Annotated in this window: 103 protein-coding genes, 6 pseudogenes and 3 riboswitches (2 of these 112 running past the window's edge); of the genes and pseudogenes, 62 read left to right on the top strand and 47 right to left on the bottom strand. The window is 66.2% G+C overall.

Translation table 11 applies throughout. The features are described 5' to 3' along the window. A protein-coding gene (locus EET10_RS21950) for a patatin family protein (RefSeq protein WP_122502840.1) crosses the window boundary here: on the bottom strand, positions 1–93 show its start. 1017 nt of this gene lie to the left of the window's left edge; only the first 93 of its 1110 coding nucleotides appear in the window; its start codon is at positions 91–93; its stop codon lies off the left edge, out of view. 103 nt (positions 94–196) lie between these two features. Next, complete coding sequence (locus EET10_RS21945) at positions 197–664, bottom strand: lipoprotein LpqV (protein ID WP_051490423.1); 468 nt, start codon at positions 662–664, stop codon at positions 197–199. A gap of 117 nt (positions 665–781) precedes the next feature. On the opposite strand from EET10_RS21945, the gene EET10_RS21940 reads away from it, so the two are divergent. Both EET10_RS21940 and EET10_RS21935 read left to right on the top strand, forming a co-directional pair. Continuing rightward, positions 782–1348, top strand: a complete 567-nt coding sequence (locus tag EET10_RS21940; RefSeq protein WP_081260725.1) for a cupin domain-containing protein — start codon at positions 782–784, stop codon at positions 1346–1348. After that, positions 1348–1743: a rhodanese-like domain-containing protein gene (locus tag EET10_RS21935; RefSeq protein ID WP_036401783.1), complete on the top strand. Its 396-nt coding sequence runs from the start codon at positions 1348–1350 to the stop codon at positions 1741–1743. Before EET10_RS21940 ends, EET10_RS21935 begins: the two co-directional genes overlap by 1 nt. On the opposite strand, the gene EET10_RS21930 is transcribed toward EET10_RS21935, so the two are convergent. From EET10_RS21930 to EET10_RS21920, 3 genes are read right to left on the bottom strand one after another with little or no spacing between them, the layout of a single operon-like run. Continuing rightward, positions 1740–3506 (bottom strand): alpha/beta hydrolase, encoded by a 1767-nt coding sequence (locus tag EET10_RS21930; RefSeq protein ID WP_036401781.1) that lies wholly within the window; start codon positions 3504–3506, stop codon positions 1740–1742. The two genes, EET10_RS21935 and EET10_RS21930, sit on opposite strands and share 4 nt — an antisense overlap. Further along, positions 3503–4276 (bottom strand): enoyl-CoA hydratase, encoded by a 774-nt coding sequence (locus tag EET10_RS21925; protein ID WP_036401779.1) that lies wholly within the window; start codon positions 4274–4276, stop codon positions 3503–3505. The genes EET10_RS21930 and EET10_RS21925 overlap by 4 nt, the downstream gene beginning before the upstream one ends. An 11-nt stretch (positions 4277–4287) precedes the next feature. Beyond that, positions 4288–5325, bottom strand: a complete 1038-nt coding sequence (locus EET10_RS21920; RefSeq protein ID WP_063468000.1) for an enoyl-CoA hydratase/isomerase family protein — start codon at positions 5323–5325, stop codon at positions 4288–4290. A 260-nt stretch (positions 5326–5585) separates the two neighbouring features. On the opposite strand from EET10_RS21920, the gene EET10_RS21915 reads away from it, so the two are divergent. Continuing rightward, positions 5586–6419: a Bax inhibitor-1/YccA family protein gene (locus EET10_RS21915; protein ID WP_036401776.1), complete on the top strand. Its 834-nt coding sequence runs from the start codon at positions 5586–5588 to the stop codon at positions 6417–6419. 271 nt (positions 6420–6690) lie between these two features. Here the strand turns inward: EET10_RS21915 and EET10_RS21910 are convergent, their stop codons facing one another. Together EET10_RS21910 and EET10_RS21905 are read right to left on the bottom strand one after the other, a co-directional pair. Next, positions 6691–7908: an acetyl-CoA C-acetyltransferase gene (locus EET10_RS21910; protein ID WP_036401774.1), complete on the bottom strand. Its 1218-nt coding sequence runs from the start codon at positions 7906–7908 to the stop codon at positions 6691–6693. A 756-nt stretch (positions 7909–8664) separates the two neighbouring features. Then, positions 8665–9636 (bottom strand): SGNH/GDSL hydrolase family protein, encoded by a 972-nt coding sequence (locus tag EET10_RS21905; RefSeq protein ID WP_099187645.1) that lies wholly within the window; start codon positions 9634–9636, stop codon positions 8665–8667. 244 nt (positions 9637–9880) lie between these two features. On the opposite strand from EET10_RS21905, the gene EET10_RS21900 reads away from it, so the two are divergent. The 4 genes from EET10_RS21900 to EET10_RS21885 all read left to right on the top strand — a co-directional run bounded on the left by EET10_RS21900 (position 9881) and on the right by EET10_RS21885 (position 14533). Beyond that, positions 9881–10948 carry an alpha/beta hydrolase gene (locus EET10_RS21900; RefSeq protein WP_036401769.1) on the top strand — a complete coding sequence of 356 codons (1068 nt, stop codon included), beginning with the start codon at positions 9881–9883 and terminating at the stop codon, positions 10946–10948. Between the two features lie 44 nt (positions 10949–10992). Then, the gene (locus EET10_RS21895; protein ID WP_099187644.1) at positions 10993–12387 is read left to right on the top strand and encodes a cystathionine beta-synthase; all 1395 of its coding nucleotides are present in this window, start codon (positions 10993–10995) and stop codon (positions 12385–12387) included. 124 nt (positions 12388–12511) lie between these two features. After that, a complete protein-coding gene (locus EET10_RS21890; protein ID WP_099318634.1) occupies positions 12512–13282 on the top strand; it encodes an RDD family protein in 771 nt (256 codons plus the stop codon). Between the two features lie 84 nt (positions 13283–13366). Then, on the top strand, positions 13367–14533 hold the full coding sequence (locus EET10_RS21885) for a cystathionine gamma-synthase (protein ID WP_036401761.1): 1167 nt from the start codon (positions 13367–13369) through the stop codon (positions 14531–14533). A 71-nt stretch (positions 14534–14604) separates the two neighbouring features. On the opposite strand, the gene greA is transcribed toward EET10_RS21885, so the two are convergent. Continuing rightward, on the bottom strand, positions 14605–15099 hold the full coding sequence (gene greA / locus EET10_RS21880) for a transcription elongation factor GreA (RefSeq protein ID WP_036401758.1): 495 nt from the start codon (positions 15097–15099) through the stop codon (positions 14605–14607). Between the two features lie 227 nt (positions 15100–15326). Next, positions 15327–15761, bottom strand: a complete 435-nt coding sequence (locus EET10_RS21875) for a DUF4307 domain-containing protein (RefSeq protein WP_036401756.1) — start codon at positions 15759–15761, stop codon at positions 15327–15329. A gap of 108 nt (positions 15762–15869) precedes the next feature. On the opposite strand from EET10_RS21875, the gene mca reads away from it, so the two are divergent. Genes mca through EET10_RS21855 form a run of 4 tightly spaced genes read left to right on the top strand, consistent with a single transcriptional unit; the run spans position 15870 to position 19434 of the window. Next, positions 15870–16742, top strand: a complete 873-nt coding sequence (gene mca / locus EET10_RS21870; RefSeq protein ID WP_036401754.1) for a mycothiol conjugate amidase Mca — start codon at positions 15870–15872, stop codon at positions 16740–16742. After that, a complete protein-coding gene (locus EET10_RS21865) occupies positions 16739–17038 on the top strand; it encodes a hypothetical protein (RefSeq protein WP_036401751.1) in 300 nt (99 codons plus the stop codon). Before mca ends, EET10_RS21865 begins: the two co-directional genes overlap by 4 nt. Continuing rightward, the gene (locus tag EET10_RS21860; protein ID WP_036401748.1) at positions 17025–19037 is read left to right on the top strand and encodes a thioredoxin domain-containing protein; all 2013 of its coding nucleotides are present in this window, start codon (positions 17025–17027) and stop codon (positions 19035–19037) included. Before EET10_RS21865 ends, EET10_RS21860 begins: the two co-directional genes overlap by 14 nt. Before the next feature lie 13 nt (positions 19038–19050). Continuing rightward, positions 19051–19434: a nuclear transport factor 2 family protein gene (locus EET10_RS21855; protein WP_036401746.1), complete on the top strand. Its 384-nt coding sequence runs from the start codon at positions 19051–19053 to the stop codon at positions 19432–19434. A gap of 72 nt (positions 19435–19506) precedes the next feature. Here the strand turns inward: EET10_RS21855 and trhA are convergent, their stop codons facing one another. Beyond that, positions 19507–20235 carry a PAQR family membrane homeostasis protein TrhA gene (gene trhA, locus EET10_RS21850; protein WP_036401744.1) on the bottom strand — a complete coding sequence of 243 codons (729 nt, stop codon included), beginning with the start codon at positions 20233–20235 and terminating at the stop codon, positions 19507–19509. Positions 20236–20390: 155 nt separating this feature from the next. On the opposite strand from trhA, the gene EET10_RS21845 reads away from it, so the two are divergent. The 6 genes and pseudogenes from EET10_RS21845 to EET10_RS32425 form a co-directional block, all read left to right on the top strand. After that, positions 20391–21179: a (2Z,6E)-farnesyl diphosphate synthase gene (locus EET10_RS21845; protein WP_036401742.1), complete on the top strand. Its 789-nt coding sequence runs from the start codon at positions 20391–20393 to the stop codon at positions 21177–21179. A 133-nt stretch (positions 21180–21312) separates the two neighbouring features. Next, positions 21313–22683 carry a hypothetical protein gene (locus EET10_RS21835; protein ID WP_036401737.1) on the top strand — a complete coding sequence of 457 codons (1371 nt, stop codon included), beginning with the start codon at positions 21313–21315 and terminating at the stop codon, positions 22681–22683. A gap of 159 nt (positions 22684–22842) precedes the next feature. Further along, positions 22843–23025, top strand: a complete 183-nt coding sequence (locus EET10_RS32020) for a methyltransferase family protein (RefSeq protein ID WP_321191457.1) — start codon at positions 22843–22845, stop codon at positions 23023–23025. 98 nt (positions 23026–23123) lie between these two features. After that, a pseudogene (locus tag EET10_RS32015) lies at positions 23124–23795 on the top strand (methyltransferase). Positions 23796–23966: 171 nt separating this feature from the next. Then, a complete protein-coding gene (locus EET10_RS21825; RefSeq protein ID WP_036401734.1) occupies positions 23967–24380 on the top strand; it encodes a hypothetical protein in 414 nt (137 codons plus the stop codon). Positions 24381–24550: 170 nt separating this feature from the next. Beyond that, a pseudogene (locus EET10_RS32425) lies at positions 24551–25085 on the top strand (PE family protein); the annotation flags it as partial. A 60-nt stretch (positions 25086–25145) separates the two neighbouring features. Here the strand turns inward: EET10_RS32425 and coaA are convergent. Then, on the bottom strand, positions 25146–26084 hold the full coding sequence (gene coaA, locus EET10_RS21815; RefSeq protein WP_036401729.1) for a type I pantothenate kinase: 939 nt from the start codon (positions 26082–26084) through the stop codon (positions 25146–25148). Between the two features lie 324 nt (positions 26085–26408). Between coaA and glyA the strand changes: the two genes are divergently transcribed. The 5 genes from glyA to EET10_RS21790 all read left to right on the top strand — a co-directional run bounded on the left by glyA (position 26409) and on the right by EET10_RS21790 (position 32683). After that, complete coding sequence (gene glyA / locus EET10_RS21810) at positions 26409–27689, top strand: serine hydroxymethyltransferase (protein WP_036401727.1); 1281 nt, start codon at positions 26409–26411, stop codon at positions 27687–27689. A gap of 99 nt (positions 27690–27788) precedes the next feature. Then, positions 27789–28616 (top strand): acyl-ACP desaturase, encoded by an 828-nt coding sequence (locus EET10_RS21805; protein ID WP_036401726.1) that lies wholly within the window; start codon positions 27789–27791, stop codon positions 28614–28616. 212 nt (positions 28617–28828) lie between these two features. Next, a complete protein-coding gene (phoH2, locus tag EET10_RS21800) occupies positions 28829–30130 on the top strand; it encodes an RNA 5'-3' helicase PhoH2 (RefSeq protein ID WP_122502491.1) in 1302 nt (433 codons plus the stop codon). 167 nt (positions 30131–30297) lie between these two features. After that, complete coding sequence (locus EET10_RS21795) at positions 30298–31173, top strand: polysaccharide deacetylase family protein (protein ID WP_063467794.1); 876 nt, start codon at positions 30298–30300, stop codon at positions 31171–31173. Between the two features lie 49 nt (positions 31174–31222). Then, positions 31223–32683, top strand: a complete 1461-nt coding sequence (locus EET10_RS21790; RefSeq protein ID WP_036402199.1) for an adenylate/guanylate cyclase domain-containing protein — start codon at positions 31223–31225, stop codon at positions 32681–32683. Here EET10_RS21790 and EET10_RS21785 read toward each other — a convergent pair. The 4 genes from EET10_RS21785 to glpX all read right to left on the bottom strand — a co-directional run bounded on the left by EET10_RS21785 (position 32680) and on the right by glpX (position 37001). Continuing rightward, the gene (locus EET10_RS21785; RefSeq protein ID WP_136624753.1) at positions 32680–33390 is read right to left on the bottom strand and encodes a hypothetical protein; all 711 of its coding nucleotides are present in this window, start codon (positions 33388–33390) and stop codon (positions 32680–32682) included. The two genes, EET10_RS21790 and EET10_RS21785, sit on opposite strands and share 4 nt — an antisense overlap. 31 nt (positions 33391–33421) lie before the next feature. Continuing rightward, positions 33422–34384, bottom strand: coding sequence for a hypothetical protein (locus EET10_RS21780; RefSeq protein ID WP_063467804.1), 963 nt, complete (start codon positions 34382–34384; stop codon positions 33422–33424). A 94-nt stretch (positions 34385–34478) separates the two neighbouring features. Then, on the bottom strand, positions 34479–35885 hold the full coding sequence (locus EET10_RS21775; protein WP_036401719.1) for a class II fumarate hydratase: 1407 nt from the start codon (positions 35883–35885) through the stop codon (positions 34479–34481). Positions 35886–35912: 27 nt separating this feature from the next. Then, positions 35913–37001, bottom strand: a complete 1089-nt coding sequence (gene glpX / locus EET10_RS21770) for a class II fructose-bisphosphatase (protein ID WP_063467796.1) — start codon at positions 36999–37001, stop codon at positions 35913–35915. Positions 37002–37056: 55 nt separating this feature from the next. Here glpX and EET10_RS21765 point away from each other — a divergent pair, with 55 nt between their 5' ends. Both EET10_RS21765 and EET10_RS21760 read left to right on the top strand, forming a co-directional pair. After that, a complete protein-coding gene (locus EET10_RS21765) occupies positions 37057–37704 on the top strand; it encodes a DUF4245 domain-containing protein (protein WP_063467797.1) in 648 nt (215 codons plus the stop codon). Between the two features lie 12 nt (positions 37705–37716). Beyond that, on the top strand, positions 37717–38517 hold the full coding sequence (locus EET10_RS21760) for a dienelactone hydrolase family protein (protein ID WP_036401710.1): 801 nt from the start codon (positions 37717–37719) through the stop codon (positions 38515–38517). On the opposite strand, the gene EET10_RS21755 is transcribed toward EET10_RS21760, so the two are convergent. Beyond that, on the bottom strand, positions 38495–39652 hold the full coding sequence (locus EET10_RS21755; RefSeq protein ID WP_036401707.1) for an AI-2E family transporter: 1158 nt from the start codon (positions 39650–39652) through the stop codon (positions 38495–38497). The genes EET10_RS21760 and EET10_RS21755 overlap by 23 nt on opposite strands. Positions 39653–41188: 1536 nt before the next feature. Here EET10_RS21755 and EET10_RS21750 point away from each other — a divergent pair. From EET10_RS21750 to EET10_RS21725, 6 genes are all read left to right on the top strand, one after another. Continuing rightward, a complete protein-coding gene (locus tag EET10_RS21750) occupies positions 41189–42250 on the top strand; it encodes a cupin domain-containing protein (protein WP_036402197.1) in 1062 nt (353 codons plus the stop codon). Then, positions 42247–43830, top strand: coding sequence for a gamma-glutamyltransferase family protein (locus EET10_RS21745; protein WP_063467798.1), 1584 nt, complete (start codon positions 42247–42249; stop codon positions 43828–43830). Before EET10_RS21750 ends, EET10_RS21745 begins: the two co-directional genes overlap by 4 nt. A gap of 266 nt (positions 43831–44096) precedes the next feature. After that, entirely contained in the window at positions 44097–45641 is a 1545-nt protein-coding gene (locus tag EET10_RS21740) for a carboxylesterase/lipase family protein (RefSeq protein ID WP_122502490.1), read from the top strand. Between the two features lie 27 nt (positions 45642–45668). Next, positions 45669–46775, top strand: a complete 1107-nt coding sequence (locus tag EET10_RS21735; RefSeq protein ID WP_036402196.1) for a zinc-dependent alcohol dehydrogenase — start codon at positions 45669–45671, stop codon at positions 46773–46775. Then, positions 46772–47284: an FAD-dependent oxidoreductase gene (locus tag EET10_RS31095; protein ID WP_051490421.1), complete on the top strand. Its 513-nt coding sequence runs from the start codon at positions 46772–46774 to the stop codon at positions 47282–47284. The genes EET10_RS21735 and EET10_RS31095 overlap by 4 nt, the downstream gene beginning before the upstream one ends. Beyond that, a complete protein-coding gene (locus tag EET10_RS21725) occupies positions 47184–48392 on the top strand; it encodes an HNH endonuclease signature motif containing protein (RefSeq protein ID WP_051490419.1) in 1209 nt (402 codons plus the stop codon). The genes EET10_RS31095 and EET10_RS21725 overlap by 101 nt, the downstream gene beginning before the upstream one ends. A 55-nt stretch (positions 48393–48447) precedes the next feature. Here EET10_RS21725 and EET10_RS21720 read toward each other — a convergent pair whose 3' ends face one another. The 4 genes from EET10_RS21720 to EET10_RS21705 form a co-directional block, all read right to left on the bottom strand. After that, positions 48448–49569 (bottom strand): 3-beta-hydroxysteroid dehydrogenase, encoded by a 1122-nt coding sequence (locus EET10_RS21720; RefSeq protein WP_051490418.1) that lies wholly within the window; start codon positions 49567–49569, stop codon positions 48448–48450. 64 nt (positions 49570–49633) lie between these two features. Further along, entirely contained in the window at positions 49634–49891 is a 258-nt protein-coding gene (locus EET10_RS21715; protein ID WP_036401703.1) for an exodeoxyribonuclease VII small subunit, read from the bottom strand. Then, entirely contained in the window at positions 49881–51128 is a 1248-nt protein-coding gene (xseA, locus tag EET10_RS21710; protein ID WP_036401701.1) for an exodeoxyribonuclease VII large subunit, read from the bottom strand. The genes EET10_RS21715 and xseA overlap by 11 nt, the downstream gene beginning before the upstream one ends. Then, positions 51125–51760: a lipid droplet-associated protein gene (locus tag EET10_RS21705; RefSeq protein ID WP_036401700.1), complete on the bottom strand. Its 636-nt coding sequence runs from the start codon at positions 51758–51760 to the stop codon at positions 51125–51127. Before EET10_RS21705 ends, xseA begins: the two co-directional genes overlap by 4 nt. A gap of 107 nt (positions 51761–51867) precedes the next feature. On the opposite strand from EET10_RS21705, the gene EET10_RS21700 reads away from it, so the two are divergent. Then, complete coding sequence (locus EET10_RS21700; RefSeq protein ID WP_036401698.1) at positions 51868–52875, top strand: 4-hydroxy-3-methylbut-2-enyl diphosphate reductase; 1008 nt, start codon at positions 51868–51870, stop codon at positions 52873–52875. A 21-nt stretch (positions 52876–52896) separates the two neighbouring features. Here the strand turns inward: EET10_RS21700 and EET10_RS21695 are convergent, their stop codons facing one another. Next, positions 52897–54090, bottom strand: a complete 1194-nt coding sequence (locus EET10_RS21695; RefSeq protein ID WP_183155090.1) for a DUF6542 domain-containing protein — start codon at positions 54088–54090, stop codon at positions 52897–52899. Between the two features lie 271 nt (positions 54091–54361). Here EET10_RS21695 and ychF point away from each other — a divergent pair, with 271 nt between their 5' ends. From ychF to EET10_RS21665, 6 genes and pseudogenes are all read left to right on the top strand, one after another. Beyond that, on the top strand, positions 54362–55459 hold the full coding sequence (ychF, locus tag EET10_RS21690) for a redox-regulated ATPase YchF (protein ID WP_036401694.1): 1098 nt from the start codon (positions 54362–54364) through the stop codon (positions 55457–55459). A 61-nt stretch (positions 55460–55520) separates the two neighbouring features. Beyond that, positions 55521–56266: pseudogene (locus EET10_RS21685) on the top strand (class I SAM-dependent methyltransferase). A 282-nt stretch (positions 56267–56548) separates the two neighbouring features. After that, complete coding sequence (locus EET10_RS21680; RefSeq protein ID WP_036401692.1) at positions 56549–56920, top strand: hypothetical protein; 372 nt, start codon at positions 56549–56551, stop codon at positions 56918–56920. A 436-nt stretch (positions 56921–57356) separates the two neighbouring features. Next, positions 57357–57893, top strand: a pseudogene (locus tag EET10_RS21675) (hypothetical protein); the annotation flags it as partial. A gap of 350 nt (positions 57894–58243) precedes the next feature. Beyond that, entirely contained in the window at positions 58244–58726 is a 483-nt protein-coding gene (locus tag EET10_RS21670) for an OsmC family protein (RefSeq protein WP_246013745.1), read from the top strand. 69 nt (positions 58727–58795) lie between these two features. After that, entirely contained in the window at positions 58796–59119 is a 324-nt protein-coding gene (locus EET10_RS21665) for a putative quinol monooxygenase (protein ID WP_036401686.1), read from the top strand. Here the strand turns inward: EET10_RS21665 and EET10_RS21660 are convergent. Next, positions 59116–59811, bottom strand: coding sequence for a guanylate cyclase (locus tag EET10_RS21660; RefSeq protein ID WP_081260402.1), 696 nt, complete (start codon positions 59809–59811; stop codon positions 59116–59118). The two genes, EET10_RS21665 and EET10_RS21660, sit on opposite strands and share 4 nt — an antisense overlap. 32 nt (positions 59812–59843) lie before the next feature. Here EET10_RS21660 and EET10_RS21655 point away from each other — a divergent pair, with 32 nt between their 5' ends. After that, positions 59844–60053, top strand: coding sequence for a hypothetical protein (locus tag EET10_RS21655; protein WP_036401680.1), 210 nt, complete (start codon positions 59844–59846; stop codon positions 60051–60053). Here EET10_RS21655 and EET10_RS21650 read toward each other — a convergent pair. Next, complete coding sequence (locus EET10_RS21650; RefSeq protein ID WP_063466681.1) at positions 60005–60847, bottom strand: adenylate/guanylate cyclase domain-containing protein; 843 nt, start codon at positions 60845–60847, stop codon at positions 60005–60007. The two genes, EET10_RS21655 and EET10_RS21650, sit on opposite strands and share 49 nt — an antisense overlap. Positions 60848–60955: 108 nt before the next feature. Between EET10_RS21650 and EET10_RS21645 the strand changes: the two genes are divergently transcribed. Next, positions 60956–62386, top strand: a complete 1431-nt coding sequence (locus EET10_RS21645; RefSeq protein WP_122502487.1) for a glucose-6-phosphate dehydrogenase — start codon at positions 60956–60958, stop codon at positions 62384–62386. A 15-nt stretch (positions 62387–62401) separates the two neighbouring features. After that, a complete protein-coding gene (gene gnd / locus EET10_RS21640) occupies positions 62402–63424 on the top strand; it encodes a phosphogluconate dehydrogenase (NAD(+)-dependent, decarboxylating) (protein ID WP_036401674.1) in 1023 nt (340 codons plus the stop codon). 5 nt (positions 63425–63429) lie between these two features. Here gnd and EET10_RS21635 read toward each other — a convergent pair whose 3' ends face one another. After that, positions 63430–64302 (bottom strand): alpha/beta fold hydrolase, encoded by an 873-nt coding sequence (locus EET10_RS21635; protein WP_036401671.1) that lies wholly within the window; start codon positions 64300–64302, stop codon positions 63430–63432. A 299-nt stretch (positions 64303–64601) separates the two neighbouring features. Between EET10_RS21635 and EET10_RS21630 the strand changes: the two genes are divergently transcribed. Beyond that, positions 64602–65810: a YhgE/Pip domain-containing protein gene (locus tag EET10_RS21630; protein WP_051490416.1), complete on the top strand. Its 1209-nt coding sequence runs from the start codon at positions 64602–64604 to the stop codon at positions 65808–65810. 287 nt (positions 65811–66097) lie between these two features. After that, positions 66098–66571 carry a VOC family protein gene (locus EET10_RS21625; protein ID WP_036401669.1) on the top strand — a complete coding sequence of 158 codons (474 nt, stop codon included), beginning with the start codon at positions 66098–66100 and terminating at the stop codon, positions 66569–66571. Positions 66572–66573: 2 nt separating this feature from the next. Here EET10_RS21625 and EET10_RS21620 read toward each other — a convergent pair whose 3' ends face one another. Together EET10_RS21620 and EET10_RS21615 are read right to left on the bottom strand one after the other, a co-directional pair. Further along, complete coding sequence (locus EET10_RS21620) at positions 66574–67188, bottom strand: TetR/AcrR family transcriptional regulator (RefSeq protein WP_051490415.1); 615 nt, start codon at positions 67186–67188, stop codon at positions 66574–66576. 1 nt (position 67189) lies between these two features. Continuing rightward, on the bottom strand, positions 67190–68347 hold the full coding sequence (locus tag EET10_RS21615; RefSeq protein ID WP_122502486.1) for a PPE family protein: 1158 nt from the start codon (positions 68345–68347) through the stop codon (positions 67190–67192). Between the two features lie 279 nt (positions 68348–68626). Here EET10_RS21615 and EET10_RS21610 point away from each other — a divergent pair, with 279 nt between their 5' ends. Together EET10_RS21610 and EET10_RS21605 are read left to right on the top strand one after the other, a co-directional pair. Beyond that, a complete protein-coding gene (locus EET10_RS21610; protein WP_036401666.1) occupies positions 68627–69532 on the top strand; it encodes an alpha/beta fold hydrolase in 906 nt (301 codons plus the stop codon). A 4-nt stretch (positions 69533–69536) separates the two neighbouring features. Continuing rightward, complete coding sequence (locus EET10_RS21605; RefSeq protein WP_036401663.1) at positions 69537–70781, top strand: WS/DGAT domain-containing protein; 1245 nt, start codon at positions 69537–69539, stop codon at positions 70779–70781. A 3-nt stretch (positions 70782–70784) separates the two neighbouring features. Here the strand turns inward: EET10_RS21605 and EET10_RS21600 are convergent, their stop codons facing one another. The 4 genes from EET10_RS21600 to EET10_RS21585 all read right to left on the bottom strand — a co-directional run bounded on the left by EET10_RS21600 (position 70785) and on the right by EET10_RS21585 (position 75853). Then, on the bottom strand, positions 70785–71387 hold the full coding sequence (locus EET10_RS21600; protein WP_036402178.1) for a hypothetical protein: 603 nt from the start codon (positions 71385–71387) through the stop codon (positions 70785–70787). 63 nt (positions 71388–71450) lie between these two features. Beyond that, positions 71451–72260 carry a hypothetical protein gene (locus EET10_RS21595; protein ID WP_051490413.1) on the bottom strand — a complete coding sequence of 270 codons (810 nt, stop codon included), beginning with the start codon at positions 72258–72260 and terminating at the stop codon, positions 71451–71453. Between the two features lie 395 nt (positions 72261–72655). Next, the gene (locus tag EET10_RS21590) at positions 72656–73903 is read right to left on the bottom strand and encodes an HNH endonuclease signature motif containing protein (RefSeq protein ID WP_122502485.1); all 1248 of its coding nucleotides are present in this window, start codon (positions 73901–73903) and stop codon (positions 72656–72658) included. Positions 73904–74293: 390 nt separating this feature from the next. After that, positions 74294–75853, bottom strand: a complete 1560-nt coding sequence (locus EET10_RS21585) for a pyruvate, phosphate dikinase (RefSeq protein ID WP_122502484.1) — start codon at positions 75851–75853, stop codon at positions 74294–74296. A gap of 220 nt (positions 75854–76073) precedes the next feature. Between EET10_RS21585 and EET10_RS21580 the strand changes: the two genes are divergently transcribed. Further along, entirely contained in the window at positions 76074–76583 is a 510-nt protein-coding gene (locus EET10_RS21580) for a DoxX family protein (protein WP_036401660.1), read from the top strand. Between the two features lie 40 nt (positions 76584–76623). Here EET10_RS21580 and EET10_RS29730 read toward each other — a convergent pair whose 3' ends face one another. Next, entirely contained in the window at positions 76624–76827 is a 204-nt protein-coding gene (locus tag EET10_RS29730; protein ID WP_036401657.1) for a hypothetical protein, read from the bottom strand. 83 nt (positions 76828–76910) lie between these two features. On the opposite strand from EET10_RS29730, the pseudogene EET10_RS31770 reads away from it, so the two are divergent. The 7 genes and pseudogenes from EET10_RS31770 to EET10_RS21545 form a co-directional block, all read left to right on the top strand. Then, positions 76911–77297: pseudogene (locus tag EET10_RS31770) on the top strand (prolipoprotein diacylglyceryl transferase family protein); the annotation flags it as partial. A 101-nt stretch (positions 77298–77398) separates the two neighbouring features. After that, positions 77399–77695: a prolipoprotein diacylglyceryl transferase family protein gene (locus tag EET10_RS31765; protein ID WP_281280065.1), complete on the top strand. Its 297-nt coding sequence runs from the start codon at positions 77399–77401 to the stop codon at positions 77693–77695. After that, entirely contained in the window at positions 77692–78087 is a 396-nt protein-coding gene (locus EET10_RS31090; protein WP_063466687.1) for a hypothetical protein, read from the top strand. The genes EET10_RS31765 and EET10_RS31090 overlap by 4 nt, the downstream gene beginning before the upstream one ends. A gap of 5 nt (positions 78088–78092) precedes the next feature. Further along, entirely contained in the window at positions 78093–79628 is a 1536-nt protein-coding gene (locus EET10_RS21560; RefSeq protein WP_122502839.1) for a radical SAM protein, read from the top strand. Positions 79629–79676: 48 nt separating this feature from the next. Next, positions 79677–79904, top strand: a pseudogene (locus tag EET10_RS21555) (integrase core domain-containing protein); the annotation flags it as partial. Positions 79905–79987: 83 nt separating this feature from the next. After that, a complete protein-coding gene (locus EET10_RS21550) occupies positions 79988–80491 on the top strand; it encodes a hypothetical protein (RefSeq protein WP_122502483.1) in 504 nt (167 codons plus the stop codon). 12 nt (positions 80492–80503) lie between these two features. After that, a complete protein-coding gene (locus EET10_RS21545; RefSeq protein WP_081260406.1) occupies positions 80504–80983 on the top strand; it encodes a hypothetical protein in 480 nt (159 codons plus the stop codon). Between the two features lie 177 nt (positions 80984–81160). Here EET10_RS21545 and EET10_RS21540 read toward each other — a convergent pair whose 3' ends face one another. The 3 genes from EET10_RS21540 to EET10_RS21530 form a co-directional block, all read right to left on the bottom strand. Next, on the bottom strand, positions 81161–82507 hold the full coding sequence (locus EET10_RS21540) for a flavin monoamine oxidase family protein (protein ID WP_051490449.1): 1347 nt from the start codon (positions 82505–82507) through the stop codon (positions 81161–81163). 124 nt (positions 82508–82631) lie between these two features. Then, positions 82632–83957 (bottom strand): PPE family protein, SVP subgroup, encoded by a 1326-nt coding sequence (locus tag EET10_RS21535; protein ID WP_122502482.1) that lies wholly within the window; start codon positions 83955–83957, stop codon positions 82632–82634. 726 nt (positions 83958–84683) lie between these two features. Next, complete coding sequence (locus EET10_RS21530) at positions 84684–84902, bottom strand: hypothetical protein (protein WP_036401653.1); 219 nt, start codon at positions 84900–84902, stop codon at positions 84684–84686. A 116-nt stretch (positions 84903–85018) separates the two neighbouring features. On the opposite strand from EET10_RS21530, the gene EET10_RS21525 reads away from it, so the two are divergent. Next, the gene (locus tag EET10_RS21525; protein ID WP_063466689.1) at positions 85019–86755 is read left to right on the top strand and encodes a DUF3556 domain-containing protein; all 1737 of its coding nucleotides are present in this window, start codon (positions 85019–85021) and stop codon (positions 86753–86755) included. Between the two features lie 336 nt (positions 86756–87091). Here the strand turns inward: EET10_RS21525 and metE are convergent, their stop codons facing one another. From metE to EET10_RS31085, 10 genes are all read right to left on the bottom strand, one after another. Next, the gene (gene metE / locus EET10_RS21520; protein WP_083135139.1) at positions 87092–89371 is read right to left on the bottom strand and encodes a 5-methyltetrahydropteroyltriglutamate--homocysteine S-methyltransferase; all 2280 of its coding nucleotides are present in this window, start codon (positions 89369–89371) and stop codon (positions 87092–87094) included. A 125-nt stretch (positions 89372–89496) separates the two neighbouring features. Beyond that, positions 89497–89708: riboswitch (cobalamin riboswitch) on the bottom strand. Between the two features lie 73 nt (positions 89709–89781). Beyond that, entirely contained in the window at positions 89782–90624 is an 843-nt protein-coding gene (locus EET10_RS21515; protein WP_122502481.1) for an SDR family oxidoreductase, read from the bottom strand. Between the two features lie 106 nt (positions 90625–90730). Beyond that, on the bottom strand, positions 90731–92035 hold the full coding sequence (locus EET10_RS21510) for a TetR/AcrR family transcriptional regulator (protein WP_036401650.1): 1305 nt from the start codon (positions 92033–92035) through the stop codon (positions 90731–90733). Between the two features lie 509 nt (positions 92036–92544). After that, positions 92545–93777, bottom strand: coding sequence for an MFS transporter (locus EET10_RS21505; RefSeq protein ID WP_063466692.1), 1233 nt, complete (start codon positions 93775–93777; stop codon positions 92545–92547). Then, the gene (locus EET10_RS21500; protein WP_036401648.1) at positions 93774–94346 is read right to left on the bottom strand and encodes a histidine phosphatase family protein; all 573 of its coding nucleotides are present in this window, start codon (positions 94344–94346) and stop codon (positions 93774–93776) included. Before EET10_RS21500 ends, EET10_RS21505 begins: the two co-directional genes overlap by 4 nt. Before the next feature lie 11 nt (positions 94347–94357). Beyond that, positions 94358–94438: riboswitch (Fluoride riboswitch) on the bottom strand. A gap of 106 nt (positions 94439–94544) precedes the next feature. Then, entirely contained in the window at positions 94545–94943 is a 399-nt protein-coding gene (locus EET10_RS21495) for a transposase (protein ID WP_246013668.1), read from the bottom strand. A 252-nt stretch (positions 94944–95195) separates the two neighbouring features. Further along, on the bottom strand, positions 95196–96185 hold the full coding sequence (locus tag EET10_RS21490) for a tyrosine-type recombinase/integrase (RefSeq protein WP_122502308.1): 990 nt from the start codon (positions 96183–96185) through the stop codon (positions 95196–95198). Then, positions 96182–97111 carry a tyrosine-type recombinase/integrase gene (locus tag EET10_RS21485; RefSeq protein WP_036404012.1) on the bottom strand — a complete coding sequence of 310 codons (930 nt, stop codon included), beginning with the start codon at positions 97109–97111 and terminating at the stop codon, positions 96182–96184. Before EET10_RS21485 ends, EET10_RS21490 begins: the two co-directional genes overlap by 4 nt. Further along, the gene (locus EET10_RS21480) at positions 97108–98328 is read right to left on the bottom strand and encodes a tyrosine-type recombinase/integrase (RefSeq protein ID WP_036404014.1); all 1221 of its coding nucleotides are present in this window, start codon (positions 98326–98328) and stop codon (positions 97108–97110) included. Before EET10_RS21480 ends, EET10_RS21485 begins: the two co-directional genes overlap by 4 nt. Positions 98329–98398: 70 nt before the next feature. Further along, a complete protein-coding gene (locus EET10_RS31085; RefSeq protein WP_246013667.1) occupies positions 98399–98821 on the bottom strand; it encodes a hypothetical protein in 423 nt (140 codons plus the stop codon). Between the two features lie 796 nt (positions 98822–99617). Continuing rightward, positions 99618–99691: riboswitch (Fluoride riboswitch) on the top strand. Between the two features lie 11 nt (positions 99692–99702). Here EET10_RS31085 and EET10_RS21465 point away from each other — a divergent pair. From EET10_RS21465 to EET10_RS21435, 7 genes are read left to right on the top strand one after another with little or no spacing between them, the layout of a single operon-like run. Beyond that, entirely contained in the window at positions 99703–100200 is a 498-nt protein-coding gene (locus EET10_RS21465; RefSeq protein ID WP_246013666.1) for an NUDIX domain-containing protein, read from the top strand. Further along, complete coding sequence (locus EET10_RS21460) at positions 100197–101156, top strand: respiratory chain complex I subunit 1 family protein (RefSeq protein WP_063466693.1); 960 nt, start codon at positions 100197–100199, stop codon at positions 101154–101156. Before EET10_RS21465 ends, EET10_RS21460 begins: the two co-directional genes overlap by 4 nt. Further along, positions 101156–101839 (top strand): hydrogenase, encoded by a 684-nt coding sequence (locus EET10_RS21455; RefSeq protein WP_036401642.1) that lies wholly within the window; start codon positions 101156–101158, stop codon positions 101837–101839. The genes EET10_RS21460 and EET10_RS21455 overlap by 1 nt, the downstream gene beginning before the upstream one ends. A gap of 4 nt (positions 101840–101843) precedes the next feature. After that, the gene (locus tag EET10_RS21450) at positions 101844–103358 is read left to right on the top strand and encodes a proton-conducting transporter transmembrane domain-containing protein (protein WP_036401638.1); all 1515 of its coding nucleotides are present in this window, start codon (positions 101844–101846) and stop codon (positions 103356–103358) included. Further along, entirely contained in the window at positions 103355–104857 is a 1503-nt protein-coding gene (locus EET10_RS21445) for a hydrogenase large subunit (protein WP_036401636.1), read from the top strand. Before EET10_RS21450 ends, EET10_RS21445 begins: the two co-directional genes overlap by 4 nt. Next, on the top strand, positions 104858–105655 hold the full coding sequence (locus EET10_RS21440) for an NADH-quinone oxidoreductase subunit B family protein (protein WP_036401634.1): 798 nt from the start codon (positions 104858–104860) through the stop codon (positions 105653–105655). Then, positions 105652–107673, top strand: coding sequence for a proton-conducting transporter transmembrane domain-containing protein (locus EET10_RS21435; protein WP_122502480.1), 2022 nt, complete (start codon positions 105652–105654; stop codon positions 107671–107673). The genes EET10_RS21440 and EET10_RS21435 overlap by 4 nt, the downstream gene beginning before the upstream one ends. Positions 107674–107944: 271 nt before the next feature. On the opposite strand, the gene EET10_RS21430 is transcribed toward EET10_RS21435, so the two are convergent. The 3 genes from EET10_RS21430 to eno all read right to left on the bottom strand — a co-directional run bounded on the left by EET10_RS21430 (position 107945) and on the right by eno (position 112363). Further along, positions 107945–109345, bottom strand: coding sequence for an IS1380 family transposase (locus EET10_RS21430; RefSeq protein ID WP_122502310.1), 1401 nt, complete (start codon positions 109343–109345; stop codon positions 107945–107947). Between the two features lie 295 nt (positions 109346–109640). Further along, a complete protein-coding gene (locus EET10_RS21425; RefSeq protein WP_122502310.1) occupies positions 109641–111041 on the bottom strand; it encodes an IS1380 family transposase in 1401 nt (466 codons plus the stop codon). Positions 111042–111130: 89 nt separating this feature from the next. Beyond that, the gene (gene eno, locus EET10_RS21420) at positions 111131–112363 is read right to left on the bottom strand and encodes a phosphopyruvate hydratase (RefSeq protein WP_122502479.1); all 1233 of its coding nucleotides are present in this window, start codon (positions 112361–112363) and stop codon (positions 111131–111133) included. 152 nt (positions 112364–112515) lie between these two features. On the opposite strand from eno, the gene EET10_RS21415 reads away from it, so the two are divergent. Then, positions 112516–113595, top strand: coding sequence for a DUF190 domain-containing protein (locus tag EET10_RS21415; RefSeq protein WP_036401631.1), 1080 nt, complete (start codon positions 112516–112518; stop codon positions 113593–113595). 659 nt (positions 113596–114254) lie between these two features. Then, positions 114255–114546, top strand: partial view of a PPE family protein gene (locus EET10_RS21410; protein WP_036401628.1) — the beginning only. 875 nt of this gene lie beyond the right edge of the window; only the first 292 of its 1167 coding nucleotides appear in the window; the start codon lies at positions 114255–114257; its stop codon lies off the right edge, out of view.

Here is a 114546-nt window from a genome sequence, read left to right as displayed (position 1 = left end):
GTGGGCGTAACCACGGGCACCGCCGCTGCCGAGCGCCAACGCGACCCGACGCGGAGATGATCCGCGCACTCGCACGGCTGCTGGCCCGGTCATCCCTTCATTCTGCGTGGCCGTCATGGTTCCCGGGCAACCGGTCGGCAGTTTCTTGCAGCCGTGATCGCAATTGCGCGATCGGCTGGAACCGCCCGGCCGATGACTATCCGCATTCGTTGTTGGCGGCCGCGACCGCCGCCACGATCACCGCCGCCTGACGCGCCGGGCTCAGTTCCGCCCAGCGGGTATTCCAGCTGCCGGCAACACCGGATCGCGAGGCCTGCACCATCGCAAGATATGGCTCGATCAATGCCTCGCCGGTGACGGGCTGGGTCTGCATCCACACCTTGGCGGCATGGCAGGCCTGGAAGTATTCCTCCTCGGTCGACTCGGCGGGCACGTCGACCCGGGTCGTCACGCCGGTGGGTGAGACCCCGACAACACCCGACGGCAGCGAACTCGGCGCGGTTGGTGGCAGCGCCGACGACTTGGCCAGAGATGACGAAGAAGACGCCGCCCTACCGCCGGCGCCGGTTTGCGAGCAGCCGGTGACGACCGACGCGCTCGCCGCGACAACCAGCGGCCCCCACAGCAAGGCGAGCGCCAGGCTCCGAGGTTGCGATCCGCGCATGGTGCCAATTTATGCAACACTGGCTGCCGTGATGAAGTGCGTCGGACTTTTCGAGTGTTGTCGGCCCTGACCTGCCGCCGATAACCCGATCCGCTTTCGCACCCTGGAGTCCCTTGCATGGCTATGCCTCTTCTCACCTCACCTGCCGTTGCATCCCCGTTCGCCGGGCCCACGCGGCTGCGGGTGCCCGACCTGTTGCACGCCACCGACCACGTCGCCGACGACGTGCTCAGCGGGCGCTACGACCACCTTCTGCCCCCGGGCGGCCTGCCCGAGACGGAACGCTGGTTTGCCCGCGTTCACGGAGACGACGACCTGGATATCTGGCTGATCAGCTGGGTCTTCGGGCACGCCACCGAATTGCACGACCATGGCGGTTCGATCGGGGCGCTGACGGTGCTGTCCGGGTCGCTCAACGAATACCGGTGGGACGGCCGGCGGTTGCGACGCCGCCGGCTTGATGCGGGCGATCAGGCCGGGTTCCCGCTGGGCTGGGTGCACGACGTGGTGTGGGCGCCGCGCAAGGCCCCGGTCGTCGAGCCACTTTCGAGTCCCATACTGCCGACGCTGAGCGTGCACGCGTATTCGCCGCCGCTGACGGCGATGTCGTATTACGAAGTCACCGAACGCAATACGCTGCGCCGCCGGCGCACCGAGTTGACCGACCAACCCGAAAAGTCGTGATGAGCCGCATCGATCGAATCTTGGACGCCGCCCGCAGCCGGTATCGCCGCCTGCCGGCCGACGAGGTTCCCGAAGCGTTGCGACGCGGCGCGGTGCTCGTCGACATCCGGCCGCAGGCCCAGCGCGCCCGCGAGGGCGAGGTGCCCGGCGCGTTGGTGATCGAACGCAACGTCCTGGAATGGCGGTGTGACCCGACCAGCGACGCCCGCCTGCCGCAGGCCGTCGACGACGACGTCGAATGGGTGATCCTGTGCTCGGAGGGCTACACCTCCAGCCTGGCGGCGGCGGTGCTGCTGGACCTCGGGCTGCACCGCGCCACCGACGTCATCGGCGGCTACCACGCGCTGCAGGCCGCCGTCCTGCTGGCCGAGCTCGAGCCGCTGGGCAGGTGTTAGCCCGACGAGCCGAGCGGCTTGGCGTCGGAGTGCAATATCGGCCGCAGTCGCTCGGTCATCTGCTGGGTCCAGCCGGGCGGTGACAGTATCGCGGCCCAGGCGTCGGCCGCATCGGCGACGTAGTGGTGCCCGTGCCCGGGCGGCACCTCCACTGCCACCGCCATGTCGGCCGTGACCTGCAGGAACGTCACCACCGGGATCCAGCGGGTCTGCGGCAGCACGTCGTAACCGCGCGGCTCGTGCAGCCAGTCGGGTTTCTTGAACAACAGGTCGGGCGTCCACCACGCGATCGGATCCGAGGCGTGCTGCAGATAGACCACGCGCGGGCGTGCCCAGGGCTCGTCCGGGCGTTGCAGATCACTCGGGCGCGCGACGAACCGCACGTTGGCGCCGCGGTGATAAATCGGCAGCCACTCCGGTGAACCGGGATCGCGAGTCCTGGTCAGATCGTTCCAAATGGAGTTGTTGAAGGTCGGGCCGCTGAACAAGGCACCGTCAGTGCGGGCAAGGACGTTGTTGAGACTCATGAACGGCGCCTCGCCGCCGAAGGATCCGAGGCTCTCTCCGAACACCACCAACTTGGGGCGCTTGAATTCCGGCATCTGCCGGATCAACTTGTCGACCGCCTCGAACAGCGCCTGCCCGGCATGGCGGGCATTCTCCTTGTCCACCAGGAACGACAGCCAGCTCGGCAGGTACGAGTACTGCGTGCTGACGATCGCGGTGTTGCCGTTGTAGAGGTACTCCAGCGCGTCTGCTTCGGCCTCGTTGATCCAGCCGGTGCCGGTGGTGGTGGCGACGGCGACGACAGCGCGTTGCAGACCGCCGGTGCGCTGCAATTCGCGCGCCGCCAACTCGGCCGTTTCCGTGATTCCGTTCGCCGAGTCCAAGCCGGCATAGGCCCGGATCGGCTCGGTCGCCGGGGTTCCGTTGAACTTGGTCAGTTCGGCGACGGTGGGACCGGCCTCGACGAAGATGCGGCCCTGGCGACCCAGCGAGTCCCACGACACCAGCGACTGCGGGCCGCCCGATCGCAGCGACGTCTTCGGCGGCGCCGTGTTGGGGTTCATCTCCTGGTTGACGGAGGCAAAGGTGCTGTTCATGGAGTGCATCGCGAACTTGAGCACGACACCGTTGAGCAGCGTGATCGTCAGCGCCACCAGCAGGACCACCACGATGGTCGCCGACACCCGGAACGGAGCGATCCGGTCGACTTGCCCCACCAGGAAACCGACCAGCCGCCGAATGAACTGGCCGATCTCGACAAGGGTGAACAACGCGATCAGCGATACGACCGCGGCCAATGGGTAGTCGTACCACTTCAGGTGTTCGACACCCATCAGGTCGCGCACGTCGTCCTGCCACACGTGGAACCAGATCGCCATCAGGACCATGCCCACCGCGCCGACGGCGATCAGCGGCAGCCACACCCACCGGGGCGGTGGCGGGCTGGAATTCTGCGAGCGCATGTACCGGACCAGCCAGACCATGAAGACGCCCAAGCCATATCCGATGGCGCCGGAGATGCCGCTGACCAGACCCTGGTAGAGGGGACCTCGCGGCAGCAGTGACGGAGTCATGGAGAACCACAGGAAAATCAGCCCGAGCGTGGTGCCGGTGAAAGTGTAGTGGCGAATCCACCATGCCTTACGAACTCTTTGTGGCGCAGGGGTTTTCGCGATCGGAGCGGCCGATGTATCGGTCGCCGCAACTGTCGGCTGGGCGCCGGTGTCGGTGCTTGTGGCAGAACGCGATTCGCTCATCGGTGGGTGAAGTTGGGCGCGCGCTTCTCGATGAAGGCCGCCATTCCTTCCGACTGATCGTCGGTGGCAAACGTGGAATGGAAGAGCCGGCGTTCGTAGAGCAGTCCCTCGGCCAGAGTCGATTCGAAGGCGCGGTTGACGGCCTCTTTGGCCATCCGGGTGGCTGACCGTGACAGCTGCGAGATGGTGGTGGCGACGGCCTTGGCCTCGGTCAGCAGGTCGTCGGCCGGCACGACCCGCGAAACCAGGCCACTGCGCTCGGCCTCGGCGGCGTCGATGGTGCGTCCGGTCAGGATGAGATCCATGGCCTTGGCTTTACCGATGGCCCGGGTCAACCGCTGCGAGCCACCCATACCCGGCAGGACGCCGAGCTTGATCTCCGGTTGGCCGAACTCGGCGGTATCGGCGGCGATCAGCAGGTCGCACATCATGGCCAGCTCGCAGCCGCCGCCCAGGGCGTATCCGGCCACCGCGGCGATCGTCGGGGTACGCACGGCGGCGAGTTTGCCCCAGGCGGCGAAGAAATCGGCGTCGAATGCGTCGGCGAACGTCAACCCGGCCATTTCCTTGATGTCGGCGCCCGCGGCGAACGCCTTGGCGGAGCCGGTGATGACGATCGCCCCGATGCCGGGATCGTTGTCCAATTCCATTGCTGCGCTGGTGACTTCGTTCATCACCTGGCTGTTGAGCGCATTCAGCGCCTGCGGGCGGTTCAGCGTGATGGTGCCGACCCGCTCGTCGCGCTCGACCAGGATCGTTTGGTATCCCATGGATTGCCTTTCTAGAAGCTCAAGTCGTCATCGACCGGCTCGAAATACGCTGCAACGTCGGCCCTTGTGATCTCGGCCAGTGTCGACGGCGACCATTTCGGTCTGCGGTCCTTGTCGACCAGTTGCGCGCGGATGCCCTCCACCAGATCGTGGGAGCGCAGCGACGCCGACGACACCCGATAGTCCTGGACCAGAACGTCTTCCAGCGATTCCATGGCGGCCGCCCGGCGTACTGCCTCCAGCGTCACCGACAGCGCGATGGGGGAGCGGGTGGCGATCAGCTCGGCGGCGTCCTTAGCCGGTTGTGCGCCATGATCGCGCAGCTTGGCAACGATCTCGGCGACGGTGTCGCCGGTATAGCACTCGTCGATCCAATCACGTTGTGCGGCAAGTTCACTGGATGGAGGTTCGACGACGTAGTGGGCAAGTGCGCTGGCAACGCCGTCGTTGGCGATCGCTGCACGGAACGCGTCGAGGTGGGCGTGCGGCACGTAGTGGTCGGCGAAGCCCATCGCGATGGCGTCGGCTCCGGAAAACGGCGCTCCGGTCAGTGCGGCGTGCAAACCCAGCGCGCCCGGTGCCCGGGACAGCAGATACGCCCCGCCCACGTCGGGAATGAACCCGATGCCGACCTCGGGCATCGCGACCTTGGAAGTGTCGGTGACCACCCTGGTGTCGCCGTGGGCGCTGACGCCCACGCCGCCCCCCATCACGATGCCGTCCATCAGTGCGACGTACGGCTTGGAGAACCGGCCGATCTGGCCATTCATCAAATACTCGGCGCGCCAGAACCGCCGCGCCTCGACCCCGTCCTTGCGGGCGCTGTGGTAAACCGCGACGACGTCGCCGCCCGCGCACAATCCGCGTTCGCCGGCCCCCGAAACCACCACGGCACGGACTTCGTCGTCGCGTTCCCAACGAATGAGCACGGTGCTCAGCAGGTCCACCATCGTCTGGTTCAGCGAATTGATCGCGTTCGGGCGGTTGAGCGTAATCAAGCCGATGCCACCGTCGACGCGGGTCAGAACTTCGTCGGATTCGCCCGTCACGGCCTCAGTCACGCTCTGGTCTCCAATCGCGGGTGTCCGTCCCAAGTCTGCCCATGAGTTTGACGAGCAATCTAGATCGTGACTCGCCCCGGGGTGCCCGCGGGGCTAAGGTTTATCGTGAGCCGGACGACAAAACAGCAGCTCCGCTGGGAACCCGGCCGGGCCACTGATCGTTGAGCAGGTGTTCGCACAACTCGAAGCTGTAGTCCGAAGCTTCCGAAGCTGTAGTCATATGTGGAGCCACAAGAGAGGATCCGACGGTGCGGGAGACAAGTAACCCGGTATTTCGTTCGCTGCCGAAGCAGAGGGGCGGATACGCACAATTCGGTCCGGGCCTGGCCCAGCCGGGATACGCGGACCCTTATCCTGCTCCCTATCAGGAAACGCGGGCTGCGCGCCCGCTGACCATCGACGACGTCGTCACCAAGACCGGCCTGACCTTGGCGACGCTGACGGCCAGCGCCGTCGTCTCCTACTTCCTGGTCGCCCAGAACCTCAACCTCGCGATGCCGCTGACCCTGATCGGCGCGCTCGGCGGGTTGGCGCTGGTGCTGGTGGCCACCTTTGGTCGCAAGCAGGACAACCCGGCGATCGTGCTCACCTACGCCGGACTCGAAGGCCTGTTCCTGGGCGCCTTCTCGTTCGTAATGGCCAACTTCTCGGTGGGCTCGGCCAATGCCGGAATGCTCATCGGAGAAGCCGTCCTGGGCACTCTTGGCGTGTTCTTCGGCATGCTCATCGTGTACAAGACCGGGGCCATTCGGGTGACGCCCAAGTTCACCCGGATGGTGGTCGCTGCACTCTTCGGCGTGCTGTTCCTGATGCTCGGCAACTTCGTGTTGGCGATGTTCCATGTTGGCGGCGGCGAGGGGTTGGGCCTGCGCAGCCCCGGTCCGCTGGGCATCATTTTCTCCCTGGTCTGCATCGGTATCGCGGCGTTCAGCTTCCTGATCGACTTCGACGCGGCTGACCAGATGATCCGTGCGGGAGCGCCGGATAAGGCGGCATGGGGTATTGCTCTCGGCCTGACTGTGACGCTGGTCTGGCTGTACATAGAGATCCTGCGCCTGCTCAGTTATCTGCAGAACGACTAGGTCGGGCGACAAAAAGCCGGCACCTACGTGCCGGCTTTTTGTCGCGCTGTTGGTGGTGGCTTTGAGTGTGCATCGGTGGTGGCGAGTGTGCATCGGTGGTGGCGAGTGTGTGGTGGTGGCGGCGCCAGGCGCGGCGTCGCCACACTGGGCTCACGGTGAACGCCCACAATGCACAGTCAACCGGCCGTAACGACTATCGGCCGCGAGCAGCAGACGTAAAGGGGCCCGATTTCGCTCGAAATCGGGCCCCTTTACGTCTGCTCGCCACCGGCTAACTGAGCCGCTCGATCACCATCGCCATACCCTGGCCGCCACCCACGCACATCGTCTCCAGACCGAATGTCTTGTCGTGGGTCTGCAGGTTATTCAGCAGCGTGGTGGCGATGCGTGCGCCGGTCATGCCGAACGGGTGTCCCAGGGCGATCGCTCCGCCCGAGACGTTCAGCTTGTCCTCGTCGATGCCCAGCTCGCGGGCCGATCCCAGCACCTGCACAGCGAAGGCTTCGTTGATCTCGACCAGGTCGATGTCGTTGATCGACATGCCGGCTCGTTCGAGTGCCTTCTTGCAGGCCTCGATCGGGCCGAGGCCCATGATCTCCGGGGACAAGCCGCTGACGCCCGTGGACACGATGCGTGCCAACGGTGTCAGGCCGAGTTCCTTGGCCTTGGTGTCGCTGGTGATCACCAGCGCGGCGGCGCCGTCGTTGAGTGGGCAGGCGTTCCCGGCGGTAACGGTGCCGTTGGGCCGGAACACCGGCTTAAGTTCGCTCACCTTCTCGTAGGTGGTACCCGCGCGCGGGCCGTCGTCAGCGCTGACCGTGGTGCCGTCCGGAAGCGTGACCGGAGTGATCTCGCGCTGGAAGAAGCCGCTCTTGATCGCCTCCTCGGCGCGGTTCTGGCTGCGCACACCCCAGTGGTCCTGGTCTTGGCGGGAAATTCCGGTGAGGATTGCGACGTTTTCCGCGGTCTGGCCCATCGCGATGTAGACATCGGGCAGCTTGCCGTCGGCGCGGGGGTCGTGCCAGTCGTCGGCTCCCGCGGCGGCGGCAGCTGAGCGTTCCTGCGCCTCGTCGAACAGTGGGTTCTTGGTGTCCGGCCAGGAGTCGGAATTGCCCTTGCCGAACCGGGACACTGTCTCCACCCCCGCGGAGATGAATGCGTCGCCCTCGCCGGCCTTGATCGCGTGGAACGCCATCCGGGTGGTCTGCAACGACGACGAGCAGTACCGGTTGACCGTGGTGCCCGGCAAGAAGTCATAGCCGAGCGCGACAGCGACCACGCGCGCGATGTTGAAGCCCGACTCACCGCCTGGCAGACCACAGCCCATGATCAGATCGTCGATCTGGTGTGGGTTCAGCGCGGGCACCTTGTCCAGTGCGGCACGCACCATCTGCACGGCCAGGTCGTCGGGCCGCATGCTGACCAGTGAGCCTTTCATGGCGCGGCCGATGGGTGAGCGGGCCGCTGAGACGATGACGGCTTCGGGCATGACGGACTCCCTCCATTGGGCTGTGCGAAGCCGAATTTAGCCTGGCGACGATGCGGCCCGCGAAGCGGGGCGAGAAGGAGCCGGGCAATTGGGCTGGGCCTGGCGACGATGCGGCCCGCGAAGCGGGGCGAGAAGGAGCCGGGCAATTGGGCTGGGCCTGGCGACGATGCGGCCCGCGAAGCGGGGCGAGAAGGAGCCGGGCAATTGGGCTGGGCCTGGCGACGATGCGGCCCGCGAAGCGGGGCGAGAAGGAGCCGGGCAATTGGGCTGGGCCTGGCGACGATGCGGCCCGCGAAGCGGGGCGAGAAGGAGCCGGGCAATTGGGCTGGGCCTGGCGACGATGCGGCCCGCGAAGCGGGGCGAGAAGGAGCCGGGCAATTGGGCTGGGCCTGGCGACGATGCGGCCCGCGAAGCGGGGCGAGAAGGAGCCGGGCAATTGGGCTGGGCCTGGCGACGATGCGGCCCGTGGAATCGAGGTGTGCAATGGCGGCATCGACTGTGCGGACACGGCGGGCCAGAGGCGCCCAGGCCGCCGCATGTGCACACTCGGCGCCACAGACGCACACTCGGCGCCACAGACGCACGTTCGAAGCCACAGACGCACACTCGGCGCCGTAGACGCACGCTCGAAGCCGTAGACGCACGTTCGAAGCCACAGACGCACGCTGCGAAGCCGCAAGAGCACGCTCGGCGCCGCGAAAAGCACGCTCGACGCCGCGGACGCACAGTCGGATGGCAAACCGAACCCGGCTGAGGTCACCCCCCGGCCGGCGCGGCGACAGCTGCGGGCACGGCCGGTAGCGGACGCCGCCACAGTCGGGACACGATGTTGCCTCGGGCGGGCTCGCAACGGCGTGCCGGCGCAGTGGCTCGAGATGGCAGCTCAAGCCCTGGACGAGAGACCTTCTCGCGCGGCACATCGCGAAGCGCATCGCGCAGGGCCAGCAACAGCTGGTCGGCTGCCAGCGCGTAGGCGGTCGCCGACGGGTGGTACCGGTCGGCGGAGAACATGCCTTCGGGCGCGGCCCGGAATTGGGGCGCCAGCAGGTGCGCCAGTGGCACCGGCACCCCGCCGGCCGCTTTGACGGCAATGGTCTGGGCGCGGGCCAGCCGCGCGGCACGCGTGTGCGCCAGGGAACGCAGCGGCTGGGGGATGGCCGTGATAACGCCGAAGTCAGGACAGGTGCCGACGACCACGGCCGCGCCGCGGGCACGCAATCTGCGCACCGATGAGGCCAGCCGCTCGGCAGACTCGCCGATGCGGTTGAGGGACGTGACGTCGTTGGCGCCGATGATGATCACCGCCGCGTCCGGCGGCGGTCCGGCCACGAACATCGCATCGACTTGACCGCTGACACCTTTCGAGGTGGCGCCGACGATGGCTTTGGTGCTCAACCGGACCCGCTTGCCGGTCTGCTCGGCGAGTTTGCGAGCAATCAGCACGCCTGGGAGTTCCTCTGCGCGGCTACATCCATACCCGCATGCCGTCGAGTCGCCGAACATCATCAGGTGCAGGTCGAATAGTGTTCCGCGGCGCCACCGTTGCACCGGCCCGGCGCCGCGGGTGTACACCCCGTCGGCACGAGGCGGCATGTCGCAGGCTCGGGGTATGACCGTGCGCACGTGTGTCGCCTGGCCGACCAGCAAGTTGCGTGCACCCAGATAGGCGGTGCCCGTCGAGGCAAGTGCACCTGCTGTGGCCAAAGCAATAGTCGAACGTCGCGGCACGCTTATGCCCACGAGACCAGTTTAGGTCGGCTTCGCTGTTTGCGCGGGTAGCTGACAAAACGGGTGAATCACGGTGTGGATCAATTGTGATATCGAATCAGACTCTACAAACCGTGCCGCGGGAATAGGCTGTCAAGCTAAGTCGGACGAGTTGGCTGACCGCTCCGGGGGAGCACGTGAACCGAACGGTCAATCTATTCGTTACATGCTGTATCGGACTACAACGGCGTAGGAAGTGTTGAGCATGACGGCACCGAGCAGGGTATCCGGTTCCCCTAGACATCCCATTCGCCCACGGGACGTTCTGAAGGCACGTAGACTACAGGCACGCAGATTTGCCATCAGCGACGGCGCTCCGGTGGAGGTCGTCGAGTCTGGCCCAAGTCTTGCTGCGCGAGTTGCTACGCTGGCGTCGCGGCTGACGATCCGGCCGGTTCTCACTGTGGGCAGCTACGTTCCGCATGTGCCGTGGCCGTGGGGCCTGATCGACCACGCAGCCAAGATGCTGCTTCCGGCACCGATAACCGTCAGGGCCTCGGTGAGCTTGCCTAGTGCGTCGGCGCAATTGGTTCGGGCGCGCGGCGTGCTGCCCGCGGACGGCACCCGGCGAGTGGTTCTGTATCTGCACGGCGGCGCGTTCCTGACCTGTGGAGCAAACTCGCACGGGCGGCTCGTCGAGTTGCTGTCACAGTTTGCTGATTCGCCCGTCCTGATCGTCAACTATCGGCTGATGCCCAAGCACTCGATCGGGATGGCGCTCGACGACTGTCACGACGGCTACCGCTGGTTGCGGCTGTTGGGTTATGGCCCGGAGCAGATCGTGCTGGCCGGCGACTCCGCCGGCGGCTATCTCGCATTGGCGCTCGCGCAGCGTCTGCAGGACGAGGGCGAGGAGCCGGCAGCTTTGGTAGCGATCTCGCCACTGCTACAGCTGGCAAAGGAAAACAAGAAGGCGCATCCGAACATCAAGACCGATGCGATGTTCCCGGCAAAGGCCTTCGACGCGCTCGACCAATTGGTTGCTAGCGCCGCTGCCAACAACGCTGTCGACGGCAAACCCGAGGAGCTGTACGAGCCACTGGAGCACATCCGGCCGGGCCTGCCGCGAACCCTGATTCACGTGTCCGGATCCGAGGTGCTGTTGCACGACGCACAGCTGGCCGCGCGCAAGCTGGCGGCGGCCGGTGTGCCCGCGGAGCTTCGCGTCTGGCCCGGCCAGGTGCATGACTTCCAGGTCGCCGGGCCGCTGCTGCCCGAGGCGGTGCGCTCGCTGCGCCAGATCGGCGAGTACATCCGGGAAGCCACCGGCTAGCAGCTGGATGTACGCGGGCCCAAACCGCCTGAGACCATGAACGCATGCGGATCGCGCAGCACATCAGTGACCTCATCGGTGGCACACCACTGGTCCGCCTGAACTCGGTCGTCCCGGGCGGGGCCGCGACCGTGGCGGCAAAGATCGAATATCTCAGTCCGGGCGGCAGTTCCAAGGATCGGATCGCGGTGAAGATGATCGACGCCGCCGAGGCCAGCGGACAGCTGAGGCCCGGCGGCACCATCGTCGAGCCCACCTCCGGCAACACCGGGGTCGGGCTGGCGTTGGTGGCTCAGCGCCGCGGGTACCGGTGCGTGTTCGTCTGCCCGGACAAGGTCAGCGAGGACAAGCGAAATGTCTTGCGCGCCTACGGAGCCGAGGTAGTCGTGTGCCCGACGGCGGTGCCGCCCGCCGACCCGGACAGCTACTACGGCGTCTCCGACCGGTTGGTCAGAGAAATCGACGGCGCCTGGAAGCCCGACCAGTACGCCAACCCCGAAGGCCCGGCCAGCCACTACGCCACCACCGGGCCGGAAATCTGGGCCGACACCGACGGCAAGGTCACTCATTTCGTCGCCGGCATCGGCACCGGCGGAACGATCACCGGCGCGGGCCGCTATCTCAAAGAGGTGTCCGGAGGCCGGGTGCGCATCATCGGCGCCGACCCCGAGGGCTCGGTGTATTCGGGCGGCACCGGCCGCCCCTATCTGGTGGAGGGGGTCGGCGAGGACTTCTGGCCGGCGGCCTACGACCCGTCGGTGCCCGACGAGATCATCGCGGTGTCGGATTCCGACTCGTTCGACATGACCAGGCGGTTGGCCCGGGAGGAAGCGCTGCTGGTGGGTGGGTCGTGCGGGATGGCGGTGGTGGCGGCGTTGAAAGTGGCCGAAAAAGCCGGGCCCGACGCGTTGGTCGTCGTCCTGCTGCCCGACGGCGGTCGCGGTTACATGTCGAAGATCTTCAATGACGCGTGGATGTCGTCGTACGGGTTCTTGCGGAGCCGTCTGGACGGGTCGGCCGAGGAAGCCACGGTCGGTGATGTGCTGCGCCGCAAGTCCGGTGCATTGCCCGATCTGGTGCACACCCATCCGTCCGAGACGGTGCGCGACGCAATCGGGATTCTTCGCGAGTACGGGGTGTCGCAGATGCCCGTCGTCGGCGCCGAGCCGCCGGTGATGGCCGGCGAGGTTGCCGGCAGTGTGTCCGAACGCGAACTGCTGTCGGCCGTTTTCGAAGGCCGCGCCAAGCTCGCCGACGCCGTCTCACAACACATGAGCCCGCCGCTGAAGCTGATCGGGGCCGGCGAATTGGTCAGCGTGGCCGAAAAGGCGTTGCGGGACAGCGACGCGTTGATGGTGGTGGAGGAAGGCAAACCGGTTGGCGTGATTACCCGCTACGACCTGCTGGGTTTTCTGTCCGAAGGGGCGGGTCGACGCTGAGGAACGGCGGAGGATAGGCACGCGACACAACGCGGCCGGCGGCTTTCTCCCAGCCTCCCAACGGCATCCGACCTCAGGTACTGTAAGGCCGCCTCAAGCGAACCCTGAGTGGAAGGTTGCTCCCATGACCGATCAGCCGCCCCCCGGCGGGTCTTACCCCCCACCGCCACCGCCTCCCGGCTCCTCCGGTGGGTTTGAGCCACCGTCCCAGCCTTCGCAGCCGAGCGGCGCCTACCCGCCGTCTCCGGCGCCTGGCTCCTACCCGCCGCCTCCGGCGCCTGGCTCCTACCCGCCGCCTCCGGCGCCTGGCGGGTCTTATCCGCCCCCACCACCCCCGCCCGAGGGCGGCTATCCGCCACCGCCGCCTCCGTCGGCCGCCGGCTACGCGCCGCCACCGCCGGGGCCGGCGATCCGCTCCCAGCCGACGGAGTCCTACACCCCGTGGATCACTCGCGTACTGGCCTTCCTCATCGACACCGCTCCGATTGTCGTCGTCTACGGCATCGGTTGGGTGATCGCAATGGTCACTCAGCAGTCGTCGTGCGTCACCAGCGTCAATCAGTACGACGTGAGCCAGTACTGCTATGCGCAGGACTCGATCATCGGTGTGCTGGCGCAGGGGCTGGCATCGCTGGCAATACTGGCCTACTGGGTGTGGAATTACGGCTACCGCCAAGGCACCACCGGATCGAGCATCGGAAAGTCGGTGCTGAAGTTCAAGGTGGTCAGCGAAACCACCGGTCAGCCGTTGGGCTTCGGGATGTCGCTGGTACGTCAACTCGCACACTTTGTCGACGCGATCATCTGTTACGTCGGCTTCCTGTTCCCGTTGTGGGATGCAAAGCGACAGACGCTGGCCGACAAGATCATGACCACGGTCTGCCTGCCGGTCTGACACTGGCAGCGACCTCGGCAAGGCGCTATCCCGGCCGTGCAGCGGCGGCCCGGGGTAGTGCCTTGCTACTAGGCTTGAGCACCGATGAATAACGACCGCCGGGAGCACCACCAGTTCAGCGGGCTAGCCACCAAAGCCATCCACGCCGGCTACCGGCCCGACTCGGCAACCGGAGCCGTCAACGCTCCGATCTATGCCAGCAGTACGTTCGCCCAGGACGGTGTCGGCGGGCTGCGGGGCGGCTACGAATACGCTCGCACCGGCAACCCGACGCGGGCCGCCTTGGAGGCGTCGCTGGCCGCCGTCGAGGAGGGCGGGCACTGCCGGGCGTTCAGCTCCGGGATGGCCGCCGCCGACTGTGCGCTGCGGGCCATACTGTCACCCGGGGATCACGTGGTCATCCCCGACGACGCCTACGGCGGCACCTTCCGGCTGATCGACAAGGTGTTCACCCGGTGGAACGTCGAGTACACACCGGTGGCGCTTTCCGATCTGGATGCGGTGCGCGGTGCGATCACGCCGCGCACCCGGGTGATCTGGGTGGAAACACCGACCAACCCGTTGCTGTCGATCGCCGACATCGCTGGAATCGTCCAGCTGGCCGCGGACAGCTCCGCAAGAGTGCTGGTGGACAACACGTTCGCATCGCCGGCTCTGCAGCAGCCGTTGACGCTGGGCGCCGACGTGGTGTTGCACTCGACCACCAAGTACATCGGCGGGCACTCCGACGTCGTGGGCGGTGCTCTGGTCACCAACGACGAGGAGCTGGACCAGGCGTTCGGCTTCCTGCAGAACGGGGCGGGAGCCGTCCCGGGTGCGTTCGACGCCTACCTGACCATGCGCGGGCTGAAGACCTTGGTGCTGCGGATGCAACGACACAGCGAAAACGCTTGTGCCGTAGCCGAATTCCTCGCCGAGCATCCCGCGGTCAGAACTGTGCTGTATCCGGGACTCCCAGACCACCCCGGACATGACGTCGCCGCGCGGCAAATGCGCGGCTTCGGAGGCATGGTCTCGGTGCGCATGAAAGCGGGCCGGGAAGCCGCCCGGGATCTATGCGCCAGCACCGAGGTCTTCATCCTGGCCGAATCGCTGGGCGGGGTGGAGTCGCTGATCGAACACCCCGCCGCCATGACCCATGCGTCGACGGCTGGCTCGCAGCTCGAGGTTCCCGACGATCTGGTGCGGCTTTCGGTCGGCATCGAGGACATCGCCGACCTGCTCGGCGATCTTGAGCAGGCGCTCGACTAGGCGCGCCGACGAAGCGTCGGTCAAATCACGCTCGGGGCGCTTGGGGCGCTTAGGGCGCTTGGGGGGCAGGATTACGAGTGGTACGGCTCCGCGCTGACCAGGGTCACCTCGACGGTGTTGCCGTTGGGCACCTTGTAGCTGCGGGTCTCACCGACCCTGGCGTCGATCAGCGCGCCGCCCAGCGGTGAATTGGGCGAGTAGACCTCGAGCTTGCCGTCGTTGACACCCTCCTGACGGGTGGCGATCAGGAACGTTTCGGTGTCGGACTCGTCGCCGTTGTAGTAGACCTTGACGACCGAACCGGGCAGGGCCACCCCCGACTGCGTGGGCGCTTCGCCGACCTTGGCATTGCTGAGCAGGTCCTGTAGCTGACGGATGCGAGCTTCCTGCTGGCCCTGCTCCTCGCGAGCGGCGTGGTATCCGCCGTTCTCACGCAGGTCACCTTCCTCGCGGCGGTCGTTGATTTCGGCGGCGATGATCGGACGATTCGCGATCAATTGATCGAGCTCGGCCTTGAGTCGGTCATGTGACTCCTGGGTCAACCAGGTCACCTGAGTATCCGTCATCTCGTCGCGCTCCTTGTGTTCTCTTATGCGCAGTCGCCTAAGGTGCTGATCCCGCTGTCGGTGTGCGGGTTGCCGCCCCGGTTGCTGTCACGCCGTTTTGCTCACGGCCGTTAATGCAGCAATACACGGTCCAAAGCAGGACCGTGCATCCAGCAATGTTACCACTGCGCAAACACTCGATGACGGCATCTGCGCAGTTCGGCTCACGATGAGCCGGAAGACGCGACTCAAGACGAGCGCAGATATGCGGGCACGTCTGTGCCGCAACCATATATGTCCGCCATCACCGGCGGCTTGCTCGATTTCAGCGTCGTCGTCACCTGCACGGTGTTCTGATCCGACGGTGCCACCAGCACTTCGCGTCGACCCGTCTCGCTGCCGTCGTGGGCGCGAACCCGCACAATGCAGTCCACCGGTCGCGACGGGTCTTTGCGGGTCACGCTGATCGTCACCGATGCCGTTTCGTCGTCGATCACCCGATAGGCGGCCAGCGAGCCGGTGACGGCACTGGTGTCGATCCGTTGATAGGCGATGAAGGCCACGGCCAATCCGGCCGCCACGGCCACCACCGACAAGATGATGGCCAGGCGGCGCCGCGACCGGCCGGACAGCCGCGCTCGCCCGTAGCGGGCTTCGGGACGGGAAGGCGGTGCTGTGTTCATGCCTCGTGGATGGCTGGCTGCGCAGGATGGAACGATCGAGACTGGAATTATAGGGTCGCAACCGGGCGAGCAGCAGACCGGCCGGCTGGCACAGGAACAAGGGAGCACGTGAGCGAACTGCGGTTGATGGCGGTGCACGCCCACCCCGACGATGAGTCCAGTAAGGGTGCGGCCACTCTTGCCCGGTATGCCGACGAGGGCCATCGCGTGTTGGTGGTGACGTTGACCGGCGGCGAGCGGGGCGAAATTCTCAACCCGGCGATGGACCTGCCCGACGTCCATGGCCACATCTCGGAGATCCGCCGGGACGAGATGGCCAAGGCTGCCGAGATGCTCGGTGTGGAGCACACCTGGCTGGGCTTCGTCGACTCCGGACTGCCCAAGGGTGACCCGCCACCACCGCTGCCCGAAGGCTGCTTTGCGCTGGTCCCGCTGGAGGAGTCGATCGAGGCGCTGGTGCGGGTGGTCCGTGAGTTCCGGCCGCACGTCATCACCACCTACGACGAGAACGGCGGGTACCCGCATCCGGATCACATTCGTTGCCATCAGGTCTCGATCGGCGCCTACGAGGCGGCTGGCGACTACCGTCGATTCCCGGATGCCGGTGAGCCCTGGACGGTGTCCAAGCTGTACTACATCCACGGATTCTTGCGGGAGCGGATGCGGATTTTGCAGGAGGAGTTCATCAAGCGCGGCCAGGAGGGCCCGTTCGCCAAGTGGCTCGAGCACTGGCATCCCGACCACGATCCCTTTGCCAACCGGGTGACGACGCGCGTCGAGTGCTCGAAGTATTTCGCTCAGCGTGACGACGCGCTGCGAGCGCACGCCACCCAGATCGACCCGAACGCCGAGTTCTTCGCCGCTCCGCTGTCCTGGCAGCGGGAGCTATGGCCGACCGAGGAATTCGAATTGGCGCGCTCGCGCGTTCCCGTCCGTCTGCCGGAGACGGAGTTGTTCGCCGGGATCGAGCCGGACCAGTGAACGGCGTTTTGCTCAGCGTGATTGCCGACGATGCGCCCCGCAACCACGGCCCCGATTTTGGCAAGGCCAGTCCGGTGGGGCTGCTGGTCATCGTGCTGTTGGTGGTCGCCACGCTGTTCCTGGTGCGATCGATGAATCGGCAACTGAAGAAGGTTCCCGAATCGTTCGACCGCCAGCACCCCGAGCCTGACCAGGCTGCCGACGAGGGCACGGACCCGGTCACTCCCGACGAGCCGCCCCGTACCGACGGCAAGGGATCCGCGAGACCACCGGGACCCGCCGATGACCCCGGCTGATCCGTCCGGAGCCAATACCCTCGCGGCAGCCACCAGCCCATACTTGCGTCAGCACGCCGACAACCCGGTGCACTGGCAGCAGTGGACCCCGCAGGCACTGGCCGAGGCGGCCGCGCGCGACGTGCCGATCCTGCTGTCGGTGGGCTACGCCGCCTGCCACTGGTGTCACGTGATGGCCCACGAATCCTTCGCGGACGACGCGGTGGCCGCGGTGATGAACGCCGGATTCGTCTGCATCAAGGTGGATCGCGAGGAACGGCCGGACATCGACGCGGTCTACATGAACGCCACGGTCGCGCTGACCGGACAGGGCGGTTGGCCGATGACGTGCTTCCTGACCCCGGACGGGCGGCCCTTCTTCTGCGGCACGTACTACCCGAAAGACGCTTTCCTGCAACTTCTTTCGGCCATATCCGAGACCTGGCAGCAGCGCCGCGACGAGGTCGAGCAAGCCTCGGACCATATCGCCGGCGAGCTGCGCTCGATGGCGTCGGGCCTGCCCGGCGGCGGGCCGGATGTTGCGCCGCGGTTGTGCGATCACGCCGTCGAGGTTGTGCTGGGTGACCAGGACACGGTTCACGGCGGCTGGGGCAGGGCACCAAAATTTCCGCCGTCGGCGTTGCTCGAAGGGCTGCTACGACATTACGAGCGCACCGGTTCCTTGGCGGCTCTTCAGGCGGTGTCGCGCACCGGCACCGCCATGGCCCGGGGCGGCATCTACGACCAACTCGCCGGCGGCTTCGCCCGATACAGCGTCGACAACGCTTGGGTGATACCGCATTTCGAGAAGATGCTGTACGACAACGCGCTGCTGCTGCGCGCCTACGCACACTGGGCCCGCCGCACCGGGGATCCGCTGGCCCGCCGAATCACCGCCGAGACCGCGCGGTTCTTGCTCGACGAGCTGGCCGACGGTGAGATGTTCACGTCGTCGCTGGATGCCGACGCCGACGGCCGCGAGGGCTCCACCTACGTGTGGACCCCCGCGGAGCTGACCGAGGTGCTCGGCGCCGACGACGGGCGTTGGGCAGCAGAGGTTTTCGCGGTCACCCGGTCCGGCACCTTCGAACATGGGACCTCGGTGCTGCAGCTACTCAGGGATCCCGACGACCCGCAGCGTTTCGAGCGGGTCAAGAACGCATTGTTGGCGGCCCGGCTCACCCGTGCCCAGCCCGGGCGCGACGACAAGGTCGTCACCTCCTGGAACGGGCTGGCCGTCACAGCGTTGGCCGAGGCCGGCCTGGCATTGCCGGAGCCACGACTGCTGCGAGCCGCGCAGCGCTGTGCGACCGCGCTGATGGACTTGCACGCGGTTGACGGCCGGTTGCGGCGTGCCAGCCTGGGCGGGGTGGTCGGCGACAGTGCCGCCATCTTGGAGGACTACGCGATGCTGGCCACCGGTTTGCTGGCGCTGTACCAACTGAGTTGCGATGCGGCCTGGCTGACGGCGGCTAGTGGCTTGCTGGATACCGCGTTGCAGCACTTTGCCGATCCGCAGCATCCGGGCCGGTGGTTCGACACCGCCGAAGACGCCGAGCAGCTAATATTGCGGCCGGCCGACCCGCTGGACGGGGCGACACCGTCTGGCGCGTCATCGATCGCCGAGGCGTTGCTGACCGCCGCACACTTGGTCGAGCCTGGCCGCGCCCAGCGGTATTTGCAGGCGGCCACGAACACGCTGCGCGAAAATTCAGTATTGCTGGCGCGGGCGCCACGGTCGGCCGGTCACTGGCTGTCGGTCGCGGAGGCGGCGGTGCGTGGGCCGCTGCAGATTGCGGTCGCGTGTGCCGATCCGCAGTCACCGTTGTTGGCCGCCGCTCGCCGACTCGCGCCGGGAGGGGCGATCGTCATCGGTGGCGGGGTGGGCTCGTCGGCGCTACTGATCGACCGGGACCGGGTGGGTGGCGCCGACGCGGCCTACGTGTGCCGGGGTCGAGTCTGTGACCTGCCGGTGACCAGCTCAGACGAACTCGCCGCCGCTCTGCGACCGCCGGGATAGTAGCGTGCCCCCCATGCCGGACCGCACCGACAGAGCCCAGGCGATCGCTGGCACCGTCCACCGTTACATCGAGGTGCTCAACGACGGCGACGTCGAGGACTTGGTCAACTTCTACGCCGCCGACGCCACTCTCGAGGATCCCGTCGGCGGGGAGGTGCACATCGGAACGCAGGCAATCCGCGGCTTCTACTCGGCGATCGTCGGGCTCGAGCGGGTGTGTGAACTGGTGTCACTGCGGGTCTCGGGCAACGAGGCGGCCTTCCAGTTCCGGCTGACCGTGACGGCCGGCGACAACGCGATGCGGGTGGAGCCCATCGAGGTGATGGTGTTCGACGACCGCGGCAAGGTGACCGCGATGAAGGCCTACTGGTCGGCCACCGACGTCACCCGGCTGTAGCTTTGCGCGTGCCGACGATCCCGGCCGGGAAGCGGCCGGGTGAGGAGGTGCGCAATCGGGCTTGAGCGGCGGTCAGAACACCACAAACCACATCGCGATGTAATGGCAGATCGCCGCCACCGCGGTGCAGGCATGAAAGAACTCGTGATAGCCGAACGTCGACGGCCACGGGTCAGGCCACCGTACTGCGTAGAGAATGCCGCCGATGCTGTAGAGAGCGCCGCCGACGAACAGCAGCACCAGCGCCGTCACCCCCGCGTTGTGCAGGATCGTCGCCGTGTACCAGACCGCAACCCAGCCCAGCAGAAGATAGAGGGGTACACCCACCCAGCGCGGTGCCGTCGGCCAGCACATCTTCAGCAGCACCCCGGCGATCGCACCACCCCACACGATCGACAACACGACCCGCCCCGCGTGGCCCGGTAGGGCCAACAGCGCGAACGGTGTGTAGCTGCCGGCGATGAATACGAAGATCATCGAATGATCGGCCCGCTTCATCCAGACGCGGGCCGTCGCGGATTCCCAGTTGACGCGGTGATAGGTGGCGCTGACGGTGAACATCACCACGGTGGCCATGATGTAGGCCAGCGTCGCCAGCCCGGCCTTAGTGGAGCTGACCGCCCAGGAGACTGCGACCAGGGAGGCCCCGGCCAAAACGGCGATACCGGCGGAATAGACGTGGATCCAGCCGCGGAACCGGGGCTTGTGCAGGGCCCGGGTAACGCCCTCGACGATGTGGTGGGCAGCGTTGGACGGCGTCAGCCGGTGTGCTTCGGGTGCTGCGGTGGCCTGGCTGCTCATGTCTCCCATCTCCCCGTTGTGTTATCGCCGGTAACCGTCACGATCACCATAGTCGCGTTGGTCGGCGCAGACAGTGACGACGTGGGCGGGCGCGCGGTGATTTTGGCCCGGATCAAGACCGGAATCTGGTGTCCGTCACAGTAGTCTGGATTCTCGTGGAGATCATCCCACCGCGGCTCAAAGAGCCGTTGTATCGCATTTACGAGCTGCGCCTGCGGCAGGGTCTGGCCGCCACCAGGTCCGAATTGCCGCGACACATCGCGGTCCTGTGCGACGGCAACCGGCGCTGGGCGCGCAGCGCCGGTTACGACGACGTCAGCTACGGCTACCGGATGGGCGCGGCCAAGATCGCCGAGATGCTGCGGTGGTGCCAAGACGCCGGCATCGAAATGGCCACGGTCTACCTGCTTTCCACCGAGAACCTGCAGCGTGATCCTGACGAGCTTGCCGGACTGATCGAGATCATCACCGACGTCGTCGAGGAGATCTGCGCCCCGGCCAACCGCTGGAGTGTCCGTACCGTCGGCGATCTGGAGCTGATCGGCGAGGAGCCGGCCCGCCGGCTGCGCGAGGCGGTGGAATCCACGCCCGCGGCGGCGCCGTTCCATGTCAATGTCGCCGTGGGCTACGGCGGGCGCCGGGAGATCGTCGACGCGGTCCGAGCGCTGCTCAGCAAGCAGCTTGCCAACGGCGCAACCGCCGAGGAGCTCATTGACGCCGTGACGGAAGACGGCATTTCCGAAAACCTGTACACCTCTGGCCAACCCGACCCCGACTTGGTCATTCGCACCTCGGGCGAGCAACGCCTGTCCGGATTCTTGCTGTGGCAAAGCGCCTATTCGGAGATGTGGTTCACTGAAGCGCACTGGCCCGCGTTTCGCCGGGTCGATTTTCTGCGCGCGCTGCGTGATTACAGCCAGCGCCACCGCCGCTACGGCAAGTAACCCGTGCCGATCGCAAGCGCGGCGGAGCCGGGCGCAGCGGGTCGGCACGAATCGAACCCGGTGCCGATCGCAAGCGCGGCGGAGCCGGGCGCAGCGGGTCGGCACGAATCGAACCCCGTGACAAACTGAATGCATGGCTGCGCTGTCGGCGGCGGTGTTCACGGTGAGCCTGTGGCTGGGGCTGTATCTGCTGGCCCGTGATTCGCGCAAGCCGGTGCTGGTGTTGGCGGCGACCGGACTGTGCGGTTTCGCACTGGTGGTGGCCTTGGATGCGGTGCGCACGACCAGTGTCGTGCACGCCGCGCTGCTGAGCCGGCTGGAGATCTACCTTGTCGCCGTCCCGGGCGTCGCGTGGTTGGCGGTGCTCCTTGAGCTGGCCCGGCCGTGCGACAGCTGGCGGTCCCGCACCCGCGAGCTCGCACTCATCGGCGGTGTCGCGGCGCTGACCCTGTTCGGCGCGACGATGGCGGGCGGCGTCACCGGCCCGTTGCGGGCCGGCCATCTGATGATGTTGGCCGTGATATCGGCGTCCACCCTCGGGGCGATGGTCGTCGCGGTGCTGCGGCCCGCGCAGCCGACCCCGGTCGTTGGCGTGGTGATTGTGGCAACCCTGTTCTTCGCGCTGGCCAATGCCATCCTGGTCATTCCGCTGGGCCTGGTGCCCAGCTGGCTGGCTCTGACGTCGACGGGTTTCGACGTCTTGGCGCTCGGGGTGGCGGTTGCTCTGTCGGACGCCTTCGACGAGGGCCAGGCGTTGCGGGCAGACATGCTGCGCTCGTTTTTCGGCACGCTGGCGGTGGCGGCGTTGTTCGGCGGCCAGGCGCTGATCGGTTTGGCGGTGACCCGCACTGAGCCGACGGCGCAGACCGCGCTAACGGTGCTGCTTTTCACCAGCGTGGCGATCGCGATCATCGTGCAGGTGCTCGCCGATCCGCTGGCCGGGCTGCTGGACCGGCTGGCGTTTTCCCGGTCGCCCGGGCTGCGCGCCGACCGGGCCGCGCTGCGGCATACCGGGGCGGGTTTGCCGCTGCGGTCGGTGAACCCCCTCGCCGACATGGACGACGACACCTTCGTCCGGCTCACCCGCCGGGCGCTGGGCCACTACGGCGATCTGACCAAACTCGTCGCCAGCCCGCTGACCGCTTTGCCGGTGATCGATGAGCGGTTGGCCGCACGCGGGGCACCCGACCATCCTTTGGAGCGGGCCAACGAACTCAAGGCCGTGCTCGCCGACGGCATTGCCCGGCTCAAGCCGCGCGACGCCGGCGATTTTGGAACCACCGAACACTGGCGTTACTACAACTCGCTGTATTTCCCCTATGTCGTGGGGGTGCGCGCCTACGCACAAAACGCCACCGCTGCCGGTTTGGATACGACCGCCCGCCAAGCCTGGCAGTGGCTGGTCACCGAGGTGCCGCAGCGCTCACTGCACAACTGGCAGAATGCCGCGGCTCGGCTGATCGCCGCCGATCTGCGCGGGCGGGTCACCGTTCCCAGCGATTAGCCCGGGCGCCGGCCGGCGTACCATCCTCAGCGTCCTGAGCGTCGAATATCCGGTTGGGTAGGGCCGAAAAGGGTCAGTCATGGCAGCAAAGCTTCCGCCGGCCAGGGTCGTGCGGTCGTAGAGACGGTGCGGCATCACCTCGGTCGATTGCATCGCGGCTTGGTTCCGGCACCGGTCGCGCTGATGGAAATGATTCTGGGGGCGTGGGCGGCTCAGGCGATCACCGTCGCCGCGGACCTCGGTATCGTTGACGTGCTTGCCAAGGGGCCTCTGAACGCCGAGGAACTCGCGGCAGCCGTCGGCGCCGACGTCGACGCCGTCAGCCGGCTACTGGTGCCTTGATCGGGCGCGGCATCTTCCGGCAATGCCGCGACGGCCGCTACGCATTGACCCCGCTGGCGGAAGCTCTTCGCAGCGATGCTGACGTGTCGTTGGCCGGGATGGCTCGATTTGTGGGCGCTCCTGCTCATCGAGACCACTGGAGTCGGCTGACGGATGCGGTGCGCAGCGGCCACACGATTGTCCCGGCATTGCACGGCAAACCGTTCTTCGACTATCTCGCCAGCGAACCGGCGCTCACCGAAATCTTCAACCAGGCCATGACAAGTTCGTCGGAACTGTCGATCGCGCCGGTGGTCGCCGCCTATGACTTCAGCGGCTGAGGGACCGTCGTCGACGTCGACGTCGGTGGCGGACATGGCCGGCTGTTGGCCGCGATCCTGACGTCGGCGCCGCAGGCCCGTGGCATCCTGTTCGACCTTGGCCACGTGGTTGCCGGAGCCCCCGACCTGCTTTCCGAACACCGTGTCGCGGACCGGGTTCGGATCGAAGCTGGTTCGTTCTTCGACGAGATACCGACCGGCGGCGACGCCTACGTCCTCAAGCACATCATCCACGACTGGCCCGACGAGGACGCGGTGCGAATCCTTCGCAACGTCCGTGCGGCAGCGGCAGCGGGCACGAAGGTCTTGCTCATCGAGCAGGTGATTCCGCCGCATGACCGGGAATTCATGGGCAATGGGTCGACCTGGAGATGCTGCTGCTCGCCGACGCGCGCGAACGCGCCGCCGACGAGTACGGCCGACTCCTCGGGCGCGCGGGCTTTCGCATGACCCGGGTGGTGGCAACCGCCTCGCCATACAGCCTGGTCGAGGGCATCGCGGTGTGATCTTGGCCCGTCGATGGCAGTAGCTGGCAGTGCCATGCGTCGATCTGGCAGTGCTTGGGCGGCACCGTGAAACCCGTTCGACAATCCGCCTTCCGCACAGCCAAGGAGTAATGACATGACCGCTCTTTCCGATCCGACAATCCGGCCCCTGTACGACTCGACGGACTCACTGCTGCGGTTCGCAATGCGTGCCGATGCCACGTTGACGGGACTGCTGGGTCTAGCCGTCGCCGTCGCCGCCGACCCGATTTCGCAGATGACCGGCCTGACGTCCGGTCAGGAATACAGCATGGGCGCTTTCTTCGTGCTCTACGGCCTAGTGGTGTTCGGCCTTGCCGCACTGCCGTACCTGCGCCGGGTGGGTATCGGCGTCGTCGTGGGCAACATCGTCTACACCCTGGCCGCCGTCGTGGCCGCCGAGCTGGTGCCCATGACCGTCGTTGGCGTGGCCGCGACGCTGGCCAGTGGCGGGTACACGGCGTTGTTCGCCGGTCTGCAGTACCTGGGGGTGCGCCGGCTGGCGGCCTAGTCGCCGCGTTACTGACGCGGGGCGCCGCGGTATGCCGTGGCCGCCCCACGTCAGCCATTTGGCGGCGCTTTCGGCAAAGGCGGAAGACGTCGTTTCCCGCGGCGATACGCCCCAAACTCCGGTCATTGCCGGCAGCCGACGTGATTCAGGTGCAGAGATTGGAGGCCGCCATGTCGTTCGTGATCGCGAGGCCGGAAATGATGGCCGCAGCAGCCACCGATGTGGCCGGTATCGGTTCGAGCATCAGTGCGGCCACCGCGGATGCCGCGGCCCGAGGGCCGGCCTGGTGGCGGCTGCCGCCGACGAGGTGTCGGCCGGCGTCGCCGCACTGTTTTCCGCCTACGCGCAGGCCTATCAGAACCTCGGTACGCAAGTGGCCGGTTTTCATGCACCGCTCGTGGCAGGCCCTGACGGCAGGTGCGGGTGCGTACGCGAGCACCGAGGCCGCCAATGTCGAGCGGAACCTCCTCAATGCGATCAACGCGCCCACCCAGGCGTTGCTGGGGCGGCCGCTGATCGGCAACGGCGCCAACGGTGCGCCCGGGCAGCCGGTGGACCTGGTGGGCTACTGCTCGGTAACGGCGGTAACGGCGGTAACGGCGGTAACGGCGGTAACGGCGGTAACGGCGGTAACGGCGGTAACGGCGGTAACGGCTCCAATGGTGGCATCGGGGCGAGGGCGGCACGGGCGGGCTGCTGTTCGGCTAGCACGGAGTCCACGGCGCATCGCCGGTCCGATTCGCCACCGGCTCGACGCGGGACGTGCTACAGCTTGCGCAGCCGCAGCCGGTTGATCGAGTGGTCGGCGTCTTTGCGCAGCACCAGGGTGGCACGCGGCCGGGTCGGCAGGATGTTCTCGACAAGATTGGGCCGGTTGATCGACCGCCAGATCTCCCGGGCCGCGACCACGGCCTGCGGGTCGGACAGTGCCGAATAGTGGTGAAAGTGTGACTCCGGGTTGGCGAACGCCGTGCTGCGCATGGCCGAGAATCGCGACACGTACCACTGCTCGATGTCCTCGATACGCGCGTCGACGTAGAGGGAGAAGTCGAACAGGTCCGAGACCATCAGGGTGGGGCCGGTCTGCAAGACGTTGAGCCCCTCCAGGATCAGGATGTCCGGATGGCGGACTACGTGTTTGGCCCCGGGAATGATGTCGTAGTGCAGGTGTGAATACACGGGCGCACACGCATATTCCGAGCCCGACTTCACCGAAGTCACGAACCGCATCAGCGCCCGGCGGTTATAGCTCTCCGGAAAACCCTTGCGGTGCATGAGGCTTCGCCGCTCCAGCTCGGCGTTGGGGTAGAGAAAGCCGTCGGTGGTCACCAGGTCCACCCGCGGATGGTGGTCCCAGCGGGCAAGCAGCGCCTGTAGCACACGTGCGGTGGTCGACTTGCCGACCGCCACGCTGCCGGCCACACCGATGATGAACGGCACCGGTCGGTTCGGGTTCTGTTGCGGCTCGCCGAGGAATTCGGCGGTGGCGGCGAACAACCGCTGACGGGCGGCGACCTGAAGGTGAATGAGCCGGGCCAGAGGCAGATACACCTCTTCGACTTCCAACAGGTTGATCTGCTCACCCAGACCACGCAGGCCGACCAATTCCTCTTCGGTGAGGGCCAGTGGGGTCGACATACGAAGCGCGCGCCATTGCTTTCGGTCGAACTCGACATACGGGCTCGGCTCGCTAAGCCGTGGCATGGTGTCAGTCTTGCAGGGATCGACGCGGGTCTGACGGCTGGGCCGGGTAAAGCGTGCGGCATGGCTAAGGCGAAGTGCCCGGCTATCAGCGACGACCGGACCCGGGGGCCAGCGCCGCGGCCGGGGTCGCCGACGGGTGGGCGGGTCGTTACCCGGTTACCCGCCTGATGAGGTGAGACCTCTGGTAGCCGGGGAGACCACCGGATGGGGTGCGCCGAACATGATCAGCCCCGAAGCGGCGCCCTCGATAGACTGGCGCCCGTGACTGCCGCACCTGACGCCCGTACTTCCGCCCACGTAAGGGTCTCTGAGACCAGCTCGGTCATGTCCGCCCCGCTGGCCGAGGTCGACCCCGATATCGCAGAGCTGCTGGGCAAGGAACTCGGCCGGCAACGAGACACCTTGGAGATGATCGCCTCGGAGAATTTCGTGCCGCGATCGGTGTTGCAGGCTCAGGGCAGCGTGCTGACCAACAAGTATGCGGAGGGGCTGCCGGGCCGGCGGTACTACGGCGGTTGTGAGCACGTCGACGTGGTGGAAAACATCGCCCGGGACCGGGCCAAGGCGCTGTTCGGCGCCGATTTCGCCAACGTACAGCCGCATTCGGGCGCCCAGGCCAACGCCGCGGTCTTGCATGCGCTGATGACCCCGGGGGAGCGGCTGCTGGGTCTGGACCTCGCCAACGGCGGCCACCTGACCCATGGCATGCGGTTGAACTTCTCCGGCAAGTTGTACGAGAACGGGTTCTACGGTGTGGACTCCACGACGCACCTGATCGACATGGAGGCGGTGCGCGCCAAGGCGCTGGAATTCCGGCCCACGGTGATCATCGCCGGCTGGTCGGCCTACCCCCGGATTCTCGACTTCGCGGCGTTCCGCGCCATCGCCGACGAGGTCGACGCGAAGTTGTGGGTGGACATGGCGCATTTCGCCGGTTTGGTTGCCGCCGGATTGCATCCGTCGCCGGTGCCGCACGCCGATGTGGTTTCCACCACGGTGCACAAGACGCTCGGCGGAGGCCGTTCCGGCATGATCCTGGGCAAGCAGGAGTACGCCAAGGCGATCAACTCGGCGGTGTTCCCCGGTCAGCAGGGCGGACCGTTGATGCATGTGATCGCGGGCAAGGCGGTCGCGCTCAAGATCGCTGCCACCCCCGAGTTCGCCGACCGCCAGCGGCGCACCCTATCCGGTGCCCGGATCCTTGCCGAACGACTGCTCGGTGACGATGTCGCCAAGGCCGGTGTCTCGGTCGTCAGCGGCGGAACCGACGTCCACTTGGTGCTGGTCGACCTGCGCAACTCTCCACTGGACGGCCAGGCCGCCGAGGATCTGTTGCACGAGGTGGGAATTACGGTCAACCGCAACGCCGTGCCCAACGACCCCCGCCCGCCCATGGTGACCTCAGGCCTGCGGATCGGAACGCCCGCGCTGGCTACCCGCGGGTTCGGCGATGCCGAATTCAGCGAAGTCGCCGACGTGATCGCTACCGCCCTGGCCGACGGCAGCGGTGCCGATGTCCCGGCGCTGCGCGCCCGGGTGACCCGTCTGGCCAGGGAGTTTCCGCTGTACGAGGGCCTCGAGGATTGGAGCCTGGCAGGTCGCTAGCCGGCGGCGAAACGTGTTGTCAGCGTGATCACGCGGGTAAGCCACGACACGCGCCGCCCCAATTTCACGAAACCTGTGTCGTCGGGTTACAGTTACTGCATGGCACAGAAACCTGTCGCTAATGCGCTGACCCTGGAACTCGAGCCTGTGGTGGAACAAAACATGGCTCGACATCTTGACACCGAGGACATCTGGTTCGCCCACGACTACGTTCCGTTCGACCGGGGCGAGAACTTCGCCTTTCTCGGCGGACGGGATTGGGATCCGTCCCAGGCGACGTTGCCGCGGGTCATCACCGACGCCTGCGAGATCCTGTTGATCCTCAAGGACAACCTGGCCGGCCATCACCGCGAGCTGGTCGAGCACTTCATCCTCGAGGAGTGGTGGGGACGCTGGCTCGGCAGGTGGACCGCCGAAGAGCACCTGCATGCCATTGCGCTGCGCGAATACCTCGTGGTGACCCGCGAGGTGGATCCGGTTGCCAATGAAGAGGTCCGGGTCCAGCACGTCATGAAGGGCTACCGCGCCGACAAGTACACGCAAGTTGAGACGCTGGTGTACATGGCGTTCTACGAACGCTCCCTGGCCGTTTTCTGCCAAAACCTGGCCGCGCAGATCGAAGAGCCGATCCTGGCCGCACTCATTGACCGGATCGGCCGCGACGAGGTGCGCCACGAGCTGTTCTTCGCCAACCTCGTCACCCACTGCCTCGACTACTCGCGGGACGAAACGGTCGCGGCGATCGCGGCCCGCGCTGCCGACCTCGAGGCCGTCGGTGGCGACATTGACGCCTACCAGGACAAGGTGCAGAAGGTGGCCGACGCCGGGATCTTCGGGCCGCAGCAGCGGCGGCAGGTGATTTCCGATCGCATCACCGCCTGGGGGCTGGCTGACGAGCCCGCGCTCAAGCAGTTCGTCACCGGCTAGTCCCAGCCTGCACGGAGCGCGTCGGCGCGCCTGCGCTGCGGCGGTGTCGTCACCGGAGTAGCGTCGGCTTCGATGGTCAGCGACATGCTCTGCTGCCAGGGCGGCACCTCCCGTCACCACAAGGGCAGGACCGGCCCCGGTCCTGGTGCTGCGGCCCGCGCCGACACGCTCGTGTGGGTCCGCCCGGGCGTCATTCGCTCGAGGAGCGCCCCGTGACCGAACTCCGGACTTACGTGCTCGATACCTCTGTGCTGCTGTCCGATCCCTGGGCATGCAGCCGGTTCGCCGAACACGAGGTGGTGGTTCCGCTGGTGGTGATCAGCGAACTGGAGGCCAAGCGCCACCACCACGAGTTAGGCTGGTTCGCTCGCCAGGCGCTGCGGTTGTTCGACGATCTCCGGCTGGAGTACGGACGGCTGGATCAGCCCATTCCGGTTGGTACCCAAGGCGGTACGCTGCACGTCGAACTCAACCACAGCGACCCGGCGGTGCTGCCCGCCGGCTTCCGGACCGACAGCAACGACTCGCGGATCTTGAGCTGTGCTGCCAATCTTGCCGCCGAGGGCAGGCGAGTCACGTTGGTCAGCAAGGACATCCCCCTGCGGGTCAAGGCTGCCGCGGTTGGCCTGCCCGCCGACGAGTACCACGCGCAGGACGTCGTCGCCTCCGGATGGTCGGGGATGCGCGAGATCGAGACTGCTGCCGAGGAGATCGCCACTCTGTTCGCCGACGGCGAAATCGATCTGGCCGAAGCGCGGGACCTGCCTTGCCACACCGGGATTCGGCTGCTGGGCGGTAGTTCGCATGCGCTGGGACGGGTGAACCCGGCCAAACGCGTCCAGCTGGTTCGCGGTGACCGCGAAGTGTTCGGGCTGCGCGGCCGGTCCGCCGAGCAGCGGGTAGCGCTCGACTTGCTGCTCGACGAGTCGGTGGGCATCGTCTCGTTGGGCGGTAAGGCCGGCACCGGAAAGTCGGCGCTGGCATTGTGTGCGGGTCTGGAGGCTGTGTTGGAGCGACGGACCCACCGCAAGGTGGTCGTCTTCCGCCCGCTGTATGCCGTCGGCGGTCAGGAGCTGGGCTACCTGCCCGGCAGCGAGAGCGACAAGATGGGACCCTGGGCTCAGGCCGTCTTCGACACGCTCGAGGGGCTGGCCAGCCCTGCCGTGCTGGACGAGGTCCTGTCCCGGGGCATGCTCGAGGTGCTACCGCTGACCCACATTCGGGGCCGGTCACTGCATGACTCGTTCGTCATCGTCGACGAGGCCCAATCACTGGAACGCAACGTGCTGCTGACCGTGCTGTCCCGGCTGGGCGCTGGTTCGCGGGTGGTGCTGACCCACGACATCGCCCAGCGTGACAACCTGCGGGTCGGCCGCCACGATGGCATTGTCGCGGTGATCGAGAAGCTGAAAGGCCATCCGCTGTTCGCCCACATCACGCTGCTGCGCAGCGAACGGTCCCCGATCGCCGCGCTGGTCACCGAGATGCTGGAAGAAATCAGCGGGCCGCGCTGACCGTTCTCCCGAGCATGTGCCCGTAGGCACAGACTCGAAGCACCAGGGTGTTGAGCGTGCGCCCAGGGCTTCGGTTGTGCGTCCAGGGCGGCGAAATCCGGCGGATTTCGCCCTGAGCACCCGCTCGACGCCGCGAGCGCACACTCGACGCCCGGTAAACTTCCTAAGTGCCCAAACGACCCGACAACCAGGCCTGGCGCTACTGGCGCATGGTCATAGGTGTCGTGGCGGCGGTCGCGGTGCTGGTGATCGGCGGGCTGACCGGTCACGTCACCCGCGCGGACAACCTCAGCTGTTCGGTGGTCAAGTGTGTGGCGCTGACCTTCGACGACGGGCCGGGACCCTACACCGACCGGCTGCTGCAAATCCTGAAAGACAACGACGCCAAGGCGACGTTCTTCCTGATCGGCAACAAGGTGACGGCCAACCCGGCGGGCGCCAAGCGCATCGCCGACGCCGGCATGGAGATAGGCAGCCACACCTGGGAACACCCGAACATGACGACGATCCCTCCCGAAGACATCGCCGGCCAGTTCGCCAGGGCCAACGACGCGATCACCGCGGCCACCGGCCGCACGCCCACGCTGTACCGTCCGGCCGGCGGCCTGTCCAACGACGCGGTGCGGCGAACCGCCGCCAACTTCGGCCAAGCCGAAATCCTTTGGGACGTGATTCCTTTCGACTGGGCCAACGACTCCAACACCGCGGCAACGCGATACCTGCTGATGACCCAGATCAAGCCGGGCTCGGTGGTGCTGTTCCACGACACTTACTCCAGCACCGTCGACCTGGTGTACCAGTTCATCCCGGTGCTCAAGGCCAACGGCTACCGGCTGGTGACGGTCAGTGAGCTGCTCGGGCCGCGCGCGCCCGGAAGCAGCTACGGCAGCAGGGAGAACGGGCCGCCGGTCAACGAACTGCACGACATCCCGGCCGCGGACATCCCGTCGTTGCCCAACACCCCCTCGCCCAAGCCGATGCCCAACTTCCCGATCACCGACATTCCCGGCCAAAATTCGGGCGGGCCCACCAACGGTGCGTAGGGCTCGCGTATCCGCAGCCGAAGCGCATCCACGAAGCGCCCGCAGGTTGTTGGCTCACTATGCGCTCGGCCTCGGCCTCGCCTACGTCCTCGCCGTCCTCGACGCATCGGCTGTCTTGATTCCGCTCAGAGGCCACACCTACGTCGACTTCGTCGAGAAAAACATGGCATTGGTATCGGTGTTGGTCGTTTTGGGGACGGTCGGCGTCGCGGTGGGTGGTGTTGTCCTCCTGGCTCCCACGCTGCGATGGTTCGTCCCCGGCGACGAGCCCACCCCGCAGCAGCGACAGGCCGCGATCAAGCTTGGCGGCCGCCAGTCGGCCATCTTGGTAGGTGCCTGGTCAGCGTCCGGCTCGGTGCTGATGCTGATCAATCATGCTTACGGCGCCAAGATATTGCTGCCCATCCTGCTCGGTGTGCTGCTAGGTGGACCCGCCGCCGCGGGCACCGGCTTGCTGCTCGCACAACGCACCCTGCGGCCGATCATGGGAGTGGCCACCCGAGGATGTCAGCCGCGCCTGGCGGTCCCCGGCGTGTTGGCGCGACTGGTTCTGTTGTGGTTTTTGTGCAGCGCGATCCCGATCGGGGTGATTGCCGCCTTTGTCGTACTGCGGTCCTATGGCTGGCTGATTCAGGAGTCGGCATCGTTGGATGTGCCCATTTTGGTGGTGTCGCTGGCAGCGCTGCTGCTTGGGCTGCCGACGATGATCCTGACGTCGCGATCCATTTCCGATCCGCTCGACGAGATCGTCGATGCGATGGCGCAGGTCGAACGCGGCAACATTGCAACCTACGTCGGCGCCTACGAACGTTCCCAAATAGGGCGACTGCAAACCGGATTCAACCGGATGGTCGCCGGGCTCGAGGAACGGGAGCGGCTGCGTGACCTGTTCGGCCGGTACGTCGGAACGGATGTCGCCCGCCGCGCCATCGAAGAGGGCTCGGCGCTGTCGGGCGACGTGGTGGAGGCGGCAGTCCTCTACATCGACTTGGTGGGTTCGACGCAGTTGGCCGAAAATCGTCCGCCGCAGGAGGTGGCCCACGTGCTCAACGACTTCTTCCGGATAGTCGTGGACGCCGTGGACGAATATCAGGGTCTGGTCAACAAGTTCGAGGGTGACGCGGCGCTGGCGATCTTCGGAGCGCCGCTGCGCACCAGCCGACCGGCGTCGGCGGCGCTGGCGACGGCGCGTGCGCTGGCGACCCGGTTACACGAGCTGCCCGTGGTCGACTTCGGGATCGGCGTGTCGGCAGGACGGGTGTTTGCCGGCAATATCGGCGCCGAAAACCGGCACGAGTACACCGTTGTCGGCGACGCCGTCAATGAAGCCGCGCGGCTGGCCGATCTCGCCAAAACATCGGACCGGCGGATCCTGTGCTCGGCGGCGGCCGTCGAGCGCGCCGCCGAGGACGAGCGTGGACGCTGGGCCGAGTGCTATTCCACGGTGCTGCGTGGCCGCTCCGAAGCCACGCACGTCTCGGCACCCGTCGGCGATGCGAAGCTAGGCTAGGCGTTGGGGGGACGGGTCGCCGCCGGCGACACCGACACCGATGCCGGTGCGGGTGCACTCGTCGATACCGCGGTCTGGCTGGCGGGGGCGCCCGGCGCCTGGCTGACCGCGATGGTGCGCATGTGTGCGCCGGGCAACTCATCGGCTGTGGTGGCGGCGAATTCGACCCGCAGATCGTAGAGATGATCGGCTGTCTGGTATTTGAAGGCGATCGGAATGTAGGGTTGCTGCTCGAAGCCGGCCACCATGTTGGGTGTGCCGAAGACGGCTCCGACGTCGGTGGCGGTGCTGTCCCAGGTCCATCCTTCGGGTAGTTTGCCCCGGTAGAGGTATTTCTGTTCGCGGATGTCGTTGTACAACACGACGCTCACCACGGTGCCGTGTTCGTCAGGAACCAGCCCGAACCCCTCGCTGGGGACTCGGACGATATCGGTCAGCGCGCGGATGTCCTGCGGGTCGGGGGTTGACTGCTGGCAGAGTTTGGGGTCTCCGTAGCAAACCCGGCCGGGTCCGCCCGGCGCCGAGTTGAGGTAGTCCCGCAACGTCGCGTCGGTGAGCATGTTTTTTCCCAACGCCCATTGCCAGATCTCGCCACTGGGGGTTGCCGGCACCGCTGCCGCCGGCACTGAGATGACCGCCCACGCCGAGGTCACTACCGCTAGGACCGCCGCCAACGCGAGGCAGTACCTGCGTATCAGTCGAGCCATATCGGAAGTATGGCCGCGCAACCGCGATCCGTCACGATTTCGACACCTTCAGGGCGGCGATGACCTTACTGATCGTTGCCGCTGAGCCGGCATCACCGATGGGTGTCGCGCCCATGAAGGTGGTGACCGGTTTGGTGTCCACCGCGACGATGGTAACGGTGTCACCCTTCACGTGGCGTGAGGTGTCGGCGATCGTGATGTCGGCGTCCACGCGGGCGGCCTTGACTCCGTCGACGGTGATCGACGACGTCTTCGTCGGCCCCAGGGTGGGCTGGGACTGCGAATAGCCCGGGCCGCTGGCCACACATTGCATCAGCTTCGAGGCTTGCTTGCCGACGTCCATGCTGGAGACGAAGTTGGTGATCGCGACTTCGGCCTGCATCATCCACTGGCTGGCGCCGGGCACCTCTTGGCCCACACCTACCGCGTCGATCAGATTAGGGCTCTGGTCGTCGGAGAACGGTGCCCATCCCGGTGCCACGCTGGCCGGAAACGACAGTTTGCCGGCGCTGATCGTGCCGTTCTCGGGTTTGTCGCCGCCGGACACGTTGGGCGTGCAGTCGGTCGCGGTCTGCTGAGAACCGTTGGGCCCGGAGCTCGGGGCGCCCGTCGTCGCCGAGGGACTCGGGGAGTTGGCGGTGACCGAGCTGTTGCGGTGGTTGAGCACCACCACCAGGACGATTACCAGCGCGATCACGCCCACCAGCGCGACGCCGGCGAGGATCAGCCACGGCACCTTCGAGCCGGGCGGCTTCGGCGGTGGTCCGGGCGGGTACTGCCCCGGGGGCCAGCCGGGCGGATATTGCTGGCCGGGTTGCGGATATTGCTGGGGCGGGTAGGGGGGCGCGCCGTAGGGATCCGTCCCTTGAGGGTTGGCGTACGGGCCGCCCGGCGGGTACGGGTACGGCCCGCCCTGCGGCTGGCCACCCCAATAGGGTTGCTGCCCATACTGATTCGGATCTTGGCCGTATGGGCCGCCCGGAGGTGCCGTCATCTGCTGAACCACCCTCGCTTTCAGGGACTACCTCAACCAAGGTAGCCGTGCATTCGCGCCACCGCAGATCCGCGTGACGCCGGTATCGACCGGCCTAGTCGTCGGCCGCTTCGACCTTGGCCATCGCCAACACGTCGAGGCGGCGATCGAGCTCCTCGATCGAGAGCTTGTCGCCCACCAGGCCGCGATCGATGACGGTCTGGCGGATGGTCTTTCGCTCCTTGAGTGCCTGCTTGGCGACGGCGGCCGCCTCCTCGTAACCGATGACCGAGTTCAGCGGCGTGACGATCGACGGTGACGACTCGGCCAGTTCACGCAGGTGCTCGACGTTGGCGGTCAGCCCGGTGATGCAGCGGTGGGCGAACAACGTCGAGACGTTAGTCAGCAGCTTGAACGACTCGAGGATGTTGCGGGCCATCATCGGGATGTAGACGTTGAGTTCGAAGGCGCCGTTGGCTCCGCCCCAGGCGACTGCGGCATCGTTGCCGATCACCTGCGCGGCCACCTGCGTAACCGCCTCGGGGATAACCGGATTCACCTTCCCCGGCATGATCGAGCTGCCCGGCTGCAGGTCCGGCAGCCGGATTTCGGCCAGCCCGGTCAACGGGCCGGAGCCCATCCAGCGGATGTCGTTGGCGATCTTGGTCAGCGACACCGCGATGGTGCGCAACGCCCCCGACGCCTCCACCAATCCGTCCCGGGCGGCTTGGGCCTCGAAAGAGTTCGCCGCCGTCCGCAATTCGGACAGGCCGGTCTGAGCCACCAGTACTGACACCACCTTGACGCCGAAGGCCTCGGGCGCGTTGAGGCCGGTACCGACGGCGGTGCCGCCGATCGCCAGTTCGCCCAGCCGCGGCAGCGTGGCGCGCACTCTTTCGATGCCGGCCTCGATCTGGCGGGCGTATCCGCTGAATTCCTGACCGAGGGTGATCGGGACGGCATCCATCAGGTGGGTCCGGCCCGACTTCACCACCGTCTGCCACTCAAGAGCCTTGGCCGCCAGCGCATCGTGCAAGACCTGCAGTGCCGGGATGAGATGGCTGACCGCGGCCTCGGTGGCCGCGATATGGGTTGCGGTGGGGAAGGTGTCGTTCGACGACTGCGACATATTGACGTCGTCGTTGGGGTGCACCGCAACACCGTTGGCGGCGGCGATGCTGGCGATCACCTCGTTGGTGTTCATGTTGGAGCTGGTACCCGAACCCGTCTGGAAGACGTCGATGGGGAACTGGTCGTCGTGTTGACCGTCGGCGATCTCGGCTGCGGCGGCGATGATGGCGTCGGCCATTTCCGGCGCCAGCAAGCCGAGGTCCTTGTTCACTTGCGCGCAGGCGCCTTTCAACAGGCCCAGGGCGCGGATCTGGGCGCGCTCCAGGCCCCGCCCGGAGATCGGGAAGTTTTCCACCGCACGCTGGGTTTGCGCGCGCCACAACGCTTTCGCCGGCACCCTGACCTCGCCCATGGTGTCGTGTTCGATGCGGTATTCGGGGTCCTCGGCCATAGATAGGGTCCTTGGTTGTGGGGTGGGTCAGGGGAGCGGGTAGGCGGCGTTGGTGTCGCCGGTGAAGTCGATTGCCGAGTACTCGTTGAGCTTCGAAAGCCGGTGGTAGGCCTCGATCATTCGCACGGTGCCCGACTTCGACCGCATCACGATCGACTGGGTGGTACAGCCGCCGGGGTAATAGCGCACACCCTTGAGCAGGTCGCCGTCGGTGACCCCGGTGGCGCAGAAGAAGACGTTCTCGCCGGACACCAGATCCTCGGTGGTCAGTACTCGCTCGACATCATGGCCGGCGTCCAGCGCCTTGCGGCGTTCGGCCTCGTCCTTGGGCGCCAGCTGCGCCTGGATCGCCCCGCCCATGCACCGGATGGCCGCCGCGGTGATGATGCCCTCCGGAGTGCCGCCGATGCCGGCCAGCATGTCGGTGCCCGACTCGGGGCGGCACGCCGAGATCGCGCCGGCTACGTCACCGTCGGTGATCAGCCGGATCCGCGCCCCGGTGGCGCGCACGTCGTGGATCAGCTGCGCGTGCCGTGGGCGGTCCAGGATGCACACCGTCATGTCCCGTACCGACAATTCCTTGACCTTGGCCACGGCCCGGATGTTTTCCGAAATCGGGGCGGTGATGTCCAGTACGTGTGCGGCGTCGGGGCCGACGGCGATCTTATTCATGTAGAACACCGCCGACGGGTCGAACATCGCGCCGCGATCGGCCACCGCCAGCACCGAGATGGCGTTGGGCATGCCTTTGCTCATCAGCGTGGTGCCGTCGATCGGGTCCACGGCGAAGTCGCATTCCGGGCCGTCGCCGTTGCCGACTTCTTCGCCGTTGTACAACATCGGCGCATGGTCTTTTTCGCCCTCGCCGATCACCACGACGCCGCGCATCGAGACCGAGTTCACCAGCTCACGTATCGCGTCGACCGCCGCGCCGTCGCCGCCCTCTTTGTCGCCGCGGCCCACCCAGCGCCCGGCGGCCATGGCGCCGGCCTCGGTGACCCGCACCAACTCCAGGGCCAGGTTGCGGTCCGGCGCCTCCCCGCGCGCCGGTCGGGTGGCCGAAGGGTCGGTTTTCGCAACGGTCGCCGGCGACGAACCGGATCCCTGTGCAGTCATGGTTGGTGATTGTCCCAGAAGCGAATCACGCGGCACGAGCTGGGATACTGGCCGGGTGACTGTTGAGCCGCAGCCTGCCCCGAAGCCGGCCAAACCACGGTTGCTGCAGGACGGTCGCGACATGTTCTGGTCGCTGGTGCCGCTGGTGATCGGCTGCATCGTGCTGGCGGGCCTGGTCGGGATGTGTTCGTTGCAGCCGGGCGGGACCAGCCGGGGACGGATCCCGTCCTACGACGCGGCGAGGGCATTACGGGCAGACGCCGCTACGCTGGGGTTCCCGATCCGGCTGCCGGTACTGCCCCCGGGATGGCAACCCAACTCCGGTGGTCGTGGCGGCATCGAGAACGGCCGGACCGATACGTCTGCCGGTCAGCGGCTGAACGCGGCCACCTCAACCGTGGGATACATCAGCCCGACGGGGATGTACCTGAGCCTGACTCAGAGCAACGCCGACGAGGACAAGCTGGTCGGTTCCATCCATCCGGGCATGTACCCCACCGGAACCGTCGACGTCGACGGAACCAACTGGATCGTGTATGAAGGCGCCGACAAAAACGGCGCATTCGAGCCGGTGTGGACCACCAGGCTGGCCAGCACGGCCGGTCCCACCCAGGTCGCGATCACCGGTGCGGGCAACGCCGAGGAGTTCCGCACGCTGGCCGCTGCGACCCAGTCGCAGCCGCCGTTGGCCCCGAACCGTTAGGAGAGACGTATCGTGAGCGGACCCGAAGCAGACCTGTCCGGGTGGTCGTCAACGCCCTTCACCGGTGGCGGCTACACCCACGACGTCTATCGCAAGGGGTCCGGCCCGGGAGTGGTGCTGATCCCGGAGATCCCGGGCATTCACCCCGGAGTGCTGGGCCTGGGCAACCACCTGGTGGACAACGGGTTCACCGTGGCCATCCCGTCGCTGTTCGGTGAGCCGGGCAAGGCGGTGTCGGCGGGTTATATGGCGGCTACGATCAGCCGGGCCTGCGTGGCAAGGGAATTCGCGGCGATGGCCACCGACAAGCAACGCCCGGTGGCGCAGTTTCTGCGGGCGCTGGCGCGCGACCTCAACGCGTCGACCCCCGGTAAGGGTGTCGGCGTGATCGGCCAATGTTTCACCGGCGGCTTCGCGCTGGCTGCCGCGGTCGACGACAGTGTGCTCGCCCCAGTGCTCAGCCAGCCCTCGGTGCCACTGCCGCTGACGCCCGCACAGCGTCGCGACCCCGGGCTGAGCGAATCCGAGCTTCGAGTCGTCGCCGACCGCTGCGCCAACGACGGCTTGTGCGCCATGGGGTTGCGTTTCAGCGAGGACAAGATGGCGCCGCGGGAACGGTTCGCCACGCTCAAGCAGCGACTCGGCGACGCATTCGCGGTGATCGAGATCGACTCCAGCCCGGGCAACGCGGACGGCTTCAGCCGGATGGCGCATTCGGTGCTCACCGACGAGGTCCGCGAGGTGGACGGTCAGGCGGCATACGAAGCCCGCAAGCGCGTGGCCGAATTCCTCACGGATCGACTGAGTCAGTAGTCGCGCCGGCCGGGGTGTTCCCGGTTCGGCGCGAAAGCCACTTGCGACGGGTGGGTGGGTCGTGGTGCTGCTTGAGTTCGACCCCCTTGTACACCGCCAGGTAGACGTCGATGGTGGTGACGATGAGGATCATCAGCACCGGACCGATGATGATGCCCCACGGGCCGAACATGCCGATGCCCGCGAACACCGAGAGCAACATCAGCGCCGAGTTCAGCCGGGCGTCGCGCGGAACCAGGATCGGTCGTAAGAAGTTGTCGATGTTGGTGACCACCAGCAGGTGCCAGAGCACCACGAACACGCCGCCCGCGATGTTGCCGTAGAAGATCATCCCGATGCCGAACGGGATCGTCACGATCCCGCCGCCCAGCGGAATGATCGACAGCGCGGTCAGCACGATCGCGAAGATGAAGAACCCGTGGTGAAACCCGGCGAGGTAGATGGACGCGGCGCCGGCCACCCCTTGGCACAGGGCGATGACGAACTGGCCGTTGACGGTGCCGCGAACCATCGAGCCCATCTTGCGCAGGTACAAGTCGGTGACTTCCTCGCCCAGCGGGTTGAGCTGGCCGATCAGCGTCCGTAACTTGTCCCGGTTCAACAGCAGTGCCACGAAGACATACAGAAAGATGATGGCGGACGTGATTGCGCCGGCGAGGCTTCCGGCCGCGCCCTGCAAGACATGCAGCAGCCAAGTGCCGACGGTGCGAGCCGCAGAAATCATCGTGTTTCGCAACATCTCGGGAGTCACGGTCACATGCAGGAACGGCACCCGGGCCAGCAAGTCGTTGACCAGGTGCAGAACCTTGTCGCCGAGCTGGCTGGGATCGGTGGTCTTGAACCACTCGGCGACGTTGTCGACCATCCGGGCGACCTGGACTATGGCCAGCACCACCAACAGCGCGACCGGAATGAACACACTGGCCAATGCCGTCAACACCGTGCACGTGGCCGACAAGCCGGTGCTCAGCCGCTTGTTGAACCAATTGAACAGTGGCGTGAACAGATACGCGCCGACCGCCGCTACCACGATGAGCACGAAATAGTCACGCAGGAAGTACGCGCCGAACAGCAGGGCGACCAGGGTGAGGACCGCCAGCGCACGTTTCTGGCTGAGCGTGAATTCGGTATTCATGCCTAGGCCCGGCCGCCCTCCGCATCGATGTTGAGCGTCACCCTAACCGGCGGCCCCCGGCCGGGGTCGAGATTTTTCGGTGCCCGCGTGGGATCCGAACTCCGCTCGCGGTGAACATGGCGAGCCCGTGCTCAAGACTCACGGCGTGTCCTCATTGGAATCGGATGGGCAGCCAGGACTAGAGCGCCGGAGTGCCTGGACGTTGCTCGCGGTTGTCGTGAAGGGGCTGTGCCAAACCTGCTAGCTGACACGAAAATTGGCAACTACCTCACAAAAATTATCGTCGAGTAGGGAGTTCGGAAGGACATGTTCGATTATCGTCCCGAAGCAAATGCTATTCTAGCAAACTGTTAATACGGCTGTATGATTTGACACGACGGGCCGCCATCAGCGCTAGCGACTGTCCGGCGCGAGGATTATCATCGATCTTCATCTGCCGCCATAAGCGTCTGCGTGGTGTCGATTTTACTCCCGGGATAGATATATCGATATGTCCCGTACTGGATTTGGGACAAAGCTGATCGACTAAGGCACTCACGATTCCTCAACCGCCTTGGTCCACTGCTGCGGATCCACCCTGGTTATCGCGCACGTTCTCATGCCGCGGCGAGTGCGTCGAAGCCGCCTGGCTGTTAGCTGCTTGACTAAAGATTTAATCATCGCAGGGTGCTGCCTATCTGACTGGATATTTCGGGAAAATCCGCTAGACATGGCGTTAGTCGGCGGCGGTGCCCACGTTGCCGCCAACGACATCGTCGGCTGGCGGATGCACCTATCGCACCGATTTACCTGATCGTTGGCGGTCCATTGCAGTGGGAGCGGCCCCCATCTGGCCGCGGCCACGGAATTACTTTGACGCAACGAATAAATCCAGCCGCCACAGTATAGAGGGGATTCAGCTGATCTTCGATCGGATTTTTCAATAAACTGATACACCTCGATTATTAGAAAGCGTTAGAGATACATCGATGGGTTGCCGATACCGTCATTCCAGGAAATCAAAGCGGCCGTCGGTAGGCATTAGGCATGCACCGCAACCGCGGTCTGGTGTTTGCGAGCCGTATCTGGTATAGCGTGGTGTTTGCCGCTCGAGCCGACCATTATGACATGCGAGTCTGTACCCAGTCTGGGCGCTCCGCGTACGGGCACATACTACTCATCAAGTAGTCCAGCAGTGGCGCGTTAAAATCGAAGCTCTCAGCGCTCGATTAGCGAACTGTCAGCAAGCTAGCAATTAAATCACATACTAACTTCAGATTCGCGCGTTACTATTGTCGCTAGCCAGCACATCGAGGCGTCATGCCAGAACATGAGCAAAGCAGAATTCACCTATTACTTTGCTGGGCTACGAGGTTTCGGCGATGGCGTGCGATGTTGTCCCGGTGATCGAGGCGCACCCGGCTGCTCGCGGCGTTGTGCTCGGTGGTCGTCATGGACGCGATGGTGTCCGCCGAACACGCCCGGCAGCCGCGATGTCTCGACCAGCAGACCGGCAGCAAGCCGACAGTGGTTCAAACAGGATGTGAGGAACTCGGAGTGGCAACTTCAGATCGTTCTAGCAGGCATGCGGCATCCCTCGTTGAGGGTGAGATCGTTGAGGAGTCCGATCTGGGCTCCATCCGGCGTCTGACGGGCGACAACTTTCCGATACTGCGCGGAATGTCCATCAAACGGGTGGTCATCCATCCGGGTGCGATGCGTACACCGCACTGGCACGCCAACGCCAACGAGTTGACCTATTGCGTCTCCGGAACGTCGCTGGTCTCAGTCCTTGACGCCTATAGCCAGTTCGCCAGCTTTGTCGTCAGCGCCGGAGACATGTTCCACATCGATTCGGGATCGCTGCACCATATCGAAAACATCGGGGAGGACGTGGCGGAGTTCATCATCGCCTTCCGCAGCGAGCGCCCAGAGGATTTCGGTCTGGGCGCGGCGTTCGGAGCAATGACCGACGCGGTGCTGGGCAACACCTACGACCTGCCGGCGTCGGACTTCGCTGCACTGCGCCGCGACACCACCGATCGTGCGCTGGCGGCCCGGGTCGGCAAGCCGAATGTGCCTGCCACCGCTTGGTTTAACGATCCGCACAAGTTCTCCGTGGAGGCGCAGAGCCCGCCGGTCGGCATTGCCGTCGGCTCGGCACGGCTGGCGCGGGTACAGTTCTGGCCGGCGCTGAAGGACCTGTCGATGTACTCGCTGCGAGTGCGTGAAGATGGAATGCGCGAACCGCATTGGCATCCGATCACCGCCGAGATGGGTTACGTACAAACAGGTTCCGCGCGGATGACGATCATGGATCCCGATGGATCGCTCGACACATATTACCTCAACCAGGGCGACGTGTACTTCGTCCCGCGGGCCTACCCCCATCACATCGAGGTCGTCGACGCGCCCGACATCCACTTCGCGATCTTTTTCGACCAGCCGACCCCGGGTGACATCGGGTACCGGGCGTCGGTCAGCGCGTATTCCCGCGAGGTCCTCGCCGCCACATTCAACACTCACATCGACGACCTGCCGCAATTCCCGTTCACCAACACCGATCCGCTGATCGTGACGCGAAACAACCCGCTGGATGAACGAGCGATGGGGGAGTGACGGTGTCGCCCTCGTGGGAACTTCGCTATGGATGGCCCCGGACACCGGTGCTGGCCCGCAATGTGGTGTGCACCTCGCAGCCACTCGCGGCGCAGGCCGGGTTGCGAATGCTGGCTCAGGGCGGCAACGCCGTTGATGCGGTCCTTGCGACGGCGATCACGCTGACCCTGGTGGAACCCGTGTCCAACGGCATTGGGTCAGATGCTTTCGCGATCGTGTGGGACGGCGGCCAGTTGCATGGCCTCAACGCCTCGGGTCGCTCACCCGCCGGGTGGACCCCGGAGTATTTCGGTGAGCAAGGCGTACCGAGCTTGGGCTGGAATGCGGTGACCGTGCCCGGAGCGGTGTCGGCGTGGGTTGAGTTGCACGCGCGATTTGGACGGCTGCCCTTCGCTGCCCTCTTCGAGCGGGCAATCGATTACGGGCGCAACGGGTTCCCGGTCTCCCCGACGATCGCTAAACAGTGGGCAGCACAGGTTTCGCTGCTGGAGGGTCAGCCGGGCTTCGGTGAGGCGTTCCTGCCCGACGGGCGGGCGCCGCGGGCCGGCGAGGTCTTCCGGTTTGCCGACCACGCGTGCACGTTGGAAAAGATCGCGGCCAGCAACGGGGCCGCCTTCTACCACGGGCAGCTGACGGAAATCATGGCGGCACATGCGAAGTCGCACGGTGGAGTCATGACGGTGGCCGACCTTGCTGCACACCGTGCGGACTGGGTGACACCGATCAGCCATGGTTACCGCGGCTACACGGTGCACGAGATTCCGCCGAACGGTCAGGGCATCGTCGCGTTGATCGCGTTGGGCATTCTGCGGCACTTCGACATGGCCGCGTTTGGTGTCGATTCAGCAGACAGTGTGCATGTGCAGATCGAGGCGATCAAACTGGCTTTCGCCGATGCGCAGGCCTATGTCGGCGACCCTGACTACATGCAGTTCGCCCCGGTCCAACTCCTCGACGACGAGTACTTGGCCGCCAGGGCGGCCCAGATTGACATGCGGCTGGCGCAGCCGTTTGACGCCGGCATGCCAAGCGGCGGAACGGTTTACCTCACGGCCGCAGACAGCGCTGGGATGATGGTGTCGATGATCCAGTCCAACAACATGGGCTTCGGTTCTGGCGTGGTGGTCCCCGGCACCGGTATCTCGTTGCACAATCGGGGCGCGAATTTCGTGGCACAGCAAGGCCATCCGAACCAGGTCGGACCCAGAAAGCGGCCCTACCACACTATCGTGCCGGGGTTTGTGACCAAGGACGGCAGCCCGGTGATGAGCTTCGGGGTGATGGGCGGCACCATGCAGCCGCAGGGCCAGACGCAAGTCGTGGTACGGATCGTTGACTACGGTCAAAATCCGCAAACCGCATGCGATGGTCCACGTTTCCGAGTGGTGCAAGGCATGCAGGTCACCGTGGAGGACGGCTTTCCCGCGTCAACCGTCGACGAGCTGACTAGACGTGGGCATGAGTTGGTTACGGTTGACGACTACAACCAATTCGGTAGTTGCCAGGCGATCTGGTGTCTGGACGACGGCTACCTAGCTGCAAGCGATCCCCGACGCGACGGCCAAGCGGTCGGGTTCTAACGTCCCTGTTGCGTTGGTTGCCGAGCCTGGCCAACCTTAGTTGGCAGAAGTCGGTCTCAGTCACCGCTGGCACTCCTACATCCGTGCGGCACCCAGGCCGACAGACTCGGCGAGCGTGCCCGGGAGGTATGCCACGGCGTACGTGGAAGGTCAGGAATGGGAAAAAGGGGGGACACGGCCCGATCCGCGCCGAGCCAGGCTATCGGAGTTGTGCGACGGCCGGTCGTTAACCTGACATCAGGCACGGGAATGGGAGCTTCAGGCGTATGGCGATCGACGACTGCGTGGTCGAAACCAGCTACGGCCCGGTCCGGGGCACCGGCGACGTGTCGGCGAAGACCTGGAAAGGCGTGCGGTATGCCGCGCCGCCGCTGCGCGACCTGCGCTTCCGGGGGCCACAACCGCCGCAGCGATGGACCGAGGTGGCCGACGCCACCAGCTTCGGCCCGGCCTGCCCGCAGCCGGTCATCCCGAACATGCCACTCGATTTGGGAGCGCCCCAGGGCGAGGACTGTCTGCGGCTGAACGTCTGGGCACCGCCCGGCACCCAACCCGGCGACGGCAAACCCGTGATGGTGTGGCTGCACGGCGGCGCCTACCTGCTGGGGTCGGGCAGCCAGCCCCTCTACGACGGCCGGCGGCTGGCCGCCAGCGGTGACGTGGTGGTGGTGACCATCAACTACCGGCTCGGAGTGCTGGGCTTTCTCGACCTGTCGTCGTTGGGCACCGCACGGCGACGTTTCGACTCCAATATCGGGCTGCGCGACGTGCTGGCCGCGTTGCAGTGGATCCGCGACAACATCGCGGGGTTCGGCGGTGATCCCGGCAACGTCACGCTGTTCGGCGAATCCGCGGGAGCGGGGATCGTCACGACCCTGCTGGCCGTCCCGGCGGCGGCCGGGCTGTTCGGGCGCGCAATCGCCCAGAGTTCGCCGGCCACCTCGGTATACGACCGCGACAGGGCCCGGCGGGCGGCGGTGTGCATTTTGGACAAACTGGGTATCGCCACGTCCGAGCCGGACCGGCTGGTCGATGTCCCCATCGCCACGATCGTCGGCGCGGCGAAAGAAGTGTTCGACGAAGTCCCGGTACGTAATCCCGGCACGCTGGCGTTCGTCCCGATCGTCGACGGTGATCTGTTGGACGACTACCCGGTCAAAGTGGCGCAGGAGGGCCGCTCCCAGCCCGTCCCGCTGATCATCGGCACCAACAAGCACGAGGCGGCGTTGTTTCGGTTGATGCGCTCGCCGCTGATGCCGATCACTCCGCACGCGATCACGTCGATGTTCACTCAGATCGCCGCCGAACAGCCCGACCTGCAATTGCCCACCGAGGAGCAGATCGGGCTGGCCTATTCGCGCATCCGGCGCAAGGCCCGGCCGCTGAGCATCGCCACCGATGTCGGCTTCCGGATGCCCTCGGTGTGGCTGGCTGACGGACACCGCAAGGTGGCGCCGGTATACCTGTACCGCTTCGACTATTCGACGCCGTTGCTGAAGCTGCTGCTGGTCAACGCCGCGCACGCGACCGAATTACCTTATGTCTGGGGCAATCTCGGGGGTCCCCACGACCCGACGCTGCGCCTGGGCGGCGTCAGGACCGCCAAGGCGGTTTCGGGCAGAGTGCGGACCCGGTGGGTCAACTTCGCCAGGCACGGCAAGCCCGCGGGTCCGGTGGGCGAGCCGGACTGGCCGTCGTACGACGACGCCGACCGGGTCTGCCTGGTCATCAACAGAACCGACACTGTCGCGCGCGATCTCGACGGCCACATCCGAGCTGCCTGGGGCGGCGAGGTCGTCGGCTTCCGCTAGCCGTGGCTGGATCGAGAGGTGGGTGCGATGAGCGCGGGCGCCACGACGTCACGAGCGCTGGTCCTGGAGGCGCCGCGCCGCCTGGTTGTCCGGGAGCTTGCGGTGCCGGAGGTCGGCGCTGACGACGCGCTGGTGCGGGTGGAAGCCTGCGGATTGTGCGGCACCGACCACGAGCAATACACCGGAGAGCTCAGCGGTGGCTTCGCGTTCGTTCCCGGTCACGAAACCGTGGGGATCATCGAGGCGATCGGGTCTAAAGCGGCCCGGCGCTGGGGAGTTGCCGCCGGCGACCGGGTGGCGGTCGAGGTGTTCCAGTCGTGCCGTCAGTGCGCGAACTGCCTCGCCGGTGAGTACCGCCGCTGTGCACGCCACGGCCTGGCCGACATGTACGGCTTCATCCCGGTCGACCATGCGCCGGGCCTGTGGGGCGGCTACGCCGAATACCAATACCTGGCGCCCGACTCGATGGTGTTGCCGGTGCCGGCCGGTCTTACTCCCGCGGTGGCCACCTTGTTCAATCCGCTGGGAGCCGGAATACGTTGGGGTACAACGGTTCCAGGAACGGGTGCGGGTGACGTGGTCGCGGTGCTCGGACCGGGTGTCCGTGGACTGTGCGCCGCGGTGGCGGCCAAGGAAGCCGGCGCGGCATTCGTCATGCTGACCGGGCTGGGTCCCCGCGACGCCGACCGGCTGGCACTGGCTCCCGAGTTCGGCGTGGACCTCGCCGTCGACGTCGCGACGGACGACCCGGTGGCGGCGCTGCATAATGCGACAGGTGGGCTGGCCGACGTCGTCGTCGACGTCACCGCCAAGGCGCCGGCAGCGTTCGCACAGGCGATCGCGCTCGCGCGGCCCGCCGGAACGGTCGTGGTCGCGGGCACCAGAGGCGCCGTCGCCGGGGTTCCCGGATTCTCGCCGGACCTGGTGGTGTTCAAGGAGCTGCGCATCCTCGGCGCGCTCGGGGTGGACGTCGTCGCCTACCGGGCTGCGCTGGCGCTGCTGGCATCGGGGCGCTACCCGTTCGAGAGCCTGCCACGATGCTGCGTGCGACTCGAGGACGCCGAGGACCTGCTCGCCACCATGGCCGGTGAGCGTGCCGGTCTGCCGCCCGTGCACGCAGTGATCACCCCGTGAGTCCGGATCGGGCTGGCCTGCGCTTCGTCGTCATCGGCGCCGGAATGGCCGGAGTGCTGGTCGCCATCAAGCTGCGCGAGGCCGGCTTCACCGACGTCGCGGTGTATGAGAAAGCGGACCGGCTGGGCGGAACCTGGCGGGAGAACACCTACCCCGGGATCGCCTGCGATGTGCCGGCACACCTGTACACCTACAGCTTCGCGCCGAATCCGGAATGGAGCCACGCGTTCGCACCCGGCCCCGAGATTCTCGCGTACTTCGAGGCCGTGGCCCGCCGCTATGGCGTCGACGAGTTGATCCGCTACGGCCGTGAGGTCCGCCGCCTCGAGCACGACGGTAGCCTTTGGCGCATGGCCCGAAGACGACGCCGATCGGCTGGACTGGGCCATCGACGGACACGAGAATGTGGTGGCCGAAGTCGCCGCCGCGTTGCGCATCAGTCGTGGCCGGGCGGCGGGGCGGTTGCGCCACGCGATTGCGTTGCGGGAGCGCCTGCCCTGGGTTGCTGAGGTCTTCGCGCGCGGCGATATTGACTTCCGGTTGATCGCTGCGGTGGTTTACCGCACTGGGCTGGTCGACGACCCCGAGCTGATCGCGGAATTGGACGCCGCGCTGGCCCGGCACGCCTCGCGATGGATGCGACTGTCGGCACCGAAATTGGTTGAGCGCATTGATATGTGGGTTGCGCGATTTGATCCGGCTGGTTTGCGCGTGCCGGGAGGGCGCACCGAGGACCGTTACGTCGAGTTCGGTCCGACACATCCAGGGCTGGCCGGAATGTTCGCGCAGCTGCACGCTACCGACGGGGCCGCGCTGGATCGCAGGCTTGACGCATTGGCCGATACGGTCTGCGGGGACGACCCGCGCACCAAGGACCAACGCCGTGCCGATGCCCTGGCAGCCCTCGCTGCCGGATCGGAGGTCTTACGGTGCCAGTGTGGGGCTTCGGATTGCCCAGCGGCACAACGACGCCCGGCCACGAGCGTGGTGATTCATGTACTGGCTGAGCAGGCTGCCGTCGACGGCGATTCGCAGGCGTTGTCCTATCTGCCGGGGTTCGGCCCGCTAACGTCGGCTTTGCTGCGGGATTTGGCCGGTCATGCCAGGAGCAAGCCCTTGCCGATACCGCAGGCTCGTCCGGAAGCCGGATATCGGCCCTCTGCGGCATTGGCTGAATTCATCCGTTTCCGGGATCTTACGTGCCGCTTTCCCGGGTGCGATCAGCCGGCGCAGGTGTGCGACATCGACCACACCGTGCCCTATCCGCGAGGTCTGACTCATCCGTCGAACTGCAAGCTGCTGTGCCGCTACCACCATTTGCTGAAGACCTTCTACAGCGGGTGGCAAGACCGTCAAGAACCGGACGGAACCGTGATTTGGACTTCGCCGACCGGTCATGAGTACACAACCGAACCTCTTGGCGCCCAGCTCTTTCCCGCACTAGGAATGCCGACGGGCATACTGGCACCGCCTCCGGCTGTGCCGCCGCCGGGGGACAAGCGCGGACTGATGATGCCAACTCGCCGCCGAACCCGTGCCCAGGAACGGGCCGCGCGGATCAGCCGGGAGCGCGGCATCAACCACGCCCGGATGGCGGCTGACCCGCCGCCCTTCTAGCTCACAACATCGGGGAGATTCTGCCCAACCAGTGGTGCCGGCTCGGGGGCTCGCGCTACTCCGGTGGTGCCGCGTCGACGACAGACACCAGATGGGGTTTGGCTGCCGCCTTGACCTGCTCGAAAAGGTCCTTGTAGTAGGGCAGGCATTCGGCTGTGGCCTGCTCGGTGGTAAACAGCGGACGGTAGCCCAGATCACGCTGCGCCTTGGCGATCGAAAAGTAGTTGTCGAGGTAAAGCCGCTCCACCGCAAGGGGTTCCAGCGGCGGCTTCGGCAGCCCGAACCGGAAGTGCAGCCACTGCCACGCTGACATGGCGTCGCGCACCAAGCGGCCGGAAACTCTTATCCGCGGCCAACTTTCGCCACAGGCCGTGACCACCGGCCGGGCGAACTCGAACATGTTGATGGGTTCGGCGTCGTTGATGAAGTACGCCTGCCCGGGTGCGGTTCCCCCGGGCACCAAATGCTGCGCGGCGAGAATGAATCCGTGGATCAGGTTGTCCACGTAGGAGTTGTCGAGCCGCGCCGATTTTCGGCCGACCAACACCTTCACCTGGCCCTTGACCACGCTTTCGAACAGCTTGCGGAACATCGTCTGGTCGCCGCGGCCCCAGATGCCGCTGGGCCGGATGGCGCAGGTGAGCATGCCGTCAATACCGTTCTGCGACAACACGAATTGCTCGGCAGCCACCTTGGTCTCGGTGTACAGGTCATTGAACCGGCTGGTGTAGGGCATGGTCTCGTCGCCGCCGGCGATGTTCTGGCCGCCCATCACCACGCTGTTGGAGGAGGTGTAGACGAACCGCTTCACCCCCGCCCGCTGCCCCCCGTGCACCAGGTTCTCGGTGCCGCCGACGTTGACCGCGAAGCTGCGCTTCCGGTATTCGTCGGTCACCGATGCGCCGCCCATCAGCTCGATGATCGCCGCGGTGTGGAAAATCGTGTCGATGCCGTCGACTGCCGTGGCGCAGGTGGCCGCGTCGGTGATATCACCCTGCAGCACCTCGAGCTTCGGGTGCGGGGGTAGCGGCGACGGCGCGCGGTCGAAGGAACGCACCTGGTATCCCCGCTCGAGCAGCGTGGTAACCAGGTTGGCCCCGACGAAGCCTGAGCCGCCGGTTACCAGGACGCGGCCGAGTTCAGTTGTCAACGATGCATCACCCATGCGGCGAAGCATAACTAAAACGTGTTCCAGTTTGGAATAACGGTCGCCCGGGGACACCGGCGGGCATCGGTATGCGCTAGTCGTCCGCAGCCGCGCCGGCCGCCAGCGCATCGGTTACCCGTTGCCGAGCGCCAGCTAAGTGCTCCTCACACCTTTTGGCGAGTTGCTCGCCCCTTTCCCAGAGCTTCAGCGACGTATCGAGATCCAGGCCGCCCTGTTCCAGAAGCCGCACCACCTCGATCAGTTCATCCCGGCAGGCTTCATAGCCGAGCTGACTAATAGGTGTAATAGAGCCGGTCACGTCGTGATTTTCGTCGTTTTCGTCAGCCGCCATCGGTATGTCCTTCGCTGAGCGCCGCAATGGCGCCGTCGGCAACCCGGACCCGTAGCCTGGTGCCCGCCGGCGCGTCGTAGACCGACCGCAGCACCCCGGCCGGTTGTCCGGCGGCCGAAAGCCGCTGCACCACGGCATAGCCGCGGGCAAGCGTGGCCGCCGGCCCTAGCGTGCTCAGTCGGGCCGAAAGGTGGCCGACTCGTTCGGTCTCGGCGGCGATCAACCGGTGGACGTCGCGGCGAAGCGCCGACCGGGCCCGCTGGACCTCCTCGGCGCGCACCGTCAACGACTTCAGCGGATCGGCCAGCACCGGGCGGCTGCGCAGGTGGGCCAGTGCCCGTTCCTCGCGAGACACCCAGTTGCGCAGCGCTTGGGCGCTGCGCCGGCGCAGGTCGACGATCAACCGCTGCTCGGCGGCGGTATCGGGAACGACTCTCTTGGCCGCGTCGGTAGGGGTGGCGGCCCGCAGATCGGCGACCAGGTCGCAGATCGGGTTGTCGGGTTCGTGACCGACCGCGCTGATCACCGGTGTGCGGCAGGCCGAGATGGCGCGGCACAGCGTCTCGTCGGAGAACGGCAGCAGGTCCTCGACGCTGCCGCCGCCGCGGGCCAGCACGATCACATCGACCTCGAGGTGGCGATCCAGCTCGCGCAGCGCCTCGACGATCTGCACGACGGCGTTGGGCCCCTGCACGGCGGTGTTGCGCACGGCGAACCGCACGCCGGGCCAGCGCGCGGTGGCCACCGACGTGACGTCGCGCTCGGCCGCGCTCGCCCGACCGGTGATCAGGCCGATCATGTTGGGCAAGAAGGGGATTGGGCGCTTGAGCCGCGGATCGAAGAGGCCTTCGGCGTCCAGCAGCCGCCGTAGCCGTTCGATGCGGGCCAGCAGCTCGCCGATGCCGACGGCCCGAATCTCACTGAGCCGCAACGAGAACGTGCCGCGCCCGGTGTAGAACGACGGCTTGCCGCAGACCACCACCTGGGTACCCTCGGTCAATTTCACCGGCGCGCCCAGCACCAGGTCGCGCGGGCAGGTGACGTTCAGCGACATGTCGGCCGCGGGGTCACGCAGCACCATGAATACCGTCTTGGAGTTGGGCCGCATCGTGATCTGGGCCAGCTGCCCCTCGACCCAGACCGTGCCCAGCCGATCGATCCAGCTCGCGACCCGGATGGCTACCGCGCGTACCGGGAACGGATTCTCGGCCGAGTTTGCGTCGGAAGCTCGGGTCACTTGGCGGTCGCGCGGGTGATCCTGTTGGCCAGCAGCGTCTGGAACGGGGCGCGCGCCTTGGTGGCCTGCTCGTAGGCCAGCAGGGCTTCGAGGTCGTTGACATCCAGCGATTGCAGCCGGGCCCGCAGTTGGGCCAGCGTCAGCGACGGATAGTCGAGTTCACTCGCGATCGTAGGTGCCGGGACCGCTGAATTCGGCGACGATGTCTTCGGCGGCTTGGGTTGCCTGGCAGGCATCGGCTTGGTCGGGGAATCGGCGGCCCTGGACTCATCCGGGTCGGATACCGAATACAGGGCGAACCGTCCCGCGGACCGGCGGTCGGCGCCAGCGGCGTCGGGACCCGGCAACGCCGTGAACGACCCGTCCCAGCCCTCCGCGGCGTCGAGCTGGTCCTCGTCGAAGGTCGCCCATTCCGGCTGCTCGTCCTTCGGCGGGAACAGCGTCTCCAGCGTGCTGTCGCCCTTGATGACCAGCTCGGCAAGGTTCTGTTGGAACCGCATGACCAGGTGCGCGGCCTGACTGATCAGCGTCATCGGGTACATGAGAATGGTGCGCGGCAGTTTGATCGTCTCCTCGACGGCGACTGTCGCCGCGCCGACCAGTAGCCGAACCCCATACGGTGCAGTAGCCATGGGTCCAAGACTGCCTCAAGCGGCGGCTAACTCCAAGCGGGGCCGCGAAGAGCCGGGGTTGTGTCATGGTTGTGTCGCTGCCGGCGGGCGGAAAGTACCCTGGATGCATGGTGCCGACTGTCGATATGGGGATCCCCGGTGCGTCGAGGTCGGCGAGACCGGTAACCCACGTCCCAACCCGTAAGCGGGTGCTGCTGGCCGAGCCGAGGGGCTACTGCGCAGGTGTGGACCGAGCCGTCGAGACGGTCGAGCGAGCACTGGAAAAGCACGGCGCGCCCGTCTACGTGCGGCATGAGATCGTGCACAACCGGCACGTTGTCGACACCCTGGCCAAGGCCGGGGCGGTGTTCGTCGAGGAGACCGACCAGGTTCCCGAGGGAGCCATTGTGGTGTTCTCCGCGCACGGGGTGGCGCCCACGGTCTACGCGGTCGCGGCCGAACGCAACCTGCAGACCATCGACGCCACCTGCCCGCTGGTCACGAAGGTGCACAACGAGGCCAGACGCTTTGCCCGCGACGATTACGACATCCTGCTGATCGGTCACGAGGGCCACGAAGAGGTTGTCGGCACCGCCGGGGAGGCGCCCGACCACGTGCAGCTGGTCGACGGCGTGCAAGCCGTCGACCAGGTGACGGTCCGCGACGAGAACAAGGTGGTCTGGCTGTCGCAGACCACGCTCTCCGTCGACGAGACCATGGAGATCGTCGAGAAACTGCGTCAGCGGTTCCCCACGCTGCAGGATCCGCCCAGCGACGACATCTGCTACGCCACCCAGAACCGGCAGGTGGCGGTCAAGGCGATGGCACCCGAATGCCAATTGGTGATCGTCGTCGGCTCCCGCAATTCGTCGAACTCGGTGCGGCTGGTCGAGGTGGCGCTGGGCGCCGGGGCCAAGACCGCCCACTTGGTCGATTGGGCTGACGACATCGACCCCGCCTGGCTGGAGGGCGTCACCACGGTCGGTGTCACGTCCGGCGCGTCGGTCCCCGAGGTACTGGTGCGCGGCGTGCTGGAACGGCTGGCCGAATTGGGCTACGACGTGGTGCAGCCGGTGACCACGGCCAACGAGACGCTGGTGTTTGCCCTGCCGCGGGAGATCCGTCCGGCAAGGTAAGGCCCACCGGCGCGTATCGGCTTATGCGTCGTATTCCCGGTCGGGCTGGGGTCTGCGCGGTGTGCGGGAGCGATTCCGGCGCTCAGGTGGCGGCTCGTCGCGCGGCTTGTCACGCAGCTCGTCATAGGGAGCCGAGCCGCGGTAACGGACCTGCGAGATCGGGTGGTGGGTCGGGTTGGCGCCGGTTGGCCCGCCCGGGGCGGAGCGCCGGCGGGGCGGCTCGTAGGGCTCGTACCGGGTCCCCCGCCGTTCGTACCGGTTGGACGGCTCGGCCGGCTCGGCCGGCTCGTAGGCGCTGTAGGGATCGAAGCGGCTGCTGCGTGGGGCGGGCCGTTCGTACGGATTGCGGCGGGTGTGCGGATCTCGGCGCGTCTCCCGTGGCGGCTGGGCGCGCAGGTCGGGATCGTCTTGTGGCCGGGGCCGGCGGCGTGATCGAGGCGGCGGGTCGGCGGCGTCGTAATCGCGGTAATCGCGTGCCGGCGCCGGACGCCGGCGCGGACGTTCGGCGGCCGGATCGGGCTGATCATCTCCCGCCGCGGATCGGGCATGCCGGGAACGGGTCCGATCGGTGCGCCGGGCGGTAGTTCGACTGCTCCGGGCGGTCCGGCCGCTCCGGGACGTACGGCCGGTCGCGTGGGCCGGCTGTGAGCCCGGGTCGGGAGCTTCCTCGGTGCTGTCGCCGGGGGAGAGCCATCCGCTGAGTTTGGCGGCGAGACCGCTGATCGCAGACTTTCGCCGGGCGGTTGTCGTCGTGGCGTCATCGGCTTTCCCGGCTGTGGTCGTGCGCTGGGTCATGCCGAAGTACCACCGGATCAGACCGATCAGCAGCACGCCACCGGCGGTACCAAGCATGTGCGGGAAGCGCTCGATCAGCGGATAACCGCAATTGATCAGCAGATCTTTGAATTTGCCGATCTTGCCCCCGTGGAACAGCCAGTAGGCGCCGGGCACCGCGAAGAAAAGGATCAGCGGCGGCTGGATGACCGCGGTGAACAAGCCCGACTGGCGCACGGCCAGCACCGCCGCCACGCAACCGGCGACGTAGAAGCCGATGAAGACGTGCGTCAACTCTTTGTGGCCGGCATCGAACGCGTACCCCACTGCGGTAGCTGTGACGGCTATCAGCACGGCCGCCCACCAGGGCACTCCGGGGATGCTGGGGACGATGGAGCGGTGACTTGGCTCCACCGCTGAACTCGTCCGCCGCGCTGACACATGTAGACCGTACCGGCTGTGGGCCCGAAGGATCGGCAACACCTCGCCAGCCGCCGGCGGCGTGCCCTCCGCAGCCGATGGCGCCGTGCGCGGGGCAGTAGTCACATCTGCCCCAGGAGCCTCTCGAGCGGAGTCGGTCCACAGTTGGCCCGCGCTGTTGCGCGCAGGGAGCGCCTCGACCCGCGGGATTGGCTGTGACTGATGTCATAAGCGGCTGGGCCCGGATGGCCGACAGGGCACTTGGGTGCTGCCGTCCTACACTTGGGTCCCTGTGAGCCTGAGCCTGGGAATCGTGGGTCTGCCCAATGTCGGAAAGTCGACCCTTTTCAACGCGCTGACCCGCAACGACGTGGTGGCGGCCAACTATCCTTTCGCGACCATCGAGCCCAACGAGGGTGTCGTTTCGTTGCCGGATCCGCGCCTGGACAAGCTGGGGGAGCTTTTCGGATCCGAGCGCATCGTTCCCGCGCCGGTGACGTTCGTCGATATCGCCGGCCTGGTCAAAGGGGCCTCGGAGGGGGCCGGCCTGGGCAACAAGTTCCTCGCGCACATCCGCGAATGCGACGCCATCTGTCAGGTGGTGCGGGTGTTCGCCGACGACGACGTGACCCACGTGGCCGGCAGGGTCGACCCGCAGTCCGACATCGAGGTCGTTGAAACCGAGCTGATCCTGGCCGACCTGCAGACTCTCGACCGTGCCCTGCCGAGGCTGGAGAAGGAAGCTCGCACCACCAAGGAGCGCAAGCCGGTGTACGACACGGCAGTGGCCGCCCGGCAGCTGCTCAACGGCGGCACAACGCTGTTCGGCGCCGGTGTGGACGCCGCGGTGCTTCGCGAGCTGAACCTGCTGACCACCAAACCGTTCCTGTACGTGTTCAACGCCGACGAGGCGGTCCTGACCGATTCCGCCCGGGTCGCCGAGCTTCGTGCGCTGGTCGCGCCCGCAGACGCCGTCTTCTTGGACGCCGCCATCGAATCGGAGCTGGCCGAACTCGACGACGAGTCGGCCGCCGAGCTGCTGGAGTCGATCGGGCAGACCGAACGCGGCCTCGACGCGCTGGCTCGGGCCGGGTTTCACACCCTGAAGCTGCAGACCTTTCTGACCGCCGGCCCCAAGGAATCGCGGGCGTGGGTGATCCATCAGGGCGACACCGCGCCCAAAGCGGCGGGGGTGATCCATTCCGACTTCGAAAAGGGCTTCATCAAGGCCGAGATTGTGTCCTATGACGATCTGGTGGCCGCCGGGTCCATGGCGGCGGCCAAGGCGGCCGGCAAGGTCCGGATCGAAGGCAAGGATTACGTGATGGCCGACGGCGACGTGGTGGAGTTCCGCTTCCAAGCGGCGTCTGGTCAGCAGAAGAAGCAGTAATCGGACTGAGCCGCCGGTTCAACGCGCGGTATGCATTGGTGAGTCGACGTACCTTGACTTTGTGAGTTTTGTCGTCCCACCGGAGGCGTACGCCCGTTTCATGGGCCGGTAAGCGAGCCTCTTGCGAAGGTCTTCGTGGTGTTTGCCGGTGTCAGTGCGGGCGATACGGTGCTCGACGTGGGCTGCGGGCCGGGCGCGTTGACGGCACATCTGCTGTCGGTCGGAGTCCAGGTCGCGGCGATCGATCCCCCACCGCCGTTCATCGACGCGATCCGTGTGCGCTTCCCAGACGTCGACATCCGTCGAGGTACGGCGGAGGAATTGCCATACGACACTGCGGTTTTCGACGGTGCTCTCGCACAATTAGTGCTGCACTTCATGAAGGATCCAGTTGTCGGGCTCAGCCAGATGGCCCGCGTGACTCGGCCTGGCGGCGTAGTCGCGACATGCGTGTGGGACGGGCCGACCGGTACGCTCGCGCCGTTCTGGGAAGCGGTTCACACAATCGAGCCTGAAGTTGGCGACGAGGCGCTACTCCCCGGGGCGCGCAGGGGGCATCTGACTGAGCTATTCAAAGCCGCCGGCCTGCGCGACGTTAAAGAAGGAGCCCTCACCGTCGATGTGGTGCATCCAACCTTCGAGGAGTGGTGGGAGCCATACACCTATGGTGTCGGTCCCGCCGGTGACTACGTCCGGCGACTCGCTGACGATGGTCGCGCGCGTCTCGAATCGGTGGCTCGCGAACGTCTGGGTGATGGGCCGTTCACCGTAACCGCTACCGCGTGGGCCGCCCGCGGGACGGTGTGACCGCGACTGGTCGAGTTGCGGTTTCAAGCGGCGTCGGGCCGCAAGGCTGCTGGTCGCTGATCAACCGATAACGAAGCATCCGCCGGCTCGTCACGGCGCCAACGTCAAGGTCCACCGGCCCTAGACCGGGCCCGTGCGGGTGGACTATGTGTTGAGGGTGCGACAAGTGAGAGCCTGGGATGGCTGAATCAATGCGCACGGCGCAACAGGCTCAACGCCAAGAGGCGGCCGCGCAACGCGAGCAGGCTGACCTGCGCCGAGCCCCGAGCGGAGGACCGAACGGTGGTCGCTGAACATCGCGCCGATGCGGACAACGAGCTTGATCGCCGAGCCGCCGAACTCGACGAACGCGAGAAGGCGCTGCAACGACGCGAGGCCGCACTGGCAAGACGGGAATGGTTCGCTTCCGAGCGGGATCGGATAGCGGCGGAGCGGGACCGGGTCGCCAACGATCGCGAGTTGTCCGCCGACCAACGAGAAAGATGCGCAGACCAACGCGAGGGCACCGCCGCCGACCGGGAACGCGAGCGCTTGCAGCGTGCCGCCGACCAGGAGGAGCGGCTGCGAGCCCATGCCGTTCGGGAACAGGCCGAGATCAGGCGTCAAATGGACGAGTCCGAACGACGTCGCGCTCACATCGACTCGGAAGAATAACCAACCGTGACGCGGTCGAGTAAAGCCCGGCGCTGAAGTCGGGCAGAACAGCGGGCTCGCTGATCGTCGAGTGGATCTGGCCGGGCTTCGGCGAGCAGATCATCGTCCGCCGTCGTCGGCCGCGCGTCGAATCAGTCGATGCGCGATGTGATGGATGTGGTCGATGAGAACGACGATGGGAGTCCGGCCGCGTCCGGCCGGTTAAACGGTCGGTGTACTGACCAGGGCGCCGCCAATGATTGAACACGCAGTTGCAGCGACAATCGGGCGCATTCGCTCTAATGCGCCATTTCTGCTGGTCACACCCCTGGTTGGGGATAACCTTGTGATTAAGTAGCAGTTTGCTGAGTACACATTGATCAGATCTGTTTCGATTTCTAGATAAATGTGTGACATATCTGCTGTATATGCAGGTCAGACGATTATCTGGTTAATCGTGATAACCACCACAATATTTGGTTTCCTATGCATATTGTCGGTAGTGTCCCTCCCCATGATTGCTTTAGCAACGCTGTTGACGCTTATCAACCAGGTTTCGGGAACCCCGTATATTCCGGGTGGCGATTCGCCGGCCGGAACCGACTGTTCAGGGTTGGCTTCGTGGGTGTCGAATGCGGCTACGGACCGGCCCGTTTTCGGTGATCGGTTCAACACCGGCAACGAGGAAGCGGCTTTGGCGGCCCGGGGCTTTCAACGGGGCACTGCTCCCAACGCCTTGGTGATCGGGTGGAATGGTGGCCACACGGCCGTCACATTGCCTGATGGCACCCCGGTCGCCAGCGGTGAAGGCGGCGGTGTACGGATCGGTGGTGGTGGCGCCTACCAGGCGCAATTCACCCATCACATGTACCTGCCGATAGATGCCGACGCGGTCGCAGACGATGCGCCCTCGCCGGATGCGCCCGCTGTTCTGGTCGATGCCGTGGACCCGGGCGAAGTGCCTGCCCCGGCGTCCGACGATCCGGGGCCGATAGGCGATCCGGAAATGGTGAATACGTAACCAACCGGTTGCTGTGTGACACGGACAACAGCAATTCTGCGACCTGGGTCACACATATGACCATCTACGAATAACTGCGGCCACGCCCCATCGCAATTGTGCGCCCAATCACAATGCGGTGCGGGCGCGGCTGCGCCATTTTGTGGGGCATTAATTTGTCACGGTCGCCCGATGCCGAATTCGATTTTCGTGGATGCGGGGATTCGTTCACGCTGAGGCTTAGGCTCGATTCGGCGGTCGATGCTCCCTTACCATTGCGCGGGACGGAAGGAGTTTTGCTTGTGACATCCCAAGCCGCCGAGCACAGCACCGCTTTGGGCCGGATCATCGCCGCCACCCGGCAGGCGGTAACCGCCGACCGGGCAAACGGGCGGGTGGTATTCCAGGCTTCAGCCACCGCTCACGACGCGGTGGCCAGCACGGTAAGCCTCGGCCAGTATCAGGTCGAAATCGACGAGCCGCCACCCCTCGGCGGTGAGAGCAAGGCCCCGAACCCCGTTGAGTACTACCTGGCTTCGCTGCTCTCCTGCCAAATCGTCACCTGGCGCTTCTGGGCGGAAAGGCTTGGGATCGCGGTCGACGACATCACCGCGCATGCCGAAGGTGATCTCGACGTGCAGGGCTTCTTCGGATTCGACGACACCGTCCGCTCCGGCTTCCAGGAGGTCCGCGTGGTGATCAGCGTGACCGGGCCCGAGACGCCGGAACGCTACCGCGAATTGCAGCAGGCAGTCGACCAGCACTGCCCGGTGCTGGATCTGACCCGCAATGCCACTCCGGTGACCACCCGAGTGCAGCTCAGTTGACCGAGGTCTGCTGGGTATTCTGACCCTGCCTGTCAGGCATGCGGCCGGCGGCAGAAGTGGGGAGCGGCAATGATCTTCATCGTCGTCAAGTTCGAAACCAAACCCGAGTGGAGCCAACGCTGGCCGGATCTGGTGGCGCCGTTCACCGCGGCCACCCGCGCCGAAGCGGGCAACCTGTGGTTCGAGTGGTCGCGCAGCCTGGACAACCCGGCCGAATACGTTCTGGTCGAAGCCTTCCGTGACGGTGATGCCGGCGCGGCCCACGTCAACAGCGATCACTTCAAGCAGGCCATGCAGCAGTTGCCGCAGGCGTTGGCGTCCACGCCAAAGATCATCAGCCAGACGATCGACGCCACCGGGTGGTCGGCGATGGGGGAGATGTCGGTGGGCTAGCCGACGATCACGGCGATCTCGTTGCCCAGTCGGTAACCCGGCGCCAGCGGCAGCGTGTCGCCACTCCAGAACTTGCCCGGGTCGAACCAGTTCGCATCCTTGTCGGTGGCCAGCAACCCCATCTCCTCATAGGTGATCGCCACCGTCTCGGCGCAGTACGCCGTCTCCAGACCCAGCGCGCGTCGGGTTGCCTTGCGTCTTTGGGTCTGTTCGCGAACCTTGTTGTCCACCAAGGGGATTCCCCGGATCCAGTCGTTGATGGTGGGAAGCCGGCCACGTAGCCAGCGGCCGGTCAGCCGAGCGGTGGTCGGGAATGGGGTGCCGTCCATCCGCGCGATCACCCGCAGTAGTTGGTTCTCCTGATCCCGGTTGGCATACGGGGTCAGCTGGCGCAGCCAGCACCGCTGCTGGTAGCGCCCGGTCCACTGTTCCACGACCCCGCGGGCGTCGTTGAGCTGCACCCCCCGATGGTGGGTGCCGGTCCACACGTCCACGAGCTTGTCGCCCAGTTCGGCATGCCAGATCAGCGGCGGCAAGTCGTCGATGGCCACCGTCATACCGACGTGGTTCACCGGGCTGTTGGTCAACGTCTGAATGGCGCGGTCCGGGCCGGACCGCCCCCGAAACAACCACAGGTCGCCGGTCCGGGTTTCGTTCAGCGCTTGGTCCACGGGAAGCGTGTTGGTTTCCACCCCAGCACCATAGGCAGACATAGGCTGTCGTCATGCGCAGCGTATGGAAGTGGCTGGGCCTGGCCGGTGTCGCCGGCGTCGTCGCCGGAGGGGCGCTGGTGGTGCGCGACGAACGCAAGCGCCGCGCGTATAGCGCCGACGAGGTCCGGGCCCGGTTGCACCAGAGGCTGGCCGAATCCGGCGCAGCCGGTTATCAGTCCACGTCGGGGACGGACCCGGACGCCACCGCGAACAAGCGGTAGCTGCCGGAGAAGCCCTTCAATTCGACGTCGCGGCCCTCGTCGAAACCGATGTCGCCGCAATCGCCGACGGCGTCGCGAACCGGTTGGCTCACCAGTATTTCGCCCCCGGCGGCCTGCCCGGCAACCCGGGCCGCCATGGCGACGTTGCGGCCGAACAGGTCGTCGCCGCGGCGTACCGAGCGGCCCATGTGGATGCCGATTCTGACCCTGATTCCGTTGCGGCGCTTACGCTTTGCTTCCCTGTGCAGCGCATCCTGGATATCGATGGCGCACCGTAGGGCCTGTTCGGCCCGGGCGAAGGCGACCATGAAGCCATCGCCTTGACTCTTCACCACGTGGCCGGATCGGCGTTCCACGAGCTCGTGAATCATCTTGTCATGTGCGGCAATGAGTTTGACCCAGGCTCGATCACCGATTCGCTCGTTGAGCGCGGTGGATTCCTCGATGTCGGAGAACAGGATCACCACGCGACCGTCCGGGGTGACTCGTGCCAGGTCCGGCCGCTCGACTTCGGCCCAGTCCGCCAGTTCTTCGATCGAGCTGCGCACGGCCGCGCCGAAGCCCTCCTTGCGCACCAGGTTTGCGGTCTGCCACACCGTCTTGACGGCCTCACGGCCGCCGGACAACAACCAATTGCGGGCATCGGCGCGGCGTCGCAGCTCCTCGACCTCCTGACGACTGCGGCTCAGCATCCGCCACAGCACGACCAGCCCGACGGCTTCCGCCACGGCGATCCCGGCCAGCACATAGACCGCGATGTGTAGCGCAGCACCGGAGCCCAACACCCGGTCCATTCTTCCCGGGCCCGGTTGAGTCGATCTTGTCGGGCCAGGGGGCAATGTCTAGGGTTGAGGTCGGCCACCACGGGAAGTAGCTGTCAAGCCGTTGGGTGACTTTCGCAGATGGCGTCCTGGAGGTGGGCATTGGCCGGTAGCGCATCGAGCGCCTCAGACGTGTTGGTGATCTTCGGAATTACCGGTGATCTGGCCCGCAAGATGACTTTCCGCGCGCTGTACCGGTTGGAGCGTCGGGGGTTGCTGGACTGTCCGATCGTGGGTGTGGCCAGTGACGACATCCCGGTGGACAAGCTGGTCGAGCGGGCCCGGGAGGCCATTGGTCAATCGGGGGAGAAGTTCGACGACAAGATGTTCGGCAGATTGGCCAGCCGGTTGTCCTATCTATCGGGCGACGTGACCGACGGCGCCTTGTACACATCGCTGGCCAAGCAGATCGGTTCCCGACGTCGCCCCCTGTTCTACCTGGAGATGCCGCCAGCGTTGTTCGCCCCGATCGTCGAGAATCTGGCAGCGGCCGACCTGGTTCGGGGCGCACGCGTCGCGGTGGAAAAGCCCTTCGGCCACGACCTGGCCTCGGCGCGCGAACTCAACTCCAGGCTGCGCGCGGTCCTCGACGAAGAGCAGATCCTGCGCGTCGACCACTTCCTGGGCAAACAGCCCGTCGTCGAACTGCAATACCTGCGCTTCGCCAATCGCGGCCTGGCCGAGTTGTGGGATTCCAAGAGTATTTCCGAGATCCACGTCACCATGGCGGAGAACTTCGGTGTCGAGGACCGCGGCTCCTTCTACGACGCGGTGGGGGCCCTGCGTGACGTCGTGCAGAACCATCTGCTGCAGGTGCTGGCGCTGGTGACGATGGAGCCACCGGTCGGCGCCAGCGCCGACGATCTCAACGACAAGAAGGCCGAGGTGTTCCGCGCGATGCCGGCGCTGGAACCGGCGCGTTACGTGCGCGGCCAGTACCGGGGCTACGGCGATGTCGCCGGGGTGGCGCAGAATTCGCAGACCGAGACGTACGTCGCACTGCGGACCGAGATCGACAACTGGCGCTGGGCGGGCGTGCCGATATTCCTGAGGGCCGGAAAAGCGTTGCCGGAGAAGGTGACCGAGGTCCGGATGTTTCTGCATCATGTTCCCGGGTTGGCGTTTCTGCCCAACCGCCGGCCGCCCGAGCCCAACCAGATCGTGCTGCGCGTCGATCCCGACCCCGGGATGCGGCTACAGATTTCGGCCCACACCCACAATGCGTGGCAAGACATCCACCTGGACTCCTCGTTCGCCGAAGACCTCGGTGAGCCGATCCGTCCCTATGAGCGACTCCTGCACGCCGGATTGCAGGGTGATCGCCAGCTTTTCGCCCGTGAAGACAGCATCGAGGAGACCTGGCGGATCGTGCAGCCGGTGCTCGACAACCCGGGCGAAGTCCACCAGTACGACCGCGGTTCCTGGGGACCCGAGGCCGCGCAGACGCTGCTGCGTGGTCACCGCAGTTGGCAACAGCCGTGGCTGCCTCGCGGCACAAAAACAGGACAGTAAGGGAGACGAAATCACATGCAGCTAGGGATGATCGGTCTGGGCCGGATGGGCGCCAACATCGTCCGCCGAGTGGTCAAAGGTGGGCACGAATGCGTGGTGTACGACCACAACCCCGACGCGGTCAAGGCGATGGCGGGGGAGGACAACACCACCGGGGTGTCGTCACTGAGTGAGCTGCGTGACAAACTCTCCGCGCCGCGAGTCGTGTGGTTGATGGTGCCCGCGGGCACCATCACCACCGGGGTCATCGAGGAGCTGGCCAGGACCCTGGACTCCGGAGACATCGTGATCGACGGCGGTAACACCTACTACCGCGACGATATTACGCATGCAAAGTTGCTGTCCGACAAGGGAATTCACTTGCTGGACACCGGCACCAGCGGCGGCGTGTGGGGCCTGGAGCGTGGCTACTGTCTGATGATCGGCGGAGATGCCGGCGCATTTGCGCGCGCCGAACCGATCTTTGCCACCGTCGCGCCGGGGGTGGACGCGGCGCCGCGTACGCCCGGCCGCGACGGCGAGGTGGCGCAGCCGGAGAAGGGCTACTTCCATTGCGGGCCGTCCGGGGCGGGACACTTCGTCAAGATGGTGCACAACGGCATCGAGTACGGCATGATGGCCTCGCTGGCCGAGGGGCTGAACATCCTGCGTAATGCCGACATCGGCACCCGCGTGCAGCAGGGTGACGCCGAGACCGCGCCGCTGTCCAACCCGGAGTACTACCAGTACGACATCGACATCCCCGAGGTCGCCGAACTGTGGCGCCGCGGCAGTGTCATCGGCTCGTGGCTGCTGGATCTGACCGCGATCGCGCTGCACGAATCACCGGAGCTGCAGGAGTTCTCCGGGCGGGTCTCCGACTCCGGCGAGGGCCGGTGGACCTCGATTGCCGCGATCGACGAGGGCGTTCCCGCGCCGGTGCTCACCACCGCGCTGCAGTCCCGCTTCGCCTCGCGTGACCTCGACGACTTCGCCAACAAGGCGCTGTCGGCCATGCGCAAGCAGTTCGGCGGACACGCCGAGAAACCGGCCAACTAGAAAAGCTAGCTCGCCGCAACCGTCCGCCTGACGAAGTCCACCACCACATCGCTGAAGGCGTCGTTGTCGTCGCCGGCGGCGGTGTGTCCGGCGTTGGACAGCTCGACGAACTCCGCGTGCGGCACTTTGGCCAGAAAGTCGTGGACCCCTTCCGGGCTGACCACGTCGGAGAGTTTGCCGCGGATCAACAGAATCGGGATCTTCAGGTTCACTGCTGCCCGCTCGAAGTTCTCGGTGCGCAGTTCCGGGTCGTCCAGGGGTGCGGTCATCATCGCCGGATCCCAGTGCCAGTACCACCGTCCGTCGCGCAGCCGCAGATTCTTCTTGAGCCCCTCGGGACTGCGCGGCTTGGTGCGGTGTGGCAGATAGGCCGCGACGGCATCGGCGGCTTCCTCGAGCGAAGCGAAACCGTCAAGGTTGGTGCGCATGAAATCCCGGATGCGGGCGCTGCCGTCCTTTTCGTACCGGGGCACCACGTCGACCAGCACCAATCCGGTCACCCGGTCGGGGCCGGCGGCATCGGCTACCAGGATGCCGGTCAGTCCGCCCATGCTGGCCCCGATCACCACCATGTGACGACCGATCGCATCCATGACCCGCAACACGTCCTCGGTGAGGGTTTCGACGGCGTAATCCGCGGCCGGCGCTCGATCGCTATCCCCATGGCCACGGGTGTCGAGCGCGACGACGTGAAACCCCTCGTTCGCCAGGATCTGGCCGGTTTTCTTCCAGGAGAACCGGTTTTGGCCGCCGCCGTGCAGCATCAAGATGCTCGGCCGGTCAGCGGCCTCGGCGCCGCGGTTCCATTCGTCGGCGACCAGCGTGATTCCCCCGACGCCGGAAAACTCGACGGTGTGGGGGCTGCTCACGGTGCTCACGCATTCCGACGTTACCCACCTGGTTTTGAGGTACGTTGAGGTACCTTCATCCCGGGTGGCGACGTGATCGCGGGCTATCTCCGCCGCGGCGGCTGCGGGCGCCGGGCCTCACAGCAACTTCACGGCTGACACCCACCCGCCCGCGCCCGGGTATATGTCATCCTAGGTTGACAAATGTTGGCGGCGGCCTTGCCGGCCAGGGCGACGTGGCGCGGACCAAAGGAGTTCTCATTCTTACGCTTTCACCTCGGCACCAGGCGTCCCGGCCGGCCGGTCGCGTGTCATTGTTCACATCCCGTGTGTGGCTGGGCCCGATCATCGTCGCCGTAGCGCTGATGTACGGGTTGGGTCTGTTCTATGTCGGCGGCACCCTTAACCCCGGCGCCAACCTGCGGCACTTTCCGATCGCGATCGTCAACCAGGACGCGGGGTTGACGGGCCGACTCATCGCCGACGGGCTGGCGGCAAATATGGACAAGACGCAGTTCGACATCCGGGTGCTGCCGGCCGGTCAAGCGCGCGACCAACTCGAAACCGGCAAGGTCTACGCGCAGGTCTTGCTGCCCTGGGACCTGTCCCAGCGACTGTTCGCGTTGCCGGCGGCGACGTTGCAGCCGGGGCAACCGCTCAAGCCGGTCATCACCATCTCGACCGGACCGCGGGCCGGCGCCGTCGCCGCCATCATCGCCGAGAAGGCGATGCGGAAGGCATTGGCGGTCGTCAACGCCAGGGCCGGCACCATGCTCACCGCGCAATTACGACGGCAAAGCGACGGCGCGCCGGTGCCCGGAGGCGCCTTGATGGTGCTGGCCAACCCGATCGACATCGACACCACCGGGGCCGAGTCTGCCGACCGCGGGAGTGGACTGTCCGTCTTGTACTGCTCGTTGCTGCTGGTGATCGGCGGTGTTACGGCCGCGATCGTGGTGAGCTTGACCGCCGAGGCGCTGCGGCGTTCGGCGCCGGCAAAGTATGGGCGATGGCAGCGGTTAGCCGACCGAATCAGGGTCTCCCGGCTGCGGGCGTTGCTCGTGGAGTGGACGCTGTTATCGCTGCTGGCTCTGCCGACATCGGCGGTCTGCCTCTGGATCGCGGTTGCGCTGGGTATGCCGGCGCCGCAGCTGTTGGCGGTGTGGTTGTTCGGTGCCTTCATTGTCGCCACGGTTGGCGTCATGTCGACCTCGCTGATCGCGGCTCTGGGCACCTGGGGCGCGTTGATTAGCGTATTCGTGTTCATCTTCCTCGGGATTCCGTCGGCTGGTGCCACCATCCCCGTTGAGGCATCGCCGCGGTTCGTGGCCTGGCTCGCCGGGTTCGAACCGGTGCGTCAGGCCTTCCTGGGCTGTCGGTCCCTGCTGTATTCGGACGGCGCCGGCGGTGCCGAGCTGATCCGATCGGTCACGGTGTGCGCGATCGGCCTGGGCATCGCTGTGTCGGCCGGTGCCTTGGTCGCCTACATCCGCGACCGCGACCGGCTGCCCCGCATCGAGGCTTCTGCAACGCGCTGACGCCGAGGCGTCAAGGAGGCCACGGTGGGCCAACGTCTTGTTGAGTCTCCTTCCGGCCATCGTGGCCATTTCAGTCCTGAGCTACTGCCCACAGCGCCAGCAGCAGCTGGCGGCACCGTAGCCGCGCCGTGCGTGTGGTTCTGAACAATGCGCGGTGAGTTTTCGTCGTCGCCGGGGTCTATCACAGCGACGACGCCCCGACGACACCACGACTACCCCCGAACGAACCCCCGAACGAACCCCCGAACGAACCCCCGAACGAACCCCCGAACGAAAAGGAGACGGCCATGCCATCCATCACGCCCGCACTCTGGTTCGACCACAATCTGGAAGAGGCGGCCCGGTTCTACACCTCGGTGTTCCCGAACTCGCACGTCGAAAGCTTCAACCGCTACACCGAGGCCGGCCCGGGTGAACCGGGCGCGGTGGTGTCAGGCACCTTCGTCCTCGACGGCGTGCGGTTCGTCGGCATCAACGGTGGCCCCGAATTCCGCTTCACCGAGGCGGTGTCCTTCATGGTCGACTGCAAGGACCAGGACGAGGTCGACTACTACTGGGACCGGCTGACCCAGGGTGGCGAGGAATCGCAGTGCGGCTGGTGCACAGACCGCTTCGGGCTGAGCTGGCAGATCGTCCCGGCCCGGCTACACGAGCTGCTCACCGACCCTGATCCTGCCGTGGCGACCGCGGCGACCACCGCGATGCTCGGCATGCGCAAGATCGTCATCGACGAATTGGAAAGGGCCGCAGCGCAAGTGTGAGCTCACTCGGTGAGCCGGGCGATCCATTCGATCGCCGTATCGATGATCGGCGCGACGTCGTCGGGGTCCTCGCAGTCGGCGATCATCAACGACGACTCGGCCATCGTGGCCATCAGCAGGCGGCTCAGCAGTTGGCTGCGCAGCGACGTGTCCGGCGGCAGCACGGCCAGCCAGCGGCGGAAGGTGGCCGACATCCGGTCGCGGCGGACGGTCTCGAACCCGGCGGGCGTGTCGCCGGACGACAACACTCTGGCCCGGCATCGGTTGTCCCACATCGCCTCCAGGTAGGCCCGCACGTGAAGTTGCAGGGCGTGTCGCGGGTCGGCGTCCTCCGGGCCGGTCCGGGAGGCGTGCTGCATCGCCGCCTCGATACGGCGTTCCACGTCGTCGGCCACCTGATCGAAGATCGCCAGAAACAGTTCGTTCTTGCCGCCGAAGTGGTGGTAGATGCTGCCGATGCTGGCACCTGATTTGGCCACCACATCGGCCATGGTCGCCGCGGTGAAGCCCCTGGCCGCGAAAACCTCGGCTGCCGCATCCAGGATCCGCCGTTGAGTGGCGCCCGTTCTGGCCCATCGGCGGACGGTGTCCGCGTTGCTCACTGAACCCGCCGGCATGTCAGCCGACCACCTCCGGCAGCACCCGCAGCGAACGGAACTCCAGCCGGGACAAGCCGCCGGTCACGGCCCGGGAACCCAGCTGCGCCAACGGCATTCCGCCCAACAGCCCTCCCGGACTTGCGGTGTCCAGCGTGTCGACCGCGGCGGACAGCGCCGACCGGGGCAACGGCGCTGCCGCCGCGGCGGTGGCCGCCGGGGCCACGGGGGCCGTGGCGGCCCAGGCCTGGGGCACCGACAGGGCGCCGACCGTGGTCGCCTTACCCAACCCGGCCGAGACCGCGGCGGACAGCGTCGACGATGTCAGCGCGCCGGTGGCCGTCGGCGCCACCGACGTCGCGACCTGGGCGCCGACGGCGGCCGCCGCGGGGAACAGACCCTTGAGATTCGACAACATCGACATCCCCAGCCCCGCCAGTGAGGTGGAGGCGAAGAACGGCGTCCCGAAGATGCTCATCACGGTCTGCAGGTCGCTCACCCACGACGGCAGTGCCGACGGCGCCGCCAGACCGCCGATGCCGGCCAGGGCGGCGGGCACCGCGGACGTCAGCTGCGCAGCGGCGTTGGTGATTTCGGTTGCCACGGAGTCGCCGGTGGCCTGGACCAGCGCTGCCAGATTCGCGACCTGGCCGGACGGGTCGGTGATCTCGGCCGGCGGCGTGAACGGGGTCGGGGTGGTCGCGGCCGTCGAGGCGGCGGCGTAGCAGTACATCGCGGCCGCGTCCTGGGCCCACATTTCGCCGTATTGGGCCTCGGTAGCCGCGATCGCCGGGGCGTTCTGACCCAGCGCATCGGTGGCGATCAGCGACTCCAGCTGAGCGCGATTGGCGGCGACCAGTGCCGGCGGGACCGTCATCGCATGCGCTGTCAGATAGGCCGCCGCCGCGGCTCTCGCCTGGGCCGCGGCCTGCTCGGCCTGGGCGGCAGTGGTTTTCAGCCATGCCACGTAGGAGGCGGCTGCGGCCGCCATGGCCGTCGCGGTGGCACCCAGCCAGGGTCCGCTGATCAGCCCACGGATCATCGAGTCGACCGACACCGCCGTGGCGTACAACTCGCCGGCGACCGTGTCCCAGGCGCTCGCCGCGACCAACATCGACTCCGCCCCGGGACCGGTATACATCCGGCCCGAGTTGACTTCTGGGGGTAACGAGGCGAACATCGTCGTTGCTTGGTCCTCCCGTTGACGGCTCTGAAATTCAGGGTGCCGTGACCGCGGCGCGACGTCTGTCGGCCGAGCGGCCACACCGGGGATGAATGCGATGTCCCCCGATCGACGGTCTTTTTGTCCCCCATGCGTCCCGGTTACTTTGGATCATGCGCGGGCTGCAGGTGGCGACAGGAGTCAACATGAGGAACCAAGCTGCCGCGCCGGGCGCCACGCCCGGCATGATTGGCAACGCCGCGACCGACCACGCCAACGCCGACCAGGAAGCCTGTCATGTCTGAACCCCACTGGATCGACGTCCCGGGCGCCGGCGCTGATCTCAAGGCCCTGACCTGGGGTCCGGCCGACGCCCCGATCGCCTTGTGCCTGCATGGCTTTCCCGACACCCCATACGGCTGGCGCAAGGTCGCTCCTCGGCTGGCGAAGGCGGGTTGGCGGGTCGTCGCGCCCTTCATGCGGGGATATGCGCCGTCGTCGATTCCGGCCGACGGCTGTTATCACGTGGGTGCGCTGATGCACGACGCGCTGCGGGTACGCGCGGCCGCCGGCGGAACCGACGACGACGTGGTGATCGGGCACGACTGGGGCGCGATCGCCGCTACCGGTCTGGCCGCAATGCCCGACAGCCCGTTCGCCCGGGCGGTCATCATGTCGGTGCCGCCCGCGGCGGCATTCCGCCCGCTGGGCCGGGTGCCCGATCGCGGTCGGCTGGCCCGCGAGCTGCCGCATCAGCTGTTGCGCAGCTGGTACATCGCCTACTTCCAGTTGCCGTGGTTGCCCGAGCGATCCGCCGCGTGGCTGCCGCCGCTGTTGTGGCGCCGGTGGTCGCCGGGTTATTACGCCGAGGAGGACCTGCGCCACGTCGACGCCGCGATCGGCACACCGGAGAGCTGGCGAGCGGCGCTGGGCCCATACCGGGCCACCATCCGTAACACCCGGCCGCCGGCCGCCTACGCCGAGTTGAACCGATGGTGGACCGAGCCGCCGCGGTTGCCGAGCCTGTACCTGCATGGTCACGACGACGGTTGTGCCACACCAGCTTTCACGCATTGGACGGAGAAGGTGCTGCCCGCCGGCAGCGGCGTGGCGATCGTCGACCACGCCGGGCATTTCCTGCAGCTGGAACAGCCGGAGAAGGTGGCCGAGCTGATCCTGGCGTTCGTCGGCACACCCGGCTGAGGCTGTGGCGGCACACCGGATGGCGGCCGTCGACGCGCAGTTCTACTGGATGTCGGCCAAGATTCCCAATGACCAGTTCCTGTTGTATGCCTTCGACGGTGAAGCCGTGGCTGTCGAGCGGGCTGTCGCGCAGCTCCTGGACCGGGCCCAGGCCTGTCCGGAGCTGCGGATGCGGGTCCACGATCGGTCTGCCCTGGCCTATCCGCGGTGGGTCGCGACGGGTGTCGAACCCGAACAGGTGGTCCGCCACGAGCCGACCGACCACAGCTGGCATGACTGTCTGGCGGCCGTCGCCGGGCTGACCGACGACCAGCTCGATATTCGCCGGATGCCTTGGCGGGTGCACGTATTCACCCCGGTGACCGGGATTCCGGGGGCCAGCGGCACGGGCACCGTCGCGGTCGTACAAGTAGCGCATGCGCTTGGCGACGGCGCGCGCGCCTCGGCGATGGCGGCCTGGCTTTTCGGGCGGACGGCTCCGGTGGCGCCGGTCGCCGGGCCGCGGTGGGGTGTCCTGCCCTGGCGTGCCGCGGCAGCGGCCCGCATGCACCGCCGCCTGGTTCGCGACACCAGGGCCGGGCAGTTGGCACCGGGTGCCGGTTCGCGCCCGCTGCTTCGCAGCAACGCCCGGCCCGAGGGTGTGCGAGCGGTGCGCACCCTGGTGCGGCAGCGTTCGCAATTGCCCGGTCCCACAGTGACTGTCGCGGTGCTGGCCGCCGTGTCCACGGCGCTGTCCCGGCTGCTCGGCGGGTCGGCCGAATGGCTGGCAGCAGAAGTGCCGATGGCTAAACCGGGTGTGCCGCAGGCGCACAACCATTTCGGCAACGTCGTCGTCGGCCTGTATCCGGCGCTCGGTCACGCCGAGCGGGTAGGGCGAATAGCCGCCGACCTGGCCAATGCCCGCCGCCGCATGCAGCATCCCGCCTTACGGGCGGCCGACCTGGCCTTCGCCACCATCCCTGCAGCGTTATTACGCTGGGGTGTAAGCCAATTCGACGCCAATGCGCGGCCAGTGCGAGTGGCCGGCAACACCGTGGTATCCAGCGTGCACCGCGGAGCCGCCGATCTTCACTTCGGTGACGCGCCGGTGGTACTGACGTCCGGCTATCCGGCACTGTCACCGGCGATGGGACTGACTCACGGGGTGCACGGGATCGGCGACACGATTGCCGTCAGTGTCCATGCGGCCGCGTCGGCGATACCCGACATCGACGCCTATCTGGAATTGCTTGACGCGGCGCTGCAATGAATACTATTGGGCATCACCAGATCTGGCTGCTTCTTGGCGGGTCAGGCCCACGGCCAGGATCAGCTCCTCATGGAGTTCGAACCAGACGGTGTGATAGGAGTCGATGAGCGGCCGGCTCAGCCAGGCGATATCGCCGGACCTGACCTTGTCAAGTGCGGCAGTGAGTTTCGCCGAGTAGGCGAACAGCCGCGGCAGCTGGGCCGCTGCCGCCGCGATGATGGGTTGCACGCGCCGGTGCACATCGTCGAGACGGGCCAATACCGCGTCGTCATAGCCGGCGTCGTCGTGGACATTGGGTTGACCGCTCTTGAGTTGCCAATCCGTGACCACAACTTTGAAATCGGCGTTGACGCTGCGAAACTCGTCGTAGGCGGCGGCCATTGGCACCGGGTCGATCCCCTTGCGTTCCTCGGCGAGCAACGCATTGAGCCGCGTGCGGCCTTCGGGGCTGATCCGCAATGTGGCGCCGTCGACCAACAGGCCCGATGCGGTGAGCTGATCGACGATTTCGGTGATGGCGCGGTGGTCTTCACCCAGCGTTGTAGCCAGGTCGGCCGGACTCACCCGGCCCTTCAGACGGACGGCTTGTAACACTTTGATGTGCATTCCAGGTGCTGTGGGGTTGACTTCTTCGTTGTCCATGTCACCGGGTCTGGTCGTTGTGAGGGGTTAGCCCAACTCCGCGGGTCTGTTTCCGGACCGCGGTGATTCGCTTAACCTCGCATCGTTTTCGCAAGCCGGCAAGAATGCGAATAACACCTGTCCGCCGAAATACAATATCCAGTTGGCGGCATACAGGTCGAATACCGGAACATTTCGATCCTGCCCGGGTGCCAGCCACGTGCTGAACAGGTACAAGTCTGATAGCGGGAGAAGCAGCCCGCCGATCAGCACGGGCAACGCCGGCAGGCTGAGTCGGTTCGCCCAGAAATACCAAATACTGAAGCTGATCATCAGGGTGTAGATGACGAGGTTGAAAAGGAAGCTGCCAAGCTCGAGGAACCGATGCCCGGCAACTGGTGCCCGCACGTACGAGACCCAGCCCACAGTGTTGGCCACCGCAACGATCATCACGACGGACCAGCGCATGCGGTAACCAATTCCGTGACGTAGTGCGAGTCTGGGCTGAGAAAAACGGTAGAGGACGTAGACGTACAAGCTGTACCCGGCGCCGAACAGAATGATCGCGATGGACAGCTTTTGGCTGATGGGTTCGATGCCGGATATGGCGCTATTGACCACGTCTCCCAGGGCACACATTGCCATCCCCGCGATCAGTATGCGCGCATACCTTGCCACCTGCGGGGAAAGCTGCTTCTGATAAGCCAGGCGTACGGTGATGACAAAGAGCATCAGAGCTGCATGCCACATGTGATAGATCGTCGTGGGTGGGCGGGAGATATTACCCATCCAGAGCACTTCTGTTGTGACGCTCAGGGCGAGCAGGCTCAACAGTATCGTGGCGTATGGGAATTTCATGGTCGCCAATTCTTTTGGGGGGTTCGGGTGCGCACGACGGCCCACGGCCATCGTCGAGTCTGAGCTGTGCCGAAAACCCTCACAGTGGTCCGACTGTATAGCACCAGAGTTGGTCGGAAATTGAGAGGGGAAACGATCAGCGTCGGGTGGGTATGTGCAGCCAACTGATTTGACCGCGGCTGGTGTCTGCCACACCTGGCCCCTGTCCCGCGTTACTGCGGGTGTTGATCAGCGGTTGTGGGGGTCTTGGGTTCGCGGGTGGGTGCGGTGCGGGTTGGTTGTGGCCCCGGGTGTCCACGACATGGTAGGCGGCCGGGTTGTGTGCTGATTTCTCGATGTCCCAACGTGTTTGGGTTTCTATGCGGTGCCGGTGGTGACCGGCACCGGTAGCCACGTTAGTTCTGTGGTGGTGGTTGGGGCTGGAAGGGTTCATACCACCACCAGTCGGCGCGCTCGCCAATAGGTCCTGGGCAGGGCGCCACCGCGGGTGGGGGTTGGGTTGGTGGGCGCGCCAGCGATCCTGGGCTCAGTAATCGACCGGCGTCGTCGGTGACGATGAGAGCCTCAGCGGATCCGGTGATGGTGATGTCGCCGCGATGGTGGCTGCGGTGATGATACGGGCACAGCAGCACCAGGTTGGCCAACTCGGTGGCCCCGCCGTCTTCCCAGTGACGGATGTGGTGGGCGTGCAGACCACGGGCGGCGCCACAGCCAGGAACCGCGCAGCTGGGCTGGCGGTGCTCCAGCGCGCGGCGCAGCCGCCGGCTGACCAGGCGGGTCGTTCGGCCGGCGCCGATGAGCCGGCCGTGACGTTGCAACCAGACTTCGCAGGTGGCATCACAGCTCAGGTACCGGCGTTCGGCCTCGGACAGCAGCGGACCCAGATGCAGCGCCGCGGCGCGCTTGGCCACGTCGAGGTGCACCACCACCGTGGTGTGCTGCCCATGGGGGCGGCGGGTTGCCTCGGCGTCCCAGCCGGCCTCGACCAGGCGCAGAAACGCCTCGAGGGTGCCCGGCACCGGCGGCCGCTGATCTGAAGCGCCCGGGCCATTGCCGTGATCGTGTTTCCACTCGGCGATCAGCGCATCACGATGAGACGCCAAGGCGGCGTCGAACTTCGCCGCGTCGTCGTGCGGCAGTGTGATCCGCCAACAACTGAACTGCTCGTCGCAGGTCTTGGTGATCGAGGGCTGCGGATGCGGCCGCGAATCGGGTTCGGGTCGCGGTTCCAACTTGACCGCGGTGCGCAGCTGGTTGACCGTGGCGACCTGCGCCAACTGCGCGTAATGCGCATCAGATCCCGCACCGGCGCGCGCGGCGATAACGCCGATTTGATCCAGCGACAGTCGACCCTGCCGCATGCCGGCCGCGCAGCGCGGAAACTCCTCCAGCCGGCTGGCGATGGTAGTGATCGTGTGAGCGTTGGCCGACGACGAACCCAGCTTCCAGGCCACCAACGCCGCCACCGACCGCGCCCCCGTGATCCCGCACAACTCGTCGCGATCCATCTCGGCCACGATCTCCACGATGCGCCCATCAATGGCGTTGCGCTGACCGGCCAACTCCGCCAACTCCTCAAACAACACCTCAAGACGCTCGCCAGGACTGACCACCACGGCGCCAGCCGGTGCACCCGAAGACATGACCTCATCATCGCAGCCACCCCCGACAACTCCGGGCCAAATCCGGGCCGCCCCGATCCCCGCCCAGCCAAGACGGGAGACCTGGTCGGAAATTGAGAGGGAAATGACCAGCGTCCGGGGGTATGTGCAGCCAACTGGTTCACCTGCAGCTGGCATCTGCCCTCTCGTCCTCGCCCACGCCCGAAGGTCGGTGACGCTGGCACAAATTTCGGGGGCATTTCGGGCGGTGTAAGTGCGTCGACGCCGGGTCAGTTCATTGGCGGCGCCGCGGACAAGTGCGCTGCGCAGTTCCAGGTGCGCGTAAAGATTTGACGAAGCGTCGAACATGTGCCGACCCATTGTCCCGCAAGCACATAACCACTTCGGCCAGCGGGTTGTCGGATTCCGGTATCAAGCAGTCGATGCTCGCAGCGAATGCAACATGGTGATCAGTGGCGCGTCCGAAACCACATCGGTGTGTCCGGCGCTCATGGCAGCCCGCGTGGCGGCCTCGGAATGATCCTCGAGCCTGGGGTAGTCGCCGGCTGCGTGTGCCCGCAGCGGGCTGATCCGCAACGCGATGCCGGTGAGTTCCCGCAGCTCCGGGGTGTCGTTCTCGGACCAAGCGGACAGCGGCAGGGTCCCGGCGCGCACCTCGCCCTCATGTCCGTCGACGGTGATCTGCTTGCCGGCCAAGGTCGCGGCTACGCCGTGTCCGCAGCCGACGACGGCTACCCTGCCGAGCTCGCGGCTGACGACTGCCGCGTGGCTGGCAGCGCCACCGACCTCGGTGACAATGCCCTGCGCGGCCAGCATGCCCAGGACGTCTTCGGGCCTGGTGTGGTCGCGCACCAGGATGACCGGCTCGCCCCGGTCGGCCGCGTCGAGCGCCGCATCCACGTCGGTGTAGGCGATTCCGGTGGCCACACCCGGACAGGCAGGCAGACCCTTGGCCAAAAGCGTTGCTGCCAAACGTGTTTCGGGCTGCAGAGCCGGCCGCAACAGGGCTTCCACGTGGGCGGGGGCTATTCGGCGCAGTGTTTGGGCGTCGTCGATGAGACCTTCGTGTCGCAGTTGCAGAGCCAGCCGCACCGCGGCCTGCGCCGACCGCTCGGCAGACCGTGTCTGCAACAGCCAGAGCTTGCCGTTTTCGACGGTGAACTCGATTTCCGGGACGTCTGAGGTCAGTCGCTCCAGACATCGGGCGGCCGCGATCAGCTCGTCATAGACAACCGGCAGCTGGTCGCGCAGGGCGGCGATCGGCTCGACGTCCACCAATCCCGAGACCACGTCGTCGCCCTGCCCGCCGGGCAGCCAGTCGCCGAACGGTTCGTTGGCGCCGGTGATGGGGTTGCGGGAGGAGAACACCCCGGCGCCCGAGTCGGCCCTCTGGTTGCCGAACACCATGGCCTGCACGACAACCGCGGTACCGCCCTGGTCGTCTCGACCGTAGTGCTCGCGGTAGGCCTTGGCCCGTGGAGAATTCCAGGAAGCGAAGACGGCTCCGATGCCGGCGCGCAACTGCTCGTATGGATCCTCGGCGGGGTCGCGGCCCGTCACTCGCCGATACATGCGGATGAACCGCCGGCGCGTGTCAGCGGCGAAATCAGCGGTGCTGGCCGCCGCCAGGGCCTGCTCGACGGCGTCGTTGAGGCCCAGATCCAGGATCGTGTCCATCATCCCGGGCATCGACCGGGTGGCCCCCGAGCGCACGCTGACCAGCAACGGACGCGGCCCGCGGCCGAACGTGCGCGTGGTCTCGGCCTCCAGCCAGCGCATCCGCTCCATCACGTCGTCCCAAATCGCGTCCATGGTCGGCTCGGGGCCGGCCAGGTACCGCACGCCCACTTGCGTGGTGATGCAGAACGCGGGCGGTACCGGCAGCGTGTGACGTCGCATCACGTCGATGCCGTGGCCCTTGTTGCCCAGAACCTCGCGGGAATGATCCGCTTGTCCGTCCAGCAAGATCACCAGGTCTTTCCAGATGCCCTTCGGGGGGTCTTCGAGGGGGTCTTCGAGGGGATGACTGCCTCGTGGGATACGAGCCATTGAGCACCCCCTCGTGGTCGGGCAAGCCTGAAGCGGTTGCGGGCAAACGTCGGAACGCCCGCAATGTTTCCACACCGATCATCGGAACCGGCGGCTCGCCGCTGCTGCCGGGAGCCGGGCCGGATGATCTAGTTTTGACGGTATGAATCCCTATGACGCCGGGTTGCTGATCCTGCGGCTGGTGCTGGGCCTGACACTGGCCGCGCACGGCTTGAACAAGTTCTTCGGTGGCGGCCGGATAGCGGGCACCGCACGCTGGTTCGAGAGCATCGGCATGAAGCCCGGGAAGTTTCACGCGACGGTGGCCGCCAGCACCGAGACTGCCGCCGGACTGGGGTTGGCCGCGGGTCTGCTCACGCCCATACCCGCCGCGGGATTCGTCTCACTCATGCTGGTCGCGGCATGGACCGTGCACCGGCCCAACGGCTTCTTCATCGTCAAGGAGGGTTGGGAATACAACCTGGTGCTGGCGGTCAGCGCTGTCGTCGTCGCCACCCTTGGCGCGGGAAAGCTCAGCCTCGACTGGGTGATCTTCGGAAAGAATTGGTTCGACGGGTGGCCCGGCCTGCTGATCGCGCTCGGACTCGGCCTCGCCGGCGCCATCGGGCAGTTGCTGATCTTTTACCGGCCGCCGGTCCAGCAAACCGGGTAGCGCATATCCGGCACGCGACCGGGCGGGTCCGCCTGCGTTGTCACCGGCCGTTGTTGCCGTCCTGGCCGAGCAGCTGTCCGCCGGTGCCGCCGGCTCCGCCGGACCCGGCGATGTTGGCGCCGAACCCGCCGGTACCGCCGGTACCGCCGGTACCGCCGGCACTGTCGGCGGCCCCACCGGCGCCGAACAGGCCGCCCGCTACGGCGCCCCACAGATCCAGCCCGTCCCGCCGACGGCGTTGCATCGCTAGGCGGGTGCCGCGGTCAACCTATCGCGGTCCTCAGCGCGAACGAGCCCGTTCGATGCCGATCCATATAGGCTGTCGGAGTGGTTCCGCACTGGCGGGTAGGACCGCTGACGCTGCCGGTGCACGGCGTGTTCGTCGGGCTGGGCGTGCTGGTGGCCACGGTGGTTTTCTTCACCGAAGCCCGCCGCCGCGGTGCGGTGAATGACCAATCGCTGGTTGCGGTGACCGGAGCTCTGGTCGGCGGGGCAATCGGCATGCGCCTGTCCGGGTGGGCGGAACATATCGATGTCCGGCTCAACCCGACCTTGTTGCAGGCCTGGGAATTTGGGTCGCGCAGCATCCTGGGTGGCCTGGTGGGAGCCTACGTCGGCGTGCTGATCGCCAAGCGGATCGGAGGCTACCGCGGCAAGACCGGCGACCTGTTTGCCCCGGCGGTTGCACTGGGAATGGCTGTCGGTCGCATCGGCTGTCACCTCACCGAAGCTCCCGGCCGGCCGACCGGCCTGCCGTGGGGTGTGCACGCCCTGCCGCCGCGCCGAAATGCCCGGGTTGCCTCATCGGCGCCGCGATGCATCCGTCGTTCCTCTACAAGATCGGTTTTCAGCTGGCCGCGTTCGCCGTTATGCTGTGGATGCGCAATAAGCTCACCCAACCGGGTGAGCTGTTCGTCCTCTACGTCGCGGGTTACGCGGTATTCCGGTTCTTCGTCGAGTTCGTCCGGGCCAACGAAACCGTGTGGCTGGGTTTGACACGGCCGCAATGGTTTTTGCTGCCCTCGGTTGTTCTCATCGCCGTTCGGCTGGGCTACGGATACCGGCGTGGCCACTATGACCCACTGCTGCAAAGGCAGGCACTACCAGCATGACGAACCCACCACCAGGTTGGCCTCCGCCGGGCTATCCCTACGACCCGAACCAGCCCTACCCCGGCTGGCCTCCGCCGCCCCGCAGGTCCGGTGGGGAGATCTTCGGGGCGGTCGTGGTAGGTGTATTCCTTTATCTTGGAATCAATCTGGTGGTCGGGTTCATGGTGGTCGCGGGCCTTGCTCAAGCCGTCTCGTCCCACGCCGCTGTGGTGACCGGAGCTATTGTCCTGGGGCTGATCGCCTTCGGCGGCGGTGGCGTACTGGTCGTGCTGCGAAATCCTTGGGCGAGGGGAATCGGGATGGGGTTGATGATCGGCTGGGCGATCACGTCGATCGTCACGGTCGGCTTCTGCACCGGCTTGAATCCGACGCTGTACGGATCTGCCGGATGACCGGCATGGGGTTGCGGGGAGACAGCATTCATCGCTACGTCAACGCGTTCTGCCCGCGCTGTCACGACGAGGAACCGGATCGTCCGTTGAGTGATGTTGTGCGGCTTAGCGGCTGGCTTGCCGTGCGCGACGGGCAGGTCTGGCTGGAGCGCGGCTGCCGCTCCCACGGCCTGGTCAGAACCCTGTACGACGAAGATCCGGAAATCCTTGCCTATCTTGAAGAATGGACGGCTCCGACGAAGGCCCACGTCCCCGATACGCCGGGTAACTTCGACCCGATTCCGTCGGCGTATCTGCGTGGTCTTTCGCAGATGCAGACACAGCACACCTGCATCCTGCTGGAGGACATCGCCGAGACGTGCAACCTGCGCTGCCCGACCTGCTTTGCCGATTCATCGCCGGACCTGCCTCGTGTCGTGGCGATCGGCGACGTGCTCGCCAACGTCGACCGGCGTCTCGAGCGCGAGAACGGCCGCCTCGATGTGCTGATGCTCAGCGGCGGCGAACCCAGCCTACATCCGCAATTGCCGGAGTTGTTGGCTGAACTGAGTGCGCGACCAATCACTCGAATATTGTTGAACACCAACGGTATCCGTGTAGCCCAGGACGACGGACTGCTCGACCTGCTCATCGAGCACCGCGAGCGCGCCGAGGTGTACCTGCAATACGACGGGCTCTCGCAGGCCGCACATCGATACCATCGGGGCGGGGATCTTCGTCGGATCAAGCAAGACGCGTTGCGCCGGCTGTCCGAACGGGAGATCTTCACCACCTTGGTGATGACGGCCGCGCTGGGCCTCAACGACCACGAGATCGGCGACGTGGTTCGGCTTGCCCTACAAACACCCTATGCTGGCGGGGTCTGCATTCAACCCCAGTTCGGTTCGGGGCGTTCGGGATTCATCGACGCTGACAATCGGCTCACGCATACCGGTGTGCTCAGGAGGCTGGGGCCACAGACCAACGATCTGGTCACGTGGCGGGATCTGACCGCGCTACCGTGCTCGCACCCGCATTGTTGTTCGGTGGGGTACCTGCTGCGCGACGACGGCGGGCGGTGGCGCTCACTGGTGGCCTTGATCGGTCAGGACAACCTCAAAGCCAAGCTGGGCCTAGTCGCAAACCGTATCGCCGACAGGGATATTCCCCGCGAGTTGCGGCTGGCGGTGCGTGAATCGCTGCTGGCGTTGCTCTCGGAACAGTCGTCGTTGTCGCACCCGCAGATGTCCGACGTGTGGCGTCTGATCTGCCGGAATTGCGACCTGGGTATGGCAACCCTGCTGACCTTGGCCTCCAGCGCGCTGCCCGGGCGACGGCGCCAGCTGCGGCGGTTGCTGGGGGAGCGGGTGCTCCGTATCACGGTGAAACCGTTCATGGATATGTCGACGATGATCGAAGAGCGGCTGGTCCAGTGCTGCGTGCATGTCGGCACGCGTTCGTCGCAGGATCAGTGCGCGCCGTTCTGCGCGGTGCAGGCCTGGCCGGCGCTGGGCCGGCAGCGGCTATCGGTGGCTGCCGAGCGGCTGCTGCCGGTGGTCTGATAGTTCCGGCAGCGGCAAGTTCGTCGTCGGTGCGCAGCCGCATCTAGGCTGGCCGAGACTGTGAACGGCTACTACAAGTCCGAGCTGATCTACGGCCCCGCACGAACCGGCCCGTGGAGGACCGTCGAGGACGTCGAACTGGCCACCCTCGGGTGGGTGTACTGGCACAACACCGTGCGGCTGCACAGCTACCTCAACGACCTACCGCCGGCAGAGTTCGAAGCCACGTTCTACGATGCCCAACGGAGCGACCAACACCTCGTCGAAATCCAATAGCCCGAGCCTCCGGAAGAACCAGGGCCATTCATGGCGCTAATCTGCAAAGCCTGCAAAGTGCCCTCGCCGCGAACCCGCAGCCGTTGCTGCATCAGTTCCTCAGCAACCAGACGGGCTACCAACAGACGCTCGCCACCGCGATGCAAAGCGCCATCCAGAACTTCCCCGCCGACCTGGCCACCGTGCCGGCGGCCATCCAGAATCTGCTGTCCGGTGATCCGGCGGCGGCGTTGCAGACGATCATCAACCAACAGATGGGCTACGCCCAGACGATCAACACCGCCCTGCACAGCGCCGCTCAGGACTTCGGCATCGGGGTGGCCGGCCTGCACGATACCTTCCAAGCCGCCCTCCAGGACCTCGCGACCGGCAACGTCAACGGTGCGGTGGGCGACATCTCGACCGGCCTGCGCAACCTCTTCCTGACGGGCTTCGAGCCCACCGTCGACCTGGATACCGGGATTATCACCATCACCCCGACAGGCACCTTGGGAGATCTGATACCAACCCTCGCCATCCCCGGACAGATGGCGCAGAACTTCACCAACCTGCTACCGGCGGGCTCCATTCCGGCTCAGATCTCGTAGAACCTCACCAATGTGATCCAGGCGGCGACCAGCACCACACAGACGCTGGATCTCGGCACTGGTGCCCTCCACGCCGGATTGCCGTTGGTGCTGGCTCTTGACGCGATAGGCCCGGCGGTCACCACTGCGAACGCGTTCGGATCCAGCGCCAACGCGGTTATCGGTGCGATGCAAACCGGAGACGTGCTCGGGGCCGTCACCGCTCTCATCGATGCTCCGGCCGTCGTCGCGAACGGCTTCCTCAACGGACACGCGACACTGCCGCTGGCACTGTCGGTCCTGGGGCTGGACACGACGACCAATATCCCCCTCGGCGGTATTCTCACACCCGCCGAAACCGCTTCCCTCACACTGACCGTCTTCGGGGAGACGGGGACACTTCCGCTCAGTGGCACGGCCTTTGGAGGTATCGCCCCGGCGCTGCTGACGTTCCTGCCCGAACAGCATGCCGAGGCAATAGGTGCACCCGTACCCGTTCCGCCCACCATGTGACAGTGCCTGAGGGAACAGTTGATTCGGGGTGCAGGCGGTGTGGTTGGAGGCCGAGCATCAGGCGATCGTGCGTGATGTGTCGGCCGCCGGGCCTGACCGGCAAGCCCCGCGCACGCCCACCGAGAAGGCAGGTCGGACTGCTTGCTCCGGATCGAATTATGTTGCGGCGAAGGTGATTTAGGCTGCCAGCACTTCCGACGCGGCGCGCTCCCCGGAGCGGATTGCGCCGTCAACCCATCCGCACATGGTGGCCGAGCTCTCGGTTCCGGCCCAGTGGATGCGGCCGCACGGCGGACGCAGGGTGTAGCCGAATTGGGTCAGCACACCGGTCGGCGCGTGACTGATCATCCCGCCGCCGGAATAGCGTTCCAAAATCCAGTCCTGCTCATGGAATTCGCGCGGCGCACGTGCCTTGGCGCCGAACCGGTCGGCGAGTTCGCCGATGACCACCGCCTTGCGCTCGGCCTCGTCGAGCCGCGCCAGCCGGCGCGCGGCAGGTCCCTCGGTGATGACGCACATGATCCCCGGCACCGCGGTGTCCGTGCAGGCGTCGATGGTCAACGTGGCCGGGGAGCCGGGCGCGGCGGACTGGCCGGACAAACCGTCGGCACGCCAGAACGGCTCGTCGTAGACGATCGAGATCTTGTAGACCGCGCCGCTTGGCATCCGATGATGCAGGAGCGCCCGGTCCACCGGAAGCACCGGCTCGTAGTCGATCGTGTTGGCGATTGCCAGCGGGATCGCCACGATTGCTCGCCGTGCGCGCACCGTTAGATCGTCCGAGCGGACGGTCACGCCGTCACCGTCTTGGGCGATGAGCCGGACCGGCTGTGAAAAGTGCACCGCACCACCAAGTTCGGCGACCATCGGGCCGTAGATTGCACCCATCCCGCCAACCGGGCGGGCGTCCTGCGCGCCGCCCTTACCCGAAATGACGAAGGTGGGACCACCCCCGGAGGCCATCTGCAGCAGCACCCACAGCAACGACGTCTCCGATGCCGCGGAGGTGTAGGGCCCGGCCAAAGCCATGTCCAGCATGTCGCGGGCGGGCTTGGACAAGGTGTTCTTGTCGAGCCATTGCCCCAAGCTGATGCGGTCCCATTCGTCGGCTCGCTTTGCCTCCCATGGGGCTTCGCGTGGGATCGACTTGCACATCTTCTCTACCGCGGCCAAACCAAGCCCAAGGTTGGTGACCGCCCATGGGCTCATCGTCCACGGGATGGTGCCGCCGTAGCGATGCTTTTTGCCGCCGACGATCATCATGGCCTCGCCGTCGTTGTACTGCTTGTATTCGGGCACGCCGAATTCCGCCATCAGGGCGTAGATGCGGTCCTGGCCAGGTCCGATCCATGCCCCGCCGCGATCGATCCATACCCCGTTGTCGCGGGTCACGGTGTAGGTACGACCGCCGGCCCGGTCACGGGCTTCCAGCAACGCCACCGAACGACCGGCTCGATTCAACCGCAGCGCCGCCGTCAAACCCGCGAACCCCGCGCCCACCACGCAGACGTCGACATCCGCCACGATTCGCTCCTCGGTCGATGTGCCGCTGGCCAGCAAAACTACACCGATTGCGGCTTCTCGGCGGCCGAATTCGGGCGGATGCAACGACTCGAACAACAAGCGCTCTGGAAACGTCCGGTTCGGATCAATGCGGCAGTAGCCGTTGTTTCTGCTCGGTGAATTCGTCCTCGGTGAGGATTCCCGAATCGCGCAGGGACGCAAGCTCACGCAGCTCCGCCGCGATACTCGTGATTGGCCCGGTTGCCGAGGTGGCCGCCGGTGATATCGGATCTCGCTTGACGGCGCCGACCCGCTCACGCCTGCTCCCATTGCCGCCACAGGCCATCGCTCGCCCGGCCATGCCGGCCAAGGCCATTTGGCTGAACAGGCTTCCGGCGCCACCGGCGGAGACTTCTGCCGCAGCCCCGAGACTGGTGGCCGGCAATGCGACTGCCAGCGAGCGGATCTCGGGTGCGGCCGCTGTCCACGTCGGCGGCACCGTCAGCACGGCGATCGAGTTCGCTTCGCCCAGACCGGCCGAAACCGCCGACCCGCCCAGATCCGTGATGGGTGCCGACGGCACTGGCGCGGTCCCGGGAAACGACTCGATTCCGGCCCAACCACTGACGATGTCATCCGTGTGGATACCAATCTGATAGCCGACAATGTCGTAGGGAAGTCCGGTAATCCCGACGATTGAGTCGAAACCAAGTCCCGCGGCCCCTATTTCCGGGTCGACTAACAGGCCACTAAGGTCCGCCAGCAAGTCCAGCCACTCTAGCGGTGTCAGTGAGGGAATGGCCGCCGCCGGGCTCGCGAGGCTTGTCAGCGTATTGGGCACCGCGGACAACGATCGGCTGGTGCTCGACGCGTTGTGCCGGGCGTTGCCTGTTGAGGCCCCGGTAGCCCGGGCCACCGCGGCGGCTTGGACCGATAATCCGCCGGGCTCGGTGCTGGGCGGTGGCGGGGTGAACGGGGTCAACCTGGTCGCCGACGCCGACGAACCCGCGTAGCCGTACATCGCCGCGGCATCCTGGACCCACATGTCGGCATACTGTGCCTCGGCGACCTCTATGGCCGGGGTGTTCTGCCCAAAAAGGTTGGTCGCGATCAGCGCCGTCAGCAGCATGCGGTTGGCCGCGACCACGGGCGGCGGCACCGTTTGCGCAAACGCCGTCTCGTACGCGGCGGCCGCGGCGGCGGCCTGGCCCGCCGCCTGCTCGGCTCCCGCGGCGGTGGCTCTCGTCCACGTCACAAACCCGGCGGCGGCGGCAGCCATCGACACCGATGACGGGCCAACCCAGGGGCCGCAGGCCAACCCCCCGATCACCGATTCATACGAGCTCGCCACCGAGTGCAGCTCGGCGGCCAGCCCGTCCCAGGCCGTTGCGGCTGCCAGCATCGGTCCCGAGCCGGGACCGGCGTACATCCGGGCAGAGTTGATCTCGGGAGGGAGTACCGCGAAATCCAACGTCGTTTCTCCGATCGGTGCGGCGCGGCCGGGACGGTGCCAGCGGCGGTGACGGCATATTAGGGGCGCAGCCCCCGTCCCGCGAACCGAACTGGAACCCAACTCGTCGAAAGTCGTCACGTCGCCTCGGGCCCACAGGTCTTGTCGCCCCCATCCGCGGCAATCCACGACACCACCGCGATTCGGGCGGTCGCACGCCGAGGGCTCAGCTCACCCGCTTGTCGGTGCAGCGCCGCTCCGGTCCGTGAGTACTTGTGGGACTGCGCAATTGGTCATCGCCCGGGATCGGTATCGACGAGATTGCCTACCCAGAGCGGCACCGCGGTTTTACGGTGTCGTCGGTCGCGGCTCGGTTCGCAGGGTGTGGACGGCGAAGGCTGCGGCAGGGGAACTCGGGGCCGGTTCTTCAACCCGCTAGGTGACCAACGCCACGTTGTCGGTTGGTCGGCAGCGGTTGGGCAAGTGGCTGTCGTGGGTGTCTTACGCACGCATTCCTGAACTCGTCACCCTTCCCCGCGGCATCTGTCACTCACCCGCGGGTATCGACCAAGCCCGCCTCGGGATTTTCACATCTCGCAGCCACGACGGACCGTAGCTGAATCGCCGTACATCGGACGCGCCGGCCAGTTCACGGTTGCCATTCCGCGGAGATTTGACATAGGCCAAGGACCCGCACGCCGGTAGGTAGTCGCGAAGTCTGGCCACCCGGATCGGGGGCCGGGTGCGCTAACCCGGTCCGCCGTATTGCCACACCAGGCTGTGATCGCCGGTCATGGTCGGGTTGCACCACATCGTCCGGCCGTTGGCGTCCTGGGTGGTCGCGTGCAGCACCGTACAGGAATCACCCGGAGACGGCGCTTGGGCCGCAGCGATGCCGGCCCCGGCGACCGCGATCGGCGAGAACACCGTCACCATGGTCAATGCGACAAACCGCCATCTGCTCATCTGGAAACCTCCTCAGCACGGCAGAACTCCACGCTATCCGCGCCCGCCGCGGCCGGTAAAGAATTGGCCGCCAAGATGAACCCACGCGGCTAGAACACGTTCTAATCTGTGACACCATGGGATTCCTCAAACCCGAACTGCCTCAGGTCGACATCCCCGAGTGGAGCAAGGGCACCCGCAGCGAGAAGATCCGCCCGATGGCGCGGCATTGGGCCGAGGTGGGTTTCGGCACACCGTTGGCGCTGCACCTGTTCTACGTCGTCAAGATCGGCCTCTACATCGTGGGTGCCTGGCTGGTGGTGCTCAGCACGACAGGGATCGACGGGTTTACCCACGTCAGGTCGTGGTACGCGGAGCCGATAGTCTTCGAGAAGGTCGTGCTCTACACGATGCTGTTCGAGGTGATCGGATTAGGTTGCGGCTTCGGACCATTGAACAACCGGTTTTTCCCGCCGCTGGGGTCGATCCTGTACTGGTTGCGGCCCAGCACCATTCGGCTGCCTCCGTGGCCGGGTAGGGTCCCGCTGACCAGGGGCACCGCGCGGGCTCCGGTGGACGTGCTGCTGTACGCGGCGCTGTTGGTGATGACGCTGTGGGCGTTGTTCTCCGACGGCACCGGTCCCGTCCCGGAGTTGGGCACCAAGGTCGGGTTGTTACCGGTATGGCAGATCTGGACGATCCTGGCGATCCTGGCTCTCGCCGGATTGCGCGACAAGGTGATTTTTCTGGCCGCCCGCGGTGAGGTCTACGGTTCGCTGACCGTCACGTTCCTGTTCAGCGGCGCCGACCTGATCGTCGGCGCCAAACTGGTGTTTCTGGTGATCTGGATGGGGGCGGCGACGTCGAAGCTCAACAAGCACTTCCCGTTCGTGATCTCCACCATGATGTCCAACAACCCGCTGATCCGGCCGCGGTTCATCAAGCGGATGTTCTTCGAGAAGTTCCCCGACGACCTGCGGCCCGGACGGTTGTCCCGGATCATCGCCCACGTCAGCACCCTTATCGAAATGGCCGTGCCGGTGGCGCTGTTCTTCGCGCACGGCGGCTGGCCGACCGCGGTGGCGGCGTTCGTGATGGTGTGCTTCCACCTGGGCATCCTGACGGCGATCCCGATGGGGGTGCCGCTGGAGTGGAACGTCTTCATGATCTTCGGCGTGCTGTCGCTGTTCGTAGGCCATGCCCGTCTCGGCCTGACCGATGTGAAAAACCCTGTGCCGGTGGCGATTCTGTTCGCCGTGGTGGCCGGCACCGTCGTCTTGGGCAACCTGTTCCCGCGCAAGATCTCGTTTCTGCCCGGCATGCGCTACTACGCCGGCAACTGGGATACCACGCTGTGGTGCATCAAGCCGTCGGCAAGCGAGAAGATCGGCAAGGGCATCGTCGCGATCGCCAGCATGCCGGCTGCGCAGCTGGAGCGCTTCTACGGCAAGGACAAGGCGCAAATCCCGATGTATCTCGGATATGCGTTCCGCGCCATGAACACTCACGGCCGGGCGCTGTTCACCCTGGCGCACCGGGCCATGGCCGGGCAGAACGAAGACGACTACGTCATCACCGACGGCGAGCGGATCTGCAGCACCGCGATCGGGTGGAATTTCGGCGACGGCCACATGCACAACGAGCAACTCATCGCCGCGATGCAGCAGCGCTGCCACTTCGAGCCGGGCGAGGTACGGATCGTCCTGCTCGACGCGCAACCCATCCACAAGCAGACCCAGGCCTACCGGCTGGTGGATGCAGCGACCGGCGAGTTCGAACACGGCTACGTGCGGGTGGCCGACATGGTGACCCGGCAGCCCTGGGCCGACGACGTCCCGGTTCACCTGCTGTCCGACGAGTTTCGACGGGTGTGAACGGCCGTTGCGTCGCGCCTTGCGTCGGCGTCGAGTGTCGCGCCTTGCGTCGGCGTCCGCGTCTCGCGTCGGCGTCGAGTGTCGCGCCTTGCGTCGGCGTCGGCGTCCGCGTCGGCGTCGAGTGCGTATCGAGGGCTTTCAGCGTGAGTGTACGGCGGCCGAAGGGCGCTCGGGCACACCCTGGACTCACAGTCAAAGCCCCCATGACACACTCGGCCGAGCGAGGTGTGGTGGCCGCTTCGCGGCGTGCGTCGTCGCCGGGCGTAAGCCGGGCGTAACGCCCGGCGAGATCTGGCCCGCCAAATTTCGCCGTGGCGTTACGTTCGTGAGCCCGAACTACATGTCCGCGCGGACCTCTCGGGCCGCGGCCACCATGTTGCGCAGCGATGCGGCCACCTCATCGGAGTTCCGGGTCTTCAGGCCACAATCGGGATTGACCCAGAGCCGCTGCGCCGGAACAGCTTTCAGCGCCGCACGCAGCGACTCGGCCATCTCGCGGGTGCTCGGCACCCGCGGCGAGTGAATGTCGTAGACGCCCGGGCCCACGCTGTTGGCGAAGCCGGCCGCATTCAGGTCGTCCAGCACCTCCATGTGCGAGCGCGCCGCCTCGATCGACGTCACATCCGCATCCAGAGCCGCTATGGCGCCGATGATTTCACCGAATTCGGAGTAGCACAAATGGGTGTGGATCTGAGTCGAGTCGGCTACACCTGACGTTGCCAACCGGAAAGCGGCTACGGCCCAACGCAAGTACTCGTCCTGCTCGATACGGCGCAGCGGCAGCAGCTCTCGCAACGCCGGCTCGTCGACCTGGATGACTGCGATCCCGGCGGCCTGCAGATCCACGGTCTCATCGCGGATGGCCAGCGCCACCTGGTTGGCGGTGTCGGCCAGCGGCTGGTCGTCGCGCACGAACGACCACGCCAGGATCGTCACCGGCCCGGTCAGCATCCCCTTGACCGGCTTGTCGGTCAGCGACTGCGCGTAGGTGATCCAGTCGACTGTCATCGGGCACGACCGGGCCACGTCGCCGTAGAGGATCGGCGGGCGCACGCAGCGGCTGCCGTAGGACTGCACCCAGCCGTTCTGGGTGGCGAAGAACCCCTCCAGCTGCTCGGCGAAGTACTGCACCATGTCGTTGCGCTCCGGCTCACCGTGCACCAGCACATCCAGCCCGAGTTGCTCCTGCAAGGTGATGACGTCGGCGATCTCGGCCTTCATCCGGCGGACATACTCGGCCTCGTCGATCTCACCGGATCGAAAAGCTGCGCGCGCCTTGCGAATCGCCGAGGTCTGCGGGTAGGAGCCGATCGTGGTGGTCGGCAGCACCGGCAGGTGCAGACGCGCGTCCTGGCTGACCCGACGGAGGGTCGCCTCGCCCCTGCGGGCACCGGAGGCGACGATCGAGTCGATGCGGGCCCGGACCTGTCCGTTGTGCAGGCGCGGGTCCCGCTTCCGAGACGCCACCGCCGCATTGGACGCCGCGATCTCCTGGGCGACCGCGTCACGCCCGTCGCGCAGGGCTCGCGCGAGCACGACGACCTCGCGCACCTTCTCCGCGCCGAACGCCAGCCAGCTGCGCAAGTTGTCGTCCAACTCGGTTTCCGGCTCCAGCGAATACGGCACGTGCATGGTGGAGCACGACGTCGAGACCGCAACCGTGGCCGCCGAACCCAGCAGGGTCGCCAGCCGGCTCAGCGCCGCTTCCAGGTCGGTGCGCCAGACGTTGCGCCCGTCGACGATGCCGGCCACCAGCGTCTTGCCGGCCAGCTCGGGCACCCCGGCGACAGCGGTGCGCGCACCGGCCACCAGGTCGACACCGATGGCTTCCACCGGAGTGCGGGCCAGCGCCGGCAGCGCGGCGCCGGGATCGCCGAAATAGGTGGCGACGTGGATGGCCGGCCGGTCGCTCAGCGACCCCAGCGCCGTGTACATCCGCTCGGCCAGCGCCGGCGCGTCGGGACAGATATCGGTCACCAGCGCGGGTTCGTCGAGTTGTACCCACTGGGCACCCTCGCCGGCCAGCAGCGACAGCAGTTCGGCGTAGATCGGAACCAGCTCCTGGAGCCGTTCGATCGGCGGGGCGGCACCGTCGACGGCCTTGCTCAGCAACAGGAAGGTGACCGGCCCGATGATCACCGGACGTGCCGGAAGCCCGAGCTGGTGCGCCTCTTTCAGCTCGCCGAGCACCTTGTCGGGGTTCAGCGTGAACGTGCTCGACGGCCCGATCTCGGGCACCAGGTAGTGGTAGTTGGTGTCGAACCACTTGGTCATCTCCAACGGTGCGACGTCGGCGTTGCCGCGCGCGGCGGCGAAGTAGCGGTCCAGCTCGTCGGGGATAGTGCTCACCCGGGCCGGCAGCGCACCGAGCAGCACCGCGGTGTCCAGCATCTGGTCGTAGTAGGAGAAGGTGTTGATCGGCACCGAGTCCAGGCCGGCGGCGGCCAGGCCGGTCCAGGTGTCGCGGCGCAAGGTGGCGGCTATGGACTCCAACTCGGATCGGCTGGTGCGTCCGGCCCAGTAGCCCTCGGTCGCTCGCTTGAGCTCACGGCGCGGGCCGATGCGGGGGGACCCGGTGATGGTTGCGGTGAACTTCTGAAAATTACGTGCGGTCACGACGTGTCCTTTACTCGACGGTGTGGTCACCGCCCGCGGACGCTCAGCCGAAGCCGGTTGCGGCGCAACACCGTAACCGGTACCGCCAAACGCCCACTCCACGAGGCGATGACCCGCCGGACGCGGCGCGTCCGGCACGGCTGGCAGGTCTTCGGACTCGCAGGCGCGCACCTGTGTGGTGCTCCTAGTGGCCGTCGCTTCCCAGTCGTGCGACCAGTGCTGTTGACGGCGGTCGTTCCTGCATACCGCTGCGGGACAGTTCCGGATTCTCACCGGATTCCCTCTCGCAAGGCATCGCTAACATGTCTCGCTCGGTGCCGGCGCCGCGGGATGCGACGACGGCAGACCAGCTGCGTGGTCCAGGTTACGCTGCGGGCCGGCCCGATGGATCAGCTGCCAGGGCTGCAGCACTAGGGCATCGGGACGCGGCCCATGATCAGGTCGAGGATCGGTTTGCCCGGCGGGTAGGCGCCGGTGAGCGACGCCATGGTGTGTCCGTAGTCCACCAGCAACGTGATGCCGCTGATCCCGAAGGCGGCCGCGCTGTTGAGGAACACCATGACGTCACCCATCTGCTCCGGGGTGTGCACCTTGGAGCCGGTTTCGTCGCGGTAGTCCTGCGCGTAGCTGAGCCACAGATCCGCGTTGGCCTGGGCCAACGGGGTGTCGGTGGGCCCGGGGCAGATGGCGTTGATCCGTATTCCCTTCTTCAGCAGGGGATAGGCCTGCGTCGCCACATAGGCGTTGATGGCCTTCTTGCTGAAGCCGTAGTGGATGATGCCCTCGGCCTCGTGCGCGGCAACCCAGTCCTGGGCCGCCGCGTAGTCGGGCGTGGCCAGGAACTCCTGCAGCCGCGGCAGGTCGTTTTCCCAGCCCATGCCGGCGACCGAGGAGATGAAACAGATCGCCGAGCCGGACGGCAGCTGGTCGTTGTCCAGCAGCCGCTGGATCAGATGGCGATGGCCGATGAAGTTGATCTTCATCAGCTCCGGGCCTTCGGCGACCCCCGCTGCGGAGAACACCGCGTGGACCGGTCCACCGAGTTGCCCGATCGCCGAGTCGATGGATGCGGGATCTCGCAGGTCGACCTGCAGTGACTGGGCGACGTCAAAGTTCACCGGCGCGTAGTCCATGACGATGGCGTCGGCCCCGAGTTCGGTTGCCGCCTGGGCCGCCGCGGCGCCCATGCCCGTCGCGCCGCCGACCACCAACGCCCGCTTGCCGTCGTAGCGCAGCCGATCCAGAACAGTCATGGAGATCCCTTCCCCGCGGGCCCTACGTACTCGCCGTTTACCTGCCCCACTCTAGGGAGAACATATTTTTGGTTCAATACTTTCAATACCGCGGACGCAACTCGCGTCACGGCTCGCCGCGTACCGCGGCGCCGCGTAACACCGTGTCACGAGCATGAATCAGCGCGGCACGCGGGCCGACGGCGCGAAGGATGTTCTCCGGTATCCACTGCAGGGCGATGACCGATCTCGCCAGCATCGCCAGGGACGGGGTCTCGATCCGTATCTCGTCTGAGCGGAACCCTTCGGAGAGTAGCGATTTCAGCTGACGCAGCCGGGTGGCATACAGCCACCCCGGGTTGGGGGTATTGGGCGGCGATTGCCGCATCCAGGCGAGCTGTATCCGGAATTCATCGGAAAACTGATCCAGCGCATTGATATTGATCCAGCTCAGCGCGTCCAGCTTTTCGATCGGCGTGGCATCCGAGCGCAGCACGCTGACCCAGCCGGCCTCGACCTTCTGGCCGAAGGAGCGCATGATCGACGCCAGGAGTTCGTCCTTGGATCCGATCACCCGATAGACCGTGCCAGTGCCCATACCGGCCGCAGAAGCGATGTCCCTGATGGTCGTGACTTCATATCCCCTGCGCCCGAACTCGGTTCGGGCTGCCGCACGGACACGGGCCGCCTTGTCGCCGGGGTCGGCGTCCTTGTCGTCGGTCCAGGTCGCGATGGCGTCGTTGGCCGCCGCCAACGCGCTCGATCCGTCCAGCTCCGGATCTCCTGGAACCCGGGTTGCCAAGCCGTGCAAAATGATTCGGCACATCAGCCGGGCGACCTGGTCGGCTGAGGCGTGGTGACGGATGACGTCGAGTCCCACCTGCAGCATGGTCTGGCAGATGCGGTCGGCCAACGTCGGAAGATCCATTTCCGGTTTGATGTAGCCGCTCCACCTGGCGGCGCGCAGCGTCTGCAACATCGCCTCGTGCAGCGCCGCGGGCCGCTGCTGGGTGAGCTTCATCAGTTCGGGATCCGCACTCGGTCCCTCGTAGAACGACATCTGCAGGGCTGCCCGATGGGCAACGGCACAGTTGGCGATCGCCGATCCCAACTCGGTGATCTTCTCGACCACCGGCCGGGAGTCCGGCTCATCCAACTGCTGCTGTGCGGTTAGGCCGACGCGATTCAGATCGGATTGATAGCGGCGGATCAGTTCGATCAGGATCGCTTCTTTGGACTCGAAATGGTGGTAGAGGCTGCCCGGCAGAATGCCTGCCGCATCGGCGATTTCCTGCAGCGATGTGCGCAATCCCGACGACGCGATCAACGACGCCGCGGTCTGCAGGATCTCGGCCCGGCGTGTCCCGGAGTCGTCGGCAACGGCGCGGTTGGGGAGTTGCCGGCCTTTTGCCAACGCGCTGGCTTTCGACATCGCTACTGGTGCGCAACTACGGAGGATTGCGGCCTGGCAACAATGCGCACTCGTCCTCCTGCAGAACCAAATCTTTGTTAAAGGCTACCAGACTGCTGGTCGGTCAACGGCCTGCCTGAAGTGCGTGGCAGGCCGATTCTAAAACGGTCGCGCCCGCCGTGGCTGTCGTGTCGACACGGCTGGATCGCCATGGACAGCAGAGTGCCCGGATATCGGCGAAAGCTGACAGGAAACTTACAGGAGGTTTGATCGCCGGACGGGAAGACCTTTGCGGGCCACCGCCCTACCGTCACTGGCCATACTAAATATAGTAGGTGTAGAGAACTATTGCTAAAGATTAATATTGATTAGGGCGAGTCTCAGTTGGTAGGCGCCGCGGCCACGTTGTTCAGCTGTGCCGCCGCTCTGCGCGGGGCAACACACAGGCCCATTTGGCGAAGCGGCTTCTAGCTGGTGGTGATGGCAGTTGAGAACCGAGCAGATACCGACGCGCAGTGGAGTGGCTGTAATCAGGTTGGTTCAGAACCGAATTGGTTGGCGGGCGGGCGTAGCATGCCAGAGGCTAGAACAGCAACCAACATCCACGCGGCGGCGTATCCGAATGCGGCCACCGGGGAGACCACGGTGTACAGAACCCCGGCGACCACCGTGGCGACGACGTCACCGCTAGCTTTTACCACACCCAAGAGGCCAAACCCAGTGCCGCGCAGTCGGTCTGGCAGCAACTGAGCCACCACAGCGGATTCGGTGGGTTCGGCCAGCCCGATGCCGGCACCGGCGGCGCCGAACGCCACCAGAAGAAGCCACACACTGTTTCCGCCGGCCGCGAAGACCCCATACCCAACCACGTACACTGCGGCTCCGGCGGCGAAGACGACGCGCGGTCCGGCGCGGTCATACCATCGGCCGGCAACCAACGAGGCGAGCGTTGCGATCACGTTGTGGCTGGCGTAGATCAGGATTGCCAGCGACGTTGCGGCGGTGATTGGTCGGTGTGGCGTGGTGAGCAGCTGCGTGGCGCGAAGGATGAGCAACGTAGTAGCGACGTTGCCGAACTCAAAGAGCGCCACCGGCGCCAGCGCCCGAAGCATTCCGGCGTTGCGCACTGCCGCCAAATCGAGCCGTCGTCGCGCGACTTCACCGGTTGGGCGGGTGCGGCGACGGCACTCCGACGCGGCCAAAAAAATTGCGATGGCGGCGAATAGACCCGGAATCGCGGCCAGCAGCAGGGCTGGGCGCACGCCCACCCACGCGACGAGACCAGCCGCAAGCAGGGGCCCGGCGACCGCGCCCAGGTTGTCGCCTGCCCGCTCCAGGCCGAACGCTCGCCCGTGGGCCGCGGTCGGGGTGATCGAGGCCAGGAGAGCATCGCGCGAGGGCGAGCGCAACCCTCTCGACACCCAGGCCAGCGCGCGCAACACCCCTGCTTGCCACACCGTGGCCGCCAGCCCGACGGAACCCGTCGCAACTGCGGTGCCGAGGTAGCCACCGGACGCGGTGCGGGTTCGCTTGCTCGGATCGTTGGCCAGCGGCCCGCCCACCAGCTGCATCACTCCGACCAACGCGTCGCTGAAGCCGTCGATCACGCCCAGGGCTGCTGCGGAGCCATGTAGCGTGCTGGTCAGGAAGGTCGGTAACAGCGCGGTCGTGATTTCGTGCCCGGAATCGGAGAAGAAACTTGCTGCCCCAACGGCCCCGACGCCAGGCGTTAGCCAACGCTCGTCGGCCCTGGCGCGAGTCATCGGGGCTTGTGGTCGTAATAGTCGACGCGCCAACCGGCTGCGTCGCGGGTGATTTGGTTGTAGCAGGCCGTGCGCTGCTCGATCCCCTCCAGGGCGGGATTCAGCATTCGAAGGAGCGCGGTGTTGAACGCGTCATGAGACACCAAGACCAGCGGGCCCTCGTGGTATTCGCGCGTCAACTCGGTGAACGCGGCCAGCGCGCGGGCGGCTACTGCGTCGGCGGGCTCGACGCCAGGCGCGGCGTCGACACTGCCGAATCGTTCTTCGACTTGGGTACGCGGCTGGCCGGTCCACGGCCCATAGTCACGATCATTGAGCCGGTGATCGATCTCCACCCCGATGTGGGCCGCTTCGCCGATCGCTTGCGCGGTGGACACCGCCCGCTGTAGTGGGCTGCTGATAACTACCCTCGGCCTGAATGCGGCGAGTGCTTCGCCGAGCTGTTTGGCCTCCACCTTACCGACGTCGTCGAGCGGCGGATCGGATAGGCCGCGCAATCGCCCATCGGCATTGAGGGCTGTGCGTCCATGCCGGGTCAAGTAGACCCGGTCGACACCGCTGGTGGGCATGATTCTCCTTCCATTCGGTAGGAGTCATCATCCCGTGTGGGCGGTTCGGATAGTCAACATGATCCCGGCGGACATCCATCGCCGCGACACCCAGCCTAGCGAGGGTGCGATAACGCTTGGCATCCACGGGATGCAGTCACGTCAAGATGCCCGCGAAACCTGATCTATGCATCACGTAAGGAATGCCCGCGAAGTGGGTCAGCTGGCGGTCTTGTTGTGGATGGGGATGGCGGGCCTGACCTCGGGCAGGGCGGTGGGGACAGCGGCGAGGTAGAGCTGTTCGGTCTTGTCTTTGGCGAGTTTGAGCAAGACGGCCTGGAGGTCGGCGATTTGGCGTGCGATTGCGGCAGGGTTGAGGCTGTCGCGGTAGGCAAGCGGCTTTGATTCGTGGGCCGGTGAGAGGATGCCGGCGGCCGGCAGCCGGTCCAGTGGCGTCATGGGGTCGTCGTCGAGGCGGCGGCGCTGACCGCCACGGCCGCAGCCGTAACCGCTGGGTTTGATGGTGGGGGTCAGGTAGTTGAGCCGGTCGTTGACCAGCTTTCGGAGGCGGTTGAGCACGGCGCGTTCCTCGTCGGTGTCGTAGCGGTAGTAGAACACGTACTTGCCCGCCAGATGGTTGTTCTTGGACTCGATGGTGGCCTGGTGGTTCTTTTTCTACGGCCGGGAGCGGGTGAAGAAGATCTCCATTTCCGCTGCCCATTTGATGACGGACTTGTTGAGGAACTCGGTGCCGTTGTCGAAGCAATGCCGATATCGGCATTGCGTCGATTATGCCGACCTCACGATTATGCCGATATTGAGTGGGATCGGTTGTGGTGCAGGGGGTTCAGTCGCGGGGTATCGGCATAATCAGAGGCCTTCGAGGAACGCGAGGATCGGATCGGGCGGCTGGTATCGCCCGGGCTTGGTGTGCGTGGGTGCGGTGGCGGCGATTGCGCGTTCCTTCAGGGTCATGTCGGCGTGCAGGTAGAGTTCGGCGGTGGCAGTCTGTTCGTGACCAAGCCACAAGGCGATGACGGTGATGTCGACACCAGCGAGCAGCAGGGCCATGGCCGCGGAGTGCCGCAGGGTGTGGGCGGTGACCCGCTTGCTGCGCAGCGACGGACACGATCCGCGGGCGCGGTTGGTGTAGAGCGTGATTCGGCGCTCGACCGCATCGCGGCTGAGCGATCTGCCGGTGCTGGTGGGGAACAATGGGTCGTCGGGGGCGCCGCGACGTTCGGCGAGCCAGCCCCGCAGCACTTCCACGGTGTCGGGCAGTAGTGGTGTGTTTCGCTGTTTGCGGCCCTTGCCGATGCAGTGTACGTGCGCGCCGCGGCCGAGCTGCAGGTCGGCGACTGACAACGCGGTCAGTTCGGAGATCCGCAGCCCGGTCTGCAAGGTGAGCGCCAGCATCGCGTGGTCGCGTCGTCCGGCCCAGGTGTCGGGGTCGCAGGCGGCCAGCAGCGCGTCAGCCTCCTCGTTGGTGAGGTAGGTGATCAGGTTGCGTTGGAAGCGTTTCGGCGGGACCGCCAGCACGCGTTGGATCGAGGCGGCGTGTTCGGGATGGCGCAGTGCGGCGTAGCCGAACAGTGAGTGGATGGCCGCCAACCGGGTGTTGCGGGTGCGCACGCTGTTGCCACGATCGTGTTCGAGGTGGTCGAGGAACCCGGCGACCGAGGGCGCGTCCAGATCGGCGAGGTCGAGCTGGCTGGGCGGTTTGGCGGTGCGGGTTGCGGTATAGCCGAGCAGCAGCCGGAACGTGTCGCGGTAGCCGGCGATGGTGTTCGGGCTGGCCTGGAGTTGCCCGATGAGCCGGTCGGTGAAGTAGGCCTGCAGGATCGGGGCGAGCGCGGTCATCGCCGGCCTCCGGGTCTGCTCGCCTGCAGCCGTTGCGCGGCAAGGCCCATCAACTCGGGCGTGGCCGTCAAATACCAGTAGGTGCTGGCCGGGTTGACGTGTCCGAGGTAGGTGGACAGCACCGGCATCATTGCCGCGACGTCGACGCCGGATCGGTACCAGTCCAGCAGGCAACTCACGGTGAAGGCATGCCGAAGATCATGTGCGCGGGGCCGGACCGTGGCGGTGCGTAGTCCGATCGTCGTGGTGATCTCGATGAACGCCTCATGCACCGACGAATATCGCAGCGCGGCGCCGGTGGTGGCCACAAAGAACGTCTCCGATCGTCGCGGCGGCGGTATCCGGCGGTCGCGGCGGCGGGCGTAGCGGCGCAGCTGTTCGACGGCGCTGGGGTGCAGCGGTATGAGGCGGGGGTGGCCGGCCTTGCGGCCAGCGACGGTGAGCACGCCCGCCCGCAGGTCCACGTCGGTACGGCGCAGCGGCAGTGTTTCCCCGATCCGCAGGCCGGTCACTGCAAGCAGCCCCAGTAGGGTGTGTAGGGTCGCGGCACGCATCTCGGGGCGAAGGTCGTTGGCGGCGTGCAGGATCCGTTGTATTTCTGCATCGGTGTAGATGTAGGGTGTGGGCCGCTTGCCCTGTCCGGGGAATACCTTGGTGGGTGGGATTTCGGTTGCCGGGTCGATCGTGGCCAGGTAGCGGGCGAATCCGCGGATCGCGCCGAGTCGGTGCGACCAGTTGACCGGGTCGACATTGCGCGGCAGTCGCGCGAACGCGATCGCAGCCTCGGTCGTGATCGATGTCGACGCCCGCTGGCGCAGGAAGTCGAGGAATTGGGCCAACACCTGGCCGTCGCCGGCCAGCGCGAATCCCAGCCCTCGCCGCAGCCGCAAGTAGTCGTCGAGATGGGCGCGCAGCTCGGCGGTCATCGTGGGTCTCCGATCGGCCAGGGCCGCGCCAGCATCCGCAGCGCGGCGATGTCGACGCGGCTGTAGACCGCGGTGGTGGTCAGGCCCTGATGGCGCAGCGCCTGACCGATGTGCGGCAGCGGAACCCCGGCCCGCACCATCCGCACCGCGGCCGTGTGCCGAAGCCGATGCGGCCCAACCGGACTCACACCAGCGCGCACGCACGCGCGGCGCACGATGCCGCCGACGGCTTCACGGGTGAGCGGATGAATCGGGGCGATGGCGGTGACGAACACCTCCCGCAGGTCGGTGGATGGTCGTCCGCGTTGCAGATAGCCGGTAACCGCGGCGCCGACGTCGGACGGTAGCGGCATCCGATCCATTCGGCCGCCCTTGCCGTGGACGACCAGTACACCTGCCCGCCAATCGATGTCGTCGAGCCGCAACCGGGCGACCTCACCGGCGCGTAGTCCCAGCCGCAACAGCACCACCAGCACCGCGTAGTCGCGGCGGCCGATCGGGCGGCGCCGATCGCACGCGTGCAGCAGCGCTGGCGCGTCGTGGTCGCCGATTCCTCGGGGCAGCAGTGACATCCGGCGACCGGTCGCGGCCAACGCCGCCGCCGAGAGGTCCGCATCGACGAGGCCCTGCAGATGGCAATACCGCAGCAGCGCTCTTACCGCGGCCACGTAGTACTGCACCCCACCCACCGACACCCGCCCGGCCTCGGCGGTGATCGCGTGGGTCACATCCGCCGCCCTTAGCGCACTCACCTTGCCGTCGATGGTGTAGTCGACCAGGAACCGCCGACCGCGAGCGATGTACGCCGTGATCGTGGACCGCGACAACACCCGCTCCGACGCGAGGTAACGCTCGAACCCGCCCAGCAGAGCCTCGACCCCATTCGACGGCGGACGTGGCGGCGGCGCGATCGGCGTGACATGTTGCGCGACAAGGAAGTCGAGCAGCGGCACCATCGCACGCCGGCCGCGGTGAAGCGTATAACCAGTCGCGCGGCGTGAGGCCAGGTACTCGACGACACATCCTTCGGTCAGATCCCGGCCCGACCAGCCGTGCTCGTCCAGCCAGCGACTCAAGTGCGCCAACAGCCGCAGCTGGTGCACCGCCGACAACTGCGTATATCCCAACTGCCGCAACTTATCCCGAAAGCCATCCGCGAACGGCGCGAGCGGACCCTCGAACCGAACGTCGGTGACCTTGCTGACCGGCTTGCCCATCACATCCTCCTTCGTCAGAAACCCGTCGAAGGAGATATCAGTCCTGATTATGCCGACAGTTCAACCCTTCTCACGTCGCTGACCAGCAGCTACCCAGAAACGTCGGCATAATCGTGAGGTCGGCATAATCGAAGTCCAAACCGGTTACCTCGTAAGGTATTTCATGCATAGCTGTCTTGAGCGCGCCGAGGATGTGGGTGTGGGCGTTGTTGGGCACCGTGCGGGTGAAAACCCAGCCGATATGGGCATCGGTGAGATTGAGGGTGCGGGCGAACTCACCTTTGAGGGTTGGTCCGCAGTGCGCGACCGTGTCACCTTCGAAGAACCCCGGAGATGCCTCGGCCTCGTCGGTTGCTTTGCGGATCTTGATCGAAGACCGCAACAGCGGGGAGGTCTTGGTGGTCGATTTGCCCTTGATCTGGTCGCGGACCCTGGCCGCACGCAGGTAGCGGTCGATCGTTGTGCTGCTGATCGCCAACAACTGGGTGCGCACCTCAGGCGGTAGCGGTCCTGGCCACACACCAGTTCGCCGTGGCGCTCCAATGCATCAAGCTGCAGGGCCATCGAAGCGGCCAAGTACCGGCCGCACTGCCCACCCGAGGCCGCCCACACCTTCTGCAGCACCTTCAATGCGTCGTAGGAATACTTCGACTTGCGCTGCCGGCGAGGCTGTTTGGCAACTTGCCTACCCGCTCCCGGCGGCACGGCGGCGGCCGTCAACCGACGTCGAGCATTGTCACGCGACCAGTCGTTGACCTCCCCCACCTGATCCAGAATCCGGCCCCTGTCGGCCTTCCAGACCTTCACATAGCCCCTGGCGTACCTGGTGGTGATCTCGGCACGAGACGACATCGACAACCCACTCTCCATGCCTCACGACGGTCACCGTTTCGCGGGCATTCTTAAGTGAGGCACCGAGGGTGTTTCGCGGGCAGTTTTCGTGAGTCAAGCCGTGACATTGACCGAACCGGCGTTTCGCCGGTAGTGTGGCGGCAAACGAGCGGAGGGGCTCGCTTATCGCAAGAGCCGGCGGAGCTGGTGATTGCCAACGGTCCCTGGGTAGTAACCAGCGCCGAGCGCTGCCGTACGCCAATGTCATTCGTGGCGCGCGGGACTGTTCGGCACCAACCCAGGAGACGGCGCCGTGAGGAATCGGTCACCACCGAAGCCGGCATCACAACGCATTGCGTTGGCCGCAAAGTGGTTTCGATCTGATGCCATGGCAATGGCGTGTGCCCGGTGCGGGACCGCTTGACCGGCAAAAGAACTGTTGATTAACTGACACTGACCGACTGACTGGCGATGGTGCCCGCCCGGAAGACGACTTCCGAACCGCCACAAGGCTGATGGCCCCTGCGAACGAAGGAGTCGCAGGTGACCTCTATCCCTTCTGCCACGCCCGGGCGCGGCAGCTCAATGACATCGGTCGAAGATTCGCCGGTTGAATTGCGTTGTGCGGTAGCGGTCGTCCGTGGTGATGCTGTCCTGTTGGTGCAGCGTCCCGATCGCGGTGATTGGGTCCTACCCGGCGGACGTCCGCACGCGCACGAAGGGCTGGCGTCGTGCGCTCGGCGGGAAACTCGTGAAGAGACCGGGCTCGACGTCTTCCCGAACAGATGTGCCCTCGTTCTTGAGGTCAATGACCCTGTTGCGCATCATCGCGTCGTCGAAGTCGTCTTCATCGCCGAAGAATTCGACACCGGTTCGCGGTTGGCGGGGGAACCGGGCCGTCAGCCGGCATGGGTCCGATGGGACGAACTGAAGGCACTCACCCTGCATCCGCCGATCGCTGGCTTCCTTCCCGACCTGCGCCGGGGTGGATACGCCCGCTACCTCGGCAACATGTGGCGCCCCGATTGGGGCGATCGATGACGGGTCTGCCGTTGCCGTTCGTTCAGGTGCTGCAGGTGCTGACCGTGGTGGCCGGCGCACCAGCAGTGAGCGGGTTCATCGCCTGGTTCGAGGCCAGGCTGCAGGGGCGCCGCGGGCCGCGCATCCTGCAGCCGTATTTCGACCTGGCGAAGCTTTTTTCCAAAGAAACACTAGCTCCGGTTGGGGCTGGGCCGTTCTTTCGGCTGGCACCGGTGGTGTCCCTTGCCTGCTATCTGACTGTGCCGATGCTGATTCCGGTCCTGACCAGCTACCCGCTACCGCTGGGCTACATGGGCGATATCCTGGGCGGCGGCCTCATTCTCGCGTTCGCAAGCTTTGTCGTCGCGGCCGCAGCGGCCGAAACAGGCGACAGCTACGCGCAATTGGCTTCCAGCCGCGCCAAGACCTTTGCCGCGATCACCGAGCCGGTAATGCTGCTGGTGGTCTTCGGCGTCGCATTGATCACCACGACCGATCTGCCCTATGTGCTCGGAGCGACGGTGCGCAGCGGTCCCGACCAGATCGTGCGCCCCGCGCATCTGCTGGCGTCGGCGGCGCTCTTCATGGTGATCCTCTACGAGACGGGGCGCATTCCCGTCGAAACCCACACCGGTACTACCGAATTCGGGATGATCGAAGCAGGCCGGTCGTTCGAGCATTCCGGCCCTGATCTTGCGCTGCTGCAGTGGGGATCGGCAGCCAAACAGCTTGTCCTGTATGTGATCTTCCTCAACGTATTTGTCGCCCCCTGGGGAATGGCGTCGACCACGCATCCGCTCGACGTCGCGTTGGCGATCCCGGCGCTGTTAGGCAAGGCAGCGCTGCTGGGATGCGCGATCGCGGTGCTGGACAACAGTTTCGCCAAGCTGCGGCTGTTCAAGATCACCGAGTTCGTTTCGGCCGCGCTGCTGCTGTCGGTCCTCGCGGTGTTCACCCTGTATTTAGGAGGTGGCTGATGAGCGTGCTGGCGGTCAGCCAGACCGTGCCCACCGTGTTCGACGGCATCGCCAACACGGTCGCTGTCGTCGTGCTACTTCTGGAATTCGGGATGCTGCGTGCGACCCTGCTGCGCTCCCAGGTGCGCCTGTACGCGGGTCAATCTCTGGCGGTGAGCGTGCTGGCCGCGGTCGTCGCCTACGGCCGCGATGTCCCGGAACTGTATGCGCTGGCAGTCCTTTCGCTGTTGCTCAAGGTGGTGGTCGTGCCACTGGTCGTGCTGGCGCTCTTGCGCGACGCGCACGCCGAAATCGCCGGCAGCGGCGCACTGGGAGTGGCCAACGAGGTGCTCGTGGCGATCGGCGTCACCGGATTTGGCTTCTTCTCCGTCGGCGTCCTCGGGATTCACTCACCGGTGCTGCCCACCACCGCGCTGAGCCTCTCTGTGGCCGTGGTCCTGGTCGCGTTCGTGCTGATGATCATGCGCCGAGACGTCGTCAGCCAGGCCATCGGGTTCTTCTCCCTGGAGAACGGCGTCTCGCTGGCCAGCCTCGTGGTCGCCGCGGGCATGCCACTGATTCTCGAAGTCGCGTTCCTGTTCGACCTGCTCGTCGCGGTCGTGGTCTTCGGCGTGCTGATGCGGACCCATCACCGCCGCACCCGCTCGCTGTCGACCGAAACCCTGGACCGGCTGAGGGGATAGCGACGTGTCTGTGCTGCTCGTGCTTCTGGTGGTGGTGCCCGCGCTGACCACGCTGGCCTGCGTTCTGGTGCCCCGGCGGGTGGCCGCTGCGTTGACCGTGGCCAGCGGGATTGCCGCGTTTGCATTCGCGGTGGGAGTGGTCGCGCCCGTAACCGATCACACGTTGACCGCCCTGCGTTATCTGCGCGCCGATGCGCTGTCGGTTGTTTTCGTGTTGGCCACCGCCTTCCTGTACATGACGACTGCCATCTACACCGTTGGCTATCAGGCCGCCGAAGCCGCCACGGTCGCGGCGGGCACCGAAGACCGCCGCATTTTCGCCCGTTACAGCAGGCTCTTCTACATCGGCCTCAATGCGTTCGCATGGTCGATGCTCGCCGCGCCGCTGGTCAATGGGCTGGCGCTGCTGTGGATCGCCGTGGAGATCACCACCGTCGTCTCAGCGCTGCTGGTGGCCCTCGACGATACCGAGGGCGCCACCGAGGCGGCATGGAAATATGTGCTGATCGCTTCGTCAGGTCTCGGGATCGCTTTGCTGGCAACGATTTTCATGTATTACGCCGGCTCAACGGTGCTCGGCGAATCTTATGACTTGGCGTTCGATCCGCTGCTGCGTGGTGCGGCGAACATGCCGCACACCCCGGTGGCGCTCGCGTTTGTGCTGGCTGTCGTCGGGTTCGGCACCAAGGTTGGACTGTTTCCAGTGCACACCTGGCTACCCGATGCGCACGCCGAAGCCCCCACCCCGGTCTCGGCGCTGCTATCGGGATCGCTTCTGGCGGTGTCGTTCTATGCGATCCTGCGGTTCTATCAGATCTCCATCATCCCGCTGGGCGCTCGCTTCCCGCAGCTGGTGCTGCTGGTATTCGGCGTGGCCTCCCTGCTGTTGGCGGCGCTGTATCTGCTGGAGCAGCGTGACATCAAACGGCTGCTTGCCTATTCGAGTGTCGAGCACATGGGCATCCTGACGATCGGGGTGAGCTTCGGGGTTCCGCTCGCCCTGGCCGGTGTGCTGCTGCATGTCCTGGCCCATGCGGCGGCCAAGGGCAACGCGTTCATGGGCGCCGGCGTGCTGGTACGCAAATACGGCACCAAGGAACTTCACCGCATTCGCGATGCGATGTCGCGGCTGCCGTGGTCGGCGCCGATGTTCCTGTTGGCGGTATTTGCGCTCGCCGCAATGCCGCCGTTCGGGTTGTTCCGCAGCGAATTTCAGATCGTCGCCGGCGGGTTGACCGATCACCGTAATGCGGCCGCGGTAGCCCTGGTATGCCTCGTGACGGTCGCGTTCGCCGGGCTCACCGGCGCCACCACGTGGATCCTGTTTGCGCCCTCGCGCGCCGTGGGCCCCGGCGCCGCAACGGCCGCTGCCATGGAGCGCGGCGAGCCCAGTGCATGGATGGTGGTCCCTGTAGTGATGGGCGTTGCGGCGCTGCTGTTGCTCGGGCTGGCGCCGCCGGGTGACCTGGTCCTATTGCTCACCCACGCAGCCAATGACCTGGCGGGAGCCGGCCGATGACCACCGCGGCCACGATGGAAGTTCGGCTGCCGCTCCCCGAATGGCGGGCCGAAGTACTGACCCGCCTTGGCGTCAGCGCACGCTTCGGGGGCTTGTATTGCACCCACCAAGACGAGGACGCGCAACTGCGTGCCCTGCTGATCACCCGCAGCGGCGTCGAGTGTCTATCTGCCGAATTACGTCCCGGTGCCGACGGCGGCTTAACCTATCCGGCGCTGACACCCGATGTGCCCGTGGCGTTTTGGTACGAGCGGGCCCTGCACGACCTGTCCGGGGTGATACCGCTCGGGCACCCGCGGTTGGATCCGCTGCTGCTGCCGTGGGAGCCCGGCCAGCTGCACCCACGCCCCGGACATCGCGAACCCGCCGGCGAGGTGCCGGCCAGCGACCGGCAAGGCCCGGTCGACGTCACCGGGCACGGCGTGTTCACCCTCCCGCTGGGGCCCGTGCGCTCCGGCGTTTACGAGTCGATCGAATTCCTCATCGAAACACCGGGCGAAGATGTCCCGCACTTCAACATTCGCCCGCACTACAAGCACCGCGGCATCGCCAAACGCTTCGAAGGACTCGGCGTCGGTGACGCCATCCTCATCGCCGAACGCGTCGAGGGCATCGCCTCCGTCGCCCATGCCCTCGCGTTCGCCCACGCAGTAGAAACCCTGGCCGATACGGAGATCCCCCCACGCGCCGAGCTCATCCGCGTCATCCACGCAGAGCTCGAACGCATCGCCAACCACCTGGACGTGGTCGTGCGGCTCTGCGACGCCGCCGGCCTCGCCATCGGCAACGCCCGCTTCGGCTGGCATAAAGAACGGATCATGCGACTGGTATCGCGACTGTGCGGCAACAGGTTTGGCCGCTCGGTGGTGTGCGTCGGTGGCGTATCCGCACCGCCACGGATGAGTCCGCCCGCCCTCTACGCCGCCATTGACGATTTGGCGCATCGCCTCCGCGCGGATCGGCGTGCGTTGATGGAGAGCCCGTCGTTCCTGGACCGCATCCGCGGCACCGGTCGGCTGGACGGAAAGCTGGCGGCCTCCCACGGTGCATTGGGACCGGTCGGTCGCGGGTCAGGATTCGACGACGACGCCCGGCTCCATCGGCCCTACGACGGCTATTCGGAATTGCCCGCAGTCGAGCCCGCCGCCGTTACGGATGGCGACGCGATGGCACGACTGCGGGTGCGGTGGGCCGAGATCGATACCGCCGTCGGCCTGATCGAACACGCCTGCCAGCGGCTCAGCGGGCCGGTCGATCAGGATCTGACGGTCCCGGTCGACGCGCACGACGGCTTTGCCACCGGCTGGGCCGAATCACCGCAGGGCGAAATTCTCTACGGCCTGGACCTGCGGGAGGGCCGAGTCGGGCGTTGCTTTGCCCGCACGCCCTCGCTGCACAACATGGTGCTCTTCCACGACGTCTTCCACGGTGACGTATTCACCGATTTCCCCTTCATCGAGGCCAGTTTCGGTCTCTGCTATGCCGGGGTGGCGATGTAGATGGTGGTGTTTTTCCGTGGTCTGCGCGACGGCCTGCTCACCACGAGATGGCCGAAGCATCCTGACACCTACTTCGACGAATTCCCTGCCGCGGTCGAGGTGCTGCCCGGCAACGCTCAACGCGACCAGCTGCGCCGGGCCGTGGACGCCGCCGCCCGGTGTCCCACCGCGGCGATCGCCGTCGCCGAGATGCCCAAGCTGGACCGGGGCAAGTGCATCCTGTGCGGACGCTGCGTCGCCGCCGCGCCGGACTGGTTCGGATGGGCGCACGGCGCCGACACCGCGCGGTCGCAGCGCGACGCGCTGGTCGTTTCCCCTGTCCCCGAAACCGACGAGGCACTCGATGGGGTGCGGGCCGAGCTAGCCAAACGGGTGCGGCGGCTGCGCCGTTCGGTACATCTTCGCCACGTCGACGCCGGATCCGACGGCAGCGACGAATGGGAAGTACAAGCCCTCACCAATCCCGTATACGACCTGCATCGGTTGGGCATTTTCTTCACCGCGAGCCCGCGCCACGCCGACATCCTGCTAGTCACGGGGATCGGCGCGGCCGGCATGACCGAACCGCTGCGCCGCACCCTTGAGGCGATGCCCCGGCCCACCGTGGTGATCGCGGTCGGCACCGACGCGATCTGCGGCGGCCTGGTTGGCGGCGGCTACACCGGCGGCACCGGCATCGGCGGCCTGCTGCCCGTTGACGTGTGGATCCCCGGATCGCCCGCCTCCCCGTTCAGCCTGCTGCACGGCATCCTCCTCGCACTAGGCCGGCTCCCCGCCGCCTCGAGGAGGGCGTCATGATCGCCGCCGGGCTAGCACTTGCGGCCCTGGCCGTGGTCGCCGGATGGCCCGCCGGCCAGCGGCCCGGTCTGCAGCTGACGGCGTCGGCTGCGGTGGTCGCGTCGGCTGCGGCGTTCGTCGTTGCCGGTGCCCGCGGACTGGCCGGACACCAGGAGCGGTTGTCGCTGGGCGGTCTGGGCGGGCTCGGGCCGGCGGCCCTGCACGTCGACCCACTCTCGGGGCTGTTCCTGGTCATCGCGGGCGGGGTAGCAGTCCCAGCACTGTGCGCCGCGGCCGCGTTTGCCAGCACCCGGCATGGCCGGTTGACCGCCGCGCTGGCGCTGACGATCGCCGCGGTCGCGGTCATCGTCACCGCCGACAACCTATTCGTCTTGCTGTTCGGGTGGGAGGCCCTGACCGTAGCGTTTTATCTGCTCACCGGGTTCCAGCGGGACCGGCCGGGGCGGGCACGCGCATCCTTCGTCACGGTCATGTTTGGCAAGGCCAGCGGCGCGGCGCTGCTGCTCGGTGGCCTGCTGCTGGCCGCGCACACCCACACCTTCGCCCTCACGGCCACCGCTGTTGATGCACACAGCGCCCTGGGGCAGGCGGCCTACGCGCTGCTGCTGGCCGGGTTCGCGATCAAGGTCGGACTGTTACCCGGGCACGTGTGGCTGCCGCGCGGTTACGCCGCTGCCCCTGGGCCCGCGCGCGCGGTGATGGCCGGCTCCGCAGTCAACGTCGGCTTCTATGGCATGTGGCGCACCCTGCAGCTGCTCGGCGCCCCGCCGCTGTGGCTGGTGTGCGTGGTGCTAGTACTGGCCGGGATGAGCGCGATCTTCGGCATCGCGCAAGCCGCCGTGCATCCCGACCTCACGGTGTTGATCGGTTGGTCGAGCGTGGAAAACGCCGGGCTCATCCTCGCGGGGTTCGGCGCTGCCCTGGTCGGTGCCGCCGCCGATGAGCCGCTGCTGACCGCGGCCGGCCTGGTCGCGGCCACCGCCCAAGTCATTACGCACGCCATGGGCAAATCACTGCTGTTCACCGCGGCGTCGGTGATTGAGGGCGCGACGGGCACCACCAATTTGGACCGCTTAGGCGGCATCGCGCGCCGATTACCCTGGGCGGGAACGGGATTGGTCATCGGCTCGCTCACCTTGGCGGGATTGCCGCTGACGGCGGGGTTCGCCTCGGAGTGGTTCCTCCTGGAATCGCTGATGCAGCAATTCCGGGTGTCCAGCCTGGCCATGCAGTTGTGCACCGCCGTCGCCGGTGTGCTCGTCGCCCTCACCGTCGGGGTGGCCGGCGTGACATTCGTCCGAGTGGTCGCGCTGACCGCGTTCGGCCCGCCCCGCATCGACGAACCGGCATTCGACCCGGCCGGCACCCGCGTTGACCACAACACATGGTTGCGGATAGGGATAGCGCTGCTGGTCACCGGCTGCCTCGGCGTGGCCGCGCTGGCGCCGCTACAGATCCGCGTCATCGCTCGCGGACTGGCCCCGCTCGTTGGCGACCAGGCGCGGGGCGCCAACGCCAAACCTTGGGTGCTGCAACCGGTTTTCAGCGACTTCTCCGCGCTGTCGCCGAGCTGGCTGTGGATCGTGGTGCCCGCGATGGTGGTGCTCATCGCGGTGGTGGCCAGCGGGCTGGCCGGGCGCCGCCTGGATCGAGTGCGGTGGGTGGCGCCGTGGTCCTCGGCGTCGCCGGGTGTACATCGCGGCGTCGGATACACCTCCTTCGCGTATGCCAACCCCATGCGCAACGTGCTCGGCAATGTCTTGTTGACCCGAACCGAGTTACGCGGCGCCCCAGTCGAGCCGTCCACCCAGACAATTGGTCAGCCCGTCCTGACCTACCGGGTCGAGGTGGTCGAAATCGTTGACCGTTACCTGTTCCGGCCGGCGATCGCGGCATTGCTGGCTGCGGCTCGGGCGGCCAAGCGCCTGCAATCGGGTCGCCTCGACGCTTACATGGCTTACATGCTGCTCGCCGTACTCGCCGTGCTGGCCGTGATCATCGCGGTGTCGCGATCATGACCGCCCGAACCGGCGGCACACAGCGTCGCTCAGCGCGGCGGCAGACCGAACGCAACGTCGGGCGCCTCTGCGGCAATCCCGGCCAGCCGGTTGTACTTAGCCTGAATCCGTGGATCGATGATTTCGGGTGGTCATCGGCGGGTTCGGGCGAGTGGCGCTGGGGCGTGGACACTTTGGCGTGTATGTGATCCGCTGGCCTGCACCAGCTTTTCCTTTAGGGGTTCCTCGGGTCGGGCCTGGATGGCGGGGTGGACAGGGGCTGGCCGCTTGGTCAAGCGGCGCGGGGTTGCGCAGTCGGGTAGCCGATGACGCTGTCCCACAGGGCTTTCCACTCGACTTGTCGGGGCCAGTGGACGGGTAGGTGCAGCATCGGTTTGCGGGCCGGTGCGGCGAAGCGGGCGGGCACGTTGACCAGGTCGCGGCGCAGGGTGGCACCGCGGGCCACGATGTGGTGACCGCCGGCGAGGGTCCCGGTGGCGCGCAGCAGGTTATGGGCGATCACCGCGCAGGCCAACCAGGCGCAGTTCGCGGCGAACAGCCCTGAAGGGATCCGAGCCAGTGGGCCATCGATCAGGTCGGCGAAGGTGGTCTCGATGATGGCGTGGCGGCGGTGGGTGATGTCGGCCTCGGCAGTGGGCAGCTCGGAGTTGGTCAGAAATGGGTGATAGCGCCACACCGGAAACAACGCATCCGGGTAGCGGGCGTCTTTGACCCGGCGCACTACCAGTCGGGCCGTGATCTTCTTGCCCCGCCCCAGCCGTAGGGTGTAGGGAGTTTCGGCGACCTCGGCATCGGAGATCAGCGCCCCGGTGTCAGGGTCTTCGACCGCGCCCGGGTAGTGCACCGGGGTGTAGGCGGCCTCGTCGATGCCCTCGACCGCGGTGGTAATGGCCCGATTTCGGGTCATCGACAGGGAGAACTCGACGCCTTCGGCGATGCAGGCGCCGATCACCTTTTTATTGCCGAACGCGGTGTCGCCGCGCAGCATGATCTTGCCGGCCCCGCACCCGCGGGCGGTGGTGATGGCTTGTTTGACCTGCCAGGCCGCGGCGCGGCCGGAGCCGGCCTTACCGCTGCGCAGCCGCGCCTCGGCGATCACCGGTGGGGCCTGCGCGGTCGAGATCGTGGTGATCTGCGGCGACAGACCCAACCGCAGCAGCGCACGGCTGGCGATCTTGGCGTGCCCGAACGAAGCACCCTGCTTATGGCGCCCGTAGACCGGACGCAGCAGCGAGTCGATGTCCAAAAAGGCGCGCTCTTCGATGCCGGGCAACAGCGGCACCCGCTGCGCGAGCGCCACCAGATGCGCGCGAGCCACGGCCGCGAGCTGGTTGGCATGCCCGAAAGTGAACTCGCGCAAGAAGATCCCCAATGTCGAGGGCGCATACACCTCGTTGAACACCCGTGGCGTGCCGCCGGCACGCAACACGTCGACGTCGTCGATGCAGTCCGCGCCGCACATCATCCCGGCGATGATCGAGGTCAGCTTCCCGACCGGGTTGACCGCACCGGAGGCCACCCGTGTCGACGGCAGATCCACATGCTCACCGATCAATTCCGAAAGCCCGGTCTGCTCAGCCAATTCCAGCACCGGAACCAAACCCGCGGCCGACACCAGATTCGGCTCGTCAAACACCGCCGACCCGAGAGTGAACGTATACGATGAATGCACCGAAAATGCCTTCCTGAACACTGGAAAAAGACGACTTCAGCACTCGTATTATCCCAGGCCAGAAGGCATTTTCGCTGTTCACACGCCGATCAAACCACCAGCCGATCCACGGATTCAGGCTTAGCCTGAATCCGTGGATCGATGATTTCGGGTGGTCATCGGCGGGTTCGGGCGAGTGGCGCTGGGGCGTGGACACTTTGGCGTGTATGTGATCCGCTGGCCTGCACCAGCTTTTCCTTTAGGGGTTCCTCGGGTCGGGCCTGGATGGCGGGGTGGACAGGGGCTGGCCGCTTGGTCAAGCGGCGCGGGGTTGCGCAGTCGGGTAGCCGATGACGCTGTCCCACAGGGCTTTCCACTCGACTTGCCGGGGCCAGTGGACGGGTAGGTGCAGCATCGGTTTGCGGGCCGGTGCGGCGAAGCGGGCGGGCACGTTGACCAGGTCGCGGCGCAGGGTGGCACCGCGGGCCACGATGTGGTGACCGCCGGCGAGGGTCCCGGTGGCGCGCAGCAGGTTATGGGCGATCACCGCGCAGGCCAACCAGGCGCAGTTCGCGGCGAACAGCCCTGAAGGGATCCGAGCCAGTGGGCCATCGATCAGGTCGGCGAAGGTGGTCTCGATGATGGCGTGGCGGCGGTGGGTGATGTCGGCCTCGGCAGTGGGCAGCTCGGAGTTGGTCAGAAATGGGTGATAGCGCCACACCGGAAACAACGCATCCGGGTAGCGGGCGTCTTTGACCCGGCGCACTACCAGTCGGGCCGTGATCTTCTTGCCCCGCCCCAGCCGTAGGGTGTAGGGAGTTTCGGCGACCTCGGCATCGGAGATCAGCGCCCCGGTGTCAGGGTCTTCGACCGCGCCCGGGTAGTGCACCGGGGTGTAGGCGGCCTCGTCGATGCCCTCGACCGCGGTGGTAATGGCCCGATTTCGGGTCATCGACAGGGAGAACTCGACGCCTTCGGCGATGCAGGCGCCGATCACCTTTTTATTGCCGAACGCGGTGTCGCCGCGCAGCATGATCTTGCCGGCCCCGCACCCGCGGGCGGTGGTGATGGCTTGTTTGACCTGCCAGGCCGCGGCGCGGCCGGAGCCGGCCTTACCGCTGCGCAGCCGCGCCTCGGCGATCACCGGTGGGGCCTGCGCGGTCGAGATCGTGGTGATCTGCGGCGACAGACCCAACCGCAGCAGCGCACGGCTGGCGATCTTGGCGTGCCCGAACGAAGCACCCTGCTTATGGCGCCCGTAGACCGGACGCAGCAGCGAGTCGATGTCCAAAAAGGCGCGCTCTTCGATGCCGGGCAACAGCGGCACCCGCTGCGCGAGCGCCACCAGATGCGCGCGAGCCACGGCCGCGAGCTGGTTGGCATGCCCGAAAGTGAACTCGCGCAAGAAGATCCCCAATGTCGAGGGCGCATACACCTCGTTGAACACCCGTGGCGTGCCGCCGGCACGCAACACGTCGACGTCGTCGATGCAGTCCGCGCCGCACATCATCCCGGCGATGATCGAGGTCAGCTTCCCGACCGGGTTGACCGCACCGGAGGCCACCCGTGTCGACGGCAGATCCACATGCTCACCGATCAATTCCGAAAGCCCGGTCTGCTCAGCCAATTCCAGCACCGGAACCAAACCCGCGGCCGACACCAGATTCGGCTCGTCAAACACCGCCGACCCGAGAGTGAACGTATACGATGAATGCACCGAAAATGCCTTCCTGAACACTGGAAAAAGACGACTTCAGCACTCGTATTATCCCAGGCCAGAAGGCATTTTCGCTGTTCACACGCCGATCAAACCACCAGCCGATCCACGGATTCAGGCTTAGCGACACGCTCGCCGCGTGCCGGGGCGCCGGATTTGATTTGCCCGCAACCGGATCCGACGGCCAGGTCGGCGATGAAGGTATCGCAGGTTTCACCCGAGCGGTGCGAAATCATCGCCCCATAGCCCGCCTCGCGGCACACCCGCAGCGCCTCCAACGTCTCGCTGACCGTGCCGACCTGATTGACCTTGATCAACGCCGCGTTGGCGATTCCGGCGTCGACCGCAGTGCGAATCAGCGCCGGATTGGTGACGAAGTTGTCGTCGCCGACCAATTGAATGCTCTCCCCGAGCCGTTCGGTCAACGCGCGCCAGCCGTCGGCGTCGGTTTCCCCCATGCCGTCCTCGATGCTCCAGATCGGGAATTCCTGCACCATCTGCGCGTACCTTTGAATCAACTCGTCGCTCGAAAGAGATTGCCCGCCAACCTCATAGCGGCCACCACGGTGAAATTCACTAGCTGCGGGGTCCAGCGCGATCGCCACCCCGGAACGGCCGGGCGGGTAGCCGGCCGCGGTGATCGCCTCCACCAGCAGCGCGAGCACCTCCTCGGGAGAGGCGATATCGGGGGCGAAGCCGCCTTCGTCGCCCAAACCGGTGCCCAATTTGCGGGCTTGCAGTGCGGCGCGCAACCGCGCATAAACTTCCGCTCCCGCGCGAATCGCCTCAGGCAACGACGGAGCACCAACCGGCGCGATCATGAACTCCTGAAAGTCCAACGGGTTTGGCGCGTGTGCGCCGCCGTTGATCACGTTGAAATGCGGTACCGGCAGCCGCGGCGTCACACCATCAGGAGTGAGCCAGCGCCACAATGGCTGCCGCGATTCGCTCGCGAACGCCCGCGCTGCCGCCATCGAGACACCAACGATCGCGTTGGCGCCCAGCCGCGACTTGTTAGGCGTGCCGTCGAGCCGGATCAGCTCCGCATCGAGCCGCTCCAGGGTGTCGAACGCCCGGCCCATCAGTGCGTCGGCGATCGCACCTTCGACGTGCGACACCGCTTGGCTGACACCGCGGCCCCCGTACCGCGTCGCGTCACCGTCGCGCAGCTCCACCGCTTCCCCACTCCCGGTGGATGCCCCCGACGGCACACCGGCGAACACCTCACGACCATCCGACAAGGCCATCCGCACCGACACAGTGGGGCGCCCGCGGGAATCCAGCACCTCCATCGCCGAAACGGCCGAAAACGTCACAGACATAACGGGTCTCCTGATTTCCAGTCAGCCAGGGACCGTTGGCGCACGACCACAGCAATCCCTGTGGCCGCCGCGATTGTGGCGAGTCCCACCGCCGTCGGACACGAACACTACCAGCGGGGGCGACTAGCCGGTTACCGCGACCAGAGAGACACATGAGCACCGACTGCCTCAAACTCACCAGCTACTTCGGCGAACGCCAACGCGCCAACGGCAAATTTCTCGCCGAGGCATTGTTTGACCTCTACGGCCAGCACCAGATCGCAACAAGCGTGATGCTGCGCGGGATCGAGGGATTCGGGCTACGCCACCACCTGCGCACCGACACCTCGCTGAGCATGTCCGAGGACCCACCCGCGGCGGTGATCGCCGTCGACACCCGCCACAAGATCGACGAGGTGCTTGATCGCCAGACCGCACTGACAAAGCGAGGCCTGATCACCCTCGAACGAGCGCGTCTCCTCCAGGAGGACGACCACGAACTCAGCCTCGGCGACCGCCAGTATGAAGCCACAAAGCTCACCATCTACGTGGGCCGCAAGCAAGAGGCCTACGGCGTGCCGGCCTACCAAGCGATCGTCGATCTGCTCTACCGCCGCGAACTCGCCGGGGCATCGGTCTTCCTGGGCGTCGACGGCACTGTACGCGGCAAGCGGGAACGCGCCCGATTCTTCGGGCGCAACCCCGACGTACCGATGATGATCATCGCCGTCGATTCCGGCGGACAGGTCGCGCGTGTCCTCGCCGAACTGGGCGGGCTAATGAGACGACCGCTGATCACCGTTGAAAGACTTCAGGTTTGCAAACGCGACGGCCAACTGTTCTTCCGGCCCCACGCGCTGCCCGGAGTCGACGAACACGGTATGGCCCTCTGGCAAAAGATCATGGTCTACACCTCAGAAGCACAATGTCATGACGGCGTTCCGATCCACCGCGCCCTGATCCGCCGTCTGCGCCAGTCCAAGCACGCACGGGGAGCTACCGCGCTGCGCGGTATCTGGGGATTCCACGACAACCACCCACCCCACGGCGACAGGCCATTCCAACTTGTCCGCCATGTCCCGGTCACCACGATCATCGTCGACACCCCGGACAGCATCGCGCAAAGCTTCGACATCATCGACCAACTCACCCAAGAACACGGACTGGTCACCAGCGAGATGGTCCCCGCGCTCCTCGCCGTCGACGATGACGACCGCCGCGGCGGAACGAACCTGGCGCGCCACGATTACTGAGTATCACCGGGAGAACTATCTCATCGTCGACAGGGAATCGCTTGGGGCGCAGGGAGGTTGGTCTGAATGCCGCACCGTTGCGAGCGCCAGTGCGTATCGACGTCAACAGGCGTGGGCCGAGTTTCCAATGTTCGACGCCAAACCCGCTCCTTCAAGCACACAGTTATTGGCAGTGCTGGCGGTGCCATCGGTCGCAACACCTCGAACATCTTCGTGAGTGCTGCAGTCGAACTTTCCGCGAGTGAAAATCTCACGCCAGGCTCGAACCCGCTGCCACCTTATGGGTACGAGGAATGGTTGCCTGGGCCCGGGGATCGATATGTGGGACGGCGGATAACTCCCGAGCCGTACGGCCGTTCGGCCCGTCGGGCGCGCGTCCGGTTCACCCCGCGATCACCGAGGCGGGCGATCTGGCGTTGTAAGGCCCGAATCCGGACCAGTCTTATCAGGTTGGCAGGAAGCTACTAGGTCATTGATAGGTAATTGACAGGAAGGTTTGGTGCGAAAGCCCGGATTTTCTGCGTCGCACGGCCTTAGCATTCGGCCGTGGCGCAAATGGTCGCACGAGGTGACTGTTGCTGCTGGTGCGTGTCGTAGCGGAGGCAGTCGGCGGGAAGGGTTGTCCGAGCCGTTAATACGGCCGGCGGTTTGGGGCTGAGATGATTCCTGAGTTTGCATGGTTGCCGCCGGAGATCAACTCGGCACGGATTTTCGCCGGTGCGGGATCGGGTCCGCTGCACACGGCGGCCTCGGCGTGGGAGAGCCTGGCCGCGGATCTGCGGGCGTCGGCGGCGTCGTTTGATTCGGTGGTCACCGGCTTGGCGGCCGGGCCGTGGTCGGGTCCGGCCTCGGTGTCGATGGCGGCGGCGGCGACACCGTACGTGGGGTGGTTGAGTGGGGCTGCGGGGGAGGCGGAGTCGGCCGCCGTTCAGGCGCGGGCGGCGGCGACTG

It is taken from the genome of Mycobacterium pseudokansasii, assembly GCF_900566075.1.
Classification (GTDB): Bacteria; Actinomycetota; Actinomycetes; order Mycobacteriales; family Mycobacteriaceae; genus Mycobacterium; species Mycobacterium pseudokansasii.
The sequence above is the reverse complement of the archived record's forward strand: the minus strand, read 5'-3'. Positions and strand labels throughout refer to the sequence as shown.

What these genes read in the sequence shown, in the direction of transcription:
- EET10_RS21515 (WP_122502481.1), bottom strand. Translation starts at nt 90,624, where the DNA reads ATGACTGTTCTGGATCGGCTGCGCTACGACGGCAAGCGGGCGTTGGTG.
- EET10_RS21825 (WP_036401734.1), top strand. Translation starts at nt 23,967, where the DNA reads ATGACCGCTCTTTCCGATCCGACAATCCGGCCCCTGTACGACTCGACG.
- EET10_RS21590 (WP_122502485.1), bottom strand. Translation starts at nt 73,903, where the DNA reads ATGTCTTCGGGTGCACCGGCTGGCGCCGTGGTGGTCAGTCCTGGCGAG.
- EET10_RS21525 (WP_063466689.1), top strand. Translation starts at nt 85,019, where the DNA reads ATGGGATTCCTCAAACCCGAACTGCCTCAGGTCGACATCCCCGAGTGG.
- EET10_RS21560 (WP_122502839.1), top strand. Translation starts at nt 78,093, where the DNA reads ATGGGGTTGCGGGGAGACAGCATTCATCGCTACGTCAACGCGTTCTGC.
- EET10_RS21650 (WP_063466681.1), bottom strand. Translation starts at nt 60,847, where the DNA reads ATGGACCGGGTGTTGGGCTCCGGTGCTGCGCTACACATCGCGGTCTAT.
- EET10_RS21455 (WP_036401642.1), top strand. Translation starts at nt 101,156, where the DNA reads ATGAGCGTGCTGGCGGTCAGCCAGACCGTGCCCACCGTGTTCGACGGC.
- EET10_RS21775 (WP_036401719.1), bottom strand. Translation starts at nt 35,885, where the DNA reads ATGGCCGAGGACCCCGAATACCGCATCGAACACGACACCATGGGCGAG.
- EET10_RS29730 (WP_036401657.1), bottom strand. Translation starts at nt 76,827, where the DNA reads ATGCAACGCCGTCGGCGGGACGGGCTGGATCTGTGGGGCGCCGTAGCG.
- EET10_RS21445 (WP_036401636.1), top strand. Translation starts at nt 103,355, where the DNA reads ATGACCACCGCGGCCACGATGGAAGTTCGGCTGCCGCTCCCCGAATGG.
- EET10_RS21600 (WP_036402178.1), bottom strand. Translation starts at nt 71,387, where the DNA reads ATGCACATCAAAGTGTTACAAGCCGTCCGTCTGAAGGGCCGGGTGAGT.
- EET10_RS21860 (WP_036401748.1), top strand. Translation starts at nt 17,025, where the DNA reads ATGACCCCGGCTGATCCGTCCGGAGCCAATACCCTCGCGGCAGCCACC.
- EET10_RS21415 (WP_036401631.1), top strand. Translation starts at nt 112,516, where the DNA reads ATGAGCACCGACTGCCTCAAACTCACCAGCTACTTCGGCGAACGCCAA.
- eno (WP_122502479.1), bottom strand. Translation starts at nt 112,363, where the DNA reads ATGTCTGTGACGTTTTCGGCCGTTTCGGCGATGGAGGTGCTGGATTCC.
- EET10_RS31090 (WP_063466687.1), top strand. Translation starts at nt 77,692, where the DNA reads ATGACGAACCCACCACCAGGTTGGCCTCCGCCGGGCTATCCCTACGAC.
- EET10_RS21740 (WP_122502490.1), top strand. Translation starts at nt 44,097, where the DNA reads ATGGCGATCGACGACTGCGTGGTCGAAACCAGCTACGGCCCGGTCCGG.
- glpX (WP_063467796.1), bottom strand. Translation starts at nt 37,001, where the DNA reads ATGACTGCACAGGGATCCGGTTCGTCGCCGGCGACCGTTGCGAAAACC.
- EET10_RS21705 (WP_036401700.1), bottom strand. Translation starts at nt 51,760, where the DNA reads ATGGCTACTGCACCGTATGGGGTTCGGCTACTGGTCGGCGCGGCGACA.
- EET10_RS21945 (WP_051490423.1), bottom strand. Translation starts at nt 664, where the DNA reads ATGCGCGGATCGCAACCTCGGAGCCTGGCGCTCGCCTTGCTGTGGGGG.
- EET10_RS21715 (WP_036401703.1), bottom strand. Translation starts at nt 49,891, where the DNA reads ATGGCGGCTGACGAAAACGACGAAAATCACGACGTGACCGGCTCTATT.
- EET10_RS21785 (WP_136624753.1), bottom strand. Translation starts at nt 33,390, where the DNA reads ATGGCTCGACTGATACGCAGGTACTGCCTCGCGTTGGCGGCGGTCCTA.
- EET10_RS21835 (WP_036401737.1), top strand. Translation starts at nt 21,313, where the DNA reads ATGGCTGCGCTGTCGGCGGCGGTGTTCACGGTGAGCCTGTGGCTGGGG.
- EET10_RS21480 (WP_036404014.1), bottom strand. Translation starts at nt 98,328, where the DNA reads ATGGGCAAGCCGGTCAGCAAGGTCACCGACGTTCGGTTCGAGGGTCCG.
- EET10_RS21925 (WP_036401779.1), bottom strand. Translation starts at nt 4,276, where the DNA reads ATGGGATACCAAACGATCCTGGTCGAGCGCGACGAGCGGGTCGGCACC.
- EET10_RS21700 (WP_036401698.1), top strand. Translation starts at nt 51,868, where the DNA reads ATGGTGCCGACTGTCGATATGGGGATCCCCGGTGCGTCGAGGTCGGCG.
- coaA (WP_036401729.1), bottom strand. Translation starts at nt 26,084, where the DNA reads ATGCCACGGCTTAGCGAGCCGAGCCCGTATGTCGAGTTCGACCGAAAG.
- gnd (WP_036401674.1), top strand. Translation starts at nt 62,402, where the DNA reads ATGCAGCTAGGGATGATCGGTCTGGGCCGGATGGGCGCCAACATCGTC.
- EET10_RS21460 (WP_063466693.1), top strand. Translation starts at nt 100,197, where the DNA reads ATGACGGGTCTGCCGTTGCCGTTCGTTCAGGTGCTGCAGGTGCTGACC.
- EET10_RS21505 (WP_063466692.1), bottom strand. Translation starts at nt 93,777, where the DNA reads ATGACTCGCGCCAGGGCCGACGAGCGTTGGCTAACGCCTGGCGTCGGG.
- greA (WP_036401758.1), bottom strand. Translation starts at nt 15,099, where the DNA reads ATGACGGATACTCAGGTGACCTGGTTGACCCAGGAGTCACATGACCGA.
- EET10_RS21440 (WP_036401634.1), top strand. Translation starts at nt 104,858, where the DNA reads ATGGTGGTGTTTTTCCGTGGTCTGCGCGACGGCCTGCTCACCACGAGA.
- EET10_RS21885 (WP_036401761.1), top strand. Translation starts at nt 13,367, where the DNA reads ATGAATAACGACCGCCGGGAGCACCACCAGTTCAGCGGGCTAGCCACC.
- EET10_RS21910 (WP_036401774.1), bottom strand. Translation starts at nt 7,908, where the DNA reads ATGCCCGAAGCCGTCATCGTCTCAGCGGCCCGCTCACCCATCGGCCGC.
- EET10_RS21665 (WP_036401686.1), top strand. Translation starts at nt 58,796, where the DNA reads ATGATCTTCATCGTCGTCAAGTTCGAAACCAAACCCGAGTGGAGCCAA.
- EET10_RS21900 (WP_036401769.1), top strand. Translation starts at nt 9,881, where the DNA reads ATGACGGCACCGAGCAGGGTATCCGGTTCCCCTAGACATCCCATTCGC.
- EET10_RS21935 (WP_036401783.1), top strand. Translation starts at nt 1,348, where the DNA reads ATGAGCCGCATCGATCGAATCTTGGACGCCGCCCGCAGCCGGTATCGC.
- EET10_RS21645 (WP_122502487.1), top strand. Translation starts at nt 60,956, where the DNA reads ATGGCGTCCTGGAGGTGGGCATTGGCCGGTAGCGCATCGAGCGCCTCA.
- EET10_RS21490 (WP_122502308.1), bottom strand. Translation starts at nt 96,185, where the DNA reads ATGACCGCGCTCGCCCCGATCCTGCAGGCCTACTTCACCGACCGGCTC.
- EET10_RS31765 (WP_281280065.1), top strand. Translation starts at nt 77,399, where the DNA reads ATGCATCCGTCGTTCCTCTACAAGATCGGTTTTCAGCTGGCCGCGTTC.
- EET10_RS21485 (WP_036404012.1), bottom strand. Translation starts at nt 97,111, where the DNA reads ATGACCGCCGAGCTGCGCGCCCATCTCGACGACTACTTGCGGCTGCGG.
- EET10_RS21530 (WP_036401653.1), bottom strand. Translation starts at nt 84,902, where the DNA reads ATGAGCAGATGGCGGTTTGTCGCATTGACCATGGTGACGGTGTTCTCG.
- EET10_RS21655 (WP_036401680.1), top strand. Translation starts at nt 59,844, where the DNA reads ATGCGCAGCGTATGGAAGTGGCTGGGCCTGGCCGGTGTCGCCGGCGTC.
- EET10_RS21735 (WP_036402196.1), top strand. Translation starts at nt 45,669, where the DNA reads ATGAGCGCGGGCGCCACGACGTCACGAGCGCTGGTCCTGGAGGCGCCG.
- trhA (WP_036401744.1), bottom strand. Translation starts at nt 20,235, where the DNA reads ATGAGCAGCCAGGCCACCGCAGCACCCGAAGCACACCGGCTGACGCCG.
- EET10_RS21500 (WP_036401648.1), bottom strand. Translation starts at nt 94,346, where the DNA reads ATGCCCACCAGCGGTGTCGACCGGGTCTACTTGACCCGGCATGGACGC.
- EET10_RS21435 (WP_122502480.1), top strand. Translation starts at nt 105,652, where the DNA reads ATGATCGCCGCCGGGCTAGCACTTGCGGCCCTGGCCGTGGTCGCCGGA.
- EET10_RS21930 (WP_036401781.1), bottom strand. Translation starts at nt 3,506, where the DNA reads ATGAGCGAATCGCGTTCTGCCACAAGCACCGACACCGGCGCCCAGCCG.
- EET10_RS21510 (WP_036401650.1), bottom strand. Translation starts at nt 92,035, where the DNA reads ATGTCGAAAGCCAGCGCGTTGGCAAAAGGCCGGCAACTCCCCAACCGC.
- EET10_RS21615 (WP_122502486.1), bottom strand. Translation starts at nt 68,347, where the DNA reads ATGTTCGCCTCGTTACCCCCAGAAGTCAACTCGGGCCGGATGTATACC.
- EET10_RS21855 (WP_036401746.1), top strand. Translation starts at nt 19,051, where the DNA reads ATGCCGGACCGCACCGACAGAGCCCAGGCGATCGCTGGCACCGTCCAC.
- EET10_RS21805 (WP_036401726.1), top strand. Translation starts at nt 27,789, where the DNA reads ATGGCACAGAAACCTGTCGCTAATGCGCTGACCCTGGAACTCGAGCCT.
- glyA (WP_036401727.1), top strand. Translation starts at nt 26,409, where the DNA reads ATGTCCGCCCCGCTGGCCGAGGTCGACCCCGATATCGCAGAGCTGCTG.
- EET10_RS21895 (WP_099187644.1), top strand. Translation starts at nt 10,993, where the DNA reads ATGCGGATCGCGCAGCACATCAGTGACCTCATCGGTGGCACACCACTG.
- EET10_RS21595 (WP_051490413.1), bottom strand. Translation starts at nt 72,260, where the DNA reads ATGAAATTCCCATACGCCACGATACTGTTGAGCCTGCTCGCCCTGAGC.
- EET10_RS21875 (WP_036401756.1), bottom strand. Translation starts at nt 15,761, where the DNA reads ATGAACACAGCACCGCCTTCCCGTCCCGAAGCCCGCTACGGGCGAGCG.
- EET10_RS21755 (WP_036401707.1), bottom strand. Translation starts at nt 39,652, where the DNA reads ATGAATACCGAATTCACGCTCAGCCAGAAACGTGCGCTGGCGGTCCTC.
- EET10_RS21625 (WP_036401669.1), top strand. Translation starts at nt 66,098, where the DNA reads ATGCCATCCATCACGCCCGCACTCTGGTTCGACCACAATCTGGAAGAG.
- EET10_RS21890 (WP_099318634.1), top strand. Translation starts at nt 12,512, where the DNA reads ATGACCGATCAGCCGCCCCCCGGCGGGTCTTACCCCCCACCGCCACCG.
- EET10_RS21620 (WP_051490415.1), bottom strand. Translation starts at nt 67,188, where the DNA reads ATGCCGGCGGGTTCAGTGAGCAACGCGGACACCGTCCGCCGATGGGCC.
- EET10_RS21610 (WP_036401666.1), top strand. Translation starts at nt 68,627, where the DNA reads ATGTCTGAACCCCACTGGATCGACGTCCCGGGCGCCGGCGCTGATCTC.
- EET10_RS21580 (WP_036401660.1), top strand. Translation starts at nt 76,074, where the DNA reads ATGAATCCCTATGACGCCGGGTTGCTGATCCTGCGGCTGGTGCTGGGC.
- EET10_RS21780 (WP_063467804.1), bottom strand. Translation starts at nt 34,384, where the DNA reads ATGACGGCACCTCCGGGCGGCCCATACGGCCAAGATCCGAATCAGTAT.
- EET10_RS21940 (WP_081260725.1), top strand. Translation starts at nt 782, where the DNA reads ATGGCTATGCCTCTTCTCACCTCACCTGCCGTTGCATCCCCGTTCGCC.
- EET10_RS21720 (WP_051490418.1), bottom strand. Translation starts at nt 49,569, where the DNA reads ATGCTTCGCCGCATGGGTGATGCATCGTTGACAACTGAACTCGGCCGC.